The organism is Nitrosopumilus sp. (assembly GCF_025699255.1).
In the GTDB taxonomy this organism is placed as follows: domain Archaea; phylum Thermoproteota; class Nitrososphaeria; order Nitrososphaerales; family Nitrosopumilaceae; genus Nitrosopumilus.
Map to the genome: position 1 here is coordinate 164,685 of NZ_JAILWA010000001.1, position 113,295 is coordinate 277,979.

The 113,295-nt window shown below is 33.2% G+C and carries 141 protein-coding genes and 2 rRNA genes (2 of these 143 running past the window's edge); 67 read left to right on the top strand and 76 right to left on the bottom strand.

Annotation, left to right across the window (positions count from 1 at the left end; translation table 11 throughout):
* Positions 1–789: the 5' portion of an agmatinase gene (speB, locus tag K5781_RS01150; RefSeq protein ID WP_297439842.1), read on the bottom strand. 87 nt of this gene lie to the left of the window's left edge; the window shows 789 of its 876 coding nt (coding positions 1–789); the start codon lies at positions 787–789; the stop codon falls past the left edge of the window.
* A 3-nt stretch (positions 790–792) separates the two neighbouring features.
* On the bottom strand, positions 793–2,661 hold the full coding sequence (locus tag K5781_RS01155) for a threonine--tRNA ligase (protein ID WP_297439845.1): 1,869 nt from the start codon (positions 2,659–2,661) through the stop codon (positions 793–795).
* A 138-nt stretch (positions 2,662–2,799) separates the two neighbouring features.
* Between K5781_RS01155 and K5781_RS01160 the strand changes: the two genes are divergently transcribed.
* Both K5781_RS01160 and K5781_RS01165 read left to right on the top strand, forming a co-directional pair.
* Positions 2,800–2,949 (top strand): hypothetical protein, encoded by a 150-nt coding sequence (locus tag K5781_RS01160; protein WP_297439846.1) that lies wholly within the window; start codon positions 2,800–2,802, stop codon positions 2,947–2,949.
* A gap of 52 nt (positions 2,950–3,001) precedes the next feature.
* The gene (locus K5781_RS01165; protein ID WP_297439848.1) at positions 3,002–3,499 is read left to right on the top strand and encodes a pentapeptide repeat-containing protein; all 498 of its coding nucleotides are present in this window, start codon (positions 3,002–3,004) and stop codon (positions 3,497–3,499) included.
* Positions 3,500–3,524: 25 nt separating this feature from the next.
* Here the strand turns inward: K5781_RS01165 and K5781_RS01170 are convergent, their stop codons facing one another.
* Both K5781_RS01170 and K5781_RS01175 read right to left on the bottom strand, forming a co-directional pair.
* Entirely contained in the window at positions 3,525–4,148 is a 624-nt protein-coding gene (locus tag K5781_RS01170; protein WP_297439850.1) for a hypothetical protein, read from the bottom strand.
* 129 nt (positions 4,149–4,277) lie between these two features.
* Complete coding sequence (locus K5781_RS01175) at positions 4,278–4,610, bottom strand: hypothetical protein (RefSeq protein WP_297439852.1); 333 nt, start codon at positions 4,608–4,610, stop codon at positions 4,278–4,280.
* Between the two features lie 107 nt (positions 4,611–4,717).
* Between K5781_RS01175 and speY the strand changes: the two genes are divergently transcribed.
* On the top strand, positions 4,718–5,812 hold the full coding sequence (gene speY, locus K5781_RS01180) for a deoxyhypusine synthase (RefSeq protein ID WP_297439855.1): 1,095 nt from the start codon (positions 4,718–4,720) through the stop codon (positions 5,810–5,812).
* On the opposite strand, the gene K5781_RS01185 is transcribed toward speY, so the two are convergent.
* Positions 5,809–6,021, bottom strand: coding sequence for a hypothetical protein (locus tag K5781_RS01185; protein WP_297439857.1), 213 nt, complete (start codon positions 6,019–6,021; stop codon positions 5,809–5,811). The two genes, speY and K5781_RS01185, sit on opposite strands and share 4 nt — an antisense overlap.
* A 122-nt stretch (positions 6,022–6,143) precedes the next feature.
* On the opposite strand from K5781_RS01185, the gene K5781_RS01190 reads away from it, so the two are divergent.
* Complete coding sequence (locus K5781_RS01190) at positions 6,144–6,452, top strand: MarR family transcriptional regulator (RefSeq protein ID WP_297439859.1); 309 nt, start codon at positions 6,144–6,146, stop codon at positions 6,450–6,452.
* Here K5781_RS01190 and K5781_RS01195 read toward each other — a convergent pair.
* Positions 6,434–6,784, bottom strand: a complete 351-nt coding sequence (locus K5781_RS01195) for a cyclophilin-like fold protein (protein WP_297440194.1) — start codon at positions 6,782–6,784, stop codon at positions 6,434–6,436. The two genes, K5781_RS01190 and K5781_RS01195, sit on opposite strands and share 19 nt — an antisense overlap.
* 88 nt (positions 6,785–6,872) lie before the next feature.
* Here K5781_RS01195 and K5781_RS01200 point away from each other — a divergent pair, with 88 nt between their 5' ends.
* Positions 6,873–7,364 carry a DNA-directed RNA polymerase subunit K gene (locus tag K5781_RS01200; protein WP_297439861.1) on the top strand — a complete coding sequence of 164 codons (492 nt, stop codon included), beginning with the start codon at positions 6,873–6,875 and terminating at the stop codon, positions 7,362–7,364.
* Positions 7,365–7,415: 51 nt separating this feature from the next.
* Positions 7,416–7,730: a DNA-binding protein gene (locus K5781_RS01205; protein WP_297439863.1), complete on the top strand. Its 315-nt coding sequence runs from the start codon at positions 7,416–7,418 to the stop codon at positions 7,728–7,730.
* On the opposite strand, the gene K5781_RS01210 is transcribed toward K5781_RS01205, so the two are convergent.
* Positions 7,727–8,143: a helix-turn-helix domain-containing protein gene (locus K5781_RS01210; protein WP_297439865.1), complete on the bottom strand. Its 417-nt coding sequence runs from the start codon at positions 8,141–8,143 to the stop codon at positions 7,727–7,729. The two genes, K5781_RS01205 and K5781_RS01210, sit on opposite strands and share 4 nt — an antisense overlap.
* A 104-nt stretch (positions 8,144–8,247) precedes the next feature.
* On the opposite strand from K5781_RS01210, the gene K5781_RS01215 reads away from it, so the two are divergent.
* The gene (locus K5781_RS01215; RefSeq protein ID WP_297439867.1) at positions 8,248–9,192 is read left to right on the top strand and encodes an asparagine synthase-related protein; all 945 of its coding nucleotides are present in this window, start codon (positions 8,248–8,250) and stop codon (positions 9,190–9,192) included.
* Here the strand turns inward: K5781_RS01215 and K5781_RS01220 are convergent.
* From K5781_RS01220 to K5781_RS01245, 6 genes are all read right to left on the bottom strand, one after another.
* Entirely contained in the window at positions 9,189–9,335 is a 147-nt protein-coding gene (locus K5781_RS01220) for a YHS domain-containing protein (protein WP_297439869.1), read from the bottom strand. The two genes, K5781_RS01215 and K5781_RS01220, sit on opposite strands and share 4 nt — an antisense overlap.
* Positions 9,336–9,386: 51 nt before the next feature.
* Entirely contained in the window at positions 9,387–9,632 is a 246-nt protein-coding gene (locus K5781_RS01225) for a hypothetical protein (RefSeq protein ID WP_297439870.1), read from the bottom strand.
* Positions 9,629–9,823 carry a hypothetical protein gene (locus K5781_RS01230; protein WP_297439872.1) on the bottom strand — a complete coding sequence of 65 codons (195 nt, stop codon included), beginning with the start codon at positions 9,821–9,823 and terminating at the stop codon, positions 9,629–9,631. Before K5781_RS01230 ends, K5781_RS01225 begins: the two co-directional genes overlap by 4 nt.
* 66 nt (positions 9,824–9,889) lie before the next feature.
* On the bottom strand, positions 9,890–10,255 hold the full coding sequence (locus K5781_RS01235; protein ID WP_297439874.1) for a DUF6659 family protein: 366 nt from the start codon (positions 10,253–10,255) through the stop codon (positions 9,890–9,892).
* A 72-nt stretch (positions 10,256–10,327) separates the two neighbouring features.
* The gene (locus K5781_RS01240; RefSeq protein ID WP_297439876.1) at positions 10,328–11,428 is read right to left on the bottom strand and encodes an aldo/keto reductase; all 1,101 of its coding nucleotides are present in this window, start codon (positions 11,426–11,428) and stop codon (positions 10,328–10,330) included.
* A gap of 39 nt (positions 11,429–11,467) precedes the next feature.
* Positions 11,468–12,352 (bottom strand): prenyltransferase, encoded by an 885-nt coding sequence (locus K5781_RS01245; protein WP_297440196.1) that lies wholly within the window; start codon positions 12,350–12,352, stop codon positions 11,468–11,470.
* Between the two features lie 85 nt (positions 12,353–12,437).
* Between K5781_RS01245 and K5781_RS01250 the strand changes: the two genes are divergently transcribed.
* Entirely contained in the window at positions 12,438–12,641 is a 204-nt protein-coding gene (locus tag K5781_RS01250) for a hypothetical protein (RefSeq protein ID WP_297439878.1), read from the top strand.
* On the opposite strand, the gene K5781_RS01255 is transcribed toward K5781_RS01250, so the two are convergent.
* The 7 genes from K5781_RS01255 to K5781_RS01285 form a co-directional block, all read right to left on the bottom strand.
* Positions 12,638–13,309, bottom strand: coding sequence for a hypothetical protein (locus K5781_RS01255; RefSeq protein WP_297439880.1), 672 nt, complete (start codon positions 13,307–13,309; stop codon positions 12,638–12,640). The genes K5781_RS01250 and K5781_RS01255 overlap by 4 nt on opposite strands.
* Before the next feature lie 73 nt (positions 13,310–13,382).
* Positions 13,383–16,088, bottom strand: coding sequence for a hypothetical protein (locus tag K5781_RS01260; RefSeq protein WP_297439882.1), 2,706 nt, complete (start codon positions 16,086–16,088; stop codon positions 13,383–13,385).
* A gap of 60 nt (positions 16,089–16,148) precedes the next feature.
* Positions 16,149–16,799: an archaellin/type IV pilin N-terminal domain-containing protein gene (locus tag K5781_RS01265; protein WP_297439884.1), complete on the bottom strand. Its 651-nt coding sequence runs from the start codon at positions 16,797–16,799 to the stop codon at positions 16,149–16,151.
* 101 nt (positions 16,800–16,900) lie between these two features.
* Positions 16,901–18,679, bottom strand: a complete 1,779-nt coding sequence (locus K5781_RS01270; protein ID WP_297439887.1) for a hypothetical protein — start codon at positions 18,677–18,679, stop codon at positions 16,901–16,903.
* On the bottom strand, positions 18,679–19,362 hold the full coding sequence (locus K5781_RS01275; protein ID WP_297439889.1) for a hypothetical protein: 684 nt from the start codon (positions 19,360–19,362) through the stop codon (positions 18,679–18,681). Before K5781_RS01275 ends, K5781_RS01270 begins: the two co-directional genes overlap by 1 nt.
* Before the next feature lie 15 nt (positions 19,363–19,377).
* Positions 19,378–19,908, bottom strand: coding sequence for a hypothetical protein (locus K5781_RS01280; RefSeq protein WP_297439891.1), 531 nt, complete (start codon positions 19,906–19,908; stop codon positions 19,378–19,380).
* Positions 19,905–21,125: a hypothetical protein gene (locus K5781_RS01285; RefSeq protein ID WP_297439893.1), complete on the bottom strand. Its 1,221-nt coding sequence runs from the start codon at positions 21,123–21,125 to the stop codon at positions 19,905–19,907. The genes K5781_RS01280 and K5781_RS01285 overlap by 4 nt, the downstream gene beginning before the upstream one ends.
* Before the next feature lie 136 nt (positions 21,126–21,261).
* On the opposite strand from K5781_RS01285, the gene K5781_RS01290 reads away from it, so the two are divergent.
* From K5781_RS01290 to K5781_RS01315, 6 genes are all read left to right on the top strand, one after another.
* Positions 21,262–22,881, top strand: coding sequence for a type II/IV secretion system ATPase subunit (locus tag K5781_RS01290; RefSeq protein WP_297439896.1), 1,620 nt, complete (start codon positions 21,262–21,264; stop codon positions 22,879–22,881).
* Positions 22,878–23,801, top strand: a complete 924-nt coding sequence (locus K5781_RS01295; RefSeq protein ID WP_297439898.1) for a type II secretion system F family protein — start codon at positions 22,878–22,880, stop codon at positions 23,799–23,801. The genes K5781_RS01290 and K5781_RS01295 overlap by 4 nt, the downstream gene beginning before the upstream one ends.
* Positions 23,802–23,805: 4 nt before the next feature.
* The gene (locus K5781_RS01300) at positions 23,806–24,735 is read left to right on the top strand and encodes a type II secretion system F family protein (RefSeq protein WP_297439900.1); all 930 of its coding nucleotides are present in this window, start codon (positions 23,806–23,808) and stop codon (positions 24,733–24,735) included.
* 271 nt (positions 24,736–25,006) lie between these two features.
* Positions 25,007–25,852, top strand: a complete 846-nt coding sequence (locus K5781_RS01305; protein ID WP_297439903.1) for a TrmB family transcriptional regulator — start codon at positions 25,007–25,009, stop codon at positions 25,850–25,852.
* An 87-nt stretch (positions 25,853–25,939) separates the two neighbouring features.
* Complete coding sequence (locus K5781_RS01310; protein WP_297439905.1) at positions 25,940–26,437, top strand: HEAT repeat domain-containing protein; 498 nt, start codon at positions 25,940–25,942, stop codon at positions 26,435–26,437.
* A 112-nt stretch (positions 26,438–26,549) separates the two neighbouring features.
* A complete protein-coding gene (locus K5781_RS01315) occupies positions 26,550–27,344 on the top strand; it encodes a histidine kinase (RefSeq protein ID WP_297439907.1) in 795 nt (264 codons plus the stop codon).
* 28 nt (positions 27,345–27,372) lie between these two features.
* On the opposite strand, the gene K5781_RS01320 is transcribed toward K5781_RS01315, so the two are convergent.
* Positions 27,373–27,993, bottom strand: a complete 621-nt coding sequence (locus K5781_RS01320) for a transcriptional regulator (RefSeq protein WP_297439909.1) — start codon at positions 27,991–27,993, stop codon at positions 27,373–27,375.
* Positions 27,994–28,246: 253 nt separating this feature from the next.
* On the opposite strand from K5781_RS01320, the gene K5781_RS01325 reads away from it, so the two are divergent.
* From K5781_RS01325 to K5781_RS01335, 3 genes are all read left to right on the top strand, one after another.
* Positions 28,247–28,801, top strand: a complete 555-nt coding sequence (locus K5781_RS01325) for a hypothetical protein (RefSeq protein WP_297439911.1) — start codon at positions 28,247–28,249, stop codon at positions 28,799–28,801.
* Between the two features lie 76 nt (positions 28,802–28,877).
* The gene (locus tag K5781_RS01330) at positions 28,878–29,945 is read left to right on the top strand and encodes a DMT family transporter (protein ID WP_297439913.1); all 1,068 of its coding nucleotides are present in this window, start codon (positions 28,878–28,880) and stop codon (positions 29,943–29,945) included.
* 202 nt (positions 29,946–30,147) lie between these two features.
* Complete coding sequence (locus K5781_RS01335) at positions 30,148–30,996, top strand: helix-turn-helix domain-containing protein (protein WP_297439915.1); 849 nt, start codon at positions 30,148–30,150, stop codon at positions 30,994–30,996.
* 97 nt (positions 30,997–31,093) lie between these two features.
* Here the strand turns inward: K5781_RS01335 and K5781_RS01340 are convergent, their stop codons facing one another.
* A complete protein-coding gene (locus K5781_RS01340; RefSeq protein WP_297439917.1) occupies positions 31,094–31,495 on the bottom strand; it encodes a DUF2203 domain-containing protein in 402 nt (133 codons plus the stop codon).
* A 70-nt stretch (positions 31,496–31,565) separates the two neighbouring features.
* Here K5781_RS01340 and K5781_RS01345 point away from each other — a divergent pair, with 70 nt between their 5' ends.
* Complete coding sequence (locus K5781_RS01345; protein WP_297439919.1) at positions 31,566–31,844, top strand: hypothetical protein; 279 nt, start codon at positions 31,566–31,568, stop codon at positions 31,842–31,844.
* Positions 31,841–32,239 (top strand): pyridoxamine 5'-phosphate oxidase family protein, encoded by a 399-nt coding sequence (locus K5781_RS01350; protein WP_297439921.1) that lies wholly within the window; start codon positions 31,841–31,843, stop codon positions 32,237–32,239. The genes K5781_RS01345 and K5781_RS01350 overlap by 4 nt, the downstream gene beginning before the upstream one ends.
* Here the strand turns inward: K5781_RS01350 and K5781_RS01355 are convergent.
* The gene (locus K5781_RS01355; RefSeq protein ID WP_297439923.1) at positions 32,236–32,601 is read right to left on the bottom strand and encodes a response regulator; all 366 of its coding nucleotides are present in this window, start codon (positions 32,599–32,601) and stop codon (positions 32,236–32,238) included. The genes K5781_RS01350 and K5781_RS01355 overlap by 4 nt on opposite strands.
* A 140-nt stretch (positions 32,602–32,741) precedes the next feature.
* Here K5781_RS01355 and K5781_RS01360 point away from each other — a divergent pair, with 140 nt between their 5' ends.
* Positions 32,742–33,020: a peptidylprolyl isomerase gene (locus tag K5781_RS01360; RefSeq protein WP_297439925.1), complete on the top strand. Its 279-nt coding sequence runs from the start codon at positions 32,742–32,744 to the stop codon at positions 33,018–33,020.
* A 1-nt stretch (position 33,021) separates the two neighbouring features.
* Here the strand turns inward: K5781_RS01360 and K5781_RS01365 are convergent, their stop codons facing one another.
* Positions 33,022–33,168, bottom strand: coding sequence for a hypothetical protein (locus tag K5781_RS01365; RefSeq protein WP_297439927.1), 147 nt, complete (start codon positions 33,166–33,168; stop codon positions 33,022–33,024).
* Between the two features lie 107 nt (positions 33,169–33,275).
* Here K5781_RS01365 and K5781_RS01370 point away from each other — a divergent pair, with 107 nt between their 5' ends.
* On the top strand, positions 33,276–33,545 hold the full coding sequence (locus tag K5781_RS01370; RefSeq protein WP_297439929.1) for a hypothetical protein: 270 nt from the start codon (positions 33,276–33,278) through the stop codon (positions 33,543–33,545).
* Here the strand turns inward: K5781_RS01370 and K5781_RS01375 are convergent.
* Entirely contained in the window at positions 33,542–35,050 is a 1,509-nt protein-coding gene (locus tag K5781_RS01375) for a DEAD/DEAH box helicase (protein WP_297439931.1), read from the bottom strand. The genes K5781_RS01370 and K5781_RS01375 overlap by 4 nt on opposite strands.
* Before the next feature lie 204 nt (positions 35,051–35,254).
* On the opposite strand from K5781_RS01375, the gene K5781_RS01380 reads away from it, so the two are divergent.
* The 7 genes from K5781_RS01380 to K5781_RS01410 are packed head-to-tail and all read left to right on the top strand — an operon-like array spanning position 35,255 to position 42,816.
* A complete protein-coding gene (locus K5781_RS01380) occupies positions 35,255–35,740 on the top strand; it encodes a dCMP deaminase family protein (protein WP_297439933.1) in 486 nt (161 codons plus the stop codon).
* A 4-nt stretch (positions 35,741–35,744) separates the two neighbouring features.
* Positions 35,745–38,303, top strand: a complete 2,559-nt coding sequence (locus tag K5781_RS01385) for a DNA-directed DNA polymerase I (RefSeq protein WP_297439935.1) — start codon at positions 35,745–35,747, stop codon at positions 38,301–38,303.
* Between the two features lie 8 nt (positions 38,304–38,311).
* Positions 38,312–38,596, top strand: coding sequence for a SemiSWEET family transporter (locus K5781_RS01390; RefSeq protein ID WP_297439937.1), 285 nt, complete (start codon positions 38,312–38,314; stop codon positions 38,594–38,596).
* A 44-nt stretch (positions 38,597–38,640) separates the two neighbouring features.
* On the top strand, positions 38,641–39,297 hold the full coding sequence (gene tpiA, locus K5781_RS01395) for a triose-phosphate isomerase (protein ID WP_297439939.1): 657 nt from the start codon (positions 38,641–38,643) through the stop codon (positions 39,295–39,297).
* 32 nt (positions 39,298–39,329) lie between these two features.
* Complete coding sequence (gene ppdK, locus K5781_RS01400) at positions 39,330–42,005, top strand: pyruvate, phosphate dikinase (protein WP_297439941.1); 2,676 nt, start codon at positions 39,330–39,332, stop codon at positions 42,003–42,005.
* Positions 42,006–42,030: 25 nt separating this feature from the next.
* Entirely contained in the window at positions 42,031–42,207 is a 177-nt protein-coding gene (locus K5781_RS01405; protein WP_297439943.1) for a DUF1059 domain-containing protein, read from the top strand.
* Between the two features lie 51 nt (positions 42,208–42,258).
* Positions 42,259–42,816 (top strand): CBS domain-containing protein, encoded by a 558-nt coding sequence (locus K5781_RS01410; protein WP_297439945.1) that lies wholly within the window; start codon positions 42,259–42,261, stop codon positions 42,814–42,816.
* Here the strand turns inward: K5781_RS01410 and mce are convergent, their stop codons facing one another.
* A complete protein-coding gene (gene mce / locus K5781_RS01415; RefSeq protein WP_297439947.1) occupies positions 42,817–43,215 on the bottom strand; it encodes a methylmalonyl-CoA epimerase in 399 nt (132 codons plus the stop codon). It abuts the gene before it with no gap.
* A gap of 161 nt (positions 43,216–43,376) precedes the next feature.
* Between mce and K5781_RS01420 the strand changes: the two genes are divergently transcribed.
* Positions 43,377–43,499, top strand: coding sequence for a hypothetical protein (locus tag K5781_RS01420; protein ID WP_297439950.1), 123 nt, complete (start codon positions 43,377–43,379; stop codon positions 43,497–43,499).
* Positions 43,500–43,896: 397 nt separating this feature from the next.
* On the opposite strand, the gene K5781_RS01425 is transcribed toward K5781_RS01420, so the two are convergent.
* The 6 genes from K5781_RS01425 to K5781_RS01450 form a co-directional block, all read right to left on the bottom strand.
* Positions 43,897–44,424 carry a hypothetical protein gene (locus K5781_RS01425; protein ID WP_297439952.1) on the bottom strand — a complete coding sequence of 176 codons (528 nt, stop codon included), beginning with the start codon at positions 44,422–44,424 and terminating at the stop codon, positions 43,897–43,899.
* Positions 44,425–44,604: 180 nt separating this feature from the next.
* Complete coding sequence (locus K5781_RS01430; protein WP_297439954.1) at positions 44,605–46,206, bottom strand: methylmalonyl-CoA mutase family protein; 1,602 nt, start codon at positions 46,204–46,206, stop codon at positions 44,605–44,607.
* Positions 46,207–46,210: 4 nt separating this feature from the next.
* On the bottom strand, positions 46,211–47,131 hold the full coding sequence (meaB, locus tag K5781_RS01435) for a methylmalonyl Co-A mutase-associated GTPase MeaB (protein WP_366847864.1): 921 nt from the start codon (positions 47,129–47,131) through the stop codon (positions 46,211–46,213).
* Positions 47,132–47,173: 42 nt separating this feature from the next.
* Entirely contained in the window at positions 47,174–47,581 is a 408-nt protein-coding gene (locus tag K5781_RS01440; protein ID WP_297439958.1) for a hypothetical protein, read from the bottom strand.
* Positions 47,574–50,075, bottom strand: coding sequence for a M1 family metallopeptidase (locus K5781_RS01445; protein ID WP_297439960.1), 2,502 nt, complete (start codon positions 50,073–50,075; stop codon positions 47,574–47,576). Before K5781_RS01445 ends, K5781_RS01440 begins: the two co-directional genes overlap by 8 nt.
* A 45-nt stretch (positions 50,076–50,120) precedes the next feature.
* Positions 50,121–50,249, bottom strand: coding sequence for a hypothetical protein (locus K5781_RS01450; protein WP_297439962.1), 129 nt, complete (start codon positions 50,247–50,249; stop codon positions 50,121–50,123).
* Between the two features lie 175 nt (positions 50,250–50,424).
* On the opposite strand from K5781_RS01450, the gene K5781_RS01455 reads away from it, so the two are divergent.
* Entirely contained in the window at positions 50,425–51,024 is a 600-nt protein-coding gene (locus tag K5781_RS01455) for a hypothetical protein (protein WP_297439964.1), read from the top strand.
* A gap of 9 nt (positions 51,025–51,033) precedes the next feature.
* Here K5781_RS01455 and K5781_RS01460 read toward each other — a convergent pair whose 3' ends face one another.
* From K5781_RS01460 to K5781_RS01470, 3 genes are all read right to left on the bottom strand, one after another.
* Positions 51,034–51,363 carry a helix-turn-helix domain-containing protein gene (locus K5781_RS01460; RefSeq protein ID WP_297439966.1) on the bottom strand — a complete coding sequence of 110 codons (330 nt, stop codon included), beginning with the start codon at positions 51,361–51,363 and terminating at the stop codon, positions 51,034–51,036.
* Between the two features lie 66 nt (positions 51,364–51,429).
* Positions 51,430–52,332 (bottom strand): TFIIB-type zinc ribbon-containing protein, encoded by a 903-nt coding sequence (locus tag K5781_RS01465; RefSeq protein ID WP_297439968.1) that lies wholly within the window; start codon positions 52,330–52,332, stop codon positions 51,430–51,432.
* A gap of 132 nt (positions 52,333–52,464) precedes the next feature.
* Complete coding sequence (locus tag K5781_RS01470; RefSeq protein ID WP_297439970.1) at positions 52,465–52,728, bottom strand: hypothetical protein; 264 nt, start codon at positions 52,726–52,728, stop codon at positions 52,465–52,467.
* A 98-nt stretch (positions 52,729–52,826) separates the two neighbouring features.
* Between K5781_RS01470 and K5781_RS01475 the strand changes: the two genes are divergently transcribed.
* Positions 52,827–53,249: a cobalamin B12-binding domain-containing protein gene (locus K5781_RS01475; RefSeq protein WP_297439972.1), complete on the top strand. Its 423-nt coding sequence runs from the start codon at positions 52,827–52,829 to the stop codon at positions 53,247–53,249.
* Positions 53,250–53,287: 38 nt separating this feature from the next.
* Here the strand turns inward: K5781_RS01475 and K5781_RS01480 are convergent, their stop codons facing one another.
* The gene (locus tag K5781_RS01480) at positions 53,288–53,485 is read right to left on the bottom strand and encodes a hypothetical protein (protein WP_297439974.1); all 198 of its coding nucleotides are present in this window, start codon (positions 53,483–53,485) and stop codon (positions 53,288–53,290) included.
* A 120-nt stretch (positions 53,486–53,605) separates the two neighbouring features.
* On the opposite strand from K5781_RS01480, the gene K5781_RS01485 reads away from it, so the two are divergent.
* Complete coding sequence (locus K5781_RS01485; RefSeq protein WP_297439976.1) at positions 53,606–53,764, top strand: hypothetical protein; 159 nt, start codon at positions 53,606–53,608, stop codon at positions 53,762–53,764.
* Positions 53,765–53,857: 93 nt separating this feature from the next.
* Here the strand turns inward: K5781_RS01485 and ilvC are convergent, their stop codons facing one another.
* The 5 genes from ilvC to K5781_RS01510 form a co-directional block, all read right to left on the bottom strand.
* Positions 53,858–54,856 (bottom strand): ketol-acid reductoisomerase, encoded by a 999-nt coding sequence (ilvC, locus tag K5781_RS01490; protein ID WP_297439978.1) that lies wholly within the window; start codon positions 54,854–54,856, stop codon positions 53,858–53,860.
* Between the two features lie 192 nt (positions 54,857–55,048).
* Positions 55,049–55,969: an EF-Tu/IF-2/RF-3 family GTPase gene (locus K5781_RS01495; RefSeq protein ID WP_297439980.1), complete on the bottom strand. Its 921-nt coding sequence runs from the start codon at positions 55,967–55,969 to the stop codon at positions 55,049–55,051.
* 365 nt (positions 55,970–56,334) lie between these two features.
* A complete protein-coding gene (locus K5781_RS01500) occupies positions 56,335–57,087 on the bottom strand; it encodes a DUF726 domain-containing protein (RefSeq protein ID WP_297439982.1) in 753 nt (250 codons plus the stop codon).
* Between the two features lie 2 nt (positions 57,088–57,089).
* A complete protein-coding gene (gene metG / locus K5781_RS01505; protein ID WP_297439984.1) occupies positions 57,090–58,745 on the bottom strand; it encodes a methionine--tRNA ligase in 1,656 nt (551 codons plus the stop codon).
* Positions 58,746–58,781: 36 nt separating this feature from the next.
* Positions 58,782–60,023, bottom strand: coding sequence for an adenosylhomocysteinase (locus tag K5781_RS01510; RefSeq protein WP_297439986.1), 1,242 nt, complete (start codon positions 60,021–60,023; stop codon positions 58,782–58,784).
* Between the two features lie 75 nt (positions 60,024–60,098).
* Between K5781_RS01510 and K5781_RS01515 the strand changes: the two genes are divergently transcribed.
* From K5781_RS01515 to cysS, 4 genes are all read left to right on the top strand, one after another.
* Entirely contained in the window at positions 60,099–60,401 is a 303-nt protein-coding gene (locus tag K5781_RS01515; RefSeq protein ID WP_297439988.1) for a Rieske 2Fe-2S domain-containing protein, read from the top strand.
* Between the two features lie 177 nt (positions 60,402–60,578).
* The gene (locus tag K5781_RS01520) at positions 60,579–60,920 is read left to right on the top strand and encodes a hypothetical protein (RefSeq protein WP_297439991.1); all 342 of its coding nucleotides are present in this window, start codon (positions 60,579–60,581) and stop codon (positions 60,918–60,920) included.
* 180 nt (positions 60,921–61,100) lie between these two features.
* Positions 61,101–61,892: an NAD+ synthase gene (locus tag K5781_RS01525; protein ID WP_297440198.1), complete on the top strand. Its 792-nt coding sequence runs from the start codon at positions 61,101–61,103 to the stop codon at positions 61,890–61,892.
* A 1-nt stretch (position 61,893) separates the two neighbouring features.
* Positions 61,894–63,282, top strand: coding sequence for a cysteine--tRNA ligase (gene cysS / locus K5781_RS01530; RefSeq protein WP_297439993.1), 1,389 nt, complete (start codon positions 61,894–61,896; stop codon positions 63,280–63,282).
* Between the two features lie 5 nt (positions 63,283–63,287).
* Here cysS and K5781_RS01535 read toward each other — a convergent pair whose 3' ends face one another.
* Positions 63,288–63,602 carry a hypothetical protein gene (locus K5781_RS01535; RefSeq protein ID WP_297439994.1) on the bottom strand — a complete coding sequence of 105 codons (315 nt, stop codon included), beginning with the start codon at positions 63,600–63,602 and terminating at the stop codon, positions 63,288–63,290.
* A gap of 86 nt (positions 63,603–63,688) precedes the next feature.
* Entirely contained in the window at positions 63,689–64,021 is a 333-nt protein-coding gene (locus tag K5781_RS01540; RefSeq protein WP_297439996.1) for a pyrimidine dimer DNA glycosylase/endonuclease V, read from the bottom strand.
* Positions 64,022–64,213: 192 nt separating this feature from the next.
* Here K5781_RS01540 and K5781_RS01545 point away from each other — a divergent pair, with 192 nt between their 5' ends.
* Positions 64,214–64,492 (top strand): hypothetical protein, encoded by a 279-nt coding sequence (locus K5781_RS01545; RefSeq protein WP_297439998.1) that lies wholly within the window; start codon positions 64,214–64,216, stop codon positions 64,490–64,492.
* A gap of 1 nt (position 64,493) precedes the next feature.
* Here K5781_RS01545 and K5781_RS01550 read toward each other — a convergent pair whose 3' ends face one another.
* The 3 genes from K5781_RS01550 to K5781_RS01560 are packed head-to-tail and all read right to left on the bottom strand — an operon-like array spanning position 64,494 to position 67,053.
* Positions 64,494–65,318, bottom strand: a complete 825-nt coding sequence (locus K5781_RS01550) for a mechanosensitive ion channel family protein (protein WP_297440000.1) — start codon at positions 65,316–65,318, stop codon at positions 64,494–64,496.
* 1 nt (position 65,319) lies between these two features.
* Positions 65,320–66,126: a DUF432 domain-containing protein gene (locus tag K5781_RS01555; RefSeq protein ID WP_297440002.1), complete on the bottom strand. Its 807-nt coding sequence runs from the start codon at positions 66,124–66,126 to the stop codon at positions 65,320–65,322.
* 33 nt (positions 66,127–66,159) lie between these two features.
* Positions 66,160–67,053: a peptidase gene (locus K5781_RS01560; RefSeq protein WP_297440004.1), complete on the bottom strand. Its 894-nt coding sequence runs from the start codon at positions 67,051–67,053 to the stop codon at positions 66,160–66,162.
* Between the two features lie 143 nt (positions 67,054–67,196).
* Here K5781_RS01560 and K5781_RS01565 point away from each other — a divergent pair, with 143 nt between their 5' ends.
* Positions 67,197–67,715: a YbgA family protein gene (locus K5781_RS01565; RefSeq protein WP_297440006.1), complete on the top strand. Its 519-nt coding sequence runs from the start codon at positions 67,197–67,199 to the stop codon at positions 67,713–67,715.
* Positions 67,716–67,730: 15 nt separating this feature from the next.
* On the opposite strand, the gene K5781_RS01570 is transcribed toward K5781_RS01565, so the two are convergent.
* Positions 67,731–68,888, bottom strand: coding sequence for an Nre family DNA repair protein (locus tag K5781_RS01570; RefSeq protein ID WP_297440008.1), 1,158 nt, complete (start codon positions 68,886–68,888; stop codon positions 67,731–67,733).
* A 99-nt stretch (positions 68,889–68,987) separates the two neighbouring features.
* Between K5781_RS01570 and K5781_RS01575 the strand changes: the two genes are divergently transcribed.
* Positions 68,988–69,917, top strand: a complete 930-nt coding sequence (locus K5781_RS01575) for a cobalamin-binding protein (RefSeq protein WP_297440010.1) — start codon at positions 68,988–68,990, stop codon at positions 69,915–69,917.
* 177 nt (positions 69,918–70,094) lie between these two features.
* Here the strand turns inward: K5781_RS01575 and K5781_RS01580 are convergent, their stop codons facing one another.
* Complete coding sequence (locus tag K5781_RS01580) at positions 70,095–71,474, bottom strand: NAD-dependent epimerase/dehydratase family protein (protein ID WP_297440012.1); 1,380 nt, start codon at positions 71,472–71,474, stop codon at positions 70,095–70,097.
* A 318-nt stretch (positions 71,475–71,792) separates the two neighbouring features.
* On the opposite strand from K5781_RS01580, the gene K5781_RS01585 reads away from it, so the two are divergent.
* From K5781_RS01585 to K5781_RS01595, 3 genes are all read left to right on the top strand, one after another.
* Positions 71,793–72,635, top strand: coding sequence for a cobalamin-dependent protein (locus tag K5781_RS01585; RefSeq protein ID WP_297440014.1), 843 nt, complete (start codon positions 71,793–71,795; stop codon positions 72,633–72,635).
* A 120-nt stretch (positions 72,636–72,755) separates the two neighbouring features.
* Positions 72,756–73,667: a transcription factor TFIIB gene (locus tag K5781_RS01590; RefSeq protein ID WP_297440016.1), complete on the top strand. Its 912-nt coding sequence runs from the start codon at positions 72,756–72,758 to the stop codon at positions 73,665–73,667.
* Positions 73,660–73,845 (top strand): hypothetical protein, encoded by a 186-nt coding sequence (locus K5781_RS01595; RefSeq protein WP_297440018.1) that lies wholly within the window; start codon positions 73,660–73,662, stop codon positions 73,843–73,845. Before K5781_RS01590 ends, K5781_RS01595 begins: the two co-directional genes overlap by 8 nt.
* On the opposite strand, the gene K5781_RS01600 is transcribed toward K5781_RS01595, so the two are convergent.
* Genes K5781_RS01600 through K5781_RS01610 form a run of 3 tightly spaced genes read right to left on the bottom strand, consistent with a single transcriptional unit; the run spans position 73,846 to position 75,867 of the window.
* Complete coding sequence (locus K5781_RS01600; protein ID WP_297440020.1) at positions 73,846–75,057, bottom strand: redox-regulated ATPase YchF; 1,212 nt, start codon at positions 75,055–75,057, stop codon at positions 73,846–73,848. It lies immediately after the preceding gene.
* A gap of 34 nt (positions 75,058–75,091) precedes the next feature.
* Positions 75,092–75,457 carry a hypothetical protein gene (locus K5781_RS01605; protein WP_297440022.1) on the bottom strand — a complete coding sequence of 122 codons (366 nt, stop codon included), beginning with the start codon at positions 75,455–75,457 and terminating at the stop codon, positions 75,092–75,094.
* Positions 75,454–75,867 carry a CoA-binding protein gene (locus K5781_RS01610; protein WP_297440024.1) on the bottom strand — a complete coding sequence of 138 codons (414 nt, stop codon included), beginning with the start codon at positions 75,865–75,867 and terminating at the stop codon, positions 75,454–75,456. The genes K5781_RS01605 and K5781_RS01610 overlap by 4 nt, the downstream gene beginning before the upstream one ends.
* Before the next feature lie 86 nt (positions 75,868–75,953).
* Between K5781_RS01610 and K5781_RS01615 the strand changes: the two genes are divergently transcribed.
* On the top strand, positions 75,954–76,475 hold the full coding sequence (locus tag K5781_RS01615) for a winged helix-turn-helix transcriptional regulator (RefSeq protein WP_297440026.1): 522 nt from the start codon (positions 75,954–75,956) through the stop codon (positions 76,473–76,475).
* Positions 76,476–76,511: 36 nt separating this feature from the next.
* On the top strand, positions 76,512–77,519 hold the full coding sequence (locus tag K5781_RS01620; protein ID WP_297440028.1) for a biotin--[acetyl-CoA-carboxylase] ligase: 1,008 nt from the start codon (positions 76,512–76,514) through the stop codon (positions 77,517–77,519).
* 2 nt (positions 77,520–77,521) lie between these two features.
* On the opposite strand, the gene K5781_RS01625 is transcribed toward K5781_RS01620, so the two are convergent.
* Positions 77,522–77,863, bottom strand: a complete 342-nt coding sequence (locus tag K5781_RS01625) for a hypothetical protein (RefSeq protein ID WP_297440200.1) — start codon at positions 77,861–77,863, stop codon at positions 77,522–77,524.
* 139 nt (positions 77,864–78,002) lie between these two features.
* Between K5781_RS01625 and K5781_RS01630 the strand changes: the two genes are divergently transcribed.
* Both K5781_RS01630 and K5781_RS01635 read left to right on the top strand, forming a co-directional pair.
* Complete coding sequence (locus K5781_RS01630; protein ID WP_297440202.1) at positions 78,003–79,421, top strand: M57 family metalloprotease; 1,419 nt, start codon at positions 78,003–78,005, stop codon at positions 79,419–79,421.
* A 118-nt stretch (positions 79,422–79,539) separates the two neighbouring features.
* The gene (locus K5781_RS01635; protein WP_297440030.1) at positions 79,540–80,451 is read left to right on the top strand and encodes a TFIIB-type zinc ribbon-containing protein; all 912 of its coding nucleotides are present in this window, start codon (positions 79,540–79,542) and stop codon (positions 80,449–80,451) included.
* Between the two features lie 6 nt (positions 80,452–80,457).
* On the opposite strand, the gene K5781_RS01640 is transcribed toward K5781_RS01635, so the two are convergent.
* Both K5781_RS01640 and K5781_RS01645 read right to left on the bottom strand, forming a co-directional pair.
* The gene (locus K5781_RS01640) at positions 80,458–80,868 is read right to left on the bottom strand and encodes a phosphoribosyltransferase (RefSeq protein WP_297440031.1); all 411 of its coding nucleotides are present in this window, start codon (positions 80,866–80,868) and stop codon (positions 80,458–80,460) included.
* Positions 80,869–80,907: 39 nt separating this feature from the next.
* On the bottom strand, positions 80,908–81,300 hold the full coding sequence (locus tag K5781_RS01645; protein WP_297440033.1) for a DUF6659 family protein: 393 nt from the start codon (positions 81,298–81,300) through the stop codon (positions 80,908–80,910).
* Between the two features lie 53 nt (positions 81,301–81,353).
* Here K5781_RS01645 and K5781_RS01650 point away from each other — a divergent pair, with 53 nt between their 5' ends.
* Entirely contained in the window at positions 81,354–81,929 is a 576-nt protein-coding gene (locus K5781_RS01650) for a poly(R)-hydroxyalkanoic acid synthase subunit PhaE (protein ID WP_297440035.1), read from the top strand.
* Complete coding sequence (phaC, locus tag K5781_RS01655; RefSeq protein WP_297440037.1) at positions 81,922–82,986, top strand: class III poly(R)-hydroxyalkanoic acid synthase subunit PhaC; 1,065 nt, start codon at positions 81,922–81,924, stop codon at positions 82,984–82,986. The genes K5781_RS01650 and phaC overlap by 8 nt, the downstream gene beginning before the upstream one ends.
* 32 nt (positions 82,987–83,018) lie before the next feature.
* Here the strand turns inward: phaC and K5781_RS01660 are convergent, their stop codons facing one another.
* The 3 genes from K5781_RS01660 to K5781_RS01670 are packed head-to-tail and all read right to left on the bottom strand — an operon-like array spanning position 83,019 to position 84,717.
* Positions 83,019–83,447, bottom strand: coding sequence for a hypothetical protein (locus K5781_RS01660; RefSeq protein WP_297440039.1), 429 nt, complete (start codon positions 83,445–83,447; stop codon positions 83,019–83,021).
* A complete protein-coding gene (locus tag K5781_RS01665) occupies positions 83,444–83,869 on the bottom strand; it encodes an AbrB/MazE/SpoVT family DNA-binding domain-containing protein (protein ID WP_297440041.1) in 426 nt (141 codons plus the stop codon). Before K5781_RS01665 ends, K5781_RS01660 begins: the two co-directional genes overlap by 4 nt.
* A gap of 35 nt (positions 83,870–83,904) precedes the next feature.
* The gene (locus tag K5781_RS01670; protein WP_297440203.1) at positions 83,905–84,717 is read right to left on the bottom strand and encodes an alpha/beta hydrolase; all 813 of its coding nucleotides are present in this window, start codon (positions 84,715–84,717) and stop codon (positions 83,905–83,907) included.
* Between the two features lie 94 nt (positions 84,718–84,811).
* Between K5781_RS01670 and K5781_RS01675 the strand changes: the two genes are divergently transcribed.
* Positions 84,812–85,243, top strand: a complete 432-nt coding sequence (locus K5781_RS01675; protein WP_297440043.1) for a universal stress protein — start codon at positions 84,812–84,814, stop codon at positions 85,241–85,243.
* A 1-nt stretch (position 85,244) separates the two neighbouring features.
* Here K5781_RS01675 and msrA read toward each other — a convergent pair whose 3' ends face one another.
* The 5 genes from msrA to K5781_RS01700 are packed head-to-tail and all read right to left on the bottom strand — an operon-like array spanning position 85,245 to position 88,257.
* Positions 85,245–85,700, bottom strand: a complete 456-nt coding sequence (gene msrA, locus K5781_RS01680) for a peptide-methionine (S)-S-oxide reductase MsrA (protein WP_297440046.1) — start codon at positions 85,698–85,700, stop codon at positions 85,245–85,247.
* Between the two features lie 50 nt (positions 85,701–85,750).
* Positions 85,751–86,761 carry a hypothetical protein gene (locus K5781_RS01685; protein ID WP_297440048.1) on the bottom strand — a complete coding sequence of 337 codons (1,011 nt, stop codon included), beginning with the start codon at positions 86,759–86,761 and terminating at the stop codon, positions 85,751–85,753.
* Positions 86,762–86,814: 53 nt separating this feature from the next.
* Positions 86,815–87,192, bottom strand: a complete 378-nt coding sequence (locus K5781_RS01690) for a DUF6659 family protein (protein WP_297440049.1) — start codon at positions 87,190–87,192, stop codon at positions 86,815–86,817.
* Positions 87,193–87,250: 58 nt separating this feature from the next.
* Entirely contained in the window at positions 87,251–88,096 is an 846-nt protein-coding gene (locus K5781_RS01695; protein ID WP_297440051.1) for a methyltransferase domain-containing protein, read from the bottom strand.
* A 29-nt stretch (positions 88,097–88,125) separates the two neighbouring features.
* The gene (locus K5781_RS01700) at positions 88,126–88,257 is read right to left on the bottom strand and encodes a hypothetical protein (RefSeq protein WP_297440053.1); all 132 of its coding nucleotides are present in this window, start codon (positions 88,255–88,257) and stop codon (positions 88,126–88,128) included.
* A 97-nt stretch (positions 88,258–88,354) separates the two neighbouring features.
* On the opposite strand from K5781_RS01700, the gene K5781_RS01705 reads away from it, so the two are divergent.
* A complete protein-coding gene (locus tag K5781_RS01705) occupies positions 88,355–88,840 on the top strand; it encodes an RDD family protein (protein WP_297440055.1) in 486 nt (161 codons plus the stop codon).
* A 157-nt stretch (positions 88,841–88,997) separates the two neighbouring features.
* On the opposite strand, the gene K5781_RS01710 is transcribed toward K5781_RS01705, so the two are convergent.
* A complete protein-coding gene (locus tag K5781_RS01710) occupies positions 88,998–90,122 on the bottom strand; it encodes an ATP-binding protein (protein WP_297440057.1) in 1,125 nt (374 codons plus the stop codon).
* A gap of 165 nt (positions 90,123–90,287) precedes the next feature.
* Here K5781_RS01710 and K5781_RS01715 point away from each other — a divergent pair, with 165 nt between their 5' ends.
* Entirely contained in the window at positions 90,288–91,154 is an 867-nt protein-coding gene (locus tag K5781_RS01715) for a tetratricopeptide repeat protein (protein ID WP_297440059.1), read from the top strand.
* A gap of 191 nt (positions 91,155–91,345) precedes the next feature.
* Here K5781_RS01715 and K5781_RS01720 read toward each other — a convergent pair.
* Positions 91,346–94,342 (bottom strand): 23S ribosomal RNA (locus tag K5781_RS01720).
* 149 nt (positions 94,343–94,491) lie between these two features.
* A 16S ribosomal RNA gene (locus K5781_RS01725) occupies positions 94,492–95,962 on the bottom strand.
* The 16S and 23S rRNA genes sit together here, the layout of an rRNA operon.
* Positions 95,963–96,318: 356 nt before the next feature.
* On the opposite strand from K5781_RS01725, the gene K5781_RS01730 reads away from it, so the two are divergent.
* Positions 96,319–97,611, top strand: a complete 1,293-nt coding sequence (locus tag K5781_RS01730) for an aminotransferase class III-fold pyridoxal phosphate-dependent enzyme (protein WP_297440062.1) — start codon at positions 96,319–96,321, stop codon at positions 97,609–97,611.
* On the opposite strand, the gene K5781_RS01735 is transcribed toward K5781_RS01730, so the two are convergent.
* Entirely contained in the window at positions 97,608–97,976 is a 369-nt protein-coding gene (locus K5781_RS01735) for a hypothetical protein (RefSeq protein WP_297440064.1), read from the bottom strand. The two genes, K5781_RS01730 and K5781_RS01735, sit on opposite strands and share 4 nt — an antisense overlap.
* Positions 97,977–98,252: 276 nt before the next feature.
* Between K5781_RS01735 and K5781_RS01740 the strand changes: the two genes are divergently transcribed.
* A complete protein-coding gene (locus K5781_RS01740) occupies positions 98,253–99,074 on the top strand; it encodes a tetratricopeptide repeat protein (protein ID WP_297440065.1) in 822 nt (273 codons plus the stop codon).
* A 5-nt stretch (positions 99,075–99,079) separates the two neighbouring features.
* Here the strand turns inward: K5781_RS01740 and K5781_RS01745 are convergent, their stop codons facing one another.
* Positions 99,080–99,787 (bottom strand): hypothetical protein, encoded by a 708-nt coding sequence (locus K5781_RS01745; protein ID WP_297440067.1) that lies wholly within the window; start codon positions 99,785–99,787, stop codon positions 99,080–99,082.
* Between the two features lie 77 nt (positions 99,788–99,864).
* Here K5781_RS01745 and K5781_RS01750 point away from each other — a divergent pair, with 77 nt between their 5' ends.
* The 4 genes from K5781_RS01750 to K5781_RS01765 are packed head-to-tail and all read left to right on the top strand — an operon-like array spanning position 99,865 to position 101,791.
* Entirely contained in the window at positions 99,865–100,230 is a 366-nt protein-coding gene (locus tag K5781_RS01750) for an SHOCT domain-containing protein (RefSeq protein WP_297440069.1), read from the top strand.
* 1 nt (position 100,231) lies between these two features.
* Positions 100,232–100,687, top strand: coding sequence for a cupin domain-containing protein (locus tag K5781_RS01755; RefSeq protein WP_297440070.1), 456 nt, complete (start codon positions 100,232–100,234; stop codon positions 100,685–100,687).
* Positions 100,688–100,692: 5 nt separating this feature from the next.
* Entirely contained in the window at positions 100,693–101,055 is a 363-nt protein-coding gene (locus tag K5781_RS01760; RefSeq protein WP_297440072.1) for a cupin domain-containing protein, read from the top strand.
* 58 nt (positions 101,056–101,113) lie between these two features.
* Positions 101,114–101,791, top strand: a complete 678-nt coding sequence (locus tag K5781_RS01765) for a DnaJ domain-containing protein (RefSeq protein WP_297440074.1) — start codon at positions 101,114–101,116, stop codon at positions 101,789–101,791.
* Here the strand turns inward: K5781_RS01765 and K5781_RS01770 are convergent.
* The 3 genes from K5781_RS01770 to K5781_RS01780 are packed head-to-tail and all read right to left on the bottom strand — an operon-like array spanning position 101,788 to position 102,678.
* Complete coding sequence (locus K5781_RS01770) at positions 101,788–102,195, bottom strand: HIT domain-containing protein (RefSeq protein ID WP_297440076.1); 408 nt, start codon at positions 102,193–102,195, stop codon at positions 101,788–101,790. The two genes, K5781_RS01765 and K5781_RS01770, sit on opposite strands and share 4 nt — an antisense overlap.
* A 36-nt stretch (positions 102,196–102,231) precedes the next feature.
* Positions 102,232–102,510: a hypothetical protein gene (locus tag K5781_RS01775; RefSeq protein WP_297440078.1), complete on the bottom strand. Its 279-nt coding sequence runs from the start codon at positions 102,508–102,510 to the stop codon at positions 102,232–102,234.
* The gene (locus tag K5781_RS01780) at positions 102,511–102,678 is read right to left on the bottom strand and encodes a hypothetical protein (RefSeq protein ID WP_297440080.1); all 168 of its coding nucleotides are present in this window, start codon (positions 102,676–102,678) and stop codon (positions 102,511–102,513) included. It lies immediately after the preceding gene.
* Between the two features lie 54 nt (positions 102,679–102,732).
* Here K5781_RS01780 and K5781_RS01785 point away from each other — a divergent pair, with 54 nt between their 5' ends.
* A complete protein-coding gene (locus tag K5781_RS01785) occupies positions 102,733–103,872 on the top strand; it encodes a 3-hydroxyacyl-CoA dehydrogenase (protein WP_297440082.1) in 1,140 nt (379 codons plus the stop codon).
* Here K5781_RS01785 and K5781_RS01790 read toward each other — a convergent pair.
* Entirely contained in the window at positions 103,862–104,371 is a 510-nt protein-coding gene (locus tag K5781_RS01790; protein WP_297440085.1) for a TIGR00725 family protein, read from the bottom strand. The two genes, K5781_RS01785 and K5781_RS01790, sit on opposite strands and share 11 nt — an antisense overlap.
* 75 nt (positions 104,372–104,446) lie before the next feature.
* Here K5781_RS01790 and K5781_RS01795 point away from each other — a divergent pair, with 75 nt between their 5' ends.
* From K5781_RS01795 to K5781_RS01805, 3 genes are all read left to right on the top strand, one after another.
* Positions 104,447–104,569 carry a hypothetical protein gene (locus K5781_RS01795; RefSeq protein WP_257719708.1) on the top strand — a complete coding sequence of 41 codons (123 nt, stop codon included), beginning with the start codon at positions 104,447–104,449 and terminating at the stop codon, positions 104,567–104,569.
* Between the two features lie 66 nt (positions 104,570–104,635).
* Positions 104,636–105,046 carry a hypothetical protein gene (locus tag K5781_RS01800; RefSeq protein WP_297440092.1) on the top strand — a complete coding sequence of 137 codons (411 nt, stop codon included), beginning with the start codon at positions 104,636–104,638 and terminating at the stop codon, positions 105,044–105,046.
* 1 nt (position 105,047) lies between these two features.
* Positions 105,048–105,245 (top strand): C2H2-type zinc finger protein, encoded by a 198-nt coding sequence (locus K5781_RS01805; RefSeq protein WP_297440094.1) that lies wholly within the window; start codon positions 105,048–105,050, stop codon positions 105,243–105,245.
* On the opposite strand, the gene K5781_RS01810 is transcribed toward K5781_RS01805, so the two are convergent.
* The 3 genes from K5781_RS01810 to tuf are packed head-to-tail and all read right to left on the bottom strand — an operon-like array spanning position 105,246 to position 107,096.
* The gene (locus K5781_RS01810) at positions 105,246–105,449 is read right to left on the bottom strand and encodes an RNA polymerase Rbp10 (RefSeq protein ID WP_366847862.1); all 204 of its coding nucleotides are present in this window, start codon (positions 105,447–105,449) and stop codon (positions 105,246–105,248) included.
* 29 nt (positions 105,450–105,478) lie between these two features.
* Positions 105,479–105,787 carry a 30S ribosomal protein S10 gene (gene rpsJ / locus K5781_RS01815; RefSeq protein WP_008299200.1) on the bottom strand — a complete coding sequence of 103 codons (309 nt, stop codon included), beginning with the start codon at positions 105,785–105,787 and terminating at the stop codon, positions 105,479–105,481.
* 10 nt (positions 105,788–105,797) lie between these two features.
* Positions 105,798–107,096 (bottom strand): translation elongation factor EF-1 subunit alpha, encoded by a 1,299-nt coding sequence (gene tuf / locus K5781_RS01820; protein WP_297440102.1) that lies wholly within the window; start codon positions 107,094–107,096, stop codon positions 105,798–105,800.
* Positions 107,097–107,226: 130 nt separating this feature from the next.
* Between tuf and fbp the strand changes: the two genes are divergently transcribed.
* From fbp to endA, 5 genes are all read left to right on the top strand, one after another.
* Positions 107,227–108,360 (top strand): fructose-1,6-bisphosphate aldolase/phosphatase, encoded by a 1,134-nt coding sequence (fbp, locus tag K5781_RS01825; protein ID WP_297440105.1) that lies wholly within the window; start codon positions 107,227–107,229, stop codon positions 108,358–108,360.
* A gap of 65 nt (positions 108,361–108,425) precedes the next feature.
* Positions 108,426–108,836 (top strand): hypothetical protein, encoded by a 411-nt coding sequence (locus K5781_RS01830; protein ID WP_297440107.1) that lies wholly within the window; start codon positions 108,426–108,428, stop codon positions 108,834–108,836.
* A 36-nt stretch (positions 108,837–108,872) separates the two neighbouring features.
* Positions 108,873–110,690 (top strand): ATP-dependent DNA ligase, encoded by a 1,818-nt coding sequence (locus K5781_RS01835; protein WP_297440108.1) that lies wholly within the window; start codon positions 108,873–108,875, stop codon positions 110,688–110,690.
* A gap of 67 nt (positions 110,691–110,757) precedes the next feature.
* The gene (locus K5781_RS01840; protein ID WP_179361487.1) at positions 110,758–111,411 is read left to right on the top strand and encodes a DUF47 family protein; all 654 of its coding nucleotides are present in this window, start codon (positions 110,758–110,760) and stop codon (positions 111,409–111,411) included.
* 90 nt (positions 111,412–111,501) lie between these two features.
* Positions 111,502–112,038, top strand: a complete 537-nt coding sequence (gene endA, locus K5781_RS01845; RefSeq protein ID WP_297440113.1) for a tRNA-intron lyase — start codon at positions 111,502–111,504, stop codon at positions 112,036–112,038.
* Here endA and K5781_RS01850 read toward each other — a convergent pair.
* Together K5781_RS01850 and K5781_RS01855 are read right to left on the bottom strand one after the other, a co-directional pair.
* The gene (locus tag K5781_RS01850; RefSeq protein ID WP_297440116.1) at positions 112,035–112,412 is read right to left on the bottom strand and encodes a hypothetical protein; all 378 of its coding nucleotides are present in this window, start codon (positions 112,410–112,412) and stop codon (positions 112,035–112,037) included. The genes endA and K5781_RS01850 overlap by 4 nt on opposite strands.
* Positions 112,413–112,414: 2 nt before the next feature.
* Entirely contained in the window at positions 112,415–112,651 is a 237-nt protein-coding gene (locus tag K5781_RS01855; RefSeq protein ID WP_297440118.1) for a hypothetical protein, read from the bottom strand.
* Positions 112,652–112,749: 98 nt separating this feature from the next.
* Between K5781_RS01855 and K5781_RS01860 the strand changes: the two genes are divergently transcribed.
* Positions 112,750–113,295, top strand: partial view of an SDR family oxidoreductase gene (locus K5781_RS01860; RefSeq protein WP_297440120.1) — the 5' end (the start) only. 1,227 nt of this gene lie beyond the right edge of the window; 546 of the gene's 1,773 nt are visible here — the first part of the coding sequence; its start codon is at positions 112,750–112,752; the stop codon falls past the right edge of the window.

Below are 113,295 nucleotides of genomic sequence, written 5' to 3' on the forward strand. Positions count from 1 at the left end.
GTTTAATTCAACTATATCCACACCGGTGATTTTAGAATTATCAAAAGTATGAATCATGTCAAATAATTCTCTAGATGTAATTCCCACAGCTTCGGGATTGCCAACTCCAGGAGCAAATGCAGGATCTAAAACATCAAGATCAAAACTAGAATAAATAGAATCAAAACTTGAGATATGATCTTTTAAAAGTTCTGGACCCTTGCCTTCTCTAATTTGTTTATCAGTAATGGTTTTAATTTTATTTTCAGTAAGAAATTCTAACTCTTCTTTTACAAAAGCTCTAGCACCAACATGTAAAATATTTTCAGGGCCTCTCTCCTCTACAATCCTTCTCAAATATGATGCATGGCTTAACTTTATGTCTGCAAATTCGTCACGTAAATCATAATGTGCATCAAAGACAACATATCCTGTCTCTTTTGGAAAACTGGTGTATGTCCCATAGGTAATAGAATGCTCTCCACCCAAAATGAATAATTGTCTTTGTTTAGACACAAGCTCAGTTGTAATTTTTTTAACCATGTCAATCATTTCAGATGCAACAACTGTATGTCTGGTATTTCCTAAATCTTCAATATTCACAGTTTCTAAATCAACACCTAATTCAGGATGAAAAATCTCAATATTATTAAAAGAATCACGAATTGCGTCAGGACCAAATCTACACCCAGATTTGTAAGAATGTGTGGCATCAAAAGGAATTCCAAATATGGTGGCTACAGGATCAGAGTCATCCTCAGAAGAGGTGATGAGAGGATTATTGTTCATGTATAAATCCAGAAAACTCATTTTCTACACCATCAAGTTTGGTCTCTTGGAGAGATATTTTGGAAGATTCAAACCGCTGAAAGGTTTTCCTTTAGTTTGATTATTAAATTCTTCAATAAAGTTATCAAATGATAATTCTCTAACATCTCCAGTTTCTCTGTCACGAATGCTTAGATTTTGAGAATGGGCTTCTTTCTCACCGATAACCAGAATGTATCTTATCCATTCTTTTTCAGCTTCTCGAATTCTTTTCCCAATACTTTCATTTCTATCATCAACATCTACGCGTATATTGTTTGCAGAAATTTTATCACTTAATGTTTCAGCAAATTCATAAAATTCTTCTTTAAGAGGAATTATTCTAACTTGGGTAGGGGCCAGCCATAATGGGAATTGGGGTTTACGTCCTTCATAGGAATCTTTTGCTGCCTTTTCAAGTAAAGCATAGATAATTCTTTCAATTGCACCACTAGGAGAATTGTGTAATATGATAGGATTTTGTTTTGTATTATTTTCGTCAACAAAGTCAATCCCATATCGTTTTCCATTTTCAACATCAATCTGATCTGTGGATAATGCTGATGCTTTTCCAAGACCATCAACAAAATTAAATTCCCATTTTAAAACAAAATAAAAGAATTTTTCTTTCCACATTTCCACTAAAACAGGCCTCCCATGTTTTTTTACCAATTCTTCAATGGCAGATTTATTCTCATTGTAAAAATCTTCAGTAAATCTAATTGCCATATCATAGTCAGTTTCGTCAATACCAAGTTCACGAAGAACACTTTGTGAAAGATCAAAACGAATCTTTATCTCGTCTACTGCTTGTTCCATGTCCTTACAAAAGGCATGACAATCAGGCATGGTAAATGCTCTTAATCGTCTTAATCCAACTAATTCTCCAGATTGCTCACGTCTAAAGCTATATCGTGTAAGTTCATAGAGTTTGTAAGGTAAATTTTTGTAAGATAATTGATATTGATTTGCCATCAAAAATTGTCCAAAACAAGCAGCAAACCTCAAAAAGAGTTTTTTTCCCTCTGAATCAATATTGTATTGTCGAGCAGGAAATCGATTGAAGTAACTTACCATACTAGGATGTTCTGAATCATACATTATCGGAGTTTCAACTTCATATCCACCATACTCCTTAACCCTATCAGTCACATAACGTTCAATCAAAGATTTGATTAATCGTCCATTGGGATAAAATCTCATATTCCCAGAATCAGATGCAGGTTCATAATCAGAAATTCCCATTTTTTTCATTAATCCAACATGAGGCGGAGGTTGATCAACTTTACGAATTTTTGCAGATTCATATTTTGCCAAAACTTCTAATTTCTTGTGTTTGGAAAAATCAAAATCGCCAATGTTTGTCATAGTTCCATCAGGAGAAAGAATTTTCCAAAATGAACGAATTTTTGATTCACCTTTAAGAGCTTCAGATGTAATTTCCTCATCAGAATTAGAAATTTCAGAGTTTTTTGTAACAACTTTGGAACTTTCTGCAAGCGGATGTCCTTTTACTTGTATTTTGTAGGATTTTGTCCAACCAAAAGGAGAATGAGATACTTCAAGTTCAGATGCACCATCTTCCATTTCTTTTAACAATTCAATTGCAATTGAAGGTTTTGCAAGATTAGAGCTTAGATGAGCATATGGATAAAGTAATAATTTTTTGCAGCCAATTTTTTCCATAGAGGATTTTATTTGAGATATGGCATTTTGTGCAACAGATTTATCATCACCATCTTCTATTGCAACAAAAACAACTACAAGTTCTTCTAATCTTTGAGTTTGAGGGTTTTCAATATCTTCGGCGGATTTTATCTCTTTTTTTGTAGGAGTATATTCAATATGATCACAATGCAGTTGTAATATACGCATGTTTAGGGATTCAAAATGGGCATAAATATACGATTCTCAAAATAAAGAACAAAATATGATGAAATTGGAATATTGAGAAAAAATACGGGTGGAATTTACTAATAATGAAATTTAAGCAATCATACATAGAAATCACATATGAAGGCAAAGAAAAATGAGAAAAGATACCAAGAATTAATCAAAGAAAAAAAAGAGTTAGAAAAAAACAGACCACATGGAATAAATGAAATGAGAAGATGGAAACACAGCATGGGTAAAGTTTTGCAAGAATTAGAATTGTACAATTAAGTCACATAGCGTTTTAAATTAAGTTCAAATGTGTGAAATAAAAATATGAACTATGAATCCATCAGATGTTTTTCGAAAGAGAAATCTTACAAAAGTAAATTTCGAGTATGAAGAATTGATTGGAAAAGATTTTTCTGATTCAAATATGAATGGAGTAAATCTCAAAAATAGAGACATCCATAATGCTGATTTAAGCTGTACTGATCTTACTGATGCTGATTTAAGTGGGTCAATATTGTTTTATGTAAAATTACGAGGGGCAGACATGCGAGGAGCAGATTTGTCAAATGCAAAGATATGGGATGCTGAATTGTATGGAGCAGATTTAAGAAGTACAGACATGCGAGGAGCAGATTTGTTTTATGCAGATATGCGAAATACAGATTTGAATAAAGCAAATCTCAGCGGAGTAAATCTTAGACATGCAAACTTTGATGGAGCAATTTTAATTGATGTAGATTTTTCTGATGCAAAATATGATTCAAGTACAATAAATACAATGTCAGAAAAAGGAAAAATCATATTAAAAAAACAAGGACAACCTTGGTAAAATATATTAAAAAAATAAAAAGGAATTATTCCTCTATGTTGGAATCAGCAACGAAATCATCAGTAGAGAAGATAGGATCAACTTTGATCAAACCATTTTGAAACAATGGGATTCTCAAGCCATTTTCCATATTCTGAACTTTGGCAGTAGAAAAATCCAATACAAAGAATCCAGGAGAATCAGCCACTGGTGCATAATGTCCTCTTAGAATAATTCTAAAAGTATCACCGCCATCCAATGTTCCTGTTCCATGTAGTCTAAGTTTTCCATTTACTGCTTTTCCTTTAAGTTCTAATGGGATATCCATCCTATCACCCACAGAAATTTCTGCAGATGATTTTACTTTCCAGACTCCATTATTTTGATGAATTGCATTTCCTTCTGTAATTACTATTTTAGAAGGGAATGCCTGATCACCAAAAATGGCCCATCCATCAGTCTCACCACTAAAAATTACTTGAGCTTGACTGTCTGGAGATACTGTTGATACATCAGATAATGCATCAATAGTTGCTGATGAAACACTAGTTGGGAATAAATCATTTACATCTTCTGCAAATACATTAGTTGTTCCAAGGGAACCAAAAACAAGCACTGTTAGCACAGGGAGTACAAACAACAATGACTGTTTTTTACTAGATTGTTTCATAGAGAAGAAAAAACAAAAAATCTACTTAAGGAACAAGCAGCAATCATCAGTAATAATACTCTGTGTCAAAAAAAGAAATTACGGTAATTACAATTAAGATTAGAAAAATCACCCAACTCTTAAAAAAGGTCAGATTTTTTCTCGCAGCACAATAATTGAACGTAAAATCAGCCCAGAAATACCTAGATTTGAAATTAGAAATTCAGATGCTCGCTTGAGAGGATACAAACCACGAAAGCCTTCATCATAAATCATTTCAATTGAACCATGATTGGTTTTAACAAATGAAGTGATTAATGAAAAGTCACCCAATTTTTCATCGTGTCTTTCAAGATATAGACGCAATTCAACATGAGTGATAACAAATTCATCTTGAATGAAATTTCCAGAAGACATTAAAACTTCTACATCATCTGGAGATTTATTGACTCTTGCAGGATCGTGTAAATCAATTATATCCATTCTGTTTTGATTAACATCATTCCTAAATAAGTAATAAATGAAAAAATCAAGTATTTCAAATCAAATCTTTGCGATAGTATTATTTACTGAAAAATTATTTTTGATATATGGATCCTCACAAGTTTCACGGTAAAGATATCCCACACATAAAATTAGATCCAAAAATGACCATCGAGGATTTAGTAGAAGTTTTTGCAAGTTCAGGATACAATGGAAGACAGTTAGGAGATGCAGCAAAACTCTATGCACAAATGATTCAAGAAAATGCAACAATTTGCCTGACAGTTTCTGGAGCTATGACCCCCGTAGGATTTGGAGGAATAATCAAAACACTGATTGAAAGAGGTTTTGTGGATTGGATTGTAACAACCGGAGCTAATGTATATCATGAGGATCATTTTGCATGGGGACTACCAGTAAAACAAGGAAGTTTTGATGTTGATGATATGAAGCTATATGAAAATGAAATTGTCAGAATTAGAGATGTCTACATAAAATTTCATGAAACATTGGAAGCGCAAGATGAATTAGTCCAAAAGATGTACGGAGAAGACTTTCCAGATAAGCCGTTCACCACGGCAGAATTTTGTAATTTGATGGGCAAACTCAGTAAGGAAAAATCAAAACATCCTGAAAAAAGTTTCATCACTACAGCTTATGATTACGATGTCCCAGTGTACATTTCAACAATGAAAGATTCATCATTAGCATTGAATCTAGCAGTTCATAGATTACAAGATAAAGAATACAATTTAGATTTTGTAAGAGAGATAATTGAGCAAGCTGCAATTTTGTATGATTCAAAAAAATCAGGAATTTTAGAATTAGGTGGAGGAGTGCCAAAAAACACAGCTCAACAAACCGGACCTCTTTTAGATCAAATTCTAAAAAGAGATGACGGAGGACAAGATTACATCATCCAGATAACAGATGCCAGACCAGATACAGGAGGATTATCAGGAGCTACTTTACAAGAGGGGAAAAGTTGGGGAAAAGTTCAAGATGCACATAATGGCATGGTGACAGTATATGCAGATGCGACTATTGCATTTCCAATACTTGCACTATACGTGCTAAGTAATCAAAAATCCAGAAAACCAAAAAGATTGTACAAGCAACTTGATAAACTATACAAAAAATTAAGTGATGATTATTTTAAACATCCAGATAATAAATTAAAAAAATCAAAAAAGAAAAACTAAAATTTGTTAAATCGTGCTCGTTCTAGGTCACGATCATCCTTTGATTCTTTTTTGTATTCTTTGTAATGTTCTTTGCATAGAACTGTTTTTTTGCCAGTAGAGTTTACGCGTAGCCCTGCATTCTCCACTTTACTAGTATTTAGAGAACGGGCACCATCTTGATCACACCCTTCAAAATTACATTTTGCACCTTTAGACACTATTCCCATAAAAGACAATAATCAAGATGTTATTTATACTTGAAAATAATTTCCCATATTTTTTACAAAAATAAAAAGAAAAGAAAGGTTATGGTTCATCGTTTATAAGAGGAATATTTTTTTCTTGTGTCATGGGTGGAGCAAAAAAACCAACTGCTGCAAACAAAGACAAATCAGCAGGAGTCAAAGATACAAAGAAAAAGAAAGACAAAGGAGAAGGCGGACCAAAGAAAGCCGAGATCACTGTTAAAGTAGATGAAACCCAAGCTTTGAAAATAATTCAAAATTCCAAAGTTGTTACCGTTCAAGATCTTGCAAGACAAACAGGAGTCAAAATATCTGCTGCAAATGCATTTCTAAGAGAATCAGCAAACAAGGGAATTGTAAAAAGAGTTGGCGGATATTCAGGCCATCATTTGTATCAAGCAGTGTCTTCATAGATACACAATACATCACCAGATTTAACATCCTTTAGTAAATCCACATTTCCATTCAATTTTCCAATAGGAGTCATAGCTTTTGCAAATACAGCATCATTTAGAAAAAAACAAACGCTGCCAGTAGAAGGTAGAAATGCCACATCTCCTTTTTTGAATTCGGTTTTAGATCTTTCAATCCCACTATCCACATTGGTTTCAAAATACAAAATACTCTTGCCTAGCAAATGAGCATGTCCCTCCAAAGGTAAAGATCTCATTATGATTCCAACAGTTCTGGGGGACAAATGTCGTTTTAAATCACATGAAATTTTTGCCTTACCTCGAATTTCCAAAACTAGTTGTTTTCTAGAGACTGACGATGTACTCAATTCGTACTTTAAAATGATTAGATTATATAACGTTTTAAGAAAATTTTCTTACTTGTCTGATGCCCAAGAACCTGAATTAATTGAAGCTCCACAACCAGAAGAAGTAGAGTCAGAAGTTGAAGAGAATGCAGGATTAAACAAAGCATTAGATACATATCGAAAATTAATTGACAGAAAAGATCTTGTTGAACCATTAACTGAAAAAGAACAAGAAAACCTTGAAAAAAGAATTAAGGAAATCGAAGAAAGAGAAGTTGTTGAAAAAATTGAAGAGCATGAACCTGTAGAAATACCATGTGAAAAAAATAAAATTACGATTGGACCACCTACATTAACAAGATTTGAAAAAGCAAGAATTATGGGTGCAAGAGCTTTACAATTATCATTAGGAGCACCACCATTCATACCAATTCCTAAAACAGCAAGAATATCATTAGATATTTCCATGGAAGAATTAGAAGAAAGAGTAATTCCAATTACGATTAGAAGAGTATTGCCAAATGGAGATTACCAAAACATCCCAATTGATTATTTTGAAAAATGAATCAATGGTCGATAAAACTTAAAAGAACATAAAATTTCTAAATATTGAATAATGCTCATGGAAGAGACAACTGAACTGCGTGGTCAAGAGCAGACCCAAAAGTCTGAAGAAACCACATTACAAATTGGAAATTATCCTGTAATGCAGTCAGCTCTAGATGTTTTAGAAGCATTAGGCAAAAAAAATAAAATAATTTTAAAATCAAAAGGTAATTCAATACCAAACGCAGTGGCAGTAGCAAACATCATTACTGAAAAAATGTTAAAAGATAAGTCCAAAGTTGAAAAAATTATTTTGGACACAGTTGCAGCTGCAGGAATAGGAAATATGACATCAACAATCGAGATTATATTAACAAAGAATTAGTAAACGCTGCCAGGTCCTTTTAGCAACATATTTTCACATTCTTTACACACTTGCTCATCAATATCAGATTCTAAATTATGATGAATTTCACAAATAAGCAAACTGGATTTAATGTAATTACATAATCCAATAAATTTTGACAGACTTGATGGAGTATATGCCAAATCAGAAGAAAGATTATCACTTAGCTCATCAATCATTGTTGCAACTTGTTTTTCTGCTAAAAGTTTAGCAATTAAAGAAGGATCACCCCTTGTTCCACGGATATAATTGCTAATGGCAGCTTGAGTTACTCCAAGCATTTTTGAAATCTCATCTTCCCGTATATTATGATCTTCTGCAAGTTTTTTAGCAAGAATAGCACGTAAAGCTGGGATTAAAGTTTTAGATTCTATCTCAGCAGGAAGTAGCATATCCCTCAAGAATTTGATAAAGAATTTAAAGTTTGCAATGTAGTGTTTTCAATTCTAGTCCCATTAGGCATATCTATTTTAATTTCAAGAATACATCGAGAAGGGTGGAAGAAATTTATGAAAAACTTTACAGTGATATAGATGAATCATGTAAAGAATGTAAATCAAATCTAATATCATTGTCAGGAGGACTGGACAGTTCCATTATTGCATATTTATTAAAAGAACGAAAACCTAAAGCAATATCTGTAATAGCAGAAGATTTTGTATCTACGGATTTGACATATTGCCAAATGATTTCAAAAGAATTACAATTACCTCTAACAATATACAATGTCAAAACAGAAGAAATTCTTGAAGCAATAGAACAAACAATAAAAATTTTAAAAAATTTTAACGATATTGAGATTCGAAATAACTTAGTCATGTATCTTGCAATAAAATGGGCAAAAGACAAAGGGGAAAAATCAATCATTACAGGAGACGGTGCAGATGAATTGTTTGCCGGATATAGCTTTCTCAAAAGCAAATCAGAAGAGGAATTAGAAAAAGAAATTAAACGAATTTGCTCAGTCATGCATTTTCCCACACAGAAAATAGGTAAAGCATTAGGGATTACTGTAGAATCCCCATTTCTTAATGAAAAAGTGAAAAGAAATGCAGAAAGTATTCCAGTCAATCTAAAAATAAAAGAAGAGAATGGGAAACGCCATGGAAAATGGATTTTACGGAAAATTTTTGAGAAAAAAATTCCGTACCAAATAGCATGGAGAGAAAAATCACCAATGCAAGACGGATCAGGAACCGCAGGGCTTACCAACCTATTTGATTCAATCATAGGTGAAGAGAAATTTGTTGAAAAGAAATTAACAGTTGAAAAAAATGATGGGGTGGTGATAAGAAGTAGAGAATCAATGCATTATTATGAAATTTATAAAAAACTATTTGGATCTCCTGTAGAATCTAAATCTGAAGAATCATGTCCATATTGTAAACATCATGTGGGAAAATCAAAATTTTGTAGAATGTGTGGAGCATTCCCAATCTAAACATTATTTTTGTATTTTCTAGGTTTTTTGATAAAAATTCTTCTGCAGCCATTACAGCAAAAATAAAAATTTTTTCCGCTATATTCATGAAGCAATGCTAAATCTTCATCAAGTTCAATTCCACATACAGGATCTACTGGCACAAATTTTCCACTAAAGGATTCAATTTATAGTTTCAGCTAAAGAAATTCAAATTAAGAAACTAGAAGAATTTTTCGTAGTTTTTTTGTCATAATTTCAGTCAAGATTGAAAGTTGTTCAACTTTCATGTCAAGTGATGAATCTCTTAAAGATACAATAGATTCGATTTCTTCAGAGCATGCAAAAAAGTCTTGTTTTCCAAAACATTGTTCACATACAACCCATTCACTTACATTTCCACGGGTAGTTTTGTATTTTATTTTATACAACGGATTATGATTATTATTACAAGAATTCATACTGTTAATTCCTGAAGTTGTAATTTGATCCTGTTGGTTACATCAGAAGTTAATTTTAACACATATTCAATATCAAGAAGAGATAAATCTTCACGGCCTTGATCAAATGTATTTTGTACAATAATTTTAATTTCCTTAGTTAATTCAGACATTGCTAAAATATCAGAATCAATTTTTTCTTGAGAAACCATGAAACAAAAACAAAATCAGGATTAATTAAGAAGATCATAAAGTCCCAAAAATGGAAATTCAAAAAATCAAGAATTTATGATGGCAATAATTTTTTTAGGCAGAGAGCCATAGTCAGAATCAGGTTCAGCTACAACATACAAAATATCATCATTTATGATTACGCTAATAGCAAGTGCTCGTTCTCGAGAGGCCATTGCAAAATTAACCGGTCCAAGCTGTTTATCGAATTCTTTTCTCATTTTTACACGCAAAGCTAATTCCATGAAAATCATTTCATCATCTTTTTCACTTTCCAAAGGTTCTACATTTTCTTTCATTCCACCAGCAACTAAACGACCACGTTCGTTAATCACTCCAGCAAACCGGATTTTAGGATCAATGGTCAGAATCAAATCACAAATTTTGGAATAGTCATAAATTTTTGCAGACAAATTACTATGTCACTCTAAATACCACTCATTTATTATCTTTATACAAAAATTTGAGGCTGATAATTAATCAAACTAAGATGTTAATTTTTTGACCAATAAAAGAAATTCATCTTCAGTCATAGGAGGAATTTTCATTATTTCAAGATTCTCTGAAACATGTTCTATAGATTTTTGACCAACTAAAGGAGCTAAAACTCCAGGAGTTGAACGAATGAATTGCAAAGCACGCAATGATGGTTTTAGTTCATTAAACTCAGGCATTACACCGGGAGACAGCAATCGTCCCTGCATGAAAGGAACACTAGTAAATACACCAACTCCCAATTGTACTGCAGATTCCAAAATAGACACATGTTTTTCTCCCAATACTTGATTTTTTGCAAGTAAAGCTTGATCAAAATTCATGTTGTAAGGTAATTGGATAAATCTAAAGCCATGATTTTCATCTCCAACTTCTTTTGCCATGTTAACTGTTTCTTCCAATGAGAGATACTGAGGGTTATCAGGAGAGACTCTAAAGCATTCCCAAGTAGCCATGCCATAAAATTTTATTTTTCCATCTTTGCGTTTTTGCTCATATAATTTAAAAACAGATTTTAAATTTTCTAAAAATTTTTCTTTAGATGTATCTTTAATTTGGCCTTCAACAGCATTATGAAGATACATCAAATCGATGCATTCAACATTCAAATTTTGTAAACTCCGGTCTAATTGATCAGAGAGATATGGGACGGTCATACAATGATACCCAGATGAAACATCGCCCTCGTTAATTACACCTTTTTGGGAATATTCTTCTTTTACATATTCCCAAAAACCAAGTTTTACATCAGCATCATTTGTAACATAGCCATTTTTGGAGCACAAAAATATCTGATCACGAGAGATCTTTCCTTCTTGTGTTAATTCATAGATAGCTTTACCTACTGAGCGTTCAGCTTTTTGGGATCGGTAGTTTATTGCAGTATCGATTACATTAATTCCAGATAGAATAGACTGTTTAACTGCATTAGTGACCAATTCATCTGTATGAGCATCAGGATCACCAAGATATGTTCCAATACCAACATTTGATAGAGTTAACTCTTCAAATAACTTGAAATTGTCTTGATTAGTGTCTGAATTTTTAGCAAATTTTTGAGTTCCATCGGAACTTGCACTGCCTGAAATCACAAATAAGTACAATCAACTACTAAATTTATGTCTAAAGCACTATAGTCCTAGGATAAACCCAATTACAAAAAGAGCACCAGTAATTCTTCCAAACATCAAAGTTGAAGACATGTAGGGAATTAATTCATCTACAGAATCATAATTTTTCTTTAGCCCAATGGCAGATTTTATCATCAAAGGAACTGCAAATAAGGTGATAAGCGAAAAAATAGGAAATAGGTGTGTAAAAACACCAATTAGTATTGTCAAATAAGAAAGAATAGGAAAAACCCAAAAGAATTTTGCCGCTCTTTTTTTACCTAATGCAATAACCAGGGTTTTTCTTCCTTTTGATTTATCTGCATCATGATCTGGAAAAGAAGCAATGAAAAGAACCAAAGAAGATAAAGAACCTACAACTATACCTGCAAGTATAGATTCTAAAGTAATTTCCCCAGATTGAATAAAATAAGTTCCAATAACAATCATAGAACCCTTTACAGCTACAAAGAATTCGCCTAAGCCAGAATCAACAATTTTTGTAGAATAAAAGTAGATAGACAAAATTGCAAATCCCAAAATGATTGCAATTGTAATCCCATCAGTAATTACAAAGTAACTTCCAATTATAGCTCCAATTATTAAAAACGCAATACCCGCACGATATACAGAAGAAGGTTGAAGTAATCCCTCAGGTAAAACACCAGTTCCACCACTCATCTTTGTTCGTTTAGTTTTAGTGTCAATTCCTCTTTTGAAATCCCAAAAATCATTGAGCAAATCAACACTTGCATGAAGAGCCATAACACCCCCAAAAGTTAATGCAGCTTCAAAAACTTCTAATGATTGATTTTGCCACCAATTTAATGACAATCCAACTGAGACTGCAATCACAGACGCAAGAAGAAATCTTATTCGAATGACCCTAAACCATACAGAAAGCATCAAACAAATTGTTTATCTCTCAATATAATATTCATGACTTTGGAATAAGGTAAAAATTATACAAAAATAGATAAAAACAGAACATATGAACATAGGTAAAATCTCAAAAAATGAGAAAACTATCAAATTTGAAGCAGAAATTCACTGCGTACAGTGTGGGAAAAAAGTTCCAGGAGGATTAAAAACAAGTGAAAAATACTACCACACAAAAGAATTTAAAATTGAACTAGATAATTTTTTAAAAAAATATCTTTGTGGAATTTGTAGAGATAAAAAAAGAAGAGATTAAGACGAATCATCATCGTGTTTGTCGTCATTATCGTGTTTGTCGTCACTATCGTGTTTGTCGTCACTATCGTGTTTGTCGTCACTATCGTGTTTGTCGTCAGAATAGTTTTGATCTGGTCCAATGAACGAATAAGTAACATCAATTATACCAGTCTCAATAAACCCACATTCAATTAACACTCCATTGATACCATTAAAATTTGCCAAAGTGATTATAAAACACTCAGGGAATTCAAAAATATCATCCACATCTGAAGGAAAATTATTTTGTTCGTGTACATTTACCTGAATAAGTGTCCTAGTATTTTGTAACTCAGGGTCTGCAATGAATACTTCATTTTCCATATTCAATGGATCTATCAGGATGCAAGGAGGTGCAATGTTGTCACAACTATCATGTAATTCAGGTTTATCAAATTCAAAAGAGAGAGAATTTACATAAATTCTGGAATCAGGATCAGTTTTGGACATGAAATTGTTGTTTGCAGAATAGTTTTTTTGGGATTTGTCACGACTGTGTTCTTCATAGTCATTGTATTTTTTTTGTTCTTTGTCATCATAGTCTTTGTATTTTGAATATTTGTCATCTGCAAAAACAGTAGAGCCAATAGTGATTGAGCCAATCAGTAATGCAGACATTACAAACATTACAAATAGTGATTTTGTCATTAATTGTATGTATTAGAAAAATCATATATTCTTATGATGTGTTCATATGAACAAACGATATGTTATGAACATATTATAATTCTTCTTCTTCCCATTCTTCTTCTAAATCAGTTTTAGATTTTCGTAGGAACAAAAATACAATAACTCCAACCATCAAAATACCGCCTATTACAATGTAAATTATCCATTCAGGCAATTCTAAATCAATAGAATCGAAAACTCTTTCCGGTGCATCAACATTTACAGTGAATGAATCTTTTCCTTCTGCATAACCTTCAGCAGTAGCAATAATCTCAAATGAAATGTTAGGGCCTTCAAATGCAGTCAAACTAACAATAGCACTGCCATCAGAGCTTGTCCTAACAACTTCAGGAGTAATAATAGCATCATCTCCAGTAATTATTTTTAATGAGGCACCAGGAACAGATCCTGCATTTTCATCATCTACAAATAATCTGAATTCGGTAGGTTCATCTACTTTAATTTCGCTAGCTAAACCACCTGTAAAAATTTGCAATTGAGTTTGTGATGAAGCAGTGGTAATCAGTGTTGATGTGCCATTAACACCTTTAGCACTGGCAGAAATTATAGAGTTCCCTACACTTCCAGTAGTTTTAATAGGAAATGTAGCATATGATGTACCAGTAGGTATTATCGCATCATCAATTATTTGTACTACAGCATCAACAGAAGAGGTAATTTTTGATTTTACAGGTAATTTTGGAATCACAGGGTTTCCTTGTAAGTCAACTAATTGGACCATTCCAAGATTGTGAGTGTGTTCAGAATTGATTTTTGAGAGAGGTAAGAAAACTTGTATTTTGGAAGAAGGTTGAGTTACAAAAGTTTTAGACCCTTCTAAATCAAAATTTGTTTTTTCACCTATAGGTTCAACAGTTAACGTGACACGTGTTTCCTCTACAGCCACATCAAATGTATCACTACGTAATTTAGTAAAAGTAAAGGTGGTTCCTTTTTCAATTTCCACTAAACCATTTGTAGGAGTGATCAAATATTTTTCAGTTTCTTTCATTACTTTTGGTCGCTCTTTTCCATCAAGTGCAATTAAAAATACATCAAAAAATCCATCACGATCAAAAATTATACTATCTTCTCCAATGGGAGAAAATATTCTAACTTCTTTTTGTTCCAATGTGTTTACAACATTAGTTGTAAATGAGCCAGTGCCAACACCATTTACAGAAGCAGAAATAGTTACAGGGCCTGTTTTTTGTCCTGTGGAAATTTCAGTAGTACCAAAAGAATAAGAGCTTGTTATTTTACCACCATCTTCAATTTTTGCTAAATCATCATCACTTGAAATTACAGTAATTTGTTGAACATAACCATCACTGTATTGATTTTCTGCTGCTTGGACAGGATATAGTCCTTCATCATCCATACAATCTACAGAAAACAGAATTCGTTCTTCAAAATCTAAATTAGAATTGTGTTCTACATCATCATCAGAACCCCCACTTTCATCATTTTGTTCAGCACATTCAGGATGAATTGTGATAGGAGTTCCATCAGGACGAATACCATCATCATCTTCATCATCTTCAATTATAGATAATTGATATGTAAAGAATGCAGAAGAATTGCTAGGAATATTCTCTAATCCATATACACCAACAGTATGATCATAATTTTTTATATCAAAACCATAATCAAATACTTGGTTCATAGATCTTTTTATATTGTTGATTCCCTCTATAGAAGTCCCTACAGTTCGAAAAGTGTCAGTAGCAGTTCCGTATCCAGGAGATGTCACACCTATCAAAATATCATTTTCAAGTAAATTTTGCAAACTAAACTTTTCTTGGAGTAGATATCCAAATTGTCCTTTTTTAATAACGGGTTTTTCAGAAATTCCAAAATCTTTCAATTTCTCACCTATAGGATATTGCTCACTAGAAAAAAATTCCAACGGAATATTATCAGGAGTTTTTGTTGGATTTCCTTCTGAATCAACAACAGTTACAAAGATATTCAATTTTCTATCAATCTCTGCAGGAATTAATTTTGGAAATACTGAAATTTTAATGGCAGTAGGCAAAGTAGAAGAAATTTTTACACTTTTTGCAACATCAAGTCCAGTTTCTTCATGTATTGCACGTAAGAAGGTATTTCCTATTTTTTCATGTGTAGATAATACACCCCAAGCATAATAATCGCCTTTTTTAATTTTCAATGTTTCAGAATTTGGAGTGGCCAAAGATTCATGATCTAATAAAATATCAATATCATCAGGAGCCCTAACCAATACTCCATCAGGAGTGGTCAAATATACTGAAAAAGGCATCTCAGAATTTACGTGCATTTCAGATGTAGGCAGATTTAATTCCAAAACCAAATCATCAGGTAGGTAACTTTCATCAGTACCTACTTGGATTTTTTGAAAGGTTGTTTTTCCATTCAAACTTGCGGTAATAGTTGTTTTACCGGATGTTTCACCAGTAATTACAGGGAATGTCACATATTCTTCATTGGCTTTGAGAATTGCTTTTTTAGGAACTGATGCAATGGTGGGATCATCAGAATTTAGACTCACAGGAACATCATAAGATGAGGTGATTGGAACACCATGTTTACTTAGAACATATAGATATCCAACAGGATGTTCTGCAACTCCACTTTCCAAATGATCTGGTGAAATTGCTAGTTTAATAGAATAATCAGATAAAGCTTCTAAATTTTGAGCAGATGCAGAATGGATATTCATTCCAAACAGTAAGATTAGTGCAAGAAAGAACATAGTTGGTTTTTTTGTTTTCATCTTTTTCTCCATTTTTCATTTTACTCCGTTTTTTTTCATAAAAATGAAAAAAGGGTGGAGTTATCCACTTTGTTGTCCAGCTACGACAGTTCCAACAAACACAGCACCGTTAGCTGTAGTTAGTTTGATCTGTGCATCTCTACCAAATGAAACATCTTGTTCCAATTCAAGTAGAAGTGTAGCTTGTTGACCTGGTTGTATTACGGCAGTTGGGTTTTGTGAAACATCTGCAATGTCTAGTGCGACACCTCTTTCAATGATTGTGAAGGAGTTTGGAAGCAGAACTACATCTGCATCAAATGTTTCTAGTGTTCCTTGGGTTGCATATGTATATACACTACCAGCAAATCGTACCTCAGTTAATGCGGCTTGTGATACACCTTGGTTAGTCACATAGATTGCAACTCTTTCACCGGTCAATAGACCATCATTTGCTCCACCAGATAGTACTGTTGGAATTGCTTGTTGATCAATTAAACCACCATCGTGTAATTGTAGGTTAGTCACATCAGTTGCGTCATATCCATTAATTTGGAGCGACTCAATTGTTGGGGCACCACTAATTTGTGCGGAACTAAAGAATCCTTGTGAAAACACAAAGACAATACTTCCACCAACGACTGCGATTGCTACCAGAAGAAGTGTTGCGATAACGGGAGCAACTGCTCTTCTTGAAGTCAATTTGTTTTGTTTTGACTGTAGTTTTGTCATTTCTGAATTTCTTAAAACTAGAAAAGATGTTAAAGGAATTTGTGTTCAAAATGGACTACTTTTGAACCATTTGTATTTCTGTTTATTTATTTGAACAAAAATTAAGAACCATCAACTTGTAAAACAACTTCAGACAAGGGTCCGATTGAAAAATCATTGTCAGTTTGTCCTTGTGCCAATACATACATCACATACATTTGATCAGAGGTTACATTAGGGGCTCTTGCACTAAATTGTATAGTATCAGCTACATTTGAGGCAGTACCCAAATCAGCAGATGTAGTTCCAACAATTTGAGTAGAGCCATCACCAAATGTTGTTATCGTAGTAGATGAAAATCCAGAAGTTCCTCCAAGTACAGACACATTTGACCACTCTCTTGGAACATTAATTATTAATTTTGCTCCAGATTTGATGAAAGTATTATCATCAGTGTCCAAATCAGCAAATACAAGATTAAAAGTTTCAACGTTGTTAGGAGTTATTCCTACTCTTGTAGATTGCATATCAGCATTACTTCTAGAATTTACTACATCGGAAAGATAGACATTTCCTACAGTTTCAGAACCATCATACATAGTACTTTGATAACCAGATTTACCAAATGAACCAACGTTTGTAAATACAGAAGCTTGTACAACTATAGATTCCAAAATATTTTGTCCAGCAATGGTACCAGGCAAAATTTTAACTAAAAAAGACTGTGTTGAATTCGCAGGAATGGTTACGGGATTAGCAAAATTTTGCCACATGATAATGTTTTCTGAAGGACAATCCCAATAATTCGTACCAGCAGGGAAAATATTCTCAGCTAAACAAGAAGCAGCAAAAAGTTTATCATTATTATTTGCTCCAGGAGAAAATGCAGTTATAGATAATTTACTTACTTCCATTGGAGCATTAACAGGGTTTGCAATATTTACTCCCCATAATGCTTTTTGACCAGAGTCACCTTGAGGAGAAGGAATTGTTAAGAATAATTTTGGACGTGCAAGTAATTCTTCATTAATAATATCAGGATCTTCGTTTCCTCCCCCATCAGTAGGCAATCTCAAGATACTTACATCAGAAACAACATTGCTTGATACATCATCAGGAATTACATCATCACCTCGTGCAACTGCTGAGAAAGTCAATAAATCAGAGCTATCACCAGTTACTTGATAATCCCAAGTAAACATTACAGATGCACCACTGTCTAAATCAACACTTGATGGAGTGTGAGAAGAAGATGCAACGATAGAACCACTTCCTGTTCCAACAAAAGATAAAGGATCCGGCTCCACGTTTTGGATTAAAGAGTTACCAGTATTGGTAACTACCATAGCTATTGTTACATTTTGTCCAATAATCACATCAGGAGGATCAGTGACCAATTCAGCTCTAAGACCAGATGAACTAGGTCCTGTTCCAACAGTTAATTCTGAAACTTTGATTGTTCCAAAGGAAGAGACTATTTTGATATCATAAGTATCAGGAGTCATTTGTAGTATCTGATTTTCAACTACATTTTGAGTGAAACCAGATGGAACAAATGCATCATCATAATTTATTTCATATCGAGTTGCAGGTTGGGTAGGTAGTGTTTTGTTTGTAATCCAAATACTTGAAATTTCAACAGGATTTTGACCAAAATTATTTACACTAACATTAAGAAAATTGTTTGCGTCAGTAGAAAGTACTAAACCAAACTGCTCTTGTTGTTTTTTAATTTCAATATCAGACACTATTCGCTGAGTGGTCACAATATCAGTTTGAGCATCAAGTGCTAAACTTAGTACTGAAAATCCGGCAATCATTAAAACTGTAAAAAACAAGGCCCCCACTACAGAAGACAATCCACGCCTATTTCGGAATGAATTTGACGATTTTTTCTTCATTACCTAGCATCACCGCTTTCTATCAGAAATTCAACAGGATGGCTGCTACCCGTGTTAAGCAAGATAGGAATACCTTTGTTTAATTGGATGTCAGGATTTGCCGAATCAAGTTTCACCAGAACGTTAACTATTTGACCATTTTGAATCTCTATGTTATCATTATGAAGATTAGGATTATTGCCAGTTTTCAAAATTGAATACATTCCATCTGCAGGAAATTCACCTCCAGGCAAATCCAATATAGAACCAGAAGTAGACGGATCCCAAGAATACTTTTCCCCACTAACAAATACATCTTTTAAGAAAATTGAATCAATGCCATTATTTTGAACTTGAATTACAATAAATTCAGTTCCACCCAATGCAGGAATAGTATCAGGATTTCCTGCACATGACGCTCTACACAAAAAAGAATTTGTCAGATTGTCAACTTCAGACAGGGTTAGTAAATCAAGAGAATCTCGAGTATCGTATGCTAAAAGTAACAAATTAAGAGATGAAGATTCTAATGTAGACACTGTTCCAAGATTTCCAGAAACAAAAGCATCATTCATAAAATATGTTAATGTACTTGCACCAGTTACAGTAACTGCCATCAACATCATGGTACTAATAACATCAGCTACTCCACGTCTAGTTTTAAGACGAGATTTTTTCTTTTTTTCAATTTTTGTTGATGACATATTAAATTTCAATTCCTATGTGTTAAATGGGCTAGCAACAGTTGTGATAAAATTACCTTTTGAAGTCGTTAATGATATCTTATATTCAGAATTAACATAATATGGATCGTCCCAAATATTTGTACCAACAGGAAGAATGATTTCAGAATCATCAAGCAGATCAAGAATTAGTTTTCTGTTGTCCTTGATTGGAACAGATTCATTTACGTCAACCCAATTTGCAATTATTTCTTGAGTATCTATTTTTAAAATTGTCACATTTGTAATAGTAGATTCAACAGTTCCAATATTTGCCAAATCTATTTCCATATTATCACTTAGGGGTTCAAATCTAACATGTTCAAAAATTACATCTTCACGATGAATTTGGTTTTTTGATTTTTCATGAAAAGACAGATCATAAGTAAATGCACTGATACTATCCATCCCATTAAACAAAATTACTGAACCAACTGAGCTAACAATTCCAAGAATTACAACACTGCCTATTACTTGACTAACTGCACGTCTATTTTTCAAAGGAAGAATAGAAGATACATTTTTCAATTTTTGCCACCCTTTCGAGATTTCCTACCAGAGATAGCAGACTCAAAGGAAGTATTGTTTTCTGAGTGTGAGTGGTTTTGAGAATACCATTCAGAGACAAATTCTTCCACCTTTGTTAAAATTTGAGAAAAGTCAGGTTCAGAAATCAGATGAATACCATAGTGTTTGGCAAGATTTTCAACCCCAGAATTTAATCCAGATACGGTAACCAATACAGTATTGGTAGGATCAATGTCTAATTTTGGAACAAGAATTGAATTCATGTCAGATTGATCAATGCCATTATTTTGATTTTTGATAAAAATAAGTATGGATTCATTGGTGGTTTTACTTTTAGCATAAATTGGAATGTCGTGAATATTTCCACTTTTTCCTTTTATTGAGACATTTAATTTTGCGGTGAAATTGAATCCTTGTAATAATTTTAACAATTCATCTTTGATTTGATTTGTATCAGAGTTTATAGAAATTTCAGAATTTTTTAATTTATAGCTAAATGTAGTAATAAACTGTCCAGAATTGGTATCAAAATCATGTTCGTGTTTTCTACAATGTAATTTTATCACCGCATTATCAAATTTCTCAGAACAATCATCGCATTGATACCACATGGCAGGGACACGAATTTCTTTTTCAAAATTTTTAATGGGTTTATTACATGAAGGACAATTAGAGGTATTGCTGTCACTAAAATCAAAATTAACACTTTCAGTAATATAACCACATTTTTTGTGTTCAAATAGATTCAATTTTTCTACACTCATCGAGTGACATTTTGGACAGTAAAGACGCATACTAGAAGAAAAAGTATCAGGGTGTATTGGACAAACAATTAATTTTTCATAAACTTTTTTCTCCAGTATTCCATCTGCAACCAAATCATCAAGACATGTAATGTTATCTTGAAGTTCACCTATTTTAGATAAAATTGGATAAAACAAACGCCCTTCATTATAATCGATAAAAGGTTTGATTGTTCTATCTTCAATTTTTTGAACTTCTTGAATAAGTTGAACAGCTTTGTTAGCAGTAGGTTTTGAAAAATCTGTTTCTTGTGGCTGCATAGAATCCTCAATTAACGAAGTTTCAACAATCACATCACTTTCAAAATCAGAAGATTTACCTTTAAAAAAGGAGGACAAAGTGTCTAATTTGGGCAATTTGTGCTCATTTTTAGAAGAAATATCAGAATCAGGCACAGATTTCTTTCTAAACATTAGGCAACACCTCATATGATGTGAACATATCACTTACCATGGTAATTTTAGAACGAGAAGAAAGAGTAAAAAGAAAAGGTTGTTCAAATGGACGAACAAGCGTTAAAACGCGTATCATGTGCATGGAAAGTCGAAATTGAGATTCAATATTTTAAAAAATAGTTTGTCATCCATACAAAAAATATCATCAGGAGATAAATCAATCTTAAAATCAAATAAAAAACAACCAAAAAAAATTTCAGAAAATATAGAAAATGAGTTAAAAATTCCTCAATTCATGACACTGTCTAAATTGGATTGGGATCACAACGAAATTCATGCAGGGATTATCAAAGACCCTTCAGCAAAAGGAGGGTTGAGATACCATGTTATCGAACCTGTTCTTTCAGAAAGAGACCAAAAAGCATTTGAAATAATAAAGAAATTACTAATGACAGAATTAACAGTGTCTTTACAAGACATTAAATCAAAAAAAGACGCAGAACGCAGATTAAAAAAGAAAATCATGTCAATGATTAAAAAATATAGATTAAAGATTCCGCCTAAAAACATTGCAAAAATAAATTATTTTGCAGTAAGAGATTTTGTCTATCTAGGAAGAATAGAACCACTAATGCGGGATCATATGATTGAAGAGATTAGTTGTGATGGAACAAATATTCCAATATACATTTGGCACAGAGAACACGAATCAATGCCAACCAACATAATTTATGAAAAAGAATCAGAATTAAATAACTTTTCAAGAAAGATGGCATATATTTGTGGAAAGCATGTTTCCATGGCAGACCCAATTATAGACGCATCATTGCCAAACGGAAGCAGAATAAACCTGACTTTAGGTCATGAAATTACAAAAAGAGGAAGTACGTTTACAATAAGGAGATTTAGGGCAGATCCAATCACAGTCATTGATTTGATAAAATTTGGGACAATGTCTATAGACATTGCAGCATACATGTGGTATTTGGCTGAAAAAAAATCCACAATGCTTGTTGCGGGAGGCACTGCAAGTGGCAAAACAACCGCACTCAATGCTTTGGCCACATTCATACGACCAGGCGAAAAAGTAGTCAGTATTGAAGATACTCAGGAACTAAACCTGCCTCACGAGAATTGGATACCTGCCGTATCTAGACAAAATTTTACAGATACGCAAGTAGGGGAAATTAATCAGTTTGATCTACTCAGAGCAGCACTAAGACAAAGACCAGACATCATTATCGTAGGAGAAACAAGAGGAAGAGAAGCATATACTTTATTTCAAGCAATGGCCACAGGTCACGGAGGATTTTCATCAATACATGCAGATTCAGTAGATGCAACACTCACAAGATTAACATCCTCACCAATGGATGTACCAAAGGCATTAATCGCAAACAGCTTAGATTTGATCACTCTTCAATTAAAAATCAGAGTAGGAGACAAATCATTAAGAAGAATCATCCAGGTTTCTGAAATTGATGGAATAGATGAAACGACAGGACAAATTAAAACACATGAAATTTTCAAATGGAATCCAAAAACAGATGTTCACGAATATGCCGGAGATAGTGTAATTTTTAGAAAACTCAAAGAGCGTGATGGAGACAGTGAAGAAAAAATCAATTATGAATTAACCAAAAGAAGATTGGCATTAGAATGGATGGTAAAAAACGACATTCGTGATCATAAAGAAGTATCCACAAATGTCATGGACTTTTATGCAGATCCTGAAAGATACTATGAACGAAAAAGATTAGAGGTACAAGTATGAAATTAGCTGGCAACAAACAACAAAAGAAAATAGAAGAAGAGTCAGTAGGCCAACTTCATGTATATAGTTATAAAATTCTAAATGATTATGTTAAATTCCTACATCCAAAATTAACATCATTAGACAAATCAATCAAACAGGCAATGATGCCAATTCCATTTGAAGTCTATGTTTCAAGCATGGTATTCTTTAGCATGATTGCAGGAGGATGTGGAGTTGTAATGGGAATAGTAGCATCTCAATTTATCAACATACAACCAGCAAGTGTGGGAATGATTTTGCCCTTGTTAACAGGATTGATGCTTTTTGGAATGACGTTTGGAATATTACAAACAATTCCTGCAATTAGAGTTAAAAATAGGGCAGCAAAATTGGTTGAAGAAATACCACATTTTATTGGCTACATGTCAACACTAGCTACAAGTGGCCTTACACTTGAAGGAATTTTCAAAGCTATCGCTAAAGAAGAAACAGATGAAGACATTGTAAAAGATGCAAGATTTATCGTTAGAAATATTGACATTTTAGGAATGGATTTGATTAGTGCAATCAAAGATTTAGTCCATAGAACGCCATCAGGACCATATTCAGAATTATTGGAAGGAGCAGTTGTCACGGTTCAGTCAGGAGGAGATCTTAAAGAATATTTCAATGCAACAGCCAAAGTACAGTTAGAAGAAAAGAAGATGTTAATGCAAAAGACTACCGAATCACTAGGTAGCGTTGCAGAAATTTATACAATTTTACTGATTGTTTTTCCGTTACTTGCAGTAATTATGTTATCAATTATGGGGATAATGAGTCCTAGTCTTGCAGGATTCGATTTGTTAACATTGATGAACATTCTAACTTTTGCAGTGATTCCTTTAAGCGGAGTTTTGATGCTTGTGATGATGGATACAATGGTTCCAAAGAGGTAAAAAAATGGAAGTAGTAAAAAGAAAGAATACAAAAAAACAGAATCAAAAAAAGTTCAGGGCACTAGAACCTAAGGAATCCATACTTAGTAATAACATACTAAGAACAATTGCATTTTCTTTGATTGGTTCAATTAGCGTTCTATCAATGAGTTTTTATTTATCAGAATTTTCAAATTCTACAACAATTAGAGACGTAGGTTTAATTTTTGGAATCATGGTAGGTATCATTCCATTAACAATTCATCAACTAAAAGAAGTTCAGAGGAGAGACAACATAGATAGGAATCTTCCAGTATTTTTACTGGCATTATTGAGTTCTGTTCAAAGTGGAGCCAATTTGATAAAAGCCATAGAACAAGCAGGAGAAAGAAATCTCGGAGCTTTAACTCCAGAATTAAAAAATTTAAGAGCAAATATCAGTTGGGGAACACCCATTGAAGAGGCTTTTGAGAATTTTGCAGAAAGAACTGGAACCAGAGTTTCTAGAAGAGTGACGGTTTTACTTGAAATGGCCATGAAGATTGGAGGAGATGTCACTGAGAATTTGGAAATGATACAAAAACATGTATCAGAAATGCAAAACATAGAAAAAAGCAGAAAATCAGCACTTGCGCCTTATACATATACAATATACATTTCGTTTGGAGTATTTTTGGCAGTTGCAGTATTACTAACAACCAGTTTCTTTACTGAAATAGAAAAAGTGCAAGACGGATTACTTGCATCAGGCAGTGGAACTGAAGGATTGTTTGGGTCATTGGCCAGCATGGAAATAGAAAAATTAGAATCAGCATTGTTTAACATGGCAATTATTGAGGCCCTATTTGGAGGGCTGGCGGCAGGAAAGATAGGTGCGGGGTCATATGTTGCAGGCACAAAACATGTAGTAGTAATGATAGTCATAGCAGTAATTGCATTTAACATTCCATTATAAAATACAAAAGAGACATTTTTCAAAAAAATTGTACAATATGAAAGTTATTTGTCATAACATAATAGGATAATAACATGATATGTTGTATTTTTAAAATAATACAATTTTTTTTTGTTTGTAATATTTCATACAAGCACACGCTTTAGTTCTAAACAATCTTTTAGAAAGTACCAAAAATGGAAATCAAACATGTCAAGGTACTAAGAAGTTATACGAAAGTACTAAATGCAATCACACAAAACGAGCCTAGGGTAAAGAGGATGATAAATTGATGTCTTATCAAGAAAACGTAACTGGTATTGCATCCGAACTAGAAGAGATTTTAGATTTAGATGATTTAGAAGCCAAAGTTTATCTTAATTTACTCAGAGCAGGTCCAATCACTGCAAGTGCCCTTGCAAAAGAACTCGATATAGATAGAGCAAGAATGTACAGAACAGTAGACAAACTAGTAAGTAGAAATATTATTTCAACGACACTATCTAGCCCAAAATTATGTATCGCTGCTGATCCGCATGATGCATTGAAAATTGCATTAGGGAAAAAAGAAGACGAAGTAAATAAAATCAAAAAACCAGGAGAAGCAATAATCGATAAGATCAATAATGAAATTACAACCAATCAAACAAGCGCAATTCCGACATTCAGAGTTGTTCAAGGACGACAAAATATCTATGCAGATATTGCAAACTTGATTGAAAATTCCACAGGAATCACATACATTGCAACAACATTAGATGATGTATCAAGAATGTATCATAGCACAATTCCTGAAAAAATTAGCATATGTGAAAAAAATGGGGGAAAAGTAAGATTACTGGTAGATATGACAGAGCCAAAACTAGCACCATTTGTAAAAAGATTCAATGCAACAGAAACTAGAATAGGTAAACTTCCATCTAAAGGCAGAATGGTTGTTCAAATAGATAAAAAAATGATCATGTCAGACTCTGCAGCATCTTCTCAAAATTCAAACGCAGATAATGATTTTTCACTATGTACAAATTCATCAGAAATGGTAGATAATATTTTTACACTATGTACATTCCTGTGGGACTCATCAAAACCACTTAAAACCATAGACGTAAAGAATTTTGTTAGAAAAACAAAGAGTTAAGAAATAAGAACATAAAGTAGGAATTTCATAAAAACTGAGCCTAAGAAAACCGAAATCGTTAAAAGGAAGCAATTCCCAATTTTGGAAATGGCAATAGAAGTATTTGATGAAAATAAAATGAGAGAACTATCAGATGAAGATAGGTTTCATTTATGTGAAAAAATTTTGAAAAATGAAGAAGATGAATCTAAACGTTGGGATGCAGTATGGCTAATAGGAGAATTAGCAGAAGGCAAAACAGAAAAAGATCCAATGTTCAACAGAGTCGCAGATGTAATAGAATGGGTAATGAAACATGACAACAATGGAGTTGTAAAACATGAAGCATCATTTCAAATTGCAGCAAGAAACATGAGATCCAAAATTCCAGTCCTAATTGATTCAGCATTAAACAGCGAAAGTGTGTTAACAAAACATGAATCAATAGAATCATTAGGATTAATGAGAGCATTTGAAGTTGAAGATCTAATAAAAGAAGCATTAAAAGATCCTAGTATCGACGTGAGAGAAACTGCAGAGTTTGTCTTAAAGCGATTTGCAAGAATGAAAAATCAAGGCGAATACAAACCATATAATATTTTATAACTTGTTTTTGTTACAAACTTTTAGTGTAAAAAATCAAGTTTGGTAGTGATTAAAAATTCACCCGGAATAGATTTAACAATATAAAATATTGAAAAATATGAAGGAACCAGGAATGGACTCCAATGAAGTACCAGACATAGTTCCAGACAAAATCAAAAGTCCATACGATTATAAAATATTCATCATAATTGCAGCAATCGTCATTTCATTTCACATGATTATTAATTTTGGAATTTCAGAGGAAAATGCAGATTCGATTGCATCAATTTTTTCATTTTTAAATCCACTAATTGTTTCAGTTATTGGATTTTCAATTGCCATAAGATACAGAAAATCGATGGTGTTTGGAAAATCATATTTTGCTTTAGCAATTGGATATTTAGGAATATTTCTAGGCGAAGTCACCTACATGATTTATGATATTGTTTTCAATATTGAACCATTTCCATCAATTGCAGACGTATTCTTTTTCATGCAATATCCATTGCTATTAATACATCTGATTTTAAATATCAGATTTTTCACACCAAAAATCAATACTAAATCAAAGATATGGATAGTATTAATGCCAATTTTAGTTCTCATAGGATATTCAGCAATTTCAATTATTGAAGCTGACATAGGCATTTTAGAATTTGATTTTTACTATGGAGCAATTTTTGTATATTTTTCATCTTTAACTTTAAGTTTCGCAGTATTAGGCGCCATAATTTTCAAAGAAGGTGCAATTGGAAAAGCATGGTTCCTTCTAGTAATCGGAATTTTGTTTAACACCATTGGAGACACGTGGTACTATAACTTAGAATTATTTGATGCATATGATCTTCTACATCCAGTAAACATGTTTTGGTATGCAGGCTATTGGTTAGTAATGTATGCATTAGTTAAACACAAAAAAACGATTTAGAAATACATCATATTTAAAAATACAAATCTTAACAAGAAATTTGTACAGTTTGAATAATTGAACTTTCAGCTAACAAGCTTTTCTTTAGTTGAATTTTAACTGCAACATTATTTTTTACAATATCAACTTTGACATTATCAAAAATAGTTTCATATTTTTTGACTTTTTTACCATCATGTGCAAGTTCAAATCCATTTGAAACCAACAATCCATTGTTAATCAAATAATTTATTTTTCTATAACCAGATGTTTGAGGAATTTTACAAGTTTCCAATATTTTTGCAATGATCAATGACTCATCCATTACAGAACCCAAAATGGCTTTTTTGTCCTGATCTGCAAAAGATTCTAAGAAAACTTTTGATAATTCAGGATCTTTTATAGAAACCCAATTAGAAACAGATTGTTTGGATTGTTCAATATCGACAATTTTTTGTAAGAATTTTTGTTCTAATCCGTCAGCCCCAGCTCCAAAAAATTCTCTTAAAACGCTATCAAATTTATGGAAATTTTTAATCGCTTGAACTAAACCGAGACCATGTCTTTCCATCAATCGGTCTTCGATTTTATTCAAAGTTTCTTTACCTAAATTTTCTTCAATAGATTTCCTTAATGATGGAACAAGTAGGTTGTCTAATCCATTTTCCATTATCAAATTTGGAATCAACATGGATAATAAGTAATATGTCAAAACTTTTGTGACAAACATTCCTTTTTATATCAATTTTTCATCGGAATGGATCATTGTTTAGAGGGTTTTCCGATCACAATTAACTACATTGTAACTAATTGTACAATGTTGTAAGTATCGAAAATAACATACTAATCCATATCACCAAATTTGGAAATAAGATATCAGACAAGATGGAAATTAGTATGAAAGTATATCAGGAGAAACATAATTGACTGCGCAAGAAAAACAAATGTTAAAGAAAACAGACAATGTATCAATTAGAATTGATTCTGATCTAAGTAACAAATTGCATGAAAAATGTGTCGAACAAAAAATCAGCCTAAACACACTCATCAACCATCTCTTAGAAAAACAAGTGAATTGGTACGAATTAATTGCAGAGATGGGTTGGGTTTCAATGTTCAGATCAACATTCAGAGAACTAGCAGATTCAATTCCTAAAGATAAAATTGAAAAAATTGCTACAACTACGGGTACATCAGAGTTAAAAAATTCATTGAATTATCTTTATGGATATATTGACTTAGATTCAATTTTAGATTTATTTAAAAAAAGATGTCTCAGTACAAATGTTCAATATAGAGAAATGGTAGTAAATGGGACCAAAAAAATCATCATCCAACATGATTTAGGAAAAAACTGGCCATTGTTAATTGTAGGTCAAATGAATTCAATTTTGAATGAGATAGGATATAGAACAATTAATGAAGAATATAACAACATAGGATTTTCATTTGAAATTATTAAAACGGAGGAATTGTGAAGTAATAGGCTCGAAAATACCAGATAATCAAGGATCCACCTATTAAGGATAATCTTATTTCCAAATATGGGAATCAATGATACCTAGAACAATTTCTTTAAAGAAACCCAAATACGGATATTATTTCATAATATTAGCAGCTGCATTATCCGCATTAATTCATGTTATTTCAAAACCAATGCTTGAAAATTCAGAATATTCTGTAGAAATAAACCCAATAGTAATGGCATTTTTGATATATTTCATATGTGGAATTTTCTTTACTCCATTATCGAAAAAATCTCATTCCATTTCCAAATTTGGAAAAAAAGATTGGATGTTTATGGGATTAATAGGCATATCAGAAGTTTCAGCATTGATTACATATTTTTACGGATTATCAACATCTACTGCTGTAAATGCATCAATTTTTAGTAATAGTGAAATAATTTTTGCCTTGATCATTGCAATGTTAGTGTTTAAAGAAAAATTACGTATTAAAGAATGCATTCCATTTTCAATGATCATAATTGGAATGATGGTAATTCCAATAGCAAATGATTTGGCTCAAAATAATTTTAGTTTTGGTAGCATGGTAACGGGAGATATCTTAATCATATTTTCAGGATTTTTGTATGCAGTAGATATTACACTTTGTAAATATGTCGGAGATAGATTTGATGTTAAACGAGTAACGCAGATTGTATCATTTGTTTGTGCAGCTGTAGCAATTTTTGTGATTGCAATGTTTCAAATTCCAATGGATATAGACATAGCACAATTGCCAGGAATACTCATAATGTCAATTCTCGGAACAGGAATGTCCACATTGTTTTTTTTGATAGGACTGAAACTTATCGGGGCAGTCAGAACAGTTTTGTTATATTCAACAACATCAGTGTTCGGAGTATTATTTTCAGGACTGATGTTAGCAGAAACAATTTCAACCACAGATATCATTTCATTGATTTTAGTTTTATCAGGAATATTCTTGTTAAGAAACAAATTAGCAGAAGGGGAAGATGAAATAAATGAAGAAACTTCGATATCAAACATAGCAAAAAACAAAGTTTCCGCAAACAGAGGAAAACATGTTCCAAAATCATCCACATATCAAAAAATTGAAGAAAGAGTTATTTTCCAAAGTTGGATAGGTGCAGGCTAGGCTCAAAAAGTCATTTCAAATAATGAGAATATCAAAAAATATCAGATCATAATACAAAAAAAGGGAAAAACAAAATGTGTCAAAAAAATCTAGGCGTAAAAAAATAGTTTTTTTGAGTATTATTTTCAATTGTAGTGATTTGTAGTTAATTGTATACGATTGAACGATCACGCTTTTAAGACAACAGCGATCATTTCCATTAATGGTAATCATGGCAAATACAATGCAGTTAGGCAATTTCCCAGTAGACAAAGCAAATTACGAAGAGATTAGAGATGCATTAGTAGGATTCGGATTAACTCCTAATCAAAGCAAAGTATTCTTTTACTTAGGAAAGATTGGTGCAAAAACTGCCTCAGACATTGCAAAAGCAGTCAACATTCCAAGAAGTGAGACATATCATCTTCTCACAGCACTTCAGAATAAAGGAATTGTAGAAGCTTCATTTCAACATCCAATTCAATTTACAGCATTATCAATTAAAAAAGCAGTAAATTTGTTAATCAGTACTGAAACAGAACGTCTCAATAAACTCAAAAAATCAGGACCAGTACTAGAAGAAATTTGGGAAAAAATCCCAGGAGCAGAATCAACTGAAGAAGACGAAAGTGAAGAAAAATTCAAAGTATTACAAGGAGGAAATCAAGTGAACAGTAAAATCTTCGACATGATTTTAAATGCAAAAAAAGAATGCAGAATTTTGGGTTCGGAAAAAGATTTTATGAAATTTTATCATGCAAATTTTCTTGATGCATTAGAAGAACGAGATATTGATTATAAATTATTGACACCAATTTCAAAAAAATCAAAATATATTTTTGAAGATATTGATCAATCAAAAATTAAAAAATTATGCTCATCAGTTAAAGAAAATTTGTGCTTTTTAATCAAAGATGATGATGAAGTGTTGTTCTTTATCAAAAATGAGGGGAACAATAAAGAAATGAGAGCTATTTGGACAAATTCTGAAACAATCATCTATTCTAAAGCATTGTTGTTTAACAGTATTTGGTCAAAAACAGATTCAGCAGAGGTAGATGATAATGAGTAGATGTAGTTGTGGATACAGTACCAAATGCAGAGATGATTTTTGTGAACATCTTGCAAGCACTTGGAATGATCTTCGAGAAATTCACAATTTGAACTATTCAAACTAATGAATCATCACTAACTTCAATAGGTTTTCTTCCCATAAATCCAGAATCTTTTTCATGCCAGAATTTAATCTCAGTTTCACCATATTTCCAACAAAGCCATATTTCTTCATCAAATCTTTTTGAAGGAAAATCTAGTAATCCCTGTTCGATACTTTTGACTACTACTCCCGTGTTTTCCAATATTTCTACAGATTCATAAAATTTGGTAATTGCCGAATTAAGTTTCTGTTTTAAATTCACATAAGATTCAAAAGAGTTGGTTGCAGAAATACTAATTTGTAATTCATGTTCGATTTTCTTTACTTCGGTATTTTTTGCTAATGCATATTCATATTTTTTTACAACATCAGGTAAAGCAGAATTTGCTTCAGCAGGAGTGAAATAGGAAAACATGTATCTTCTCAAAAGAAATAGATTAAAAATCTTAGGTGAGATTTATTAAGATACCAAATAGAAATTGTTTATGAGTGAAGATCAATTAGAGGCATTAATTGTACAAGTAATTAATGGTGCAGTTACCACAATTCCATCATATTTAGACGAAATTAAAGAAAATAAAGAAGTGTTGAAAGTAGAAAACCCACAAGAATTTGTCTATGGCATAGTAATGGGCATGGCATTGGGAATGGGAGGTGCAATTCTTAGCGCACAAAAAGAAACACCAACAGAAGAAGATCAAATGAAGATTAGAGATATTGTTTACAAACACATTCCAGATATTAGAGAAAGAATTTTCAATTGAAAAAATTTACAGAGAAAGAAAAAATATTTCTTAATTCAATAGAAGAAGCAAGAATTGCCACATCACATGACAATATTCCACATGTAAAGCCAGTGTCTTTCATATTAGTTGGAAATGAAATAATTGTAGCCACAGATTACAACACTCGTACATTTTCAAATATTAAATCAAATACAAAAATAGGTATTGTGATGGATGTTTACAAATCAGGAAACCATAAAGCAGTATGCATTCAAGGAAATTGTGAAATAGTTGAAACCGGAGAAGAATTTAACAAACTTTATGATATTTTTTATAAAAAATTCTCATGGGTGAGAAAAGATCCATGGAAAGAAAAAGAAGCACCGTTTTTGAAAATTAATCCAACGAACAAAACAAGTTGGGGAATTAATTAAGAGACCACTTCTTGTTCAATTTGTGACAACAAACTCTGAACGGAAATGGGTTTTTTTAACACTGAACGTATACCTAGATTCAGTAATTCTTGTTCCTGTACCATACTCATTTCAAGAGCGCTGACAATCACAACTTTAGCTAGTTCAGTAGGACGCCTATGCTTCAAATCTAAAAGGAAATCCACTCCACTATATTTTGGCATACACATATCAAGCAAAATTAGGTCATAATCGTTGTAAACTGCTAATTCTAAACCAGCTCTTCCATCAGAAACACTATCAAAATCATAATTTTTTGTAGATAAAATATCTGCAAAAATTTGACTTATTTCAGTCACATCTTCAACATGAAGAATCTTCATACTTTATGAAAGGATTCAAAATTGATAAAAACAAGTTTGCTCATTTGAACAAACTAGAAGATTTATCAAAAAAGAAAGTAATTTCAATCTTATAGAAAAATTCCGAACAAATAAACACATGAAAAATATTACAAAAACAAATGAGTAATAAGATAAAATGCTCCCATATCCTGGTTGAAAAACAAAGTGAAGCATTAGCAATTTTAGAGAAGATCAAGAAAGGGGAAAAGTTTGGCAAAATGGCAAAAGAATTTTCGACAGATACAGGCAGCGGTAAGAAAGAAGGAAGTTTAGGTTATTTTACAAAAGGAATGATGGTAAAACCATTTGAAGAAGCTGCATTTAAACTTCAAGTTGGAGAAATTTCTGAACCCGTAAAATCAGAATTTGGATATCATATTATCAAGAGATTTGCTTGATCTAAGAAGATTTTGATTTTAGTGCTTTTTCAAAATCATCGTTAATTTTTTGGCTGATTTTTTCATAATCATCTTTTATTGCCTTATGGAGTTTTTTTTCTTTTTCAATCAAAGTTTTCATTTCTTCAGATTTGTCAACTTTAGGCATACTAAAAAAACAAAAAATATAGTTTAGAAGATGATTATCAATTTACATACCTAAAAAACCAAAATAAAATACACAACATTTTTTGCAGTTTAAATCAAACATAAAACATGGTTTTAAATGAAAAAATATTAGATGAAATCCTAATCCATTTAGATGATTCAATGAACATTCTTGCAAAAGATGCATTTGAGAATTTAGAGTTTACAAAAAGCACTCAAGTAGAAGAATTTCTTCAAAGTCAATTTGATACCAGATTAGAAAATTTACTAACTGCCAAAAAAAGCAGCATACATCATTTAGAATCAGGCATGAAAAACAAAATAATACAAAGAAAACAATCTATTTTGGACAGAATTACAAGCCAATTTAACAATTAAAGAAATGCATCCAAACCAGATTTTTTAGATTTTATTTCTTGGTTCTTTTCTAAAACTTTGGTCATTTTATCACCCATGGATTTTGCCGCAGTCATTTTCCTTTTTCCAATCCAATAATATGTTTCATCAATAGTGTTTTTTGCAATTAGCACCACAAGCTTTCCAGTATCTTTTCTGCCAGTTCTCCCACGTCTTTGAATATGTCTAACAGAGCTTGGTACATTATCATAAAAAATTACCTGATTAACTTCTGCAATATCCAATCCTTCTTCACCAACACGTGTTGCAATCAAAACACGGAAAAGGCCATCTCGAAAATTCTGCACTGTTTCAATCTGTTTCTTTTGTTTTAAACCAGTATCACCTGTCTTACCAATTAAAATTCCAGAGGGAATTCCAAGTTCGTTAAGTTTCTCATGAATTAGATTTACTGAATCCCTATAGCTTGTAAAAATTAATGCCTTACCAGGAACAGACTCAATAATTTCTTTAAGTTTTGGAATTTTAGAATGTTCAATTCCCTTTGATTGGGCTTCATTAGCTAATTGAATAGCACGAGTAAAATTAGGATCAATTTCAAATAATTCTTTGACGCCAACACCTTTTTTTGCTTTAGCTCTCTCACAAAATTTTAGAAAAGGAGTAATGCCATGAGCTTCAAGCATGTTTAGAGCATAATGAATTCTGATTGCAGTAAACAAGGGTTTTGCAGAACGCCTATTCTGATTAAGAACAAATTGCCTAATTCGCAGTAGTGCAGAAAGAGATTGTTGCTCTGCCAATTTTATTCCATTTTTTCGTAAAATGTCATATCTCTCATCTAATGCGGATTTCAATAGTTTTTGTATTGATTTTAATTCATAGGGAAGTTCTACGTTTATCCATTCAGTATTGGTTTCCTGTGTGTATGGTTTTACATCAGGACTGTCTTCTGTCCGCTCAGCCACACTAGATATGCGTAATCTTGTTAAAATTTCAGTGGCTTTTTCCTTTTCACTTGGCAATGTAGCAGTCATTCCAAGAATTCTGGCTGAGGAATGTTCAAACCAATCAGATATTCCCGAATATGCATAGTCCCCTATAGTTCTGTGAACTTCATCAAAAATAACTAAATTGAATTGATCAGGGGAAACAATTTTTCTATTCAAATCATTTCGGGCAATTTCAGGAGTTGCACATACAATGCTGTTGTTCCAGAGTTTAGTTCGTTTTTGAATGGTGTCCTCACCAGTAATTAGAGATATGTCATCCAAAGTCAAATTATTTTTTAAAAACTCATAGTGTTGATTTACTAAGACTCTAGTTGGAGCTAAAAACAAGATACCGCCAGTACCCTTTGCCAAAAATTCTGAAATAACATGTAATGCCACAGCAGTTTTACCAAGTCCAGTTGGCAAAACAACAATACAATTCTCATCAATTGCTTGATTTGCAAGATTAATTTGATAATCACGTTTTTCGATAGAATTTTTTTTCACATATTTTTTTTCTATGAATTCAGTCATAAGATATTCAAAGATCCAAATTTATTGATTTTATGCTTTCGTATAGGAAAATACTAAGTAACAGTCATTATTTTTTAGAAAACAGATCTCAAATTCAAGTTTGATCGCAAATTAAATCCACATTAGCGTGATCCATATATTGAGCAGACAGACAAGAATCACGTGAACAGTTCTTTTGAGAGGCCAAATTGGGATGAATATTTTATGCTTCAAGCAGAACTGGCCAAGCTTCGTTCTAATTGCATGACAAGACAAGTGGGGGCAGTAATTGTTAGAAACAACAGACAATTAGCAACGGGATATAACGGGACTCCTCCAGGCATCAAAAATTGTTTTGAAGGAGGATGCAAAAGATGTAAACTTAGAATGGAAGGAAAAATCGAATCAGGGGCATCTCTTGATAGATGCCTATGTAATCATGCAGAAGCCAATGCAATCATGCATTGTGCAATACTAGGAATAGAAGCAGGAATTGAAGGAGCTATTCTGTATACCACATTCGTGCCATGTCTAGAATGTACAAAAATGGCAATTACCATTGGCATCAGAAAATTTGTTTGTCTTGACGCATATCCTGAAACAGATTATGATTTACTTAAAGAAGCAGGAGTAGATGTTGTCAGTTTGGATAAAAACAAAATTGCAAAATGGGCAAAAGAACTAGTAAGTAAATACAACAATCCAGAGTGAGAAAATGCAAGTAAATTTGCCAAATACTAAAAAAATAGAGTCAATGCCACCATCAATGTTAGTGTCAGCAACATATGACAACAATTCAAAATCAGCAGTTTTAAAATTCTATGAACCAGAATCAAAAAAATTATTCTTATGGAAAGATGAAATTGGACATAAGCCATATTGTTATTCCAGATTATCACCTGATGAATTGGATTTTCTTCAAGAAAGGGAAGATATTTTGGAAATTAAAACTGTCAAGCGATATGATTTGATGAAAGATAGTGAAATAGACATGTCAAAAATCATCGTAGCAGATCCTCTTGCCATAGGGGGGACATCAGGGGACAAGAGTATAAGAAATGTTATCGAAACATGGGAATCAGACATCAAATATTATGAGAATTATTTGTATGATAGAAAATTAATTGTTGGTAAATATTATGAAATTTCAGACAGTAAAATCAAACAGCATGATTTAGAAATTTCTGACGAAGTAAAACTAGCTCTGAAGAGTTTGCTTTGGGATAAAGTAGATAGTGGAAGTATGGTAGACGAAGAAGAATTCAAAAAATATATTTCAGAATGGGCAGATTTGTTAAACCAACCAATTCCAAAAATAAAGAGATTAAGTGTAGATATCGAAGTAGAAGCAGAGATTGGACGAATACCAGATCCAAAACTTGCAGAAAAAAAGGTAACTGCCATAGGAATGAAGGGCTCAGAAGGATTTGATCAGATTTTTGTGCTCAAAACAGAAGGAACGGATGAAGGAACTAATGAATTAGAGCAAAACATCAAAGTCACATTCTATGATTTAGATAAAGAAAAAGAAATGATTCAAGATGCATTTGAAATAATGAAATCATTTCCATTTGTTCTTACGTATAATGGAGATGAATTTGATTTACCATATCTTTACAACAGAGCAGAAAGATTAGGAGTAAAAAATTCAGACAATCCGTTATACATGATGAGAGATTCTGCCACACTAAAAGAAGGAGTTCATCTTGATTTGTACAAGGTTCTTTCCAATAGATCATTTCAGATCTATGCGTTCAGTCAAAAGTATACAGATTTTTCTCTAAATAGTGTATCAAAAGCTTTGCTGGGTAAAGAAAAGATAGATTACGGATTAGAATTTGACGAACTTTCACTATATCAAACTGCAAATTATTGTTATAATGATGCTCTGTTAACATACGAACTTACTAGCTTTAACAAAGATTTGATGATGGATTTACTTGTAATCATTGCTAGAATTGGAAGAATGCCAATTGACGATATTGCAAGAATGGGAGTTTCTCAATGGATTAGAAGTCTACTATATTATGAACATAGACGAAGAAATTGTTTAATTCCAAAAAGAGAGGAACTGCAAAGAAGATCAGAAGGAGTCATGTCAGATGCAGTGATCAAAGACAAAAAATATCGAGGAGGACTTGTTGTCGAACCAAAAGAAGGAATTCATTTTGATGTGGTCGTAATGGATTTTGCAAGTCTGTATCCAAGCATAATCAAAGTTAGAAATCTGTCATATGAAACCGTAAGATGCTCTCATGAAGAATGTAAAAAAAACACCATACCTCAAACAAACCATTGGGCATGTTCTAAGAGAAATGGGCTAACATCAATGATCATTGGCTCATTAAGAGATTTGAGAGTAAACTACTACAAGAGTCTATCAAAAAAAGAAACACTTACTGATGATCAAAGACAACAGTACACAGTAGTAAGTCAAGCACTTAAGGTGATTCTAAACGCAAGCTATGGAGTAATGGGAGCTGAAATATTTCCCCTGTATTTTCTCCCAGTAGCAGAAGCAACAACAGCTATTGGAAGATATACAATTTTAGAGACAATCAAAAAATGTGAAGGGGCAGGGATCGAGGTCCTATATGGAGACACAGATTCATTATTTATCAAAAACCCAACCAAAGAACAAATTCAGATTGTAATTAATCAAGCAAAAAAAGAACACGGAGTAGATTTAGAAATCGACAAAACATACAGATATTGTGTACTAAGCAACAGAAAGAAAAATTATTTGGGAGTAACAAAGGAGGGCAAAGTAGACGTTAAGGGATTAACAGGAAAAAAATCCCACACACCAGCATTTATCAAAAAATTATTTTATGAATTAATTGATGTTCTAGCTAAAGTTCAGAATATGGAGGATTTTGTTAAAGCAAAACAAGAGATTTCTGAAAAAATTGCAACATGCGGTAAAAAAGTAGAATCAAAAGAAATTCCACTAGAAGATTTGACATTTAATGTGATGTTAAGTAAGGCACCATCAGAATATGTTAAAACAATTCCTCAACACATACGTGCAGCAAAACAGCTAGAATCCATCAGAGAGATAAAAAAAGGGGATAAAATTTCATTCATCAAAATCCTAAACAAACCAGGGGTAAAACCAGTAGAACTAGCAAAAAAAGAAGAAATAGATTCTAAAAAATATATGGAATTTATGGAATCAACGTTAGAACAGATTACATCTTCTATGGATTTAGATTTTGATACAATGTTAGGAAAACCAAAACAGACAGGATTAGATGAATTTTTTTGGAGCTAGAATAAAAAATGGAAGTTGACGGAACACTTCTAACACTATTAGGAATAGCTGCAGGAATTTTGATTTTAATGGGATGGGTAGAACAAATCTACAAAGGGTATAAGACAAAAAGACTAAAAGATGTTTCAAAATTTCTAATGATTTTCATAGCTGCAGGTTCAATTTTATGGCTAATTTACGGAATAATCGTAGAGGACATATTCATCATCGGTACAAACATGTCAGGATTAATTCTAATGATAATTGTACTAGCAATGAAGAAAAGATATGACATTAGAGCAAAGACATCGTAATTATAATGAAGGATTAAATACAATACAAAAAAATTCAAAGAAAGATGTTTGTAATCAATTGTAAAAATTATGAAGAAATTGCGGGGGATAAAATAATTAAATTTGTAAAAACAGCTGAAAAAATTTCTAAAAAATTCAAAATAAAATTGGCAATTTGCCCACCTCAACACCTAATCGGGATAGTTTCAAATAGCACAATACCAATTTTGGCTCAACATGTAGACGTATCCAAAGTGGGAAGTACAACAGGGTTCATCATTCCAGAATTATTAAAAAAGTCCAAAGTGAAAGGATCGTTGATTAATCATAGTGAGCATAGAATTTCAAGTAAAGAAATTGAAAAATTAATTTTAAAATTAAAAGAATTGAAAATGATCTCAATTCTATGTGTCAAAGATGTTCAAGAAGTTAAAAAATATGTTAAGATAAATCCAGATTATATCGCAATAGAACCTCCAGAATTGATTGGATCAGGTAAAGCAGTTTCAAAAGAACAACCAGAATTGATTACAAAGGCAGCAAATGCGATTAAAAATGCAAACAATAGCACAAAACTACTCTGCGGAGCAGGAATTGTTTCAGGAGAAGATGTTTCAAAAGCAATAGAATTAGGATCGAAAGGAATCCTAGTTGCAAGTGGAATTATCAAAGCAAAAGATTGGAACAAAATCATGACTGATTTTGCCAAGTCAATGGTTTAATACCCCCCTTCTAGGATTGGTTAATCGTAAAAATGAAACCAGTTTATGCATTTGAAGAAGCAGACAGCAAAAAAAGAATGCTTCTAGGTGGAAAAGGAGCAGGGTTAAGCGAAATGACTCGATTAAAGTTACCAGTCCCACCAGGATTTACAATCACAACTGAAGTGTGTAACAAGTATTATGAAAACAACAGAAAACTTCCAAAAGATGTCATGCCTGCAGTAATGAAAAATATTGTAAAAATGGAAAAAAAGACAGGTAAAAAATGGAATTCTACAAAGAATCCATTACTAGTTTCAGTCCGTTCAGGAGCAGCAATTTCAATGCCTGGAATGATGGACACAATTTTGAATTTAGGACTAAATGAAAAAACAGTTGAAGGGTTTGCAGAACAGACAAAGAATCCGCGATTTTCATGGGATTCATATCGAAGATTTATCCAATTATTTGGAAAAGTAGTATTTGGAGTAAATGATGAAAAATTTGATCACGTTTTAGAGTCTGCAAAAACAAAGCAAGGAGTTTCAGATGACAGTAAACTAAATGTAGAATCATTAAAAGGAATTGTAGCAGAATATAAAAAAATCTGTGAAGAACACACTAAGAGAAAATTCCCAGACACACCAGACGAACAATTAGTATTATCAATTGAAGCTGTTTTCAAAAGTTGGATGGGTGAAAGAGCAATTGTTTATCGTGAAAAAAACAACATCACTAAAGATATTGCAAATGGAACCGCTGTTAATGTAGTAACAATGGTATTTGGAAACATGGGAGATGACAGTGCTACAGGAGTCGTGTTTACAAGAAATGGTCACAATGGTAAAAAAGAGATCGAGGGAGAATATCTGATTAATGCACAAGGAGAAGATGTTGTGGCAGGAGTTAGGACAGGAAAAAGTATTGAAATGTTGAAAAGAGAAATGCCAAAATCACATAAGGAATTAAGTAATGCTTGTGCAAAATTAGAGAAACATTTCAGAGAGCCACAAGATATTGAATTTACCATAGAGCAAGGAAAATTCTACTTACTACAAACAAGAACAGCAAAAATGAGTGCAGCAGCATTAGTAAAAACATCAGTAGACATGGTTAAAGAAAAATTAATTGATAAAAACAGAGCACTTACAAGAATTCCAGCACAACAATTAGAGGCATTGTTACATAGAACTATGGATGAATCAGAAATTAAAAATTATAAACAATTAGCAAAAGGAATTGCAGCATCGCCAGGAGCTGCTAGCGGAATAGTAGTATTTGATGTCAAAAAAGCAATAGAATTAGGAGAAGCAGGAAATAAAGTCATCCTAGTAAGAAAAGAAACAAAACCAGAAGATGTTCCCGCATTCTTTTCATCAGAAGGGATTTTGACTAGCCTGGGAGGCAAATCATCTCATGCAGCAATTGTTTCAAGAGGAATGGGAAAACCATGTATTGTAGGATGCCCAGAATTGAAAATTAACTACGAAAACAACACCTGTACTGCAAATGGAATTACAATTAAAGAAAAAGAAATAATTTCCATTGACGGAAGTGCAGGCACTGTATTTGTGGGAGACGTGCCAACAGTAGAGCCCAAAGTAACAAAAGACTTTGAACAGATTTTGAGTTGGGCTCAAAAAGCAAAGAAAATAGGAATTAGAGCAAATGCAGATACACCAGAAGGGGCAAAACTAGCAAGGAAGTTTGGAGGTCAAGGAATCGGGTTGTGCAGAACAGAAAGAATGTTCAATGGAAGTGATAGAATTAATTTGTTCGTAGAAATGATAATGGCTGAAAATATCGAAGAAAGAAACAAAATTTTGAAGAAATTAGGTCAGTTGCAAAAAAGTGATTTTATTGAAATTCTAAAAGCCATGGAAGGATACGAAGTTACAATTAGATTATTAGATCCACCATTGCATGAATTCTTACCAAATCCAGAAGAACTAGTAGAAAAAATACAAAAACTAGAATCAAGTGGAGATTCAACACAAATCAACCAAGCTAAAACAGTTTTGAAAAGAGCAAGAGAACTTGCAGAAGTTAATCCAATGATGGGACATAGAGGAGTTCGTGTAGGAATCACATACCCAGAAATTTATGAAATGCAAATTCGTGCAGTATTTGATGCATTAGTAGAACTTACAAAAAAGAAAGTTAAAGCACATCCTCAAATCATGATTCCACAGATTAGTAGCATTGCTGAACTTAACCATATTAAAGAAATTTACGATAGGATAAAAAAAGAAACAGAATCAAAACACAAAATGAAATTAAAAATAAACTTTGGTACCATGATAGAAGTTGTAAGAGCAGCACTAACTGCAAATGAACTTGCAACTACAGCAGAATTCTTTAGTTTTGGTACTAATGATCTCACGCAAGGAACATTTAGTTTTAGTAGAGAAGATGTTGAAGGAAAATTCCTTCCAGAATACATGGAAAAAGAACTACTAGAAAGAAACCCATTTCAATCAATTGACGTAAACGGAGTAGGCAGTTTGATTAAGATAGGAGTTGCCGCAGGACGAGCATTAAGGCCAAACATGGAAGTAGGAATTTGTGGAGAACATGGAGGAGATCCTAGTTCCATTAAATTCTGTCATAGTGTAGGTCTAAGTTATGTAAGTGCATCACCACATAGAATTCCTATTGCCATTGTTGCAGCAGCACAAGCAGCAATTGAGCAACCAAAAAAAGCAAAATCAAAATCAAAGAAAAAATAAATAATTCTTAGAAATTACAGATATTATGGCTAAAAGTATCAGTTGTTCAGATGCAGGAAAAGACTGCGGGTGGTCTGCTACTGCAGAAAGTGAGGAAGAATTGATGGAAAAAGTAACCGAACATGTAATAGCCAAACACAAAGAAATTGAACTAAATTCAGAATCAATTTCCAGCATAAAATCACTCATCAAAGAGATTTGAAATTTTCAAAACTATAGATTTTAAAACACATACAAACAATTCTTAATTGAATTGCTTCCAAGAATTGAATCAATAAAGCAAATTAGACAAAAAATTGGGATTACACAAAAAAAACTTGCAGGCATGACTGGAGTAAGTACATCAATGATTAATCAAATTGAATCAGGGAGAAGTCAACCAAGTTATGACACGGCAAAAAAGATTTTTGAGAGTCTTGCAAAACTTGAAGGAGAATCATCTTCACATACTGCAGGAGATTTTTGTAGTAAAGATATTGTTAAACTAAAACCTACCAATACATTACACGATGCAATAAAAAAAATGCATCAATTATCAATTAGTCAGATACCAGTATTTTCTAATTCAGATGTAGTAGGAGTAGTATCAGAAGATGGAATTGTAAAACATTTAGCAGATTTGGGGGAGGCAGAGCTAAAAAAAGCAAAGTTGGCAGATACAATGGATTCAGTTCCTCCAATTGTTGATTTTGATACTCCAGCAAATGTTTTGGTACCATTGATAAGATATTCAAAATGCATACTAGTTTCTAAAAAATCAAAAATTGTTGGTATAATTACAGCTTCAGATACTTTGAAGATGATGGAATGACTATTCTTTAGGATGAGAACAAAGTTCTGCCAATACACCCTGAAGAGATTTTGGATGGATGAAAGTCACTTTGGTTCCAGCTGAACCAGGCCTTATTTTCCCCAAAAATTGAATCCCACAACCTTCCATTCGTTCAACTTCACCTTCTATGTTATCTGTATCTAATGCCATATGGTGTAACCCTTGCCCTTTTTTATCAAGGAATTTTTTGATTGGACTATCATCATTAGTAGGTTGCATAAGTTCTACTCTACCGTTTTCTAAATGAATAATAGCAACCTTAACACCTTCAGATTCTACAGTTTCAAATTCAACGCTGTCTACCCCTAATGCTTGTTGATAGATTTTAGCAGATTCTTCAACATCATTTACTGCAATAGCAATATGATCAATCTTCATCTAAAAGACATCCTCAACTTACAGTATTAATGGATTTATTTTATGTGAATTTTCGAGTGAAAATTCCAAAATTATCATTCATTTCTTTTTTATCCAATCCCATTCAGGCCTTTCATCAACCTCTTCATCAACGGAATTTCTGTATTTTAGAGGTAAGCAATATGACAAATTTAGAAAATCAAGCACAATATCAACCATTTTCAAAATTTTTCTTTGCATGTCTGCTTCGAGGTTTTGATCTTAATCGAGTTTTGCAACAAGGACATCTAGCATCTGCAATGTAAAAATAATGTTCACATAATGAGCAACGTTTTTGACCTGTCAAATAACGTAAATTATTTTTCATTGAAGGTGCTTTTAGACATTCACATATTCCATTACATGTTTGTGCCATAATTTAGAAGTAAATTACAAATCAGAAAAAATAAAGAATTTGGGGAAATCTGATTTGTTAATTATACTTGTTTTACTGCCTCCTCTTGATTCATAATAATAATGATCTATTTTGGATAGATATAGTGGTAGCAACACAATGTAGCACAATGTATACTGTAAATTCAGATAGAATTTTTTCAAAGATACATCAAGAAAGATTGTTCAAAAATATCACAATGACATCGTGAACATGATTCATCATAAGGCACATTGTAATGTTCTTACCACAAAAAACAGAATGTGTTACTACATAGGAAAAATAAGAGTTATTGTTGTTTTAGTTAATTTTACTTCTAATTTTTTCTCCAAAATATCATGAAACAATTCAGTAGCCAAAGTTTTCACATATAGAGACCAATTTTCTCCTAAATCATGATGGATTTTAAAAATGACAGTATTGTTTTTCTTTTCTATATCATGTTGCATCCAAGCAACATTAAGCCATGTACGAAGAATTTCTATAAAATCTTCAACAGTATATTCACCCTTCATAAAATTAAGTATGTCTGAAAAGGTGTCTTTTTCTATAACTTCTGCCAAATGAATAATTTCTTTTTCGGTTAGTTTTTCAACTGCATATTTAACAAAAGGTTTAGTCATAGGTAATAATCCAACTTTTCTTTCATATTTCTCCCAGAGAATATGATTACCCAATATCTTTGAAACCAAAGCATTAAAATTAATTTTTTCAAGTTCTGCCTCTTGTTTTAATTCTTCAATTAAAGATGAATTCAATCTAAGAGACACAGTTTTTGTTTTATCTTCCAATCCCATTTTCTGTCTCATATTGATAAGAACTATCCGGAATAAAAAAGAATGTAGTACTACAATTTCCTTTACTTAAAATTCAATTTGAAAAAGAATAAACTGCTTTTGACAAAAATTTTAGAATAATTTCAATAAATTGTATTTTGATTCAAGGTTGATTTAAAAATAAATTCATGAAATGTACGATTAAAAGACCTCTTTAGGACGATATTCCCCAAATACCTCTCTGAACGTATTACTAATTTCACCAGTTGTTGCAAATGCTTTTGCGGCAGTTACAATGTAAGGCATAAGATTTTCTTCAGTATCGGCTGCGCTTTGCATTGCAGATAAGGCTTTTTCTAATTTTTTAGAATCTCTTTCTGCACGTAATTTTTTGAGAGCCTTCTTTTGTTGAATTTCAATTCGGTCATCAATTCTCAATAACTCTGGTTGTTCTTCTTCTTCAGCATATTTATTCACACCTACAATTACCCTATCTCCATCATCAGTTTCTTTTTTTAGACGATATGCATTTGCTCGAATTTCAGATTGGAAGAAACCTTTCTCAATTGCTTTTACAGATCCACCCATTTTCTGAATTTTTTTAAGATATTTCCACACACCGTCTTCAATTTGATCACATAATTCCTCCAAATAGTAAGAACCTGCCAAAGGATCAGCAGTCTTAGTTATTCCACTTTCATGTGCAACTATCTGTTGAGTTCTAAGTGCAATTTTTGCAGATTCTTGTGTGGGAAGAGCCAGAGCCTCATCTCTGGAATTAGTATGTAATGATTGAGTGCCGCCAGCAACAGCAGCCATTGTTTGAATGGCCACACGAACAATGTTGTTGTTAGGTTGCTGAGCAGTAAGGGATTCACCACTGGTTTGAGTATGAAATTTCAATTGTAAAGAACGTGGATTTTTTGCATGAAACATTTCTTTAAGAATTTTAGCATAAACTTTTCTTGCAACTCTAAACTTGGCAACTTCTTCAAAAAATTCTATAGTGCAACAAAAGAAAAAAGACAAACGAGGTGCAAATTCGTCAATCTTTAATCCTTTATCAATACAAGTTTGAATGTAAGCTATTGCGTTTGCCAGAGTAAATGCAACCTCTTGTGTTGCAGTACAACCAGCTTCTCTCATATGATAACCAGAAATAGATACAGGGTACCAAGAAGGAACTTTTTCTGCACAGTATCCAATCATGTCTCCAATTAATCGCATTGAGGGTTGTGGTGGATAGATGTAGGTGTTTCTTGCAATGTATTCTTTTAAAATATCATTTTGTGTTGTACCTCTAAGTTCATGACTTTTGAATCCCTGTGATTCTCCAACTGCAATATAATATGCCAATAATGTTGATGCTGTAGAATTAATCGTCATAGATGAACTAACTTTTCCTAAAGGAATACCATCAAAAGCAGTCATCATATCTTTAATTGAAGTAATTGAAACACCTACTTTCCCTACTTCACCCTCAGCTTGAGGGGAATCAGAATCATATCCAATTTGAGTAGGCAAATCAAATGCCATGCTGAGACCGGTTTGACCTTTTTCAAGCATGAATTTGAATCGTTCATTGGTAAGCTTTGCATCACCAAATCCAGAATACTGTCTCATAGTCCAAAATCGATCTCTAAACATTCCAGGGTGTATTCCTCTGGTGAATGGATATTTTCCTGCATCTTCAACAGGTTTCTTTTTTGTGGATTTTTGATAAATTCTTTTTACAAGAAAGTTAGAATCCGTAAAAATTTTCTTTTCAGGTTCCTTTGATTTTGTTGGTTTTTTTGCAGCCATATTATCACTTTAACAATGATTTAGTAATTTTATCTCCAGCTTGAAAAGGATCAATGTCTTTAGATTGTAATTTTTTAAGATATTTTGAAAATGTTTTATCGGAAATTAACATGTCATCAATCTTTTCTTTGATGTTATTTAAAACAATATCTTTTAGTTCAGTCTCAAGGCGTTCACGGTCTTTGACATCTTTAGATTTCTTTTTAGACTTCATCATATCTTTCAAAGTTTTAGCAAACACAGTAATTCCAGAGTTCTTTTTCACAGAAGTTTTAAGAATCGTAGGATTTCTCTCAGAATCTCCAATAAAATCACGAACTGCATCAAATAATTGATTTGTACCGCTAAGATCACTTTTGTTGATTAAGTAAATATCTCCAATTTCAGTTAAACCTGCTTTAATGGTTTGAATACTATCACCAGTGTTAGGATTAAAAACAACAACTGTGATATCTGCAATATTAGAAATTTCAACTTCAGTTTGACCAGCACCCACACTTTCAATAATTATAGGATTGAAACCAGAATATTCCAATACACGAATACTGTTTCGTAATGAGCGAGAAACTGCACCAGTTGCCCCCCTAGATGCGATACTTCGAATGTAAGTTCCAGAATCAGTAGATTCACTCATTCTGACCCTGTCTCCCAAAATTGCACCCCCAGTCACATGACTTGTAGGATCAACTGCCAATACTGCAGGCTTTGTACCCAATTTTTTTAGAGCCATAGCAGTTTTGTTAATTAAAGAACTTTTTCCAGCACCAGCAGGACCAGTTATTCCAATAATTATAGAATTTCCACTATCCTTGAAAATTTTTTTTAATAATTTTTTTGATTCGTTTTGATCATTTTCAACAATCGTTATGGCTTTGGCAATAGCACCTCGTTTTCCTTTTTTTAAATCAGATAATAAGTCCAAGATACAATAAATGAATTATAGGTGCAATAAAATCTTGTGTACGATCTAAGGGATAGAGTAGATTACAGGTGGAACTGGATCACCCATAGGATGAATTTCTGTTTTTAATTGAATGTGACCAAAATCATTATGATCAATTTCTAGTACTATAGGATGCACAGCCCAACCATATCTTGGCACATTTGGAAATGGAACTATTTCTATAAACTCTGAACTAGAAAATGATTTTTGAAAAGATTCATCCATTCCCAAAATTTCTAAAACAACATTAGTTGTTTTCCCAGACTTGTCAAAATATGAAACTTCTACATGACCAGATTCGTAATAAATTGCTTCAATCTGAAATATTTCACGATAGACATTCTTGTCATCAGATACACCACCTGTTAAGAAAATTATAGCTAGAAGAGTAAAAACACCTAGAAATATTGGGGGGCCTAATTTTTTAGCCATCTTTGAATTCTTTTCTCATACATCTAAGGAATTTGGAATTAATTCGGATTCTCTCAAGGGTTTGGGATTGTGTTCGCTCAGTGCCAGGAGTAGGATTCTTTTTGAAAAAAGTTTTGATTTCTTTTTCCATAGAGTCATCTGTCACAGATGCAATACTAGCAACAATTCTGTTAAAGAGAGGATTTCCATGTCCAACTTTTTTGTTGATTTTCTTCCAATTTTTCTTTAGCCAAGGCCACAAAACTTTTTCGCCATAAGGATTTGCTGCAACTTTCATTATAGGCAATTGCATATTTTGTGAACGAACATGTGTAGTTTGAGAGAAATTAAGGGATTTTAAAAGTAATTTTTTATCTTTAAACCCACATAAAGCACCCAAGAAACGGAGTTTTTCTTCCATAGTTTTGGCAGTTTTGTACAATTTTGTTAGTTCAGAATGAGTTTTTGAGTTACCATTCCATGCAGCAATGGAACAAATAGGTTCTATTAAATCAGGATGAATAGAACCCGGAGATTTTAAGAATTTCTTATATCTTCTTAATGCTTCATCAGTAACGTCATCGTCATTCATTTTACCCAATACAGAAATTGCGAATCCACGAAGAAGGGCATCAGTATGTTTATCAGATTTTTGCGGAACCCACCCCAGATTGAATAAAATTTTTCTAAAATAGTTTACAGCATACCCACGTATTTCTTCTGCAAAGGGTTCATCAAATGAACGGAAGTATAAAGATGCCAAGTTATGTGCAACATTTACTGAAGCAAGGTAACTGTCTTCTTCAAAATATGCATCAGAGAAATCAAGATAATTTCTTACTTGTTCATCTCCAGAAACACATAAAGAAAATAAATCATTTTGGATAGCCCACCTATCAATTGCAGGAATTCGTTTATCATCCACTAACATTTTCAAATCAAGTAAAATGCCTTCATCATATTTTACACGATAGAATCCTTTCCGTCCATAATTTGCTACGAAACCCAATGTATTTCGAGGTAGTTTTACAGTCATGGATTTTTTTGTAAATAGTTTTGTAGAGATTTCAGACTCCAACCCTAAAGATAATGGAATCGACCATAGTCCTTTACTGAATTTTTTTTCAGGTTCAAGCAGATATCTTTTCTGTTTTAATTTCAAAGTATTTCCATCTTGGTTGATTTCAACTAGAGGAAATCCAGGTTGTTTTAACCACGTATTAACCATTGAGGAAACAGGCATTTTTGAAGCCTTGCCAATTGCATTCCACAAATCTTGTCCTCTAGCATTTTGATATTTGAAATCAGACAGATATTTTTTCAAACCTTTTTGAAAATTTGGTTCCCCAACATAGTGTTCAAGCATTCTCAAGACACAGCCACCTTTATCATAGGAGATAGCATCAAAGATTTCTCTAATTTCTGCAGGAGAGTTAACAACAACGTCGATAGGATGTGTGGTCTTGAGAGAATCAAGCCCCATTGCAACATTCATTGCATCTTCAACAAATTGATTCCACAAATCCCACTCAGGATAAAATTTATCAACAAATTTTGTAGCCATAAAAGTTGCAAAGCTTTCATTTAACCACAAATCATTCCACCATTTCATAGTGACAAGGTTACCAAACCATTGATGTGCAATTTCATGAGAAATTACTTCTGCAATGAATTGCTTAGTCCTAGTGGAAGAGGTTTTAGGATCATAAAGCAATATTGTTTCTCTAAAGGTAATTGCACCCCAATTCTCCATGGCACCTGCAGCAAAATCGGGAACTGCAATCAAATCTAGTTTTGGTAAAGGATATTTTATTCCAAAGTATTTCTCATAGGATGTAAGTAATTTCTTTCCTAACTCTAAAGAGAATTTTCCTTTGGATTTATTTCCTTTTGTGGTAACAACTCGAATCTGAATTTTGCCAATCTTCCCTGTAAGGTATTCAAATTCGCCCACACCAAGATAGATCAAATATGTTGAAACAATAGGGGTTTTTGAAAAGTGATACAAAGTTTTGTTGCCAATTTTCTTTTTTGATTTAACTGGCATGTTTGAAATTGCAGAAAATTTGTTATCTGCAATAATAGAAATATCAAATGTTGCTTTAGCTTCAGGTTCATCCCAACACGGAAATGCACGTCTAGCGTCTGCAGCTTCAAATTGAGTGGTTGCAAGATATTTGGTCTTTCCATTTTGAACATACTGACTACGATAAAATCCAAGCAAACGATCATTTAAAATTCCTTCAAATTCGATTTCAATAGATAAATTTCCTTTAATTTTTTCGGATAATTTAATTTCTAATTTTTCTTTTTCTTCATTAGTTTTTGCATGAGATTTGATGATTTTACCTTTATACTTCACATAACATGATTTTATCTTAAGTTCTGCACAATCCATAGTAATGGTATTTGTAGGTTTTTTACAATCTGCAAAGAGGATTTCATTTCCAACAAAAGTGAATTTAGTTAAATTTGGTTCAAATGTCAATTGATAGTTTTTTGGAATTACATTCACATTTGAGATAATTAGACAGCACTTTAAGTAGATTTTCTATTTTTGTTATGTCCAAGGATCAGATTTCTCATCCCAAGTAATTGCACTGTATCCATATTCGTCTAATGAGTCACTATTACGAATGGATAACATCAAACATTCATCTGAACAATGAGTCAATTCAGGATTTTTCATAAATTTTTCACAATTTTTACAATATTTTCCCATGTCTCAAATGAACAATTGCCAGATTTTGCATTATTCCCTCATTAGAAATACATGAAATAATTTATTTTAAAATGAAACATGATTATCAATTTTGATAACAAATTTTCAATATTTTTGAATCATCTTTATATTCTATTTACAAATGAATTTGTGTAGAGTGGATTCCACAATCAAACGTCAACAGCATCCTCCAAAAAAAGAAAAAACACGAAGTGTTACTTATCGTCTTCCAGTAAAGCTGGTTGAAGAAATTGAAACAGAGGCGATGAACAAGAACATTTCACACAATGTCATGGCAAGGCAAATTTTAGAAAAATATGTTCAATGGGATAGATTTGCAGATAAAATAGGCATCATACCAGTCCCAAAAAAAATCCTAGATACGTTAGGCATAGAAATGAGTGCAGAGGAAATAAATGAAATCATCAATGTCATCAAACCAGTAATCAAAGACACTGTGCTATTTATCAAAGGAGAATATGATTTGCAAAGATGTATTGAGACATTAGAAGATTATATGCGTGCATCAGGAATGAAATCAGATCACAGAGTAGAAGGAGAATTACATCATTTTATTATACAACATGAATTAGGCAGTAATTGGTCAATATTTACAGAACAATTACTACAAGAAATTTTTAAAGAATTTTTACCAGATTCAAAAATGAAATGTCAAACAACAGAATCAACTGTCATCGCAACAATATCTTTGGGCGGAGATTTTAACGAACATAAATATTAAAAGTGAAGATTAGTTTTTGATAAAAACTACATCTACATCAATTTTGCCATCATGAAAGCTAGTATTGACTTCCTTGATCTTGCTCTTATACAAAAACAATCTTTTGCCTTCATCAGTAATCACACCAGAAGTTCTAATCATTTTTGAATCATGTAATTGTTGAATACGTCTGTAGACAGTGCTTAGTGGAATATTTTTGTCTCTAGAGATTTCAATTGCAGATTTGGGCATATCCATAATTGCTTCTAAAATTGTCCTACAATACTTATCAGAAAGAATTTCTAGAAAAGATTCTTTTCTTTCCGGTTCTTCTATTTTTAATTGATTTAAGATTTGCATACACTAACTAGGAGATTTTAAGATATAATCACTGAGCAGACACATGTGTGCAATGCAAGACAGAAATCAGGATTTTAGAGATTGTTCTGCTTTTAGTCCCTTGTAGCGATTTCGAATTGTTACTTCGGTAACTCCTGCAGCTTCTGCAAGATCTCTTTGAGTAATAGATACGCCATTCTTAACGCAAGACAAGTAAAGTGCCGTTGCTGCAAGTCCCATTGGATCTTTTCCGGCAGATTCTTTACGTTCTTGTGCTTCTTTTAACACCTTAACAGCATATCGTTTGGTTTTTTCAGAAATCTCAAGTTTGCTAGATATTCTTGCAATACACTGAATTGAATCAACTACGGGCATTTTTAATTCCAATTCATGATGAAGTAATCTATAGCATCGTGCAATGTCTTTTCTTTTAACATTTGCAGCATCTGCAACGTCTTTTAGAGTTCTAGGAGTTTCAGTATCTCTACATGCAGCATATAGCGATGCTGCAATCATTGCAGATATAGATCTACCTCTAACTAATTTTTTTTCTAATGCTTTTCTATAAATGTAAGCTGCTTTTTCTAAAACATTTGCAGGAATTGCAACTTTATCTTTTAATTTATTTAAATCGCTAAGAGCTTGTCTTAGATTTCTATCAACCGGTGCATGAACTTGACTTCTGCTATCCCAAGTTCTTAATCGTTCAATAGTGCTTTTCATAGATGTTGATAGTGGTTTTCCTGATGCATCTTTGTTTAGAGGATTAATTACAGTAGACAACCCCATATCATGAATCATCAATGATGAAGGAGCACCAGTTCTTGCAGGATCTGCACCACCATCTTTTTGAAATGATCTCCATTCAGGACCAGACTCTTGAGATTTTTCTGTTATGACATATCCACATTTTCCACAAAATTGTTCACCAGTAACTTCATCAGTAAGCAAGGAATTTTTTCCACAGCGTGCACAAGTAGCATTAACCATATTATTTTCCTGTCCTGTTAATGGAGAAATTTGTTATTGAGTCAATATTGACGATAATTTCTTTGGACATAATTTAAGAGGAAAACTCATCTATAAGAAGTGTGAGTATTTTTAGAGAAAAGTGTCGTATAACTATGCACTAACTGTGATTTCAGGTTCAGACATACCGCCATAACCAGGATCAATAGTTTGTTTGGGATTTAATGACGTATCATGATGACATGCTTTGTTGCAAACAGGACAAAATTTTCTATCTAAAACAATACACTGACAAATATGATTTTTGACATAAGCTTGTGCTGCTTGATTCCATTCTCCAGTCCCATTACAATAGACACATACATTTGTAGATGAGGACCCAACCCCTTTACAAAAATCGCAAACATCATCAGTCATATCTTACCGACACTATTGAGATGAATCAATATATTTGAAGAGGTCAAGCAGAATAAATCAAATAAACCTTTTAAAATATCCCAAAATACAACATAATTATGAAACAAAAGGCAGCATCTAAGAACATCAAAATTTTAGTTGCCAAATTAGGATTAGATGGTCACGATAGAGGAGCTCTCGTATTATGCAGAGCGTTCAGAGATGCAGGAATGGAAGTAATCTATTCAGGACTTTTTGCTACTCCAGATAGAGTTGCACAAATCGCAGAGGATGAAGATGTGGATGCAATTGCCATGAGTTTACTTAACGGAGCGCATGGAACACTTTTTCCAAGAGTAGTTAAGACATTAAAAAAGAAAGGAATCAATGATGTGTTAGTTGTAGGCGGAGGAGTGATTCCAGAAATAGATCATAAAGATCTTATAAAATCAGGAGTAGATCATGTCTTTGGTCCAGGAACACCATTACCAACAATAATTGATCACATTACAACAGGCGTTTCCAAATTAAGAAAAAAGTAACTAAAAAGAACAATTGATATTATAAGATATGTAGGATTTTATTCTATTCCTTTTTCCACTTTAATTTTTCTAATTACTTCTCTGACTAATTCTTCATCCCGGATAACTAATTGTTGTAATTTTTTCTTGTATTCTTCATCCCCCCATTTATCAAGATGAAACATTTCTTTAACCAAATTCACAATTTCAGATTTATTCTTTTGATGATCACGTTTTGCAATATCAGAATCTTCCATAAGGGACTTGCAAAAATTCTAAACTTAAGCGTATTGGAAGTGAGAATATTGTCACCTGTCAAAATGAAGAAAAATGTAAAAAACAGAAAGTTTGTTAAACTTCAAATTTTGAACTAACTCATGGGATACAAAAAAGGCATTCACAAATGTGTAGAATGTGAAAAGAAAAAGAAAGAAAATCCAGAAGATACAGGGATGTGTAGTAAGTGTGGAGCAGCAGAAACACGTCTTGAGAAAACAATATACAAAGAATTACTCGATGATGGAAGTTTTCCTTAAATTACAAAAAGATAGTTAAAACTAGAAAAATTATGTATGAGTAATCATCACAACAACAAAATTATTGTGATTAGAAATTCAAAAAAAGAAAAATTATTCTGTGGAATCAGGCCACATCATTTTACGCATTTCTTTACCAACTTTTTCAATTTGGTGTTCATCATATTCTTTCATGTATTTGTCAAATGCATCTTTACCATTCTTTTGATATTCAGAAATCCATTCGTTGTTGAATGTACCATCTTGAATCATGGTAAGGACTTTTTTCATGTTTGCTTTATTTGCAGAATCCATCACTATTGGTCCACGAGTTAATCCACCATACCTTGCGGTTTCACTGACACGTCTCCACATACCATTAATTCCATACCTTTGAATCATATCTACAATGAGTTTGAGTTCATGTAAAACTTCAAAGTATGCAATTTCTGGCTGATAACCTGCCTCAACTAGGGTTTCAAATGCATTTGTAACCATAGAAGCTGCACCACCACAAAGGTCTGCTTGCTCACCAAACCAATCAGTTTCAACTTCTTCCTTGAAAGCAGTTTTGATTAGTCCAGCTCTTGCACTTCCAATTGCTTTTGCAATACCCAAAGTTCTATCCCAAGCCTTTCCAGTAAAATCTTGTTCAACTGCAACAATTGCAGGAGTACCAAAATTATCTAGATAAGTTTCTCGAACTTTTGAACCAGGGCCCTTTGGGGCAATCATGATTAAATCCACATTGTTTGGGGCTTCAATCCATTTCCAATAAATTGCAGCCGCATGAGAAAACGACAATGCTTTTCCTTCTGAAAGATTAGGTCCGATTTCATCCTTGTAGACTTGACCTTGAATCATGTCAGGAATCAGAATATGAACAATGTCTGCTTGTTTTGTTGCATCTGCAACAGACATTACTTTGTGACCATCAGCTTCTGCCTTTTTCCAGCTATTGCCACCTTCTTTAAGACCAATTATTACATTTAGACCAGAGTCTTTCATGTTGTTTGCTTGTGCATCACCTTGGATTCCATAACCAATTACAGCGATTGTTTGATCTTTAATAGGATCAAGACTGATTTCGGCATCTTTCCATGTTTTTGCCATAATTCTGAGACAGATATTGCAAATAAAAACTATGATTTAGATTTCTATAATTTTCTCACACGAGCGACATTTTACAGTGACCTTTTCACCAGATAGTCTAATGAATCGCTTTGAGCCACATTTGGGGCAAATTGGACAAGAACGTACAGGTTCCACAAATATTCAATCAGTATCGGATTTAATTAAATTAGACTATTGTATGGTACCACTACCAAGGATTCGAATTGTTGAAGATTCAGGTTTTAGAATTACGGCTATCTGTCCTTTTTTGCATACAACAGGTTTTTCAAAAGATAATTTCAAAGGAGATATTGAAGAGAATTTTGCAGCTTTGATTTGGAGTCCAATACTAACAAGACATCCTTGATTTTCAGCAATATCATTTTTGTAAAAAGGGTTTTTTTGAAAATCTAGAACAATTTCAGTTTTTACATCTACTAGTCCTTCTTGCGATATTATATCTCCACGATTAACTTCATCAGGTTTCACACCCTTAACCGCCAGTCCAACCCTTGCAGGACAAACAGATTCAGACACAGGATCATCATGCATCTGAATGGATTTTATTAAAACATCAATTCCTGCAGGATATAGTTTCAAATTATCATATTGCTTTACAGTACCATCAGTCACTTTTCCTAAAATCACAGTTCCAACACCTTTAACATCAAAACAATGATCAATTATCATTTCTGAAGGATTATCATTTGTCAGAGGTTCTAGTTTGTCCATTTCTTCTTTGATTTTATCTTGATCAACTTTTAGATAATTTTCTACAACAGTTCCTTTAATCATCATGTTTAGTTTTGTTTCGTCTACGTCAAAAGTATGTGAAAGAATTCCCTTTTCTTTTTTCAAAGAATCCAAAGCAATTATTTGTTCACCTGTAAATTTATCCAGTTTATCAACATGTAAAATTACATACTCTGCCAAATTAATTGCTTGAAACAAAGGTTGAATCTTATCAGGGAACCCATTTGGAATTACCCATGTTTTGATGATATCAGATTCTTTTCTATCATAAAGAGTAAGATCTGTTTCAGTGCCTTTTTTTCCAAATTCTGATGCAATTTCTTGTTTACCCAAAACTACAAAATTGATAGAACGGACCATAAAATGTCATTTAAAATCAAGTTTATGAAGTTTTGATTTAGATTCTTAATGTTTATGGTGTTTAATACAACTGTCACAGAATTCAGAACCGCACTTATCACATGAGATTAGTTGTCCCGGTCTATACCCAGTAAAACAGTTGTCACAACTAGTTCCATTCATGAAAGTTATAGAATATAGGAATCTAAAAACAATTCTAACAAGGATAGTCAGAAAGATCTACATGTTCATCGTATTTTTCATCTAAAATATGCAGATGATATAAAATAGAGTTATTCGAAGAACCCGCCTGCATTTTCATAATAAGATATGAATTTCATTTTTTGTATAAAACATTAACGTACAAATGATTCTATATGTAGAACCTAAGGGAAAGAATTCAGAACTTGAGCATAACTTGCAAATCTATGATTTTTTGGCATGACTAGTTTTTGACGGTATTTTTTCACAGGCTTTCCAACAGAGCCATTTAACCCAAGAGGACCTTTAACATATTTTTCATGGTTGGCCCAACGAAGGACTTCATCAGTTGGAGCATAATGATTTACAATTTTAGAATTTACAACAGATTGGAAAATTTTTCCATATTTTTTTGATGCAGGAACATCTTCATTAATTGAGGCCCCAAAAAAATATACAGCTTCAACAATTCCATGATTTTCTTTCTTTTTTTCAAGATATTCAAGAGTGCTTAAAATGACTTGAGAACCTAAAGAATGCCCCATCAATCTAATTTTGGTTTTTGGACTAGAGAGTTTAAAGTCTTCAATAAATTTACCAAGATTACGACCATTTTTCTTTGCAATTTTTTGGCCTACTGCAAGAGCGTGTTTTGCATGTTTAATTAAATGTGCACCAGTAGTGTTTGAATCATAGCTATACCCAATTACTGGATACACATATCCTAATTTACGTAGTTGTTTTTTTGCTAAAACAACTTTTGCAACAGCTCCAGAGTTATCATTTCTTAATCCATGAATCATGATGGTGAATTCTCTAGAACCAATTAATTTTTTAAAATCTTTTTTTGGATAAGTGTAATAAGAGTTATTTTTCAGAGTAGTCCCATTAGAAAGATCATAATACCCCCTAGTAGAAATTCTCGGTACAGGTTTCATTGCTACTCAGTTGGACCTAATTGACTTTTGTGTTTCTCAACATCAGATTCTTCAACTTTTGCAAACAATGGAGATGCCTCACCCAACTCATGATTTGCTAAAATTCCCAACTCAGAAATAGCAGACCAAGAAGAATTGGCAACATCACCGTCTAATCCTAATTGATTCCAAATTTTTTGTGATGATTCAGGCATAAAAGGCAGGATTGCAATGGCTAAAGCCCTAGCAGCGTTTACGGATAGATAGACACAGTTTGCGGTACCAGGGCCTTTTTTCCATGGCTCTTTGTGTTGAAAGTATTGATTAAAAAAAGAAGAAAACTCCATAATTTTCTTTAATGCACGATCGAGATGATTTTGTTCCATCAAAGTCCCAACATCAGAAGATAGTTGTTTAATCTTTTGTTCAGATTCTAAATCTTTTTCATCAAAAGAATCAGGTTCTGGAACTGTACCTTCAAATGCTTTTTTAGTAAATCCAAGTGCTCGATTGACAAAATTTCCAAGATTTCCAATTAATTCAGAATTAATTCTTGTAGTAAAGTCATCCCAATCAAAATTCAAATCATCTTGAGAGTATGGATTAATGGACACTAAATAATATCTAAGATAATCAGCAGGATAATATTCTAAGAATTGTTTCAGGCCAATATACCAATTTCTACTTTTAGAGATTTTTTTGGATTGTAATGTAAGATGACCTCGAGTTGGAATATAATCAGGTAATTTGTATTCTGAGTCAATCCCCAATCTCATTGCAGGCAAGAAAAGATAATGATGATAAACAATATCTTTTCCAATGAAATGATAAATATCTGCAGAATTCCAAAATTCTTTTCCATCTATGCCTTTATCGTTTAAAAATTTCAAAGCAGTAGAAATGTATGCCAGATGATTGTCAAACCAACCATAGAAAACTTTACCATCTGCGCCATCAACAGGAACAGGAACTCCCCAAGGAATATCTCGGGTTATATCCCAATCAATTAATCCAGATTTTATCCAATTTTGTACATATTTTTTTACATCTTTTTGTAAATGAGAATTTTCATCTAACCACTTAGATAAAGAATCGCCAAAGTTTTTGAGTTTAAAAAAGTAATGAGTTGTTTTTTCTTTTGTAGGAGGTTGACCACACAAGGAACATTTTGGGTCAGTGATTTCTTCAGGCACACGACCACAGCTTTCACAAAGATCAGAGTATTGATCCTCAGATTTACAGTAAGGGCAAATTCCTTTAACGTACCTGTCAGGGAGAAATTTTTTGTCATGGTTACAATAGAATTGAATTATTTCTTTTTCATAGATATACCCTGAAGCATTTAGTTTTTTGAAAACATCTTGAACAAATGCAATATTTTCAGGAGAACTAGTTTTGTAAAAATAATCAAATGCAATATTAAATGCGGAAAAATCATCATAATCTCTTTTGTTCCAATATGCAACATATTCTGAAGGGGTTTTGCCTTCTTTTTCAGATTGAATAAGAATAGGAGTTCCAAAATCATCAGATGCACATACATAATATGCCTCTACTCCATTTAGTTTCAAAAATCTAGTAGTTACATCAGCAGGAAGGTATGTAGATGCAACATGACCCAAATGAATTTCACCGTTGGCGTAAGGTAATGCGCTTGTAATGATAGCTCTTTTGTTCATTAGATAATAGAGGGAACGAGAATGATCTTAAGAAGTTTACCAGTTATTTGCGTATTTTACTTGCTCAGGAGTCAATTTATCAATTTTAACATCCATAGCTTTGAGAGCATCAACAGCAATTTGTTGATCAATTTCTTCAGGTACGTTGATAATTTTATTTTCCATTTTTTTGTGGTTTTTGAGAATATACAAAACAGATAAGATTTGGTTTGAGAAGGATTGTGCCATTACTTCTGGAGGATGTCCTTCGGCAGCAACTAAATTTGCAAGGCGTCCTTGGCCAATTAGATAAACTCTTTTTCCATTCTTCAAAGTGCATTCATCTAGACTTGGTCTAACTTCTTTTACAGATTTTGAGGATTTTAGTAAAAATTTACTATCAATTTCAACATCAAAGTGACCTACATTACCCATAATTGCACCATCTTTCATTTTCAAAATGTGTTCCTTGCGAATCACACTAGTCATTCCGGTACAAGTAATGAACATGTCACCAATCTTTGCAGCTTGTGACATAGGCATTACTTCAAAACCATCCATGTGAGCTTCAAGAGCTTTTACAGGATCTACTTCAGTGACAATTACTTTAGAACCCATTCCCTGGCATCTAGATGCAACACCACGACCTACCCAACCATAGCCAACAACTACAATACGTTTTGATGCCATGAGTAAATTCATTGCACGTAGATAACCGTCAATAGTACTTTGACCAGTGCCATATCGATTATCAAACATATGTTTTGTATATGCCTCATTAACCAAAATTACAGGATAGCGAAGCTTGCCCTGATTTTCTACAGCTCTAATTCTGGTAACACCAGCTGTTGTTTCTTCTGTAGCCCCAAGGATTTTCATATTTTTGAATCGTTTATCAAAATGAGCTTTAATGTTCATATCAGCACCATCATCTGTCAGAATGGTAGGTTTGTGTTTTAGAACTTGATCAATACACCAATCATATTCTTTGACAGATTGACCATGCCAAGAATAAACATGAATTCCTTGAGATGCAAGAAATGCTGCAATATCATCTTGTGTGGTAAGAGGATTTCCGCCACAGCATGCAACTGTTGCTCCTAATTCTTTAGCACCCATAAGCAAAACAGATGTTTCCTTCGTAATATGAAGACAGAAACCCAAAGTAATTCCTTTAAGAGGTTTTGATTTTTTGTATCGATTAATAGTATTATCTAAAATTTGCATATGTGATCTTGCCCATTCATAAGACAGTTTTCCATCTTTGATCAATTTTGGGCTAGACTTTACTTTACTCAATAGTTTGAGGAGTAAAAGTCGATATAAAATCCTATCATGCGAATGTAAATAAATGACAAGAATCTCAAAAACATATTGACTTGGAAGAAAGTTGCAGACAAAGGTGCAGTAGAAGCAGGAAAAGGAAAAGCTTTCAAAGTAGATGGAAAACAAATCGCAATTTTCAATCAGGACGGATACCATGCAATGGATGATCTGTGTGTACATCAAGACGGATCAATTGCACCAGGCAAACTAGATGGAGATATTGTGGAATGTCCACTTCATTTTTGGCATTATAATATCAAAACAGGAGAATTGACAGATTATCTAAAAGATGTTAAACTTGAAACATATCCAGTAGAAGTCAGAGATGATGGCATCTATATTGACATTTAAAAAATTCATGTAAATTTAAAAAATTACCTAATCATTTTAGCCGTTAATTATGTAATATTACAGATAGACAAAAAAGAACATTTTCCAAAAACGGAATATTCGCAGTCATCTTTTATTTGAAAAAAACAATCTAAAGTGTTGAAAAAACAGATAATATTTTCGATTCTAGTTGGAATTTTGGTAATAGGACTAACACAACATTCACTCTCAGAAGAATCTAAGGACATATCTCGTATCAATGTAATTGGTGAAGAGTTTCAGCAACCGACAAAATATGAACCACAACAAATCAAAATTGTAGGTCATGTTGCAGATTATTCTAGAGGAGAAAAAGTCAACATAGTTATGATTAAACCAAACGGAATGGAAGAAGAAATCAACACCTTTGCTTCAAAGAGGGGAAATTTTCAAACATTAATCCAGATCACAGAGGATTCGCAGATAGGCATTCATGAATTAATTTTAAAATACCAAAATGAAGAAAAGGCATTTACATTATTCGAAATATTAGAAAATTAAATGCAAAGAGAAGGGACAAAACTCCCCTCCCTTGTGCTAGGTATGGGTTATGTTGGGCACAGATTATTCTGTAATATTACTAAACAAAATTAGTATTTGGAATAATGTGTGTTCAAAATGAACTTTTTTCTTTCAATTTGAAGAAGGAATTTTATTCTCACAAATTACTAAAACCAATTGTTGAATCAAAATATTGTAGATGAAATTAAAAACCAAGATTATGCAAAAATTACTGAAAAAATAGAATCTTTTCTAAATGAAGAAATTGAAAAAAATAAGGCCAAAGGAGTAATTTTAGGATTAAGTGGAGGCATAGATTCTGCAGTACTTGCCTATATTTGCAAGAGAAAATTGCAAGAAAAAACACTTGCATTAATCATGCCAGATACATCTGTTACACCAAAATCAGAAACTGAAGATGCACTCAAGATGATTTCACTGACAGGGATAGAATACAAACTAATCGACATCAAGCCCATTGTAAATGAATACTCAATGTATATTGAACCAAACGAAAAAGCAAAGGGGAATTTAAGAGCAAGGGTCAGAACAAATATTTTGTACTATTATGCAAATGCTAAAAATTATCTTGTCTTAGGCTCAAGTGATAAAAGTGAATATATGATTGGATATTTCACAAAATTTGGTGATGGAGCATCAGATATCACACCAATAATTTCATTATACAAATTACAAGTTAGAGAAATTGCAAAATATCTTGGAGTTTCTGAAACCATCATAAACAAAAAAAGTAGTCCTCATCTATGGAAAGATCATGAGGCAGAAGAAGAATTAGGAATCCAATATGAAGAAATTGATTCAATTCTGTTTTGTTTATTTGAAAAAAAACTATCAATTGATGAAACTGAAAAAATTACAGAAATAGACAGAAATACCATAGAAAAAATTCATCAATTGCATAAAAACAGTGAACATAAAAGATTGCCACCACAAAAACCAAGTAGAGAATAAAATGAAACTTCAAGACACATTATCAAAATCAGAACAAGAAGTAGACATTTCAAAAAACATCAAAATCTATCTTTGTGGGGTTACAGTATATGATGAATCGCATATAGGACATGCAAGAACAATCATAATTTTTGATGTTCTAAGAAAATACCTGGAAAGTAAAGGAATAGACATCGAATTCATTCAAAATTTTACTGATGTAGATGATAAAATAATCAAGAGAGCAAATGCCGAAAATAAAACAGCAGAAGAAATTAGTAAAAAATACATTGAAAATTATTTTCTTGACTTTGACGGCCTAAATGTAAAACGCGCAACAAGATATCCAAAAGCAACAGAACACATTAAAGAGATCATACAATTTATTGAAAAATTAATTCAAAAAGAAGTTGCATATGTGACAAAAAACGGTGTTTATTTTTCAGTATCCAAATTTCCAGAATATGGAAAACTATCCAAAAAGAAAATAGACGAGCTTCAGTCAGGGGCAAGAATTGAAGTGGATGAAGAAAAAAAAGACCCTCTAGATTTTGCAGTATGGAAATTATCAGATAAAGAACCCACATGGAATAGCCCATGGGGAGAAGGAAGACCAGGATGGCACATAGAATGTTCAGCCATGAGTATAAAGTATCTTGGAGAAAATTTTGACATTCATGGAGGTGGACGGGATCTTATTTTTCCACATCATGAAAATGAAATAGCACAATCAGAATCATGTACAGGAAATCAATTTGCAAAAATTTGGATGCATGTAGGAATGGTAACCATTGAAGGAGAAAAAATGTCAAAATCGATTGGCAATGTAAAATCAATAAAACATGTGTTAGAAAATTGGGGTCCCAACATAATCAGATTATTCTGCTTATCAGGTCATTATTCCAAACCAATAGATTATTCTGAAGAATTACTAAAAGAGAATTTAATTAAATGGAGACAAGTTGAGACCAGTCATTATGAGTTAATACATGCAGACAACAAAAATAGTGAAAAAAGTGACGAATTAATTCAAAAATTGAGTACAGATTTTGATAATGCATTAGAAAATGATTTGAACACTCATCTAGCATTATCAGCATTTTTTCAACTAGTGAAAGAACCTAACAGATTGGCAGCTGAAGAAAAACTAGGAAAAGAAAATGCACTTAAAATCAAAGCAGAACTGAAAAGAATGTCAGATATTTTAGGATTGGAAATACCAGAAATAACTAAAGAAGAAAAACAAGAAATTGATGAACTAATTCAAAACAGAGAGATAGCAAGAGAAGAGAAAAACTATCAAAAAGCAGATGAAATAAGAGACAAATTAAATGAAATGAACATAGAATTAATTGATCACAAAGGAAAAACAGTATGGATGCGTAAAGAAAAGATACAAGCTGAAAAATAAAAAAATTAAGGATTAATCATTTCTAATTTATCCCCAATTCGGTCATAGTAGCCATTGATTTCCATTGCAGAAATGTTAAATGTTGCAGAAACTAAATCTCCAACTTTAGCATTACAATTTGGAACAACAACAGAATGTCCAATGACGGATTCGCCCACACAGCCATAATCAGTTATAGCAATAACGGTCACGTTTTCAGTAACAGATGTAGGAATCAAATTCCAAGGAGTTATCGTAAACACAAGTGTTACTGAAACAGCAATAGCTAAAATTGCCATAAATTTTAACTGTGGAGTTTTTTGATTTGTTGTTTGTTGCATTTTTCCTTACTGTTAATTACACAGTATTGAATATAATCTAGAGGTAATTTTTTAACTAGTGCCAACTAAAATCAAACAAAAATAGTTTAAGGTAGTTTACAATCACATTTTTTATTTTTTAAAATGTTGATTTGCTCATTAATAGAATGAACAAAAGAATTCTGAATAGATTTACCAGTTGCTTTTTGTTTGTCAAGGGGACTTTTGTGCAAATATCCCCTAGAATTCATCTCTGAGACCAATTTTTCATGTCTAAGATATAGAGCATTTAGTTTTCCTTTCCACCTAAGGGTTTCGGGATGTTTTGAATAACCTTTTTTCTTTTCTGTAATTATAGACCACATAGCATGTAATTCTCGATGTTCGCCTAACAAATGATTTCTACAAAGCAAATCAGGAGAAACATCCCAAATTCTCATCGATTATAATTTTTCAATTACATATATGAATAAATTAGAAAACATACACTAGTGGTAAGTTTTTATCAATTTTAAAATTAAAAAAAAAGCTTTAGCTAAGTTTGAAAAAATACGCATAAAAAAATTAGGTTCATCTAATTAGGAGAATCTAATTTTAGAGGAGTTTAATAGAATTAAACAACAATACAATACATGAATGCATGGAGCAAATTTTGGCAATGGTATGAAAATAAAATATTAGGCAGTGTGATTTTAATTGCAATCATACAATTCATTCAAGTGCCACATATGATTTGGAACGCCGATATGATGTTAGAAACAGGAATCGTTTCAAGAGTTCATCCAATAATCGACTGGTTCTTGTACGGAGTGGATTTGATTGAGATTATTTCAATTATTAATGTAGGAATGATCATGTACAGTTTGATCAAAAAGAGATCTGAAAAGAAACAGATCACAAAAAAGGCATAAGCTATTCTTTTGCATTCCAAATAACACGCTGAGGGAAGGGTATTTCAATTCCTGCTGCGTCTAAAGCATTCTTAGCTACCTTCAGTAATTTAGGACCTACTTGATCCCAATCATCTCTTGGATGCCATACTAAAATTTCAATATTTACACTTGAATCTGCCAATTCATTTAGTCGAAATTCAGGTTTGGGCAAGGTCAACACAAAACTCATTGAATTACGAATTGCTTTTTCAAGAACAGAAATTGCACCGTCAATATCTTCTTTATATGCAATTCCAATAATAGCTTCTGAACGTCTTACAGGGGTAGAACTCAGAGATCGAATATTAGATGTAAAAAAAGATTCATTGGGGATTCTGATAATCGTCCCATCAAATTTTTTTACACGAACAGAAAATGTACTAATGTCTAGTAGCGTACCAGATACATCAGAACCAGGGATTTCGATTTTGTCACCCTGTTTAGCTGGTTTTTCAATCATCAAAAAGATTCCAGAAATCAGGTTAGACACTACAGATTGGGTTGCAAAACCAATAACAACACCAAATATTCCTCCTGCAACTAGTAAACCAGAAAAATCAACACCTGTTGTAGATGTAAAAACTAAAAATGCAATTATAATAATTCCAAAATAAATTAACTTGCCAAAATTTTTTGCAGAATCTTGAGGTAATTTAGGAGCATAATATTTGGAAAAAATTAATCGGACAGTTCTTGCAACAATTACTCCAACTGCCATAATTATTCCACCTATGAGTAACGAGAGGACTGTCAATCCGCCAGTAATTTCAATTTCAGATAGACTTTGTAAAAATTCCAAAACCAAATCAATCAACTCCCATGTCTATAGCTTTATTGTGTTCAGCTCGTTCATATGTTGGAGAAATTGTCCAATCAGTTTGGATAGGTAAAGGGTGTCCATCGAAAATTTCCAGAGTTAGTTTTTTCTTTAAGATAGTAGTCAACGTATCAAATATTGCTTTTGTGTCTTTATAGTATAAGGAATGCTCAGTGATAGGAAAAACAAGTTTGCTAATAGTTAAACCTCTAGACAAGTCATTTTTAAGATTAATTTTCATCACGCCATTTATGTATGGAATAGATGAATCATGCGATTCAACTATTTCAGAGTGAGCATATTTACACAAAGTTCCAGATTCAGGGGAACCATATAGACAAAATCTAGAGTCATTAGGATTACAAGTAAACCAATCCAGAGATTCATGTGTTTCACCATTAATCAAAAAAACACCAATTTCAATAGGACAATTTACAAAAACATCTGCAGATGAACCACTAGAGAGGAAAATAGGAGAGCCAATATCCAAATACAAATAGTTTGTTCTTCGTGCAGGATGATTTAATGGTCTGATAGGAGTAATTTCGAGAGTCAAAACTGAAGAAAATGTGGGAATAATTTTTTCAACGATGTTATCTTCAGCATCTAGTTTTTCATAAGAGAAAACATTTTCTCCAATTTTGTTGATTTTGATCTTAGTTTTGGGAAATATGAGTTCCAAAGAAGTATCTATAGTATATTTACCATAAGCAGAATATTCGGAATTAGTGTCATCATCACCCATGTTCTCAACGTTATAGTAACTTGAATTTATTCTATCGTTTTTAGAAATCATGCCATTTAACAAAATAAAAAAAGATTTGGAGATTTACTCCAAATCTAATACTATGTTAGTACTTCCAAACGGTTCATTAATTCTGAATTGATATGTTTTTGAAGGATCATATTCAAATTCAGTTCCACCATACCCAATGTTTGGTCCAAAGAGAATATTAAATTCTCTAGAATCACCAGGGTTAAGTACTATTTCACCACTAGTAAAATCCATTCCAGAATACTTGTATGCTTTTGAGCCATCCCAAACATCATAGCTGCAAATAGAAGGACTTGTACAGTGAAGAGCAGTAATTTCTGAACTAGTATTCTCAGCTAACATACGAATTGATAAAATAGGTTGGCCAGAAGGACGAACTTCAAATTCATTTCCTTCAGAATTTAACCCATACCAATAGTATGTAATTGGTCCAAGAACAAATTTTTCAGCATTGGTTTTGTATTTGTATAAAGCAATTTCTTTCTTAATGGGTTTTTCACAATCTAGTCTTTTGTATCCAACTTTAATTTCAGAACATTTGTCCAATTTGGATTCTAATACGGATAATTCAGAATCAAGATTTCCAGGGTTATAGGAAATTTGTTCTGAATTTACAGATACAGAGACAAATCCAGATTTTATCAAATGTTGAATGCCATTTACAAATTCAGCATCAGAAATGATTCCATCTGCCCACCAAGCTGCATTGTTCTTTACCCATTCAGGCACCTTATCAGCTACTTGTGAGGATGTTGTTGTTGGAGGTACTTTTATGATTCCATCTTTAATTAAAAATGATATTCCAGTAAGGAATTCAGATTCAGAGATGGTTCCATCTGCCCACCAAGCTGCATTGTTCTTTACCCAACCAGGAACTTCTGCATGGGCAGTAGAAATGGTTGAAGCAATCATCAGAATTGCTGCAATTGTAGTTATTGCGGTTTTCATTGAGTTTTTTTTTCATTAATGATATATAAGCTAGTGCCAAATTAACAACTAGTGGTAATTTTTTATGTTGTTTGTAAGCATAGTGCCAAATAGAAACAAGAGAGATGTGGCTTATATGCAAATTAAAAACAACATGAAAAGTATTGAAAAAACAAGGAAAAATTCATACAGAAATAATCCCAGTGTCTGAAAAAAACATCATTGCGTATGTATTAGACAGATTCAAGGATGTAAAAAATGAAAAAAAAATGAAGAAACTAGTAACATTTCAAACCACTAACAAATACATGATCATGTCACATGATCAAGAAGAGTTAAAGAAACTAGGAAACATTGTAGCAAGTAATAAAAAAATTAAATTTCAAGAAATTTTAAACGAATATGAAACACATCTGAAAAAAGCATTATACAACAAACCAACAATCAAAAAACACAGCAATGTAATATTACATATTTTCGGATATTTTTCAAATCATTTCAATCAACAAGAAAAAGAGAAATTTTTTGATTTGCTGACTAAATTCAAAAAAGAAAAAATTACAATTGGAGAGATTCTTGCTGAAATTAATCCCATAATTTTTCGATTTAATAATACATATCTTGCCAGTCAAACATATTTTCTGCTATATGCAAACCCAGAGCCAGGAAATTTGTTTAAATAAAAGCAAGTAAAGAACTCAAAAAAAATCAGAAATTGTTTTTTGTCTCATTAATTCAGCAATTTTCCCGTGTGAAAGCCATTCGAATTTACTTATACTCATCTTGTTACAAGCCAAAGTCAAAGCATGTTCAAAATTGTTTGCAATAATAGGAGGACAGTTCATTGCATTACGAATACCCTCTCTAACTTGCCATACACCAACAGGAATTGCATATTCAGGCCTGATTTCTCTTAAAATTACAACGCCAGCTTGGATTTTCATTTCTTTCAAATACTCTAAAACACCTAATTTTGCTGCAAAATAGGCACCAGCAATAGCAGGGGGATGATCAATACCACGAGCATCCTCATGATCAGAGCCAAATCCTAAAACACCATCAGAGTACCAAGCCTCAATCATTTCATAGACCCATCTATGTGGAAAAAGAACAACCGTGAAAATATTTCCCAAGTGTTCATATGAAAAAACTCTGTGAGAATCAATCAAACTATAATCTAAAATATCCTCAGTAAGAGACTTGGAGATTATATCATCAGTTGCAGTAATGCTCCATTTTGTTGGAACTAATTTTCTTTTGTGGCCCAGCATTCCGATGCTAAAACATTTTTGTATTTTTGAAATTTCAATTCCAGAATCATAGAGATTTAGTACAGCATCTTGTGCTTTCAAATCTTTATCGTAGAATACTTTTTCTATATCTTTGATCGAAGAAGAATTGGTAAATTTTGCAGATTTGATTTCGCCTAAAGGACCAAATGGGGAACTTTCACCATCCAATGAAATATTTGGAGAAGTAGGTTTATGAAAAATTAAGTCAGAGTCAATAGGGCGTGAAGACATTGTTACTTCTTGAAGATTTTCAATATACCTTCCCTCGGTTTGATCAATTGATATTTTTTGTATGCCTCTTACCAAATTAAGTCTAAAATTAACAATGTCTTCCAAGGATTTTCCCGTCCATTTTTCAGGATTGTCAAGTAAGCTCGTATCTCCATGCATTGGAGGAACCATTGGACCAACAAGAACTTTAGGATAATTGTATGAACCTACAAATACAGAAGGAGGACTTGTTCCACTTACAGAATCAGATGAGAATAAATTTCCATATTTGGAAAGAGTCTCATGCCATTTAGATAAAATTCCATTACGGATATTTTGTGAATCAGAAGTCATGTTTTTTGTGCCTAAAATATGCCTATTAAGTTGCCTAATAATAAAAATTGATGAAAAGTGAACATATGATGTTTAAATGATAATTGTAAACACCAAAGTATGATACCAAAAAGAATTGTTTCATTTTTACCAAGTGCAACTGAATTATTATACGAATTAGAAGAGCAAGATAAAATTTTTGGAGTGACACATGAATGCAGATATCCACAAGAGGCATCTTTAAAACCCAAGATCATCAACACCGTAATTAATTCTGAAAAATTATCCAGTAAAGAGATCAATTCAACTACATGTAAATTACTAAATGAAGGTAAAGATATTTTTGTTTTAAATGAAGCAAATTTGAAAAAAGCAAATCCAGATATGATAATTTCTCAAGAAACATGTGAAGTGTGTGCAGCATATACTAATCAAGTAAATAACGCAGTAAAAATTCTAGATACAAAACCAATTGTGTATTCCATGGACCCTCACAACATGGATGAAATTATTGAATCAGTAACAAAAATGGGAGAAATTTTAAACTGTAAAGAAAAAGCTGGACAAATAACAAATTTGCTTGAAAAAAGAATTAGACATATTCAAAATAACAAAGGTCTAAAAAAACCAAAAGTAGTAGCAATCGAATGGATTGAACCATTTTTTACTGCAGGGCATTGGATTCCAGAGATGATCGAAATAGCAGGAGGGACAAACATGATAAGCCATCCAGGAGAGCATTCAAGACGATTAGACTTTAAAGAAATTGAAGAAGCAAATCCAGATATCATCATCTTAATGCCATGTGGTTTTGACATCCAACGAACAATTTCTGAGTACAATGAAACTCTAAAAAACAACAACAGATGGAGAACATTGAACGCATTTAAAACAGGTCAAATTTATGCAGTAGATGCAAATTCATTTTTTAGCAAACCCAGCATTAGAACAATTGACGGAACTGAAATTCTTGCCAAAATCATACATCCCAAAGAATTTGTTAATGTAAAAATTCCCGAGAAGGCATTTGCACATATTGGAAATAACTAAGCCTAGGCTCAGAAATAAGACTGTCACAATACAATACATACTACTTGTTATGTCCATATTTGGAAATAATATGCTATGACAAGAAATTTTGCAGGAGACAGCAACATAGACAATTTGTTAAAAATGACAAATGATCTAATGTTTAAATTAAAAAAAGAAATATCCTAAAAATCTGGATTAGATAGGTTTTCCTTTGAACTGATAATCTATCACTTTATGGAATAAATTATGCGAAGCAATCACAGTAATTATTGCAACTACAATTCCAACAAAATTTCTAATAGTCATTAACTCATTGGGTTGTGAAGCAATCAAAGAAGTTTGAAAGACCACATAGAAATTATCAAACAACCAAAAAGCCAGAGTCACCCAAGATAAAACTCCAGAAATAAAATATCCTAAACGAGTTTTTTTTCTAATGAAAAGTATAGATGTAAAAATAGTAGCGTACCACACAAAAGAAGCAAACAACCAAAAAGAATGATAGTCTTCAGGTCGATCATCTAACCAATAGTATGATGTTCCAATTAATGCTAAAATAATTAATGAAATTTGTATAATTGTTTGATTTATTTTAAAACCAGTTTTTTCTTCTTTCAATTCTAATTTGGGAGGAAATAATTCCATTTCTTTTGTAGCTATATCGATAGAATCATGAACAGTTTTTAGTTTGTTTGGAATAATTTTTGTAATTTTCTCATTAGTTACAACTGTATCATGTACAAGACTATCAATAAGAGGTCTTGCAAGGGATGCTTTAACTGGTGTTATCAGATCAACCCAATAAGAAGAAAGTCGAGTTGTTAGAAAAGGAATTTGAAGTACAAACAAATGCTTGTTCAAGTATTTAGCATAAAGTCTCATCAATTCTTCGTAAGTCATTTTTTCAGGACCGCCGATTTCAAAAATTTCTCCTATAGTTTCAGGTTTTGCAAGACATTCAGCCAAATAAAAAACGACATCATCAACTGCAATAGGTTGTGCCATGGATTTCACCCATGAGGGACAAACCATTACAGGCAATCTCTCTACCAGATAACGCAGCATGGCATAAGAGCCTCCTTGCGCACCAATAATCAAAGATGCTCTAAATTCAGTTACAGGAATGCTACCAGATGCAAGTATTTCACCCACCTCCTTCCTACTTTTCATATGAGGAGATAAGTCTAGACTATCATTTACTAATCCACCAAGGTAAATGATTCGTTTGACCCCAGCTTTTGTTGCAGATTCAAGAAAGTTTTGAGCTTGAATTCTTTCACGGGATGCAAACTCTTGCCATTGATCTTTATTTCCTTCCATAGAATGCAACAAATAATATGCAACTTCTATTCCTTTCATTGATTCATATAATTGGTTTTTATCAAAAACATCAGTTTGTACATATTTGATATTTTTTGTGTTAGGTATTTTTTTTCTTGTTAAACCAGTAACAGTATATCCATGAGAAGTAAGTAATGAGATTAATCTAGAACCGATAAAACCGGTTGAACCGGATACCAATATAGAAAAAGGAGAGGATTGAGCAATCAAATTACTTGATAAAATTTGTTTCATTATTATCTTAGTGTCCCTAGTTGTTTTTGTTGTTTAACTCTTAATCCAAATACAATCACAACAGAACACATATCAAACAAAGATGCCTCCCTTCAAAAATAAAATTGAACAAATGTGTTGCTCATCATCGCTCAGCATGTTATTGTTCATGAACTATTTTTTCTATCAAATTATTTAAACTAGTGTTAATTAAAATAGCTAGTGGTAATTAATAACTTTTTAAAAATAATATAGGCACATAAAAATAAAAATGAGTACATATTGGCACTATAAAATTATTTTAGCACCAGTTAAATACCATATAAAAAAACAACGAATATGGTATATATCAGAGCCAAAAAAGTAAAATCGGATCAATACCTATATTTGGTAAAAAGTGTATGGAATTCTAAAAAAAAGACATCAAAACAAGAGATTGTAAAATACCTTGGAAAGGCAACTGATGTGATTAAAGATGACATCCCAATAGAATACAGAAACGATCCTAAAGTATTGTCAGTACTAGCATCATTTAATCCAAAAGATATTAAAAAAAGAGAAGAAGCTACAAGGAAATCAAAAAAACAAATTTATAAAAAATTGACAGAAGGAAATATTGAAGAATGCGTTAAAATCTATGAAGAATATGTTAAAATTTTTAATGCTTCAGATTTCTTTGATAAAATTTTAAAACCAGTAATGTATGATATTGGAGAAGATTGGTCAAGTAACAAAATAAGCATTGCAACGGAACATGTAGCTAGCAACATTGCTCAGACATTAGTTAAAATTATCATGGACAAAGTTTCAGGTTCATCCAATAAGAAAAAAATCCTCATATGTGTTCCGTTAGGAGAAGAACATCATTTAGGATGTGATGTGTTGGAAACATATCTTACAATAAAAGGATACAAAGTTTACAACATGGCAACATCAATGCCTACAGAATCAATAATTAATTTCATTGAAAACAACAAACCAGATATTGTATTCATATCCATAACACTCTCAGACAATATTTCTGCAGGTCAAAGACTAGTAAAAAAAATACAAGCAGAGTTTTCCATTCCAATTTTGGTTGGAGGATATGCAATGCAGAAAGAAAAAATTCCAAAATTTGATGCCAAAGTAATTTCAAATGTAAATTTGGACGAAATGCCCAAAATCATCAGAACAACATAACAAATATTAGAAAAAACACACTAGTGCCAAAAAATAATCAAATATACAAAAAACAACTACATATTAGCACTAGATTAAAAAATTTTGCCGCCTTAAATAATTCAAACAGATAATCAAAATATGATATCAGAATTAATACATCAAAAAAACTGTAAAAAGAACAAAGTGATCACAGACATACACACAGGAGAAGTAGCATGTAGTACTTGCGGAGTAGTATCATTAGAAAAAATGATTGATGTTAACGCAGAAATTAGTGGCCTTAGTGCAGAGGATTTTCAAAATAATTCTAGACTAGGCATGAAAACATCATTGAAAATGGCAGATAGAGGGCTATCAACAATAATGGAATCTCAAGATAAAGATGTTACAGGCAAATCATTGTCAAATGAAAATCGCAGAATGTTTTACCGTTTGAGGATGTGGGATAGAAATAGTCGTTCTGCAATATCTGTTAAATCGTTTCAAAAAGCATTTACACTGTTAGACGGAATAAGTTCAAAATTAGCTTTGCCAGAATCAGTGGTTGAAGAAACAGCATATTTATTTCGAAAAATTGCTGCTAAAAAAATTCTTGCAGGAAGATCAACATCATCCATGTTATGTGCGACAGTTTACATTACATGTAGATTATCAGACACTCCAAGAACACTACAAGATGTTGCAAATGCAGGAAACATAAAAAAGAAAAATTTGCAAAGAATATACAGATTTTTAGTAAAAGAGTTAGATTTACACCCTGATGTGTATAATCCAAGTGAATTCATTACAAGAATAGCAAAAGCAGTGAAGTTATCAGAGAAAACTGAAAGGCTAGCTTTTAAAATTTTAAATCATGCATCAGAGAAAAATATTTCAACTAGTAAAAATCCAATGGCAATGGCAGCTGCTGCAATTCATTTAGCTGCATCAATAAATGAAGAAAGAATTTCTCAGTTAAAAATTTCAGCAGCTTCTGGTATTAGTGCAGTCACCATAAGAGACAGAACTAGGGAAATTAAAGAAAAGATAGGAGGTGAGATTTATGGGTAGAACATGTAGAGGTATTTGCCTAATGCATAAAGCAGAACCAGTTCCAAATAAAATTAGATATGAAATTGGGCAAAAACGATGTACATTCTGTGGCATATTTTTGAATGGAGAAGACACACGTTGTATTTGTTGCAAAGCAGTGTTAAGGACAAAGCCAAGAAGTAGAAAACGAGGATAGTTATTTTTTTGTTGCACTGACGAGAGATACAACATCCCTATCTCTTAGTTGATAATCAACAGGCAATCTAAGATTATATCTCAAATCTTTGCCATAAAGCAATCCTTTGGTTAAATCAGTATGAATTTCTTTTGCAAGATCACTAATAGTTGCTCCATCTTTTAACAATATTAAATCAGGCAATACACGACCTTTTTTGTCCGCCAAATTTTTTTCGTCAGCTACGGGATAAATAGAATTCATCTTGAGTAATTTGAATACGGCTACATTTATTGCAAATTGAACACCGGTTCTCATGTATTCTCCCATGATGCCTTTTTTGATAAAATCAAGTGCATTGATTTGTTTTTTGTTTAGTTCATCAGATTTGATTATTTCAAAAGTTTCTGAGCCAGGCGAATACTTAATCAAGCCTTTCTGTTCAGCACGTCTAAGAACAAATTCACTGTCGCCACTAACAGGTATAACTATTGAATCGTTATATCGTTCTCTCAACCGAACAAAATTTTTGTCAGCGCCATCAACATCAACTTTGTTTGCAACAATCAATGTAGGTTTAGAGATTTTTCTAAGATGTGATGCAAATTTCTTAGTATCCGTCATATCAAAATTATCAAAATGTTTTTCTTCAAGATCAGTAGCATGAAAAGTTTCTTTTACATGTGATTTAGTTACACCAATACCACGATAAAGATCAGTAAGTGCATCTAAAACATCAGAACCACCTTTAATTAATTTAGAAACTTTGTCCCTATTTCCTTCCAAGATTTTATGATACCACATGATTAATTCTTCTTCAATATCAGCAAAATCAGATATGGGATCACCAGTACCAGATTCAGTTATTTTTCCAGTAGAATCAATGCCACCAGAAGCATCTACCACATGTAGCAGTGCATCAGATTGTGCGGCAATGGATAAGAATTGATTACCAAGACCTTTACCCTTCCAAGCATCTTTTATGAGACCAGGCAAATCAATGAGTTCAATTGGAATATACCTCCAACCATCAAGACATTTAGAATTATTAGGATTGTCTTGAATTTTAAATTCATGATGTACACATAGAGATATGGCATGAGCTATTCCAGATACGGGAGATTTAGTAGTAAAAGGATATGAAGAAATTTCTTCTGAGGATAACGTTGCGGAATTAAAGAAAGTTGTTTTCCCAGTATTAGTTTTACCAATTAATCCAATCTTGATAGGCATGAAAAGATTATCAGTTCAGAATATTTATCTTTGCCTAGCAATCCACAGATTTTTTCTTTTTAATTTTTTCTAATGTTTGAGTTAATTCCCGAATTGCCCATTCAATATCAGAAACATCCTCATCAGAAAGGGAAGATTTCCATTTGTCCAAAACACTATTTGTTATTTCAGAACAATTGTAAACTAAATTCCAATAAGGATGATGTTCTGCAGTAGTATAAGCAAGCTCTGTAATATCATTGAGACCGTTTTGTGCTCTAGATAAAGAAGAAATTTTCTCACCAAGTATTTTTACAATGTCATTTTCAAGATCTTTTTCTATTTTCAAAGGGACATTTTGGTTTTCATATTTTTTTACAAATTCCAATAAATCATGATAAAAATTTTCAAAAGTAGTCATCTGGACAATCTCTGATGCTCAGCCAACATACATCGATTAAAAATGACTTTAATTCCAGCTTTTTTTGCGAGTTCTTCTGCTTCAGAATTATGGATGCCTTCTTGAAGCCAAATCACTTTAGGTTTTTTCTTTATTGCATCCTGTATAACAGATAATACCTGATCAGAAGGCCTGAAAACATCAACAATATCTATATCTTCATCAATTTCAGAAATTGAACTATAACATTTTTTCCCTAAAATCTCATCAGTTGTGGGATTTACAGGTGTAATATTATATCCATTCTCCAAAAGATATTTTGGTACATAATGAGCAGCTTTTGAAGAATTTTTAGACATTCCAACAACAACCACTTTATTTAATGAAAGAATTTCACGAATTTGTTCATCAGATGAAGGATCTTGCTCCATAAAAGTTACACAAAGATGCAGAATATAATTTTTGAAAATAGTTTACCATACGAATAATTTTTTAGTCGTAATTAAAAACAAGAAACATGGAATCAGAACCTAAAGATCTCATAGTTTTAGGAGCAATAAAAAGAGGTGCTAAAAAATTTGACAAGATACAGAAAATGACTCAAATTGAACCTGAGGAATTAAACAGTATTTTAGAACAACTAGAAAACAGAGGTTTCATCAAAGCGGAAGAAAAAAAAGGTTGGTTTGGGAGGAAAATAGAAATTTCTGCAACGGAAAAAGGTTCCAACGAATTAGACGAAAGAATTCACGAATTACAAACAAAATGGGAACAAATGTCACTATTATACAAATCAGGAGATAAAGAGAAGCTAAAACAAGAAATGGAAAATAACAAATCAATAATTCCATCAATGATGTTCTTTGGAATAATGGATATGATGATGTTTTCAATGATGTTTAGTATGATGGGAATGGCAATGTCAGATTATGTTGCACCTGAAAACATGCCAGAAGTAAATGATGGAGGCATGGATGATGGCAGCATGGATGATGGCAGCATGGATGATGGCGGATTTGATTTCGACATAGGATTCTAGTTTGTGTTTTATACTCGAAATGAAAACAAATCATAGTTGACATACAATTCTTTTGATAACCCAGGATTAGTCAAAGTACTGACATTTTTACAATCTCACAATACAGAATATCTTTCAGGTCAAGATTTGAGTGATGTTTTACGAATAAGCCGAGTTGCAGTTTGGAAACATATCAAAAAAATCCAAGAGTTAGGATACATTGTAGAATCAAAACAAAAACTAGGATACAAGCTAATATCAAATTCGGAATTGTTGTTACCATGGGAAATTACTTCAAATTTGAAAACAAAAATTATTGGTCAGCAGGCATTTTATTTTGATTCAATAGATTCAACTCAAAATCAGGCATTAAAAATGACAGAAGAACCCAACATCAACGGAGCTGTTATAGTTGCAGCAAAACAAACGGGAGGGCGAGGAAGAGATGGAAGGAAATGGATGTCACCAAAAGGGGGAATATGGATTTCAATCATATTGAAACCAGAATTTGACATATCAATTACAACATTATTTCCAATAGCATCATCGCTTGCATTATCAATTGCAATTGAAAAAACATTTTCCATTAAACCAGAATTGAAGTGGCCAAATGATTTGACAATCAAAGGTAAAAAAGTAGCTGGAATGTTAGTAGATGTGTCGTTAGAGTCAAACAGAATTGAGAATTTAGTTTTGGGAGTAGGAATAAATTTTGATGTGAACGTAAAACAAATTGAAAAATCTCTCAAAGGAACTGCAAATTTTTATGGAATTGCATCGCTTAGTGATCAAAATCAAAAAGTAAAACCAATACAATTAGTTCAAACATTCTTGGTAGAATTGGAAAAAATTTACAAGAATCTAAACTCCAAAAAAATTAAAGAAATCATAAATGAATGGACAATAAGATCATCCACCATAGGAAAAAATGTGGAATTAAACACAATTAATGGGAAAATTAAAGGAAAAGCGATTAAAATTGATGAAGATGGATCTCTAATATTATCAGAAAACAACAAAAATTACAAAGTGATTGCAGGCGACATCATACATATGTCAAAATAAAATCATTTTTTCTTAGATTTAGTTTTTAATTTTGAAGTTTTTTTTACAGGTGTAGAGATCAAAGAGGATTGTTCCTTAAGAATATCTTTAAGATCTTTTTGGATATCAAATACAGAAGATAATAATTCTTCAAGGGCAACAGAATATTGTTCATATGCAATCAGTAATTCATCTTTTTTTTCATTGGTTTTTGAAAGATACTCATTTGAGCGGAGCAAATTAGCATTATCAATCATTTCAGGTAAATCGTCAACAGATCCACCTAACCCATCCAATTCACTTTGAATTGCTTGAATTTTTTTTCGTAAATCATAAATGATTTCACCTACACCCACATTTGTCAATACTAAATCAGACAATCATTAATGAATTAAAGATTTTCTAAATTCTTTAAAACAATAAATCAAATCATTAAAAACAAGCATGTTAAAGTAGAAATTGGAAACAAACTATAAACAAAATCAAAAATATGAAAAAATTAAGATGAAGATAGTTTATTTTTTAATTGCCATTTTAGTCAGTTTCACGATTTCACATCAAACAAGTTTTGCACAAATCAATGAAGACCCTGAAATTATGTTTAATATAGCAAAAGAGCATTTTGTTAGAGGCGAATACAAAGAAGCAGTATCCATTTATGATGAAATTTTAGAGATTGCCCCCAACAACATCTCAACTCTCAAAATGAAAGGAATAGCCCAAAGTAACTTAGAACAGCATACTAGTTCATTAAAACAATTTTTCAAAGTATTACAATACAAACCAGATGACATTATTTCGTTAACAGGTATGGGTGTAGGGTTTGGATATTTAGGAGAATATCAAGAATCCATAGCATATTTTGAAAAAGCATCCATGCAAAAACCAAGTAGCGTAGTAATTAACAACTATAAAGAATTCATCAACAAGGTAATTACAAAATACCCATACACACCTACTGAAAAACCAAAAACAGCACAAACCCAAATCACATCAATTCCAGAATGGATAAAACCAATAGCAAAGTGGTGGTCAGAAGAAACAATTGAAGATTCAGAATTCAACTCTGCATTAGTATATTTAATTAAAAACAAAATTATTCAAATCCCTCCCGTAGACACATTAAATCAATCAAATGAACAAATTCCAAATTGGATTAGAAACAATGCTGGATGGTGGGCTGATGGACAGATTGATGATGAAGCATTTGTGCAAGGAATTCAATATCTAATTAGTAATGGAATAATATCAGTCAATGTTGAAGAACCAACCAAATCTCAAGAAGAGTTAGAACAGGAATTTTATTTATTTGAAAAATATCTCAGAGATATTTCAAATAACATTTCCAAAGAAAAAAGATACATCGAATATCCCAACCCAAGTCAAGATGTAATAAAGAAATTCCTCAGAGATTATGTAAAATGGAATTTTGAAGAACAAGTTAAAAAGGCATCAGAAAAATTCCCAGACCCAACATATCAAATTGAAGATGACACATACATAATCAATTACAAAGTTTACATTAATGAACAGCCAACAGGATTACCATTAGATCACGTAAGTACACTATCAAACAGTTTTGAATTTTGGGAAAATCAAGAGTTAACCACAAATGAACAAAAAGCTAAAATCCAATTTGAGATTACAGATTTGAAACATGAAGCAAATGTGTGGGTAACATGGGTAGTTCGAGATATTGGTGAAGGGGTATTAGGTCATGCACACCTCGGCAAAGGAGTTGTAGAAGTGACCTTAGGAGATTACAATTGTGATGGAAGTTTTCAATTATACGATGTAAATAGTGTTGAAACTATCATGACTCATGAATTAGGACACTCAATTGGATTAAAACATGTCAATGACAAAAACAACATCATGTTTCCATCATTTACACCATCATATGCATATTGTCTACTAAGTTAATCATAAAATCGGATCATGTTCTAAAATATGAGAATAAGGATTAGCTCAACCTACACACAATTAACCTGCAGATATTTGGTAAAATGGATAATAAGGCATTTTGATAATAATTAACATTATGCTCAAAAACACTATGGTTACAGGACCAAAATGCCCATCATGTGGAGACAAAAAAATGGTCACAGATCAAAATACAGGAGAATTGTTCTGCAGTAAATGCGGACTAGTTGTAACAGACAAAATTGCAGATACTGGAGCTGAATGGCGTTCATTTTCAAATGATGAAGGTAACAAAGCCAGAACAGGTGCAGGAACATCACTTACTATGCACGACATGGGATTATCAACAGTAATTGGTGCTGCAAATAAAGATGCAACAGGAAAACCATTATCGGCAAGTGTTAAAAGTTCAATTGAAAGACTAAGAACTTGGGACAGTAGAAGTCAAGCACATTCCTCTGCAGATAGAAATTTGAGACAAGCATTAAACGAAATGGACAAATTAAAAGATAAACTTGCATTAACTGATGCGGTAATTGAAAAGGCAGCATACATTTACAGAAAAGCCATGGAGAAAAAATTAGTTAGAGGTCGTTCAATCCAAGGATTAGTAGCTGCATGTCTTTATGCATCTTGTAGAAACACAGAAACACCACGAACGTTGGACGATATTGCAAAGGGGATAAACATTAGAAGAAAAGATGTTGCCAGATGTTATCGATTAATTTTTAGAGAATTAGAATTAAAAATGCCGGTTGTTGATCCTGTGAAAGGAGTTTCAAGAATTGCAAGCATTGCAGAATTGAGCGAAAAAAGTAAAAGAAAAGCAATTGCAATTTTAAATCAAGCAAAAGATATCGGAATGGTGGCAGGAAAGGATCCAATGGGAATTGCAGCAGCAGCGCTTTATCTTGCATGTATCAGCACAGGAGAAGTGAAATCGCAAAAAGATATTTCAATTGCATCAGGAGTTACAGAAGTAACCATTAGAAATAGATGTGCAGGCTTGAGACAAATGCTTAAAGATTAAACAAGATTAATTTTGTGATCGTTCAAATTCCATCTTATCCCAAGGAAATACCACATATGCATCATTATCTGTTTTTTTTCCATACGTTAATTGTGAAGGATATGTCTTATTACGTCTAGCAAACAATGTAACATAAAATAATTTTGAAGGATCATCAATCTTGGCGCAAATATTGTCAAAAGTTTTTCCAGAATCAAAAATATCATCCACAAACATAGAATTATGCGATATGACGGTTTCATCTACAAATATTTTGTCTATCCCCAATTGATCTGCCAATAATCGAGAAGGTACCAATCCTCCTCGACTCAAAGTGCTAATACTAGAAAAAAACCTAGTAGATTTTGAAATAATATTTGCAAGATTTGCAACTATTGAATCAATATCAGACCAGCTAACATATTGTGCAGATACCACATTTAGAATTTTTAAAAAAGATGAATTAAGTTGTTATGATCAGAATGTTTTCAATGGAGATTTTTTTAAAGAATCAATAATTTTTAAGACTTTGAAAGGCAATTTACCAAAATCAATGTCTTTTTCACAAGACAATAACAATACATCATCATTATTTAATGGAAAACTCATTACAATGACTTTATCCCGATAAGACATTGAAAAATGAACCTCACCAAATTCAGCATCAAATTCATGTCTCATTCGTACACGTAATGCTAGCTCCATGAACATCATTTCATCTTGTTTTTGAGCTTCAAGAGAAAGCAATCCATCTTTCATGCCACCTGCAATTAGATGACCTCTGTTATTGATGAGCCTAGCTGAACGCATTTTTGAGTCTAATGAGATAATGTTTTGACATATTTTTTCAAGCTCATCAACATTATCCATTAGTCTAATTTAGTAATCGAACTATTTATTGCGATCTGTAATTAACGATATCTGTGCAATCAGATTCTTCAAAAAATACAATGGACTATTACAAGCATTTGTCATTGTTTTGGACAGATTTAATGCATCTGATGTCAAGTAAACCACAAGCACTAGCATCAACAGGGCCTATGAGAGCATTTGCAGCAAATTCAAAAAAAGTAACTACAGAACTAATTGAGATTAATGAAGATTTGATGGGATTTAATCAGTATCTTACTGAATACTATAAGCAACTAGCCAACGCATGGGAAGTAGCTCAAAAGAAAGTAAATTTGAAAGCTCCCGAAGTACCCCAAGATGTAGAACAAATTGAAGCATTCAAAAGAATATGGATAGATATTTTCGATAATGATTTTACAGAGTTATTTGACTCTAAAGAATTTGGAGAGAATTATGGAAAGCTTGTGTCAAAAGAATTGGAACTTACAAAACATTGGAACAATATCACAAATGTAGTTTTACAATCAGTCAATCTACCAAGTAAAGAAGAAATCGATGAGGTCTATAAGGAACTTCATTCTTTGAAAAAAAGAGTAGGTAAACTAGAATTAGAATTAAAAAAAAGAGGAAGAAGTAAAAATGCATAGTGAATCAAAAATTGATCCAAAGATCATCGAAGAAGTATTAAAATTCAGTAAAAATGTAATAGATGCTCCAAAATTAGTTTCTGCACCAGATGAGATTAGCTTAGAAGTGACACCTCATGACACTGTTCATGAATTAGACAAAACAAGATTACTTCGTTATAGACCACTTACAGAAAAACAACATAAAACACCATTGTTGATTTCATATGCATTGATTAACAGATATCACATATTAGATATTCAACCTGAAAAAAGTTGGGTAAGAAATCTTCTACAACAAGGATTTGATGTATACATGTTAGATTGGGGAACACCAACAAGCATGGACAAATATTTAGATTTTGATGATTATGTAAATGGATATCTGGATTCAGCAGTAGAATACATAAAAAATGAATCATCAAATGAAAAAATTTCATTACAAGGATATTGTACAGGAGCAACTATTTCCACGGCATATACTGCATTACATCCAGAAAGTGTGAAAAATTATATCGCAACAGCACCAGTAATTGACGGATGGCGGGATACAACCGTGATCAGTAATCTTGCCAAACACATGGACGTAGAAAAAATGGTTGAAACCATTGGAAACATGCCTCCAGAATTCATGTACTATTGTTTTTCTGTTTTAAAGCCATTTGAGCAAGGAATTGAAAAATATGTAAAATTTTTTAAAAATATTGATAACAAAAAATTTGTAGATAATTTCCTCAGAGTTGAAAAATGGTTAGGAGACACGCCCCCAATTCCAGGAGAATTATTCAAACAATGGATTAAAGATATCTATCAAGAAAACTTGCTAATTCAAAATAAAATGTATGTAGGAGGCGAACACATAGATTTGAAAAAGATCAATATGCCAACATTTACACAAATTGCAGTAGGAGATCACTTGGTATCACCAGAATGCAGTATGCCGTTACATTATGCAATTGGAAGTGAAGATAAAACGCTCAGAATGTATCCTACAGGACACGTAGGAATGATAGCTAGTTCCTTATCACAAAAGAAAGTGTTGCCAGAATTAGGAAAATGGTTATCTGAAAGATCATAAAAAAGAAAAAAATTAAAAAAATAGATTTTTCACTAGTTAGTTTTTGTAGTGAATGCAGAAATCCACGATTTTAGAATATTTCTGTTAAGGTCAGCAAATGATTTTGCATTATCGTTGAATGTTTTAATATTTTGTTGTGTTGCATCGATAGTTGCAAGAGTTACTTGGTTTTGTATTGAAGCTGCCTTTACAAATTCTTCTGTTGTATCATTGATTACTTTTAATGATGCTTCAGGAATGTTTGCTGCAATACCTGCTTTTTTTACATATTCTTTTTGTAGTGTGATAGTGGAATCTACTACGTTTTCATATGCTTGAAGGAATTCCTGTTGTACATTAGTAATTGACTGATGATATTGTGGTACTGATTGTTTAATACCGTTGAAGAGTTTGTCAACATTTTCTTGATATACAGAAAATACATCTTTTGGATTTGTTTGTGTTGTTTCGTTTTTACTCATTGTTTCACCTCCTTATTTTTTGATTTTTTTGCAATTGGTAATATGATGACTTGAACCAAATCACCATCTCCTAAACCAAGGGCATTACGTTCAGCTTCAGGAATAGAGATTCTCCCATTACTACTGATGGTAGTTTTGTAAGCACCCCAATTCATGAAAGATGGAAGCATTTGTCCGATACTAAACATAGTGTCCATACTTTTACTTTGCATGGTAGACATGTTATCCATCATATTAGATTGAGTTTGTCGTGCACTTTCAGAAACTCCCTTTAGAGTTTCTAAAGGATTGAAAGTTTGGCTAGTTTGATTTGACATCAAAGAACCAAAACTTTTCATAAATTCTGCTTGAGCACGGCCACTTTTTTGAATCCAAGATTTGAACATCTCAGATGGGTCGTATAGGTTTTGATTACCACTCATAGGTAATAGTCGGAATCATTAGTATTTAAATGGATCTAAGCACCATTCAAAAATTCCAAAACTTTTGAAGCAAAGGTATCAGGATCTTGGACATATGGAGTATGACCACACCCATCCATTCTAAAAAATCGACAGTCTTGCAAAGACGAAATAAAACTACCTGAATAATCAATAGGAATTACTGGATCCACAGAACCCCAAATGATCAGAGTAGGAATTGTGATAGAACTAAGTTTTGTAGTAATAGGTTTAGAATTTTTTAATCCCAAAACAGTTGACATGAATGCAAGTTTTGCGTTAGGAAGTTGCATTCGTTCAATAAAACCAGTGATAATATCTTGTGGCACTTCTTCTCCAGAACCTTCCATTAATTCAAAAGCGTTTTTGGCAGTTTGTTCATTTGGATATAATGCAGCCATTACGTATGCATCAAGGGCAGGAGTCGATTGAGTCATAGCTCCAGCAGGAGAAACAAGAACAAGTTTTTCAATTTCTTCAGCATGTGATGAAGTATATGTTGCTGCAATTTGGCCACCTAAAGATGAACCAATCAAATTTGGGCGAACAATTCCAATTTGCGCAAAAAATTTTTCCAAAAAATCTGAAAATAATTCAGGAGTGTAATCAATAGTGGGTTTATCGCTCAAACCAAACCCTATCAAATCAGGGACAATTACACTATAGTGTTTTGAAAAAATAGGAAGTACATTTAACCATCTTTCAGCTGATGCGCCTAATCCATGAAGTAAAACAATAGTGTTTTTTGAGTTACCAGATTCCAAATATCGGATTTTGTTCCCATCAATTTGGAGGAATTTTTCTTCCACTGTTTTAGCTACAATTATCATCACTAGATAAGTTTTAGTGAATTGTGCGATCAGCAGATTTTGGATTATTGAAAAGTACAAGTATCTTTTTTAGTATCAACAATACACAAGATTTGTGATAAAAAAGAAAATTTCAAAAATATTAGTTCCGTTAGATGGATCAAAAAACTCCATTAGAGGTCTAGAAACAGCAATTACATTGGCCAGAAGTTGTGGGGCGACAATTACTGGAATTTATTCAATTTATGCGCCACCGCACTCAGAATTTAGAGGAGTAGGCTCAGTGGAAAAAGCACTGAATGATCAAGTAAAAAAATTCATGGAAGAAGCAAAGGTTTTGGCTGCAAAAAATGGAATTGTGTTTACTGAAAAAATTGCCAGAGGGGAAATTGGATACAACATAATTAAACTTGCTCACGGAAAAGGGAATTTTGATTTAATTGTCATAGGCTCAAGAGGAAGAAGTTCTGCAAAAGAGATGTTCTTTGGGAGTGTTTCAAATTATGTTATTCATACATCCAAAATTCCAGTTGTAGTAGTAAAATAATCTAAGAAAATCCGTGTTTTTGGAAATATTTTTGATGATATTCTTCTGCTTTGTAAAAAGTTGGAGCAGGAACAATTTCAGTTACAATAGGATCATCAAAATGACCTGATTTTTCAAGAGATTGTTTAGAATTCTCTGCAATTTCTTTTTGTTTTTCATCATGATAAAAAATTGCTGAACGATATTGAATTCCAATATCAGGACCTTGTCGATTTAAAGTTGTAGGATTGTGATTTTTCCAAAAAACAGATAACAATTCTTCAAAAGAGATTTCGTCAGGATCATATTCAACTTCAACAGCTTCAGCATGACCTGTTTTATCAGTACATACTTCTTCATACGTAGGATTTGGAAGTTTACCACCAATGTATCCAACAGTAGTGGATTTTACTCCCTTGGTTTTGTTGAGTAAATCTTCAACATGCCAAAAACATCCTGCACCAAATGTTGCTTTCATTTAATCTTATTAGAAATAAACTGAATTAAAACTATTTGTTAAAAGCAGAATTAATTTACTGATATAACGCCTTCTTGAATAAGATACTCTAACGAATTGACAAATTCATCTTCAGAGATTAAATCTTGAGACCACCAATGTGCATTGTTACGTACCCAACTAGGAATTTCATCATCAGAAACATTACCAGAAGAAGATGTTGAAACCATGATAATGTTATTTTCCAACATGAATTCAATTCCAGAAACAAAAGCTGAATCATTAATCTTTCCAGTTGCCCACCATTCAGCATTATTACGTATCCAGTCAGGCACAGATATAGGATCTGCATAACCTAAGATATTATGAATTGATTGTTTTGGAAATTGAGAATCAAACCAAGATTTGTAGCTTGGTTCATTGTTGTATCTATCAAGATAGTATTGAGGAGATTTATCAAGTGCAGGAAAATTATCAATGTGAGTTAATGGATATCCAACAACATTAGTGATTGATTGTTTTGGAAATTGAGAATCAAACCAAGATTTGTAGCTTGGTTCATTGTTGTATCTATCAAGATAGTATTGAGGAGATTTATCAAGTGCAGGAAAATTTGGAATTTTAAGTTTTAAAGTACTAAAAGTTTTAACTTGTTCTGATTTAGTAGGGGGTTCTGATTTAGTAGGTGGTTCTGATTTAGTAGGGGGTTCTGATTTAGTAGGTGGTTCTGATAGTTTTTGATATTCAATTGATTTTTCTAAATTTCCATCATATGTAACTTTGATTGGATAAATTCCATCAGAAGTCCATGTTGGACCGCCAACATTAAAAGTCACAGAAAAACTACCATCAGGATTAGCAGGAATTGTATTAAAATCTGCAAAATTAGATTTTCCAGGAGTAAAAATTTGAATTGTTATGAAGGGAATTTCAGGAGTGTAAAAAATAGTTCCAGTAATAATTAATTGATCATTTTCATGATAAAGAGATTTGTTAGTTGTAAAATCATTCACTTCTCCAAATACAGGTACCAAAAAACCTGAAATTAGTAAAAGTGTAAGAGACAATGAAAAAAGAAGCATTTTTAGAAATGATATTTTTGCATAATTAAAGAATTCGTCAGATTCAATTATGGTTAATTTACGTCAGTAAAAATTTCTACAACTTTTTTAGCTAAATTTTCAATATTGGCAGTAGGTTCTGCAGAAATTAGTAATAGAATCTGAGTAATTGGAAAGGGAAAACTAACTAAAACTGCCTTGTCTCTTCGAGCAGCAAGATAGTTTATTGGACCAAGACTCTCATCATATTCTTTACGAATAGATGCTTTTGAAACAAATTCTAAAAAGGATTGTAGTCTAGTTTCGTCACCCTCATGTGGAACCAGTCCTTCTTTGAAACCACCTGCGATTAATTTCCCATCTTTATCCACAATTCCTGCAAAACGAATTTCAGATTCATTAAGTAGCTGAGTGCATTTTTGAGCATATAGATCTAAAGTAGAATCAGACATTATTTCTTTAGCATAATATCAAAAATAAAAACCTAGCCTAAAAGTTCAGGAGATTTGACTAGAGATGGCATTTCAACAACACATAATCAATGATTTTATTTTCAGAGGCATTTTTCATTTTTTGCAGAGATTTGAATAGAATTTTTTCCACATATGAGGAATATTGTTTTAAAATAGATTTTTTGATTTCTTCCCGATGTTCAATATAGTAATTTGTCAATGGATCATATACATTAGAACCAATTAGTTTTTCTTCAGAAATTTGAAATCCTTCAGATGAAATAATCTGTTTGATTTCATTTAGAGCATAGTGTTCAGAAGACCAAGTAAATTTTAAGATTCCAAGTTTTGTAAGAGATGATGAACTAAGAGTTACAGGTATTGCTAAAACAAGAAAACCAGAATCAGACAAAATTCTTTTTGATTCATAAATAAAATCAGCAAGAGGCTTGAAATGTTGTGAAGACTCTAAAGCAAGAATCCTATCTACAGATTTTGTTGTAAAAGGTAATTTTGTAGATGAGGAATTAAAAAATTCTATTTTTTTCTGAGGTGCTGAAAAACGAAGTTGATCTTGATTGATGTTAACACAAAATATAGATAAATTTGGAAATTTATTTCTCCAAAATATTGCAGGTGCGGATAATCCACTACCTACATCTACAACAGTTTTACAAGAATCTAATTCAGCCATATTTGCAAAAATATTACATAGATTTTCTTGTGCAGAAATAGGAGTATCATGTTGTTTATCCCAATATCCAAAATTCAGCATATTTCCTCCTGTTGCGAGTTGCATTACAGGAGATAGCGAATTGTAAAGATTTACAACATCATTTTCATTTTTACGAATAGTCCATAAAAAAAGTTCGATAGGATTAATGGAAGTCAAAAATACTTTCAAATTTAATATGAACTGATCACTATTAATTCCTAAGGTAAACCTTCTGAGTCTTCGGCGCAGTGTTTGTGTACCCACTGATCATCTTGGTTTTTTGTAATCTCTTTACCAGGTTGAATTTTATCCCCACAAGAGATACATGATGTTGCAAATTTTGCTTTCATAACAACTTGTTACATCAGAATGATAAATCATCTATGATTGAAATGATGTTTACCTATGATGAACATGTTTTATTAATTTGAAGCTTGTAGGCAAAGTATGAATGATTCTAATTCAGAGATTTCATCTAAGATCGTTCTTGCCAAGTGGACAGATAGATTTTTTGCATGGTTAATTGATTTTGTAATAATTTCTGCAATTTCAACAACAATAATTTTTGCATTATTTGGTACGATAGAATATGATTTAGAAGAATACGGGATATGGGCAGAAAGTTCTCAATACATTCCAACTAGTATCATGTTTTTTGTATATTGGACAATTTTAGAATATAAGACAGGTCAAACAATAGGGAAAAAAATCCTCAATTTACAGGTCACAGGCATGAATGGGGAAAAACCAAATTTGAAAGGAATTTTGATTAGTAGTTTTGGAAAAGCATTCTTGCTTCCAATAGACATAGTTTTAGGCTGGATTCTTACCAATGAGAACAGGCAAAGAATTTTCAATAAATTAGGAGACACAATCATAATTAAAATAAAAATTTCAGAAAAATATTCAGATACAAAATATACAAAAGATTAGATTTTGTCAGATTTTGTTAAACTGTTACTGTGAAGATTTTACCAACAGATCTATTAGACATAACAGATCTTGTTAGACAATGTCTGAAAATCATAGTGAATGGTGGATAGGATTGCCAAAAGAACTACAAAACGACATAGAATTAGAAGAATAGAAATTAAAATGGCAAAGTCAAGGCAAAAGTGGTGGGTTTGTTACTCACAGTTATTGTTCCCCCATGCTGCTCAACAATACTTTTACAAATTACCAACCCCAAACCAGTTCCAGTTGTTTTGGTTGTAAACATAGGTTCAAAAATTTTGCTTAAATTTTCATCAGAAATACCAGGGCCAGAATCCTTAATTTGTACAGTCAAAATTTTAGAATCAGAAACCAGATCTATGTCAATTTCTCCTTGGCCATTCAAAGCTTGAACAGCGTTATTGATAAGATTAGATAGAACTCCTTCCATTTTTCTTGCATCACATTTTATACGATAATCATTTTCAGGAAGGTTGATTTTAATTCCATATGATGATTTTACATGATTCAAAGCTAATTTGATTATGTGTAAAAATGAAGTAGGTTCTTTTTTAATCTCAGTAGTTCTTGCGAAATCCAAAACATCTTCAATAATTCTATTCATATCAAAAATAGAATTTTGCATTCTAAGCCACTTTTCTTTATTTTTTGAATTTAGTTTTGAGAGAATTTCAGGAGTTAACATTTCAGCATAAGTGTGCATGATTGTTAATGGATTTTTCAGATCGTGTGCAATTCTACTAGCCATAGTACCTATAGTTGCAAGTCTTTCAGATTTCACTAATTCAGAACTTTTATTTTCCACAATTTCCATCAGGTCTTCATTTTGTTTGGTTAGTTTTTGTTCCATTTTCAATAGTTTTTCTTGAATTTCTTTTTCTTTGGAAATATCGGTTCTCATTGCAACAAAATTTTTAATGTTGTTTTTAGAATCGAAAATAGGAATTATTGTAGATTTTAACCAATAGAATGAACCGTCTTTAGCACGATTTTTTATTTCACCTTCCCAAATATCTCCTGCCAGTATAGTATCCCACATTGTTTTAAAAAAATCATCAGAATGTTCATCAGATTTTAAAATACTATGCGTTTGTCCTATTAATTCATCTTCAGAATATTTTGATAATTGACAGAATTTTTTATTTACAAAAAGAATAACGCCATCAGTATCAGTAACCGCCAAAATTGAATGTTCAGAGAAAATATCATTGAAAGTTGAAATATCAAGATGTAGTTTTTTCAGAGAGTGTGAAATTTCCATATACATCAGATTTGTTCATTTGTTATAATACAAGAGGTTGTATGTAATTTTACAGAACATGTGTAAAATTTGTTAAATTAGGCTTACTTTGTATGATCAAAATATCCCAATTATGGGAAGAAGGAAAACAGGTTAAATAAAATAAATTACAAGAAAAGTCAATTCATGAAAAAACTGAGTGCTGTTTTTCTAGGTATTTTATTAATAACATTTTCATTGACATTAAATCCGATGGAATTATCTTATGCCATCTCACCCTTAGAGGAAAAAGCAATTTTGAAAAAAGAATTAGTTGAGAATTCAATTGCAGATATTTTAGACATGGTGGCAGATGAAAAATCAGTCAAAAAAATAGAAAAAGCTCAAAAACAATTTGAAAAAGGGAATTTATATTTCGATGAAGGAAATTTCAAAAAAGCAGTAAAACATTATGATAAGGCCTTAAAGCAAATACAAAAAACATTGAATGAACCACACATGAAAAAAATGAAAATTGTAGATGAAGGTGCAGGGGATTTTACCGGAGATGGATTAGATGATGTGTATCTAAAAATCACAAATCCTGGAAAACCAAACAAAGGAATCAAAGTAGATTTTAAAATTACAGATGCATGTGTTAATGGAGCAACATATGAAGATGCAGGTATGAAAATGGCTTTTTCAACAGGGAAATTTTTAACTCCAGAAGGATTAGTGGACGAAGGATTCGAAATCACAAATGAATGGTTTAAGAAAAAGAAAAATGATGATAATAAACAAATAGATCCATTTACACATTACACAACTTTGTTTATGTTACCTGAATCAGGAGACGATTTGATTCAAAAAAAAATAGACAGTAAAGAAGGATCATTTGAACATAATGAAATTATTTCAGAAATCGGTGATCAAACAGGATGGGAAGGATCATTTGAATTCAAAGGACCAGCAGGAGATTACAAAATGAATTTCTTTTTACCACATTCAGATTTCGGGGTTGATGGTTGTGATAATTTGGCAGGTTTTGCAGTAGACATGACAATAAAATCTTAAAAAAAGATGTATAGTTACCACTAAAGAATTTCAAATTAAAACCCAGCTAACGCTAGAGAAAATAATTGTCAAATTAAAAACGCATAGCTAACGCTAGGTATGATTAAAAATAAAATCATCGTACAAGTCGTGTATATGTTCCACTTGATGATATGAATATGATCATCGCGCATAGTCTCTATGTAAGTGGCTGAACCGATGTGTTGGTCTATTAGTAAAGGCTGGCTCACCACTCGCCGAAGCTTGTGATCTACACCACCTTCCTATCAACGCAGTATTTTGCTGCCGACCTTCATCTTACGAAAGAATAACTTGTCTCGGGATAGGATTCGTGCTTAGATGCTTTCAGCACTTAGCCTAAACGGCTTAGCTGCCCGGCCTGCCTTATCAGACAACCGGTAAACCAGTGGCCACGCTGCTCTGTTCCTCTCGTACTGAGAGCAACTTCCCCTCAGTTATTCGCGCTTCCATCAGGCAGAGACCGACCTGTCTCACGACGGTCTAAACCCAGCTCATGTTCCCTTTTAATAGGCGAGCAGCCTCACCCTTGGCCCCTGCTGCAGGACCAGGATAGGAAAAGCCGACATCGAGGTACCAAACCGCGGGGTCGATAGGAGCTCTCGCCCGCGACGAGCCTGTTATCCCTGGGGTAATTTTTCTGTCACCTCCGGGCCCCAATAGTGGGCACACGAAGGATCGCTAAGCCAGACTTTCGTCTATGAATTCCGTGCGTTTGGAAATCCATTCAGTCGAGTTTTTGGCTTTGCCCTCTTCAACGGATTTCTGCCCCGTTTGAACTCAACTTTGGGCCCCTTTGATATCTTTTCAAAGGGGTGCCGCCCCAGCCGAACTGCCCACCTGCACGTGTCTCCGGTCTTCACTGGATAAGTGGTACTGCAAAAAGAGTCTGGTGTTACATCGTTGCTTCTTAACACCCCGGAGAGTGTTAAGCATGGCTCCCAGATACCCTGTGCAATTCTTACTATACCACAAGCACAAGCTGCAGTAAAACTCCACGGGGTCTTCTCTCCCCGATGGAAGTTGATGGACTGTTCGTCCACCTTATGTGGCTTCACCGGGTTGTAGGCGGGGACAGTGGGGCTCTCGTTGTTCCATTCATGCGCGTCGGAACTTACCCGACAAGGCATTTGGCTACCTTAAGAGAGTCAGAGTTACTCCCGGCGTTAACCGGCCCTTAGCTCGGTTGAACCCAAGTTTTAGGTACCGGCACCGGCCAGGATTCAGCGACTATACAAATCCTTTCGGACTAGCAGTCGCCTGTGTTTTTATTAAACAGTCGAAACCCCCTTGTCATTGCAACCTGCGATCCCCATTCCTCATGAAGATCGCAGGCATCCCTTATACCTAAGCTACAGGACTAATTTGCCGAATTCCCTCGCCATACGGTATACCCGTAGCACCTTAGCTTTCTAAGCCAGCGCACCTGTGTCGGTTCTGGGTACGAACTTGTATCTTACTAACTACACAATCTTTCATGGTCTCCTGGACTCGAGGAAACTTCGCTAACGCGAAGCCATTCCTACCTCGGGATGGTTCTCGTCATTACAACACTCCCCATCCCTCGAATAGTTAGATACAACGATGGTTGTACAACCCCTATCCGGAAGCGAACCATATAGCTCAAACGCTCAATACAAGGTACTAGAATATTAACTAGTTTCCCATTCGGTGTACTCTGTTGAGGTACATCTTAGGATCGACTACCTCCAGGCTGATAACGCATTGCCTGGAAACCCTTGCGCTTTCGGTGGTACAGATTCTCACTGTACTATGCTGTTACTGCCGCCAAGATCTGCAATAGAAACCGGTCCACAGGACGTTATCGCCCTGCTTCGACCCAATCACTACGCCAACCTACCACGAATCATCCATTGATGATTATCCAAAGTATCGGTATTTTGCTTTAGCCCCGTCCGTTTTTGAGGCATCCCCCCTCGGCAGGTAAGTTGTTACACACTTTTTAAAGGATAGCTGCTTCTGAGCTTACCTCCCTGCTGTCTTGGCGAGAACACGCTCTTTAGCTTGACACTTAGCAAAAATTTGGGGACCTTAACTTCAGTCTGGGTTAAACCCCTTTCGGTCATGAGCCTTACGCCACATGAACCCGTGTCCTTGCTTCTACGATGTATATCCGTTCGGAGTTTGAATGAGAGGTGAGGGATTTCTCCCCCGCGCCTCTCTATCAGTGCTCTACCGGAAACACTATCTCCACAAAGCACGCCCTGCGAGACGCTTCGGTTGGAACTAGCGAGCGCCAGTCTAGATTGGTTTTTGACCCCTATTCCCAAGTCACAACAACGATTTGCACGTCAGAACGTCTTAAGACCTCCAGCGGGCTTTCGCCCGCCTTCATCTAGCTCAGGAATAGATCGACTGGCTTCTAGCCTAGCCGCCATGACTCTACGCACTTTCACACGCTTCTCCTGACTTCTTGCGAAGCTGCGAGAACTCGGTTTCCCTTCGCCTACACCTTTACAGGTTTAAGCTTGCCATGACAGTTAGCTCCTTGGCCCGTGTTTCGAGACGGAACGCGTGACACTGATGATTTGGACATCAAATCTTCAACTCTATTGCTAGAATCTCTAATCTGAAAAAATCACCTTCCATGCCACGCACGTCTGTAAGTAATAGGTTTCATGCACTTTTCGCCCCCCTTCCGGGGTACTTTTCAGCTTTCCCTCACGGTACTAGTCCACTATCGGTCTTGAGAGATATTTAGCCTCGGATGCTACTTTCACCCATATTCATTGCCCACTACCAAGGACAACTACTCGGGTATGAATAGGACTCTTCCCACTTCGCCTAAGGGGGTATCACCCTCTTTGCCAGAACTTTTCAGATCATTTCAGCTGTGTTCCAAGATTCCATATTATCATACCAAAACACCACATCTCCCGAAGGATTCAGTTTGGGCTATTTCCTTTTCGATCGCCTCTACTTGGGAAATCTCAATTGATTTCTTTTCCACGTGGTACTAAGATGCTTCAATTCCCACGGTTCGACTTCCAATACTAGTGTACTGGAATGTACATAAGTACAAGATTCTCATTCGGACATCTCGGGATCATAGGATGCGTGCGCCTACCCCGAGCTTATCGCAGCTTGCCACGTCCTTCATCTCTCCTCAAGCCTAGCAATCCACCTATTACCGTCTTTACACCGGCATATTCAGCCACATATTACACGACTATGCACGACGATCATTGCAAGTCCCCTGGCAGGGACCCACTACATCCTTCATACATCACTTTTGGTGATGCATTGCATCGATGATTCAATATGAAGATTATGTACACCCGTACACTTTCCTTGTCTAAGGAGGTGATCCGACCGCAGGTTCCCCTACGGTCACCTTGTTACGACTTTTCCCTTGTCACGAACCCCAAGTTCGATAACGCCAATCAGACGTCACCTCGCTAAGAGCTCACTTCAATGAAACGACGGGCGGTGTGTGCAAGGAGCAGGGACGTATTCACCGCGCGATAATGACACGCAGTTACTAGGGATTCCATATTCGTGAGGGCGAGTTGCAGCCCTCAGTCATAACTGTGGTAACGTTTGAGGATTACCTCATCCTTTCGGATTTGAAACCCATTGTCGTTACCATTGCAGCCCGCGTGTGGCCCCAGAGTTTCGGGGCATACTGACCTGCCGTGGCCCCTTCCTTCCTCCGCATTAACTGCGGCGGTCCCGCTAATTCGCCCCACTACTCCTGAGAGTAATGGTGGCAACTAGAGGCAGGGATCTCGCTCGTTACCTGACTTAACAGGACATCTCACGGCACGAGCTGGCGACGGCCATGCACCACCTCTCAGCTTGTCTGGTAAAGTCTTCAGCTTGACCTTCATTCTGCTGTCTCTCCGGGTAAGATTTCTGGCGTTGACTCCAATTGAACCGCAGGCTTCACCCCTTGTGGTGCTCCCCCGCCAATTCCTTTAAGTTTCATACTTGCGTACGTACTTCCCAGGCGGCAAACTTAACGGCTTCCCTGCAGCACTGCATTGGCCACAAGCCAATGCATCACTGAGTTTGCATAGTTTACAGCTGGGACTACCCGGGTATCTAATCCGGTTTGCTCCCCCAGCTTTCATCCCTCACCGTCGGACGTGTTCTGGTAGACCGCCTTCGCCACAGGTGGTCATCAATAGATCAAAGGATTTTACCCCTTCCTACCGAGTACCGTCTACCTCTCCCACTCCCTAGCGCTACAGTATTCCCGGCAGCCTGTACGTTGAGCGTACAGATTTAACCGAAAACTTATAGCGCCGGCTACGGATGCTTTAGGCCCAATAATCATCCTGACCACTTGAGGTGCTGGTTTTACCGCGGCGGCTGACACCAGAACTTGCCCACCCCTTATTCATCGGTGTTTCTAGGACCGACAAAAGGTTCCTTTAGCAGAAACCACTCGGATTAACCTTGTCGTGCTTTCGCACATTGCAAAGTTTTCTCGCCTGCTGCGCCCCATAGGGCCTGGGTCCGTGTCTCAGTACCCATCTCCGGGCTACTCCTCTCAGAGCCCGTACCTGTAATAGTCTTGGTGGGCCATTACCTCACCAACAAACTGATAGGCCGCAGTCCCATCCTACGGCGATAAATCATTTGGAACACAAACCATTCCAGATATAGTGTTCTATCGGGCATTATTCTCAGTTTCCCGAGGTTATTCCCGTCCATAGGTTAGGTTGACTACGCGTTACTGAGCCGTCTGCCTTGTATTGCTACAATGACTCGCATGGCTTAGTATCAATCCGATAGCAGTCAGGTCCGGCAGGATCAACCGGATTCTGAATATTTTGTATTTTGATTATTGAAGTACATTTGTACTTTAATTGGAATTGACGGATGCACATAATCTTCACATTTCAGATATTGATCACTTGATCAAATCCTCATTTTTGTATGCGTAACTGGAGGCCCATGAATCACAAAGTGGCATCTTGCCATACTTCATCACGAGCGCCGCCTATTGCGTTACGTATGCAGAAGCCGAAGAATGCAGAAACCATATAAACCATACGTGAAATTATGCCTGATCGGTCAAAATATTGTAAAAATTACATGTTTTTTGAGAGGGTTTTTGTTCAAAACAAGACAGGATAGTCAATAGTTAAAATGACAGATCTTATTTTGAAAATTGCTTTTGAGTGATTATATTTCAGAGTACAAAAAGAAGACAAAGGCATCTGCAAAAATATTTGCAAAGTCATCCAAGCTTCACGTAAATGGTGTTTCTCATAACATAAGATTTTATGAACCATATCCATTTGTTGTCAAATCATCAAAAGGAGCAAATCTTGTCGATATGGATAACAACAAATACACAGATTATTGGATGGGTCATTGGTCTTTGATATTTGGACATGGCCAAAAAAATGTTAAAGAGTCATTACAAAAACAAATGGAAAAAAGTTGGATGTATGGAACTGTAAATGAGCAAACAATAAGGTTATCAGAATTGATTTCAAAAGCAGTACCAGTAGCTGAAAAAATTCGTTATGTTACATCAGGTACAGAAGCTACAATGTATGCAGTGAGATTAGCTCGTTCAGTAACAGGGAAAAAAATTATTGCAAAAATCGACGGAGGATGGCACGGATATACATCAGATTTACTAAAAAGTGTAAATTGGCCATTTACAGAATCTGAAAGTAGCGGAGTAGTTAATGAAGAAAAAATTGTTTCAATTCCATACAATGATTTAGAAAAATCTCTTAAAATTTTAAAAAAACACTCGAAAGATTTAGCTGGAGTGATTATTGAACCAGTGTTAGGAGGTGGAGGATGTATTCCAGCCACTCCAGAATATCTAAAAGGAATTCAAGAATTTGTTCATAAAAATAAGTCATTGTTTATTTTAGATGAAATAGTTACAGGATTTCGATTTAGGTATGGTTGTCTCTATCCAACTATGAAACTTGATCCAGACATTGTGACATTAGGAAAAATTGTTGGTGGAGGAATGGCAATCGGAGTAATGTGCGGCAAGAAGGAAATAATGGAAGAAGCAGATACCACAGGAAAAAAGAAATCAGAGCGTTCCTATGTAGGAGGAGGCACATTTTCAGCAAATCCCACATCAATGACATCAGGACATGCAACACTTAGTCTTTTAAAATCTAAAAAATCCACATACTCAAAAATCAATTCATTGGGAGAGTTTGCTAGAAAAGAGATAGGCAAAGCATTTGATGGTAGAGTTGCAATCACGGGCAAAGGGTCATTATTCATGACACATTTTCTAAAAGATGGAATTACTGAAGTTACAAATTCAAGCCAAGCAGCAAAATGTGATTCACAAATGTTAGCAAAATATCATTTTAAGATGATTGCGCATGACGGCATATTCTTTTTACCTGGAAAATTAGGAGCCATTTCAGATGCACATACAAAAGAAGATATTAAAAAAATAATTAAAGCATCTGAGGGTTTTTAGTTTTCAGAATTCTCTGGAAAATACTGATTTTTCCAAGACGTTAATTCCATAAAAATATCAACATAATCATCAGATTTTATAGTGATATGGACATGAGCTAGAAGATTTCCAAATTGGGCCTCAAATATCATAGTACATTCTTTTTTGAAAAAAGGAACAGTAATCCCAATTTTCTTTAATGAAGAAAATTTGAAATTTTCAATTTGGATGAAATTTTCTTTTATAGTAACAAATTTTTTTTCAGAATTTTTGTTTATAGATTCATCCAATTCTTTTTGAACAGATTCATTCCAAATAGGACCATCCTTAGGCCATCTATGAACATGAACCTTATCAGCCTGATAGACTATTTCAAACCCAGTCAATGACTTACAAAATTTATGATGAAAATTAAGCTTATCTTATGTAAGAAAAATTACAAATTCAATTATTTGATATTATTAAAGCAGAACAGATTTTTATAAAATCTTCATCCTAACATTGTATGGAAAAGAAAAAAGAAGAAAAAGAAGCATATGCAACTGAAGATCCCACAGATACAACAGCAGAAAAACAAGAAAATATGGCAAAAGAAGCAATAAAGAAATTCAAATCATTAGGATAGTACAAACTTTCATTAGCAATATCATTTTTGAGAAATTATGGGACTGTTTGGATCTAAAGAAAATGTAGAAGATTTGATGTATAATGCAATGACATTAATGGAAAAAAATCAGCCGAAAGGAGCAATTGCATTATTCAATAAGGTTCTCAAACAGGAATCTAAGAACACTTCAGCATTATACAACAAAGGTATGGCGTTGAATCAGATCAAAAAATACAGTGATGCAATAACTTGTTTTGATATTTTACTTGAGATAAATCCTAAAGATGCACAAGCATGGAATAACAGAGGAATAGCCATGGCCGAAAATGGAAACATTCAGGCAGCAGCAGAATGTTATGACAAAGCTATAGAAGCAGATTCTAAAAATGCTGCATCATATTTTAACAAAGGAGTTTTGCTTGACAAACTAGAAGAAAGAGAAGAGGCGTTAGAGGTATTAGATAAAGCAATTTCGATTGAGCCAAGAAAGCCAAATGCATTGTTTTACAAGGGAATAATTTTAGGCAAAATGAAAAAACACGAAGAATCATTGAACTGTTTTGATAAAGTACACAAAAATCACCCTAGTCACATGGATGCATTTTTTCATAAAGGAATAGAATTAGCAGAGTTAGACAAACATGAAAAAGCAATACAAGTGTTTGATCAAATTTTATCAAAACATAAAGACAATGTAAATATTATTTATGCCAAGTCAAGAAGTAAAGCCGCACTAGGAGAATATCCAGAAGCGTTAGAGTTGCTAAAAATATCTATTTCTAAAAACCCAAAAATAATTAGAAATTGGGCTAGAAGTGAGCCAATATTTGCAAAATTACTATCAAATGATGAGTTCAGAAAACTTGTTAAGATGTAAAACAGTTACAACATTTTCTTTCGTACAGCGTCAATTCTGATTATTCCAACTTTCTTTTTTGGTCCAATCAGTCTAGCTTCAAATATCGGAACGTAAACTTCTGTGATTTCACGCATTATAAATTCGTCATTTAGAGCACGCACGTCTACTTCCATAGGTTTTTTGAGATGAGATTGAAGTTTTTCGATTGCAGCTTCATATGTTAATTCAGGTTTTTTTACATCAGGCATTTGGTTCCCTAGTAGCCTTTTAGGATAATTTTCAATGGTTTTTGAATTAATCTTAAAAGGGAAATTTATTGCTCTTCCATGATGATCAAATACAAGTTCATCTTCTTCTTCGACAAAAACATGTTCTTCAAGTTTTAGATCAACTTTGTTTTTACCTCGTTTTCCAACAAATGCCTTTTCAAGAGTGGATTTTGAACGTACAGGAAAAACACCGTCACCCAAAACTACCTCATGAACATTAGAATCAACAGAAATTGTATGATTTGCTTTTCTAAAATAATCAGCAACATATTTTCCAGACACCATCAATATGCATTCATAGTATAATTTTAGAGAATGAACATGAACTTCTTCCTTTTTGGGTCTAGATAATAAAGACTTGAAGGGAGATGTCTTTTTTTGTTCTATAATTTCTGAGGCATCAGATTCTTCGATATTTTTTTTCAAAACAATTGTTTTTACATCATAATTGGATTTGGACAATATACAGCAAAGTATACACTTGTAACTATTAAACCAATTCTACTAGGAAATAAATAATAGAAATTAGAGTTTAATGCATGGCAACAAAAAAGAAAACAGGGTATATTGAGAGATTTTTAAAAAAAGCAGACAAAGCAATTGATGATGGAATTAAAAGAGCAGATGAAGCACTGGAAGATGCAGTAGAGTTTGGGGAAATGGCAGCATCTCAAGCAAAAAAAGCCAGTGATCAATTAACCAAAAAAGCACTAAAAGAAAAAGAAGAAATCAAGACAAAAGGAATTAAAAAAATTAATGAAGGAATTTCGGCTGCAAAAAATGCAACAAGTAAAACAGAAGAAGATTTGGCAACATTAGAAAAACTCGGAAAGTTAAGAAAAGCAGGAGTTTTAACTGAAAAAGAATTTCAAGAAAAGAAAAAGAAAATACTTTCCAGGATATAAAATGAAAAAAACAAACATTTCAGGTACAAACGATAAAAGAAATGTAAATCCAGATTGGTTCACAGGAAAAACATGGATGAAAGTTCTATCAGAAAAAATTAAAGCAAAAGATCAAGACATCTATCATGTACATTTTGAAAAAGGTTCAAGAACAAAACTTCATCAACATAACGGAAATCAAGTGTTAATTGGAGTAAAAGGAAAGGGAAGTTTAGAAATTTTTAGTAAATATGGAACTAAAAAAAATAATTTTAAAATCAAAAAAATAGAAAAAATTAGTCTAAATGAAGGAGACATCGTTCACATACCTGCAAAGACACTTCATACTCATGGTTCTGTAGATAAGAAAAAAGAATTTTCACACATTGCAATCAATATTCTACCTAAAAAAAATGCAACATACAAAACAGAATGGTATGAATCAGATTTTAAAACCATGGTTTCAAAAATTATTTAGACGAAATGTTAATACTAAAAGACTCAAAAATAGCACCAATCAAAGGCAATGAAGGGGCCAATATCAAACAGTATTTTCATCCCAATAATACAGAAAATGGAATTAGCTATAGTTTAGCACAATTTACATTAGAATCAGGAAAAAAATCAAAACTTCATAAAATGAAATCTTCTGAAGTCTACTATATTTTAGAAGGGAAAGGAAATCTAGTAGTTGAACAAAAAAACCATTTTTTAGAAAAAAATGATTCAGCATATGTCCCACCAAATTCCAAACAATTTATTGAAAATATTGGAGATGAGGATTTGAAATTTCTCTGCGTTGTGGAACCAGCATGGAAGTCAAGTGACGAAATTTTATTGGAGTAATTAAATAACTTCTAATCAGAGGCAATTATTTTTAACATATAACAAATCTCTAAGGCTAGTGAATACGTTTCAGGCACTTAGAACATTAAATGTAGATTCAAGTTCATCTCAAGAAGAGATCAAAATAGCATACAGAAAGCTGGCACTAGAACTTCATCCAGACAAAAATCAAGATAAAAAAGAAGATGAAGAATTTAAAAAAATTACTGAAGCGTATAACCACCTAAAGAAAAACCACAATCAACACGAGTCACCATATCAAAATATTTCAAAACCACAAAAAGAACCTGAAAATAATTTTAAAAGAAAACCTCAATGGGGAGCACCAGATGACGGAAGCATACCAGAACAAGATTGGGGAAAATATACACGAGAGTTTGAAGAAGGAGACCCAGATTTTTGGAGAGAGTATGAAAAAAAATTCTGGGAGGAGTATAATGCACGAGTAAGAGCAGATGGTAGGAACGGAGAGTTTGAAAAAGCTAAAGAGCCACAAGAACAACCAGATCTTTTTGTAGATGTGGACAAAAGTTTGTGCATAGGTTGTTGTAGTTGTGAGATGATAGCCCCAAATGTATTTTCAATCAACAAAGAAAGTAGATCAAATCCTAAATCTTCAGTAATTAATCACAAAGGAGCAGGAGTAAATAAAATAATGAATGCTGCAGAAACATGTCCAACAAAAGCAATTATTGTAGAAAATACAGAAACAAAAGAAAGGCTATTTCCACGTTAAATTTTTAATTTTTGATATAATTCATTCATTTCGGATTCAGATAATTTTAGAGATGAATTAAACATACTATGAATTGCACCTGCAGAATCATCTTTACTTCGTGGAACTAAGTGCACATGCACGTGAGGAATTTCTTGTCCAGCATCTTTACCATTATGAATTGCAATTAAGGTTGAACCAGTAATGTTGTCAACTTTGGAAGTTATCTGCTGTACTAATGAAAATAAATCAGCGTTTTCTTCAGAACTCATATCTTGAATTTTTTGATGATGTTTTTTCGGAATTACAAGAACGTGTCCTAATGCTAAAGGGAATGCATCAAGAAAAGATACAGAATTATCAGTTTCTTTTAAAAATTTAGATTTAATTTCACCATTTATGATTTTACAAAAAATACAATCCATGTTAATTCTAAATATTTGAAAATATTAAATCACTTATTAGGGTTCAACAATTTTTGCCCATGCAAGACCTTCACCAAATTTGATAGTAACAACATCGCCTGATTGGAGGGTACAATCATCAATAGTCTTAGGAATAGTGTCTTTCGTCTCAACATAACAAATTCCATTATCATTTGTTAAGATGGTCACCTCTTCGTAGATATCTTCGCGAATAAGATTCCAAAAGGGAAAAACCAGGGTAGACAGAACAATCCCAGCAGTTAGAAAAGCACCGACAAAAACTAGACTAGTTTTTTGGCTAGAACTAAGTTCCAATTACCAAGTACCGCCATCTCCTGCATTTGGATCTAATTTTTTAGCAGGTACGTTTCCATGTGCTTTTTTCATATGTTTTTTTAGTCGTTCAGGATCATGTAACTCTGTTCCACAAACATCACATTTGGTTTTATTTTCATCATTTTTTTTGCGATTAAACAAGCCCATTAAATCATAAAATTTTGAAATACATTATAAAGGATACTGGATTTTTGTCTAATAGTGGCAATAAAAAATATCACAGTTTTAGGTTCAGGGGTTATGGGACATGGAATTGCACAGGTGTCAGCAACCGCAGGATACAATGTAGTTTTACGAGATATCAAACAAGAATTTTTGGATAAAGCAATGGAGAAAATCAAATGGAGTTTAGATAAATTAGTATCCAAAGAAAAAATTTCAAAAGAAGAAGGAGATGCAATTTTTGGGAGGATTACTCCAGTAGTAGATTTGAATGAAGCTGTAAAAGATGCAGAACTAGTAATAGAAGTAGTTCCAGAAATAATGGATTTAAAAAAATCGGTTTATGCAGAATTAGATAAAGCTGCAGGCCCAGAAGTTATTTTTGCGTCAAATACAAGCACTCTACCAATTACAGAAATTGCAAATACAACATCACGTCCTGAAAAATTTATCGGAATTCATTTCTTTAATCCACCTCAATTAATGAAGTTGGTAGAAGTCATTCCAGGAGAAAAAACATCCCAAGAAATTACTAAATTAACTCAAGAATATGTAAAATCAGTAAACAAACAGGCCGTGGTGTGTAGAAAAGATGTTCCAGGATTTATTATCAACAGACTTTTCATTCCAATGGTACACGAAGCATGTTTTGTAAAAGACAGAACCGGAGCTTCTCTGGAAGAAATTGATTCAGCAGTAAAATTCAAACTAGGATTTCCAATGGGGATTTTTGAATTAGCAGATTTCACCGGAATGGATGTAATTCACAAAGCTACAGTAGAAATGCATTTACGAGATAAAAAAGTAATTAATCCACATCCTCTTGTGGAAAAAATGTTTGAAGAGAAAAAGCTTGGACAAAAATCAGGAGAAGGATATTACAAGTATTCAGATGATAAATATGAACGAGTTGCACTTTCAGAAGAACTTGCAGAAAAATGTAATCCAATCCAACTTGTTGCAAACATTTTGAACAATGCAGCATGGCTTGTTTCAAATGGGGCAAGCGACATTGAAGAAATTGAAAAAGCAGCTCAACTAGGACTGGGTCTTAAAAAACCATTATTTGAAACTGCAAAGGAGATTGGAATCAAAAAAATTGTTGATGAATTAAACAAACTAGCTGATGAGTACGGAGAATTTTATAGACCTGATCCTCTTTTAGTTTCTATGCAGTAATTAATTCTAAAATTTTCTTTACAGCTTCTTGTGCATCATCTACGCCAATGATTTTTACATTTTTTCTATGATCCAAATACCCGTCAATGTATTGCGCCACAGGCCCATTTAGATTTCTAATTGCAACCATGGGCTTTTTGTTCATATACGCAGCACATGTTTCAGATAAAGTTCCAGAACCACCACCCACTATAATTACGCCATCAGCAGTCAAGGCATTCAAAAAATCACGAGTCAATCCCATCCCAGTAGGAATCACGATATCGCAATATTCATTGGCCTCAGAAGCATCTGCTTGAGGAATAATTCCCACAGTCAAACCATCAGCATCTTTTGCTCCATGAGCAGCTGCAGTCATCACCCCACCCAAACCACCAGTAATTAAGACCGAATCAGATTTTGCAATCTCCATTCCAACAGCATATGCAATTTTTTCATGTTCAGGAGTACACCCATTAGTATTATGACCAATAACTAAGATCTGTCGTTTCTTTACCATGATGAAATATGAGAAAATGGTTTGAAATATCTTTCCAAGAGAAAAAGATATTAGTAAAAAATAGAGACATAGAGTATGGAAAGACGTTCAATGCCAGTATGTTTTACTGAAAAACAATACAAAATGATCGAAGAATTTGCCAAGAGAAACGGCATGCTTAATGCAAGTCAAGCTCTTGAGAAAATCTTAAGCCAATAAGCATTTTTTGTTATTTTTATTTTGTTTACATTTATAGAATATATCGTATCATGATGAACAACGAAAATGGGATTATTTAGTAGAAAGCCATCATTTTGTAGTGTTTGTAATAAAGAATTAACTCATAAACACAAACCAAAAAGAGAATGGAACATTAAAGGTCCACTTTGCGGAGACTGTCATTTTGAAAAATCTAAAGAATACTATGAAGGAAAAGTTAGACAACCATGTGTGGTATGTGGAACAACTCAAAAAATTACAGATTTGTGGGAACCAAGATGGCAATGGGACATGGAGGGATTATTATGCAAAAAATGCTTTGATAAAAAAGAGGAAGATCATGGAAAGAAGAAAAACTTTTGTTCCATATGTGAAGGTAAAATGGGATTAATTAGATATAATCCAAAAGGGAGTTGGAAGATTGAAGGTCAGCTATGTAGAAAATGCTGGGATGAAAAGAAAGCAGAGTTAGGATAGAATGGGATTTTTTAAAAAAATAAAATGTGAACAGTGTGAAAGAAAATTTTCAAAAGAAGAAGAATTGATGAATCATAAACAAATTGTTCACGGAAAAGATTCACACTATGATTGCAAAGAATGTGACAAATTTTTTACAAACATGGAAGAGATGAGAACCCATCTGCAAAGAGAACACAGTTACAAAAAAGACAGATAATTAAATTGCTTTTACAGTTTTTACTACAGGAGGTCTTGATTTAGTAAATACTCTAAATCCACAAATACATTTGATTTCAGGCAATCTAGATAATTCAGTGTTAGAAACAGTGGTTCCACATCTCAAACAAGAATAGTTTACTTCAAAAGTTTCAACAGGAGTTTCTTCCACTTCATCTATTTCTTCGTCAACCATGTTAATCATCAAAATTTCTATAATTTAAGGCTAACAGATTATGTTAGAGACAATTCAATATAGACATCATCAGGGATTTTAAGTCTCATAAGTTGTCTAATTGCCTTATCATCTGCATTGATATTGATTATTCTTCTATGCATTTTCATTTCCCATTTTTCATAAGTTTCAGTTCCACTGCCACATGGAGATTTTCTAGTAGCAACATGTAGTCTTTTGACAGGAAGTGGAGTTGGACCTTTAACTTTGACACCAGTTTTTTTACCAATACCCATGATTTCACCACATACACCATCCAATTTTGGAAGGCTGGTTGAAGTGAGTTTAACACGGGCGGTTTGTGTCATAAAAATCCGCCTATGGTTTGTACTCTTCGGTAATTTCCTTTACAATACCTGCTGCGATAGTTGCACCCATATCTCTAAGTGCAAATCTACCCATTTCAGGGAAATCTTGGAAAGTCTCGATACAAGTGGGTCTCACTGGTCTGATTTTTACAATTGCAGAATCCCCAACTTTAAGGAATTTTGGATTTTCTTCTTCAACTGCACCAGATGCAGGGTTGATCTTTTGGAGGAACTCAGTAACAGTTGCTGCAACTTGTGTAGTGTGTGCATGCATTACTGGAGTATAACCAGGAGCAATTGCAGTTGGGTGATGAATTACAATAATTTGTGCTTTGAATTCTTTTGCAACATTTGGTGGGGCATCAGGAGTACCAAGAACGTCTCCTCTCTTGATATCTTTCTTTTCAATACCTCTCAAGTTGAAACCAATGTTATCACCTGCTTCTGCAGATGGCATTTCAGTGTGGTGAGTTTCAATAGATTTGATTTCACCTTGTGCACCAGAAGGCATTACAACAATTTTTTGTCCTGCTTTCATGATACCAGTTTCAACTCTACCAACAGGTACAGTACCTACACCAGTAATGGTGTAAACATCTTGAATTGGAACACGTAATGGTTTACCAGTTGGTTTTTCAGTAACGGTAAAGTCATCAAATGCTTCTAACAAAGTCTTACCCTTGTACCAAGGCATGTTCTCAGTTTTCTTAACTAAGTTATCACCTTTCCATCCAGAAACTGGAATAATTGGTACGTTTTCTAATTTGTAGCCAACAGATTTTGCTAATTTTTCACCTTTTTCTTTGGCGGTGTTAAATGCATCCTCTTTGTAATCTACTGCATCCATCTTATTGATTGCAATAATAATCTGGCTTACACCGAGTGTTTTTAACAAGAATGCGTGTTCTCTTGCTTGTCCACCTGCTGCAATAGCAGTATCGGTTTCTCCTTCTTTTGCAGAAAGTACCAAAACGGCGGCATCTGCTTCAGAAGCACCAGTAATCATGTTTTTGATAAAGTCCCTGTGACCAGGAGCGTCAATCAAAGTAAAGAAATACTTTGGTGACTCAAACTTTTGGAAAGCTAAATCGATTGTGATTCCTCTTTCTCTTTCATCTTTAATGTTATCCATAACCCAAGCGTACTTGAAAGTATCACCTTTTCCGGTCTTTTCGGATTCTGCTCCGTGAGCTGCAATTGTTCTTTCATCTACAACTCCAAGATCCATCAAAAAATGACCCATAGTAGTTGATTTTCCATTATCAATATGTCCTGTAACAATCAGGTTCAAGTGTGGTTTATCTGCCATATGAAATGCCTAACTGAGGGCATTTATTACTGTTATGAATTTTTGAAGAAAAATTAAAAAAAATTCAATTAATTACAGATCATAATACTTTGCTAAAAGCACATAAATCAAAGGGCCAAAAACATGATTTATGAAAATTACAGTTTCAGTTATCAAAGCAGATGTAGGTGGAGTTGGAGGACACACCAAACCAAGTGACGGTCTAATCGAAGCTATTAGAAACACTGTCAAAAATTCAGCAGATCTACTTATTGATTATTACATAGGATATTGCGGAGACGATACTCACATTGTCATGACACATACACATGGAGTAGATAATCAACAAATTCATAAATTAGCATGGGATGCATTTATGGCAGGAACTCAAGTAGCAAAAGAAGAGGGTCTGTATGGAGCAGGTCAAGATTTGTTAAGAGATTCTTTTTCAGGAAATGTAAAAGGAATGGGTCCAGGAGTTGCAGAAATGGAATTTGAAGAAAGACCCAATGAAGCATTTACAGTCTTTGCAGCTGACAAAACAGAACCAGGTGCATTCAACTATCCAATTTACAGAATGTTTGTAGATGCATTAAGTAACACAGGACTAATTGTAAACAAAAGCCTTGCAAAAGGAGTAAAAATGAACATCATGGATGTAGAAAAAGCACAAATTGCAGAACTGCATCTATGGGAAGATAAACCAACCATTGAAGCGGCACTAATGTATCCAGGAAGATATGTAGTAGATTCTGTGTATACAAAAGATGGAGAACCAATTCTTGATGCATCAACTGATAGACTACATAACATTGCTGGAACATATGTTGGTAAAGATGATCCAATCTGTGTAGTTAGAACTCAAAAGAACTTCCCAGCTACAGAAGAAGTAGGAAGTGTATTTAACAATCCACATTATGTTGCAGGAAATACAAGAGGTAGCCACAATATGCCTTTGATGCCTGTAAAACTAAATTCTGCAGCTACAATCAACTTTTGCATTCCAATTGTTGAAGCACTAGTTTTTAGTATGCATGATGGAAAACTTACAGGGCCATTTGATGGATTTTCAACTCCTGATTGGGATTACATTAGAGAAAATGCCACTAAGAAAGCAATGGCAATTAGAAGTCAAGGATTTATTCATCCTGCAACACTTGTTCCATCAGAATTAGAATATGCTGAAGGATATAGAGCTAGAATGGATGTACTTGAAAGCAAGATGAAACCAATGGAAGACACCTCATCTGGGGAAAAGAAAGAGAATTACGAAGATCCAGATTAGTTATTTCGGATCATGCTAATCATAGGAAATAGTTAAATCAAAAAACCACATACTTTTGCTAGGTCATGAATGCTTTTCAAAAGGTATTTGATTGGAAAACGTATATTTTCACAGCATTAGCAGTAATCTCTTTTTCAAGTTTTGTGGCAGTATTATTTGGACAGACCATACCAGGAATTGTTTTAGCATTTTTCAAAGTTGCCGGAGAATATGTGATTTTAGGAGCAGTTTTTATTTTTGCACTTGCATGGCTCCTTAAAGCTAAACCACGAAATCGTCCAAAAGAATACACAATAGTACCATTTGATGTATTTGGGAAAAAAAGTAAGATAGATGGAATAAGAACAGAATTCAAAACTCACGACGTAGCATGGAGTTTCATGAAACAGTACAAAGAAGCATATCCATTTTACAATTTTGCATTAGTTTCAGATCTTCCAAAGTCTGACAAACCAACAATCTTCAGATACATCTAATTCAGACTTTTATTCAAGATTAAGAAGACAAGTAGAATGGAGTTCTCAACATTAGCTGAGTCATTTAATAAAATGGAATCAACTAGAAAGAGACTAGAGCTTACTCAATTATTAGTTGAATTATTTGAAAAAACACCTAGCGACATCATCTCAAAAATAATTTATCTCATTCAAGGAAAATTAAGACCAGATTTTGAAGGAGTCGAATTAGGCGTTTCAGAAAAACTAGTTTTAAGGGCAGCTAAGAAATCATTAGGTATTGATGAAAAAGAGATCATCAATACTTTAAACAAAACAGGAGATCTTGGAACTGCTATTTCAAATACATTGGAGAAAAAAACACAGACAGGATTATTTGATTTTGGAATTGATTCAGACACATATGATGAAGCAATTTTTGAATCAAAAGCCAACACAGTAGAGAGAATTTACGAAGTATTATGGTCAATTTCGCAATTAGAGGGGGCAGGAAAAAATATTCAAGATAAAAAAATTAATTTCATATCTAGTTTATGGAACAAATCTAAACCAACAGAAGTAAAATTCGTTACAAAACTATTACTTGGAAGTTTACGATTAGGAGTTGCAGAAAATACAGTAATGGATGCTTTAGCAATAGCATTTTCAGGAGATAAAGAAAATAGGAAAAAACTTCAATATGCATATAACGTATCAAGTGATCTAGGGAAAGTTGCAGAAGTAATTGCAACAAAAGGTCTAGAAGGAATAGAGAAATTTGAAATTGTTTTATTCAATCCAATCAGACCAATGTTAGCTGACCGAGTTAAAAGTGAGCAAGAAGCAATTGAAAAAATGGGAAAAGAGTTTGCAGCAGAATACAAACTAGATGGAGAAAGAGTTCAACTTCACATAGAGGGAGAAAAAGTAGAATTATTTTCCAGAAGTTTAGAAAGAATTGAAAGTTATTATCCAGACATCATAGAAAGAATTCCAAAAAATATACTAGCAGACAATATTATTTTGGAAGCAGAGGCAGTTGCAATAAATGAAAATACGGGAGAATTTTTACCATTTCAAGAATTAATGCATAGAAGAAGAAAATACAAAATAGAAAAAGCAGTTACAGAGTATCCCATCACAGTGAATTTTTTTGATATTTTATATTGTAATAGTAAAAGTTGTGTAGAATTAAGCTATAAAGAAAGAAGAGAAAAACTTGAAAAACATGTCAAAGAAGATGAATTTTCAAAATACATCCCCATGACCATAGTAAAAAATGAAAATGAAATTGAAGACTTTATGGAAAACAGTATCAATGCAGGTAGTGAAGGTTTGATGCTAAAGATGCTAGACAAACCATATCAAGCAGGATCCAGAGGAAGTCATTGGCTAAAACTAAAAAGAGAATACAGAAACGAATTAGGAGACAGTTTAGATCTTGTTGTAATTGGAGGATTCTTTGGAAAAGGTAGAAGAACTGGAAATTATGGAACATTACTTTTGGCAACATATGATGAAGATGATGATACATTTCCAAGCATTTGTAAAGTAGGAACGGGATTTTCAGATGAATCATTAGATCAACTATATCAAATTCTCCATCCAAAAGTTTCAATTAAAAAAAATCCACGAATTATCAGTGAAATGGAAGCAGATGTTTGGTTTGAACCCGAATTAGTTATAGAAGTTGTGGCATCAGAAATCACACTTAGTCCAATTCATAAAGCAGCATTAGGTGCAATTCGAAAAGATGCAGGGTTAGCATTAAGATTCCCAAAGTTCACAGGGAAAATCAGGGTTGAAAAAGCAGTTGAAGATGCTTCAACAAATGAAGAAGTCATCACGTTGTACAGAGGACAGAAAAAAATAGCTCATGATAAAAATAGAATTTGATTTGTGCCCAAAATACATCTAAAATCATAGAGGATTTAAATTACCTGTAAGTTTTTTCATTTTTGTTATGTATAGCGGAGAGCTTGAAGTTCAAGCAAAAAGAAAGGCTATAGCAGTTTTACAAGACGAGATCAACAGAATTCTAAATGCATCCAGAGAACTTGCAACACTTCCTGAATTAATGATGAAAAAAGACAAGTCAGGAATCAAAAACACACTAGAACAAATTTCAACAATCGAAGAAGAAGTTGAAAACTTGAGAAGAAAAATCACAAGAGAAGTTGCAGATGTGGGAGGATTAATCATGAACAGAGAAAATCTTCTAAACACAGCATACACAATGGATGAAATTGCAGGATATATCACAGGTATTTCATTCAAACTGTCAAATGTGAAAATCACAACATTGAAGAGTGCAAAACTGGATAAAGACATCACAAAACTAATTGAATTAGTTGTAGACGAAGTTTACAAACTAAATGAAATTATTCGAAGTCTTAACACCAATACTGCAAATGCCATTGAGTTAGCACAAGAAACTCAAACAATAGAAAGAGAAATTGACATTAAATACAGACAAGCAACATTGAAACTTCTCACCGAAGTTACAAATACAAAAGAGCTGATGTTAATCAAAGATGTCATTGAAGGAATTGAAGAAATGGCAGACAAATGTCAGAGAGTATCAGATTCTTTCATACTATTGGCATTGAGCCTATAATCAAAAAAATTTCCCCACTACTTTTAGTTTATTTCTAGTTCAGGTATCTGGCCTATAGAATTCATATACAGAGAACTCTTTACAAATTCAATGAAAAGTGAATTGATTGAAAATAGAATTATAGTATGGGACATCGAAGATTCACGAAAACTTTTCAGTAAAGGATATTATGGAAAACCAATAGGAATTCCAAAACCGAAAATTGATGAAATAGATGCACCATTAATTTTAGATCTTATAGAAGGACTATATCTATTAGAAAATAAAAAAATAACAATAACAAAATTAAAACAAAAGATTACAATTGAACAATTAATTGAAATATGTAAAAAGGAAATTCATGAATTTGATAAAAAATATTTGGTTTACAAAAATTTTAGAGACAAAGGATACATCATCAACCCTGGAATAAAATTTGGATGTGACTTTGCAGTTTATGAAAAAGGACCAGGAATTGATCATGCTCCATTTTTAATTCAAGTATATACAAGAGCAGAATCAATATCTTCAACAGGAATTGTTCTTGCAGGCAGACTTGCAACCACAGTTAGAAAACAATTCATTTTGGCAATTCCAAAAGGAAAAGACAGAGTAGATTTCTTAGCTTTAGACTGGTGGAAAGCTTAAACAGATTTTATATGACCTGCAATTCGATCATAAATTTCAAAAAGTTCTTTTGTAATTCCAAAAGCAAGATGATTATCCCATTTACTTCTAATTCTTACAGCTACCTCAGTAGGTTCTACATAGATCGTAGCATCTTTAATTGTCTGTTTAGCTATCATTTCATTTAATTCTGTATCCGAATTTAATTTTGATGCAAGGCTACCTGAACCAATCCATTCTACTTTAGCAATAGTTTTTGAACCAAAATGGCCTTTAGTAGTAAGTTTGGTTTTAGCAACATAATTGTTAAATGAGCTACCAGTGGTTTTTCTCACAATAAATTGTGCTTGAAATCTATCAAGTGCACCCCATGGTAACGGATTTGGATCTTGCATGATTATCCCTTTTGAATAATTTGTATTGCGTCAATATTAGAACTCTTGACATCAATACATCCTCGATTTGTTACCATTCTAGGTGTTTGAGCAAAATATCTACTATAGTAATCATCATTTTCAATTTCATCAGTTCCGATTTCTTTAGATTCAGATTCAATGCCGATCTCTTTTAGCATTTCAACAAATTTCTCAGGCCATGATTGATAGACAAAGGTATCGGGTTCAGTGTCATGCATTAAAATTCATCAATCATACCCACAAATAAAGATATCAAGAAAAATGGAAAATAGGGATCAATCAAAATAAATATCACAAAAGTTCTGTCAGTTTATCTATGCTAAAATTTCAAGGCAAACTTGCACTAATTACAGGTAGTGGAACAGGAATAGGTCAAGCCATCGCTAAAAGATTTGTAGAAAATGGAGCTAGTGTAATTATTCTTGGGAGAAGAAGAGAGCCTTTAGATGAAACAGCAAAAATGCTAGAAAAAATTATTTCTGAAAAAAACAGCGGAGCATCTGTTAGGATATTTTCAGGAGTAGACGTAGCAGATGAAGCAGCGATGAACAACATGTTTGATTCACTTAGCAAAGACAACATTACAATAGATTACATCATCAACAATGCTGGAGTTTCAGGACCAGTAACATGTTTTGCAAATGCATCCATGGAGGATTTCAAAAGTACAATTGGAATTCATTTAACCGGAACCTTCTGGGGTTCTGTTCAAGCATTAAGAGTAATGAAAGAAGGAGGAAAGATAATTACAATTTCAACATTCTTTACAGAAGAGCGTCCTTTGGAACAAAGACCTTACAGATTTAGAAGTCCATACACAGCATCTCAAGGTGCCAAAAATAGACTTGCAGAATTGATGTCA

Bases quoted from the DNA above. Each gene is read 5' to 3' on its own strand.
- tpiA (WP_297439939.1), top strand. From the start codon at position 38,641: ATGTTTGTAATCAATTGTAAAAATTATGAAGAAATTGCGGGGGATAAA.
- K5781_RS01375 (WP_297439931.1), bottom strand. From the start codon at position 35,050: ATGACTGAATTCATAGAAAAAAAATATGTGAAAAAAAATTCTATCGAA.
- K5781_RS01335 (WP_297439915.1), top strand. From the start codon at position 30,148: ATGGTAATCATGGCAAATACAATGCAGTTAGGCAATTTCCCAGTAGAC.
- K5781_RS01385 (WP_297439935.1), top strand. From the start codon at position 35,745: ATGCAAGTAAATTTGCCAAATACTAAAAAAATAGAGTCAATGCCACCA.
- cysS (WP_297439993.1), top strand. From the start codon at position 61,894: ATGAAACTTCAAGACACATTATCAAAATCAGAACAAGAAGTAGACATT.
- K5781_RS01755 (WP_297440070.1), top strand. From the start codon at position 100,232: ATGAAAAAAACAAACATTTCAGGTACAAACGATAAAAGAAATGTAAAT.
- K5781_RS01275 (WP_297439889.1), bottom strand. From the start codon at position 19,362: ATGTCATCAACAAAAATTGAAAAAAAGAAAAAATCTCGTCTTAAAACT.
- K5781_RS01430 (WP_297439954.1), bottom strand. From the start codon at position 46,206: ATGGCTGCAAAAAAACCAACAAAATCAAAGGAACCTGAAAAGAAAATT.
- K5781_RS01750 (WP_297440069.1), top strand. From the start codon at position 99,865: ATGGCAACAAAAAAGAAAACAGGGTATATTGAGAGATTTTTAAAAAAA.
- K5781_RS01645 (WP_297440033.1), bottom strand. From the start codon at position 81,300: ATGGATAATGTTGATGAGCTTGAAAAAATATGTCAAAACATTATCTCA.
- K5781_RS01265 (WP_297439884.1), bottom strand. From the start codon at position 16,799: ATGACAAAACTACAGTCAAAACAAAACAAATTGACTTCAAGAAGAGCA.
- K5781_RS01305 (WP_297439903.1), top strand. From the start codon at position 25,007: ATGTCTTATCAAGAAAACGTAACTGGTATTGCATCCGAACTAGAAGAG.
- K5781_RS01230 (WP_297439872.1), bottom strand. From the start codon at position 9,823: ATGGTTTCTCAAGAAAAAATTGATTCTGATATTTTAGCAATGTCTGAA.
- K5781_RS01370 (WP_297439929.1), top strand. From the start codon at position 33,276: ATGGTTTTAAATGAAAAAATATTAGATGAAATCCTAATCCATTTAGAT.
- K5781_RS01500 (WP_297439982.1), bottom strand. From the start codon at position 57,087: ATGAAACCTGTACCGAGAATTTCTACTAGGGGGTATTATGATCTTTCT.
- K5781_RS01715 (WP_297440059.1), top strand. From the start codon at position 90,288: ATGAAAAAACTGAGTGCTGTTTTTCTAGGTATTTTATTAATAACATTT.
- K5781_RS01855 (WP_297440118.1), bottom strand. From the start codon at position 112,651: ATGCATGACACTGAACCCGATACCTTTGTCTATCAATCATGGCCTGAG.
- K5781_RS01190 (WP_297439859.1), top strand. From the start codon at position 6,144: ATGGGTGGAGCAAAAAAACCAACTGCTGCAAACAAAGACAAATCAGCA.
- mce (WP_297439947.1), bottom strand. From the start codon at position 43,215: ATGAAGATTGATCATATTGCTATTGCAGTAAATGATGTTGAAGAATCT.
- K5781_RS01710 (WP_297440057.1), bottom strand. From the start codon at position 90,122: ATGGAAATTTCACACTCTCTGAAAAAACTACATCTTGATATTTCAACT.
- metG (WP_297439984.1), bottom strand. From the start codon at position 58,745: ATGAACAAAAGAGCTATCATTACAAGCGCATTACCTTACGCCAACGGT.
- K5781_RS01660 (WP_297440039.1), bottom strand. From the start codon at position 83,447: ATGAGTAAAAACGAAACAACACAAACAAATCCAAAAGATGTATTTTCT.
- K5781_RS01685 (WP_297440048.1), bottom strand. From the start codon at position 86,761: ATGCTTCTTTTTTCATTGTCTCTTACACTTTTACTAATTTCAGGTTTT.
- K5781_RS01840 (WP_179361487.1), top strand. From the start codon at position 110,758: ATGTATAGCGGAGAGCTTGAAGTTCAAGCAAAAAGAAAGGCTATAGCA.
- K5781_RS01795 (WP_257719708.1), top strand. From the start codon at position 104,447: ATGGAAAGACGTTCAATGCCAGTATGTTTTACTGAAAAACAATACAAA.
- K5781_RS01700 (WP_297440053.1), bottom strand. From the start codon at position 88,257: ATGAAAGCAAAATTTGCAACATCATGTATCTCTTGTGGGGATAAAATT.
- K5781_RS01450 (WP_297439962.1), bottom strand. From the start codon at position 50,249: ATGAAAAATCCTGAATTGACTCATTGTTCAGATGAATGTTTGATGTTA.
- K5781_RS01470 (WP_297439970.1), bottom strand. From the start codon at position 52,728: ATGACTGATGATGTTTGCGATTTTTGTAAAGGGGTTGGGTCCTCATCT.
- K5781_RS01330 (WP_297439913.1), top strand. From the start codon at position 28,878: ATGATACCTAGAACAATTTCTTTAAAGAAACCCAAATACGGATATTAT.
- K5781_RS01540 (WP_297439996.1), bottom strand. From the start codon at position 64,021: ATGAGAATTTGGGATGTTTCTCCTGATTTGCTTTGTAGAAATCATTTG.
- K5781_RS01250 (WP_297439878.1), top strand. From the start codon at position 12,438: ATGAACATAGGTAAAATCTCAAAAAATGAGAAAACTATCAAATTTGAA.
- K5781_RS01255 (WP_297439880.1), bottom strand. From the start codon at position 13,309: ATGACAAAATCACTATTTGTAATGTTTGTAATGTCTGCATTACTGATT.
- K5781_RS01790 (WP_297440085.1), bottom strand. From the start codon at position 104,371: ATGGTAAAGAAACGACAGATCTTAGTTATTGGTCATAATACTAATGGG.
- K5781_RS01810 (WP_366847862.1), bottom strand. From the start codon at position 105,449: ATGATTAACATGGTTGACGAAGAAATAGATGAAGTGGAAGAAACTCCT.
- K5781_RS01270 (WP_297439887.1), bottom strand. From the start codon at position 18,679: ATGAAGAAAAAATCGTCAAATTCATTCCGAAATAGGCGTGGATTGTCT.
- phaC (WP_297440037.1), top strand. From the start codon at position 81,922: ATGCATAGTGAATCAAAAATTGATCCAAAGATCATCGAAGAAGTATTA.
- K5781_RS01355 (WP_297439923.1), bottom strand. From the start codon at position 32,601: ATGAAGATTCTTCATGTTGAAGATGTGACTGAAATAAGTCAAATTTTT.
- K5781_RS01560 (WP_297440004.1), bottom strand. From the start codon at position 67,053: ATGAAAACCGCAATAACTACAATTGCAGCAATTCTGATGATTGCTTCA.
- K5781_RS01285 (WP_297439893.1), bottom strand. From the start codon at position 21,125: ATGTTTAGAAAGAAATCTGTGCCTGATTCTGATATTTCTTCTAAAAAT.
- K5781_RS01665 (WP_297440041.1), bottom strand. From the start codon at position 83,869: ATGAGTGGTAATCAAAACCTATACGACCCATCTGAGATGTTCAAATCT.
- K5781_RS01805 (WP_297440094.1), top strand. From the start codon at position 105,048: ATGGGATTTTTTAAAAAAATAAAATGTGAACAGTGTGAAAGAAAATTT.
- K5781_RS01800 (WP_297440092.1), top strand. From the start codon at position 104,636: ATGGGATTATTTAGTAGAAAGCCATCATTTTGTAGTGTTTGTAATAAA.
- fbp (WP_297440105.1), top strand. From the start codon at position 107,227: ATGAAAATTACAGTTTCAGTTATCAAAGCAGATGTAGGTGGAGTTGGA.
- K5781_RS01630 (WP_297440202.1), top strand. From the start codon at position 78,003: ATGAAGATAGTTTATTTTTTAATTGCCATTTTAGTCAGTTTCACGATT.
- K5781_RS01420 (WP_297439950.1), top strand. From the start codon at position 43,377: ATGACAAATTTAGAAAATCAAGCACAATATCAACCATTTTCAAAATTT.
- K5781_RS01205 (WP_297439863.1), top strand. From the start codon at position 7,416: ATGCTCATGGAAGAGACAACTGAACTGCGTGGTCAAGAGCAGACCCAA.
- K5781_RS01175 (WP_297439852.1), bottom strand. From the start codon at position 4,610: ATGGATATAATTGATTTACACGATCCTGCAAGAGTCAATAAATCTCCA.
- K5781_RS01455 (WP_297439964.1), top strand. From the start codon at position 50,425: ATGAATTTGTGTAGAGTGGATTCCACAATCAAACGTCAACAGCATCCT.
- K5781_RS01595 (WP_297440018.1), top strand. From the start codon at position 73,660: ATGGGTAGAACATGTAGAGGTATTTGCCTAATGCATAAAGCAGAACCA.
- K5781_RS01740 (WP_297440065.1), top strand. From the start codon at position 98,253: ATGGGACTGTTTGGATCTAAAGAAAATGTAGAAGATTTGATGTATAAT.
- K5781_RS01380 (WP_297439933.1), top strand. From the start codon at position 35,255: ATGCTTCAAGCAGAACTGGCCAAGCTTCGTTCTAATTGCATGACAAGA.
- ilvC (WP_297439978.1), bottom strand. From the start codon at position 54,856: ATGGCAAAAACATGGAAAGATGCCGAAATCAGTCTTGATCCTATTAAA.
- K5781_RS01310 (WP_297439905.1), top strand. From the start codon at position 25,940: ATGGCAATAGAAGTATTTGATGAAAATAAAATGAGAGAACTATCAGAT.
- K5781_RS01345 (WP_297439919.1), top strand. From the start codon at position 31,566: ATGAGTGAAGATCAATTAGAGGCATTAATTGTACAAGTAATTAATGGT.
- K5781_RS01590 (WP_297440016.1), top strand. From the start codon at position 72,756: ATGATATCAGAATTAATACATCAAAAAAACTGTAAAAAGAACAAAGTG.
- K5781_RS01485 (WP_297439976.1), top strand. From the start codon at position 53,606: ATGGGATACAAAAAAGGCATTCACAAATGTGTAGAATGTGAAAAGAAA.
- rpsJ (WP_008299200.1), bottom strand. From the start codon at position 105,787: ATGACACAAACCGCCCGTGTTAAACTCACTTCAACCAGCCTTCCAAAA.
- K5781_RS01480 (WP_297439974.1), bottom strand. From the start codon at position 53,485: ATGGAAGATTCTGATATTGCAAAACGTGATCATCAAAAGAATAAATCT.
- K5781_RS01600 (WP_297440020.1), bottom strand. From the start codon at position 75,057: ATGCCTATCAAGATTGGATTAATTGGTAAAACTAATACTGGGAAAACA.
- K5781_RS01320 (WP_297439909.1), bottom strand. From the start codon at position 27,993: ATGGAAAATGGATTAGACAACCTACTTGTTCCATCATTAAGGAAATCT.
- K5781_RS01185 (WP_297439857.1), bottom strand. From the start codon at position 6,021: ATGGGAATAGTGTCTAAAGGTGCAAAATGTAATTTTGAAGGGTGTGAT.
- K5781_RS01610 (WP_297440024.1), bottom strand. From the start codon at position 75,867: ATGGAGCAAGATCCTTCATCTGATGAACAAATTCGTGAAATTCTTTCA.
- K5781_RS01405 (WP_297439943.1), top strand. From the start codon at position 42,031: ATGGCTAAAAGTATCAGTTGTTCAGATGCAGGAAAAGACTGCGGGTGG.
- K5781_RS01460 (WP_297439966.1), bottom strand. From the start codon at position 51,363: ATGCAAATCTTAAATCAATTAAAAATAGAAGAACCGGAAAGAAAAGAA.
- K5781_RS01360 (WP_297439925.1), top strand. From the start codon at position 32,742: ATGAGTAATAAGATAAAATGCTCCCATATCCTGGTTGAAAAACAAAGT.
- K5781_RS01260 (WP_297439882.1), bottom strand. From the start codon at position 16,088: ATGAAAACAAAAAAACCAACTATGTTCTTTCTTGCACTAATCTTACTG.
- K5781_RS01475 (WP_297439972.1), top strand. From the start codon at position 52,827: ATGAAACAAAAGGCAGCATCTAAGAACATCAAAATTTTAGTTGCCAAA.
- K5781_RS01210 (WP_297439865.1), bottom strand. From the start codon at position 8,143: ATGCTACTTCCTGCTGAGATAGAATCTAAAACTTTAATCCCAGCTTTA.
- K5781_RS01770 (WP_297440076.1), bottom strand. From the start codon at position 102,195: ATGGATTGTATTTTTTGTAAAATCATAAATGGTGAAATTAAATCTAAA.
- K5781_RS01465 (WP_297439968.1), bottom strand. From the start codon at position 52,332: ATGGTTAATGCTACTTGTGCACGCTGTGGAAAAAATTCCTTGCTTACT.
- K5781_RS01850 (WP_297440116.1), bottom strand. From the start codon at position 112,412: ATGCAAGATCCAAATCCGTTACCATGGGGTGCACTTGATAGATTTCAA.
- K5781_RS01635 (WP_297440030.1), top strand. From the start codon at position 79,540: ATGCTCAAAAACACTATGGTTACAGGACCAAAATGCCCATCATGTGGA.
- K5781_RS01365 (WP_297439927.1), bottom strand. From the start codon at position 33,168: ATGCCTAAAGTTGACAAATCTGAAGAAATGAAAACTTTGATTGAAAAA.
- K5781_RS01545 (WP_297439998.1), top strand. From the start codon at position 64,214: ATGAATGCATGGAGCAAATTTTGGCAATGGTATGAAAATAAAATATTA.
- K5781_RS01300 (WP_297439900.1), top strand. From the start codon at position 23,806: ATGGAAGTAGTAAAAAGAAAGAATACAAAAAAACAGAATCAAAAAAAG.
- K5781_RS01295 (WP_297439898.1), top strand. From the start codon at position 22,878: ATGAAATTAGCTGGCAACAAACAACAAAAGAAAATAGAAGAAGAGTCA.
- K5781_RS01340 (WP_297439917.1), bottom strand. From the start codon at position 31,495: ATGTTTTCCTATTTCACTCCTGCTGAAGCAAATTCTGCTTTACCTGAT.
- K5781_RS01670 (WP_297440203.1), bottom strand. From the start codon at position 84,717: ATGATAATTGTAGCTAAAACAGTGGAAGAAAAATTCCTCCAAATTGAT.
- K5781_RS01170 (WP_297439850.1), bottom strand. From the start codon at position 4,148: ATGAAACAATCTAGTAAAAAACAGTCATTGTTGTTTGTACTCCCTGTG.
- tuf (WP_297440102.1), bottom strand. From the start codon at position 107,096: ATGGCAGATAAACCACACTTGAACCTGATTGTTACAGGACATATTGAT.
- K5781_RS01440 (WP_297439958.1), bottom strand. From the start codon at position 47,581: ATGGCTAAAAAATTAGGCCCCCCAATATTTCTAGGTGTTTTTACTCTT.
- K5781_RS01615 (WP_297440026.1), top strand. From the start codon at position 75,954: ATGGAATCAGAACCTAAAGATCTCATAGTTTTAGGAGCAATAAAAAGA.
- K5781_RS01390 (WP_297439937.1), top strand. From the start codon at position 38,312: ATGGAAGTTGACGGAACACTTCTAACACTATTAGGAATAGCTGCAGGA.
- K5781_RS01705 (WP_297440055.1), top strand. From the start codon at position 88,355: ATGAATGATTCTAATTCAGAGATTTCATCTAAGATCGTTCTTGCCAAG.
- K5781_RS01605 (WP_297440022.1), bottom strand. From the start codon at position 75,457: ATGACTACTTTTGAAAATTTTTATCATGATTTATTGGAATTTGTAAAA.
- K5781_RS01690 (WP_297440049.1), bottom strand. From the start codon at position 87,192: ATGTCTGATTCTACTTTAGATCTATATGCTCAAAAATGCACTCAGCTA.
- K5781_RS01425 (WP_297439952.1), bottom strand. From the start codon at position 44,424: ATGGGATTGGAAGATAAAACAAAAACTGTGTCTCTTAGATTGAATTCA.
- K5781_RS01245 (WP_297440196.1), bottom strand. From the start codon at position 12,352: ATGCTTTCTGTATGGTTTAGGGTCATTCGAATAAGATTTCTTCTTGCG.
- K5781_RS01495 (WP_297439980.1), bottom strand. From the start codon at position 55,969: ATGGTCCGTTCTATCAATTTTGTAGTTTTGGGTAAACAAGAAATTGCA.
- K5781_RS01575 (WP_297440010.1), top strand. From the start codon at position 68,988: ATGATACCAAAAAGAATTGTTTCATTTTTACCAAGTGCAACTGAATTA.
- K5781_RS01160 (WP_297439846.1), top strand. From the start codon at position 2,800: ATGAAGGCAAAGAAAAATGAGAAAAGATACCAAGAATTAATCAAAGAA.
- K5781_RS01555 (WP_297440002.1), bottom strand. From the start codon at position 66,126: ATGATTTCTAAAAACGATAGAATAAATTCAAGTTACTATAACGTTGAG.
- K5781_RS01165 (WP_297439848.1), top strand. From the start codon at position 3,002: ATGAATCCATCAGATGTTTTTCGAAAGAGAAATCTTACAAAAGTAAAT.
- K5781_RS01780 (WP_297440080.1), bottom strand. From the start codon at position 102,678: ATGGGCTTGTTTAATCGCAAAAAAAATGATGAAAATAAAACCAAATGT.
- speY (WP_297439855.1), top strand. From the start codon at position 4,718: ATGGATCCTCACAAGTTTCACGGTAAAGATATCCCACACATAAAATTA.
- K5781_RS01570 (WP_297440008.1), bottom strand. From the start codon at position 68,888: ATGACTTCTGATTCACAAAATATCCGTAATGGAATTTTATCTAAATGG.
- K5781_RS01155 (WP_297439845.1), bottom strand. From the start codon at position 2,661: ATGCGTATATTACAACTGCATTGTGATCATATTGAATATACTCCTACA.
- endA (WP_297440113.1), top strand. From the start codon at position 111,502: ATGAAAAGTGAATTGATTGAAAATAGAATTATAGTATGGGACATCGAA.
- K5781_RS01225 (WP_297439870.1), bottom strand. From the start codon at position 9,632: ATGAATTCTTGTAATAATAATCATAATCCGTTGTATAAAATAAAATAC.
- K5781_RS01835 (WP_297440108.1), top strand. From the start codon at position 108,873: ATGGAGTTCTCAACATTAGCTGAGTCATTTAATAAAATGGAATCAACT.
- ppdK (WP_297439941.1), top strand. From the start codon at position 39,330: ATGAAACCAGTTTATGCATTTGAAGAAGCAGACAGCAAAAAAAGAATG.
- K5781_RS01760 (WP_297440072.1), top strand. From the start codon at position 100,693: ATGTTAATACTAAAAGACTCAAAAATAGCACCAATCAAAGGCAATGAA.
- K5781_RS01315 (WP_297439907.1), top strand. From the start codon at position 26,550: ATGGACTCCAATGAAGTACCAGACATAGTTCCAGACAAAATCAAAAGT.
- K5781_RS01535 (WP_297439994.1), bottom strand. From the start codon at position 63,602: ATGCAACAAACAACAAATCAAAAAACTCCACAGTTAAAATTTATGGCA.
- K5781_RS01585 (WP_297440014.1), top strand. From the start codon at position 71,793: ATGGTATATATCAGAGCCAAAAAAGTAAAATCGGATCAATACCTATAT.
- msrA (WP_297440046.1), bottom strand. From the start codon at position 85,700: ATGAAAGCAACATTTGGTGCAGGATGTTTTTGGCATGTTGAAGATTTA.
- K5781_RS01580 (WP_297440012.1), bottom strand. From the start codon at position 71,474: ATGAAACAAATTTTATCAAGTAATTTGATTGCTCAATCCTCTCCTTTT.
- K5781_RS01830 (WP_297440107.1), top strand. From the start codon at position 108,426: ATGAATGCTTTTCAAAAGGTATTTGATTGGAAAACGTATATTTTCACA.